The sequence below is a fragment of the Endobacterium panacihumi genome (genome assembly GCF_050847465.1).
Lineage (GTDB): Bacteria > Pseudomonadota > Alphaproteobacteria > Rhizobiales > Rhizobiaceae > Neorhizobium > Neorhizobium panacihumi.
Map to the genome: position 1 here is coordinate 2,187,003 of NZ_JBOZRA010000001.1, position 112,909 is coordinate 2,299,911.

Consider the following 112,909-nt stretch of genomic DNA (forward strand, 5'->3'; position numbering starts at 1 on the left):
TTCCTCGATCTGTTCCTTGATGCGGTCCGGTTCGGCCGCAGGAAGGTCGATCTTGTTGAGGACCGTGACGATCTCGTGGTCGTTGTCGATCGCCTGATAGACGTTGGCGAGCGTCTGGGCTTCCACGCCCTGAGAGGCATCGACGACCAGAAGCGAACCTTCGCAGGCCGACAGCGAACGCGAGACTTCATAAGCAAAGTCGACGTGGCCGGGCGTGTCGATGAGGTTCAGCACATAGGTCTCACCATTGTTCGCCTTGTAATGCAGGCGGACGGTCTGGGCCTTGATGGTGATGCCGCGCTCGCGCTCGATATCCATCGAATCGAGGACCTGCTCGGACATATCGCGTTCGGCAAGACCGCCGGTCGTCTGGATCAGACGGTCGGCCAATGTCGACTTGCCGTGGTCGATATGCGCCACGATCGAAAAGTTGCGGATATGGTCAAGCGGCGTGCGCGAAGAATTGGTGCTCATGGTTCGCGCATATATCAGCGACAGTCCCTGCCGCAAAGGGGGGAAGATAACCTTTCGTTGAGTATGACGGCCTGCTTTTACGACTCGGGTAGCTTGGTTTCGGGAGTGATGCCGCCTTCGGGATCGGTGATGATGGAGGCATTCGGCATCTGGGCGGTTTTCATGCCAAAGTTTTCGCGCTCGTCCATCGGCACCGGCTCGCGCTCCTTGAGGCGCCAGATGACGTAAAGCCCGTAAGCGGAGGCCACCAGAATGATCGAATAGATAAATGTCTGCTGGCCGAGAACGGGGGCGAGAAAACTGATGCCGAGCGGTATGATCGTGGCCGACGTCGACCAGGCGACCAGCAGCGTTGAGGACAGAGGCACGAAATCGCCGGGATCGGCACGGTCGTTGGCATGGGCGTTGGCAACCGAATAGACGGTTTCGATGGCGCCGCCGAAAACGAGGAAAACGATCATCAGCAGAATGAAGGTGGTGAAGGACACCATCAGCGCCGCCACACCGGAAACGACGATGAGGCCGCAGGTGAACAGCAGGATGACGCGTCGATCGATACGATCCGACATAAGCCCAAGCGGGTACTGGATGAACAGCAAACCGGTCTGCATGACGAGCATGAGCAGTGCCACTTCGCCCTGGCTCACGCCGTTCAGCGTCGCATAGATCGGCGTAAAACCCTGCACGACCATGGAAAGGCCGCCCGAGGCGAGAACGCCGATGAGCCCGACCGGGGAAATGCGCCATGCCATTTTTATATCGACGCTGACGCTGGCCGGCGGCGGCGGATTGGGCAGACGCGTGAGGCCGATCGGGATGATGGAAAGTGCCGTGACGAACACGACGATCAGCGGCGCGAGATTGCCCTCCGCCGGCACCTGCCCGAACAGCCATGCGCCGAAACCGAGCCCGAGGATGAAGCACATATAAAAAAACGACATGGCGCGACCGCGCCATTCGTTGGACGAGGCATGATTGAGCCAGCTCTGGCAGATGATGAAGTTGACGTTGGATGCGGCACCGTAAATGGCGCGGGCGAGCACCCACCAGACCGGTGGCAGATCGGCTGCCACAAGCACCGCACCGATGATCACCATCGCCATGGAGCATGCAAATAACCGCGCATGCCCGACACGGCGAATGAGCGGACCGGCCAGAACGCAACCGAGAAGCCCTCCGAAGGCAAGGGCCGGAACCGCCAGTCTTGCTGCCCATGTGGCACCCTCGCTGGTCAGCACGAAGGGGACATATGTGGCCATGATGCCGCTGCCGATGGCGGCAATGGTCATGGATATGACGATACTGGCAATGGAAAAGGGGGACGCAGCGATGGCAGGCGTTCCGGTCATGATCATCCTCGAAGGCAGGCAAATGCAACAACGGTCTTTTGGGCGATCTCGATCGGAGGCTTGTTCGTCGCCTGACCATGGTGATGGTCCGGATATCACGCAGCCGCTTTGCGATTGCCGTGAGATTAGCGCAGGCTTGCGACGAAAAGCTATCCGGGGAGCGGCATGAACGGTGCGGATTTCGAAGCGACGACTTACGGCATTTGACCACTTGTTTCCCTATTGGCACACGATCATGGATGAGTCCCGTTTCGCCCACCTCTCCTTCTGTTTCCCTCCAGGATTATTCGATGACCGATATTTTCATTCTCGATGCCGATGCAGCGCGGGCTGCCATTCCCGGTCTCTGCGAGGTCTTGTCCGACTGTATCAATGGCGGTGCATCGCTCGGCTTCATGCTGCCGTTTTCGCCGGATGATGCTGTGCCCTATTGGAACGAGATTGCCGATTCGGTTGCGGCGGGCGACATCATCCTTGCCGTCGCCGAACATGAGGGCCGGATTGTCGGCACCGTGCAGGTCGGGCTGGCCTCCAAACCGAACCAGCCGCATCGCGGTGACCTGATGAAACTGCTTGTTCATCGCTCGGCGCGTGGGCTCGGTCTGTCGCGAAAACTGATGGCGGCCGTGGAGGAGGAAGCGGCGAGGCGCGGCCGCACGCTGCTGGTTCTGGATACGGCGACCGGCAGCGAGGCGGAAGCGATCTATCCGCGATTCGGCTGGGAACGGGTCGGTGTCATTCCCGATTACGCCCTGTGGCCGCAGGGCGGGTATTGTGGCACGACGCTGTTTTACAAACGCATCGGATAAGGTGACGGGAGGGTTTGCCTCCCGCCCTGTTTTCTCAGTTTCCAGGCTTCAGATCACGCTCGAATGCCGCGATGATAAGCCGGCTCAGTTCTTCGTGAATTTCTGCGCGCGGGCGAGCAGTTTCTTCGCAGATGGGATCGTTTTCCTCGAACGACTTCAGGAAGGCGGCCGCGCCCGGCTGGCAGACCGGCAGAAAACTGTAGTGATCGGAACTTTCCACCCGATGGAACGTCGCATGAGGCAAATCTTTCGACAGCTGTTCGGCCTCCACCGCCAGCGGCACCTTGCCTTCGCTGCCGAGGTTGATGAGCGTGATCGGCACGTCAACCGCCGCAACACTCTCCGGCTTCATCAGCGTGCCGAGACCGGGATCGACGGCTACCACGGCAGTGATGCGAGGATCGTGATTGGATTGCTCAAAGCGGTCACGGTCGATTTCGCGCATGTCAAAAGGTTCGACCTTGACGAAGGCACCATCGGCATAACCACGGCCACCACGGAACCAGCTGCAATCCAGTGAACCCGGCGGATGTTCATCGCAATAATGGATGAAGCCATCGAGATCCGGTCGCGCGCCGGCCAGTTTCAGAGCCGTTGAACCACCGAGTGAAAAGCCGAGAATGCCGACGCGGTTCTGATTGATCGAAGACTGCCACCTCTTGTTTTTGGACAATGCGGTGATGAGCACAGACATGTCCTGCGCGCGTTCCCAGATTTTTGGCGTGGCGGCCGGCGTGGAATCACCGCTCGTCGTACCCGGATGGTTCGGGGCGGCCACGATGTAACCGGCCTTTGCCAGTTCGATACCGATCCAGCCCATGCCTTCGGCGCGCGAACCGGAACCGTGCGACATCAGGATCAGTGGAAAACGTCCCTCGCGGATGGTCGCGCCGGTATTGGCAGCGGCCGCCTGAAAGACCTTGTCGGCGGTGGAAACCGCGGGCTGCCCATCTCCCTTGGACGGATACCAGACCGTGACCGCCAGAGGCCTTGGATAATCCTGCGTGACCACGCTGATCTTCTGCACGCCGACCGGCTCGGCGGCATGGAGAGCGGGTGCGAATGTGCAAAGGGACAGGGTGAGAAGAAGTTGTGTCGGTCTCATGGAAAATCTCGCTTTCGTTGGAGAACGAGGCGGAGGATGAGACCGGGATGAGAGACATTCGACCTCAAACGCGATCGAGGTCGTTTTTCTTTGAGCGAGCCTAATGCCTGCTGCGGAATTCTGCCAAAACGGTCTGCAATGACATACCCGGCAACCATTGCACCGCCCTCCAACCATAGCGAAGGGCCGCCTCGATATTTGCCTCAGCGTCATCGATAAAAGCGATATCAGCGGGATCAGCACCGACCCGTTGTGTTGCCACTTCGAAAAACGCCCTCTCCGGCTTCTTGTGGCCCAGAGCCGCCGAATAGAAGATGCCATCGAAGCGACCGGCAAAAGCAGCATGCTGCATCAGCCATCCGGCGCGTCGATGTTCCTGATTGGTGGCGAGGTAAAGTTTTGTGTCGGATGCACGAAGAAGAGCGAGATCTTCAAGCAAACGTTCGTCCAGCCGACTGTCGTTTTCGAACCAGTAGCGCAACACCTCTTCGACACGCAGATGCGGAGCGATTTCGGCCAGCACCGCCTGCAAAGACGGCTCGATCGGTTTACGGCCGGTGACGATATCGGGCCAGTGCAAAGCGAAAAATTGCTGCTGCAGCTTTGCCGGATCGAGGCCAAGATCACGTTCGGCCTGCGTAAAGGGTGACAAACCATCGACAGGGCGACCGTTAATCACGACGCCATCGACATCGACCATCAACATTTTCATGAGCTTTTACGGCTCCACCTACATCTTCGATGGTTATCGCACGGATCGCCGATACCGGTGGAGAAATGCAACAAAACTCTTCACAAAAAATCACGCCGCCTGTCGGCAAGCGCCGCCATCACGCGTCCTTGTGAACATCAGCAACGTGAAGTAGCGTCAGTTGGCGGCGCTTTGGGAGGTTTGGCATGAAAACATCCTATCAATGGGTCATCGTGGTCGCGGGCGGCCTCATGGGTTGCGTGGCGGCCGGCGCCATGTTTTCGCTGGCCGTGTTTCTGCAGCCGATCGTGACGGCGACTGGCTGGTCGCATGCCGGCGTTTCGCTGGCGATGACGCTGAATTTCATCGTCATGGGGCTCGGCGGCTTCATGTGGGGCATGGCAAGCGATCGCTTTGGCGCACGCATCGTCATCATGATCGGCAGCGTGCTTCTGGGTCTGGCGCTGGTTCTGGGCTCGATGGCGACCAGCCTTCCGGTCTTTCAACTGATCTATGGCGGCGTGCTGGGACTGGCGACGAGTGCATTTTTCGCGCCGCTGATCGCGCTCACCATGGCCTGGTTCGACAGACATCGCAGCATTGCCGTGTCGCTCGTCTCCGCCGGGATCGGCGTCGCGCCGATGACGATTTCGCCGCTCGCGCGTTTTCTCGTCTCCTATTACGGCGACTGGCGGCCGGCCATGCTTGCGATCGGCATCGGCTGCTGGATCATTCTGCCGCCTCTGGCGCTGCTGATGCGACCGGCACCAAAGGCCGCTGCAGACGGACACGCCGAAGCGCAAACCGGCTCAGGCGGGCAGGACTGGTCGCTTGCGAAAATCGTCAGCTCGCCAAAGTTCCTGGTTCTGGCCTTCACCTACTTCGCCTGCTGTGCGGCGCATTCCGGCCCGATCTTTCATATGGTGAGTTATGCCATGGCCTGCGGCATCGCACCGATGGCGGCGGTGAGCATCTACAGTGTGGAAGGTGCGGCCGGGCTTGGCGGGCGTGTTCTGCTGGGGCTTCTTGGCGACCGGTTCGGGGCAAAACCGGTGCTGATCAGCGGACTTCTTGTGCAGGCATTGGTGATTTCCGCCTATACGCAAGCGAGCGCCCTTCCCGGCTTTTACGTGCTGGCGATCATTTTTGGAGCAGCCTATGGCGGCGTCATGCCGCTTTATGCGGTGCTGGCGCACGACTATTTTCCGCCGCGGGTTATGGGCACCGTGCTTGGCGGCATCACACTGTTTTCCTCGGCCGGCATGGCGATCGGGCCGGTGGCAGGCGGCTGGGCCTTCGACAATTTTGCCGGTTACGAGTGGATGTTCATCGGTTCTTCGCTGATGGGGCTGGCGGCCGTGGCGATCGCGCTCGCCTTTCCCAAACCCGACAGATCGCAGCCGCCGACCGTGGCGGCGGCTGCGTGATGTATCAGACCTTTTCCCGCTTTTCCGTGAGGAAATAGAGGAAGGCGGAGATCGGCAGGGCAATGCCGATCGATGATGCCAGCGACCAGCCGCCGGTGGCATAGGCCCAGGCACCGATGGCCGAACCGAGCGCACCGCCGACAAAGAAGGCAGCCATGAACAGGCCGTTGAGACGGCTGCGCAGACTGGCGCTGAGGCCGTAGATAGCGCGTTGGCTGATCACCAGCGTTGTGGAGACACCGAAATCGATGAGGATGGCGGCAAGCGTCAGCAGGCCAAGCGCCAGCATGGAGCCTTCCGGGGCGATATGGGTGATCAGGTAACCGACAACCAATGCGGCAATGCCGAGAGCGGTCGCCGGGCGGCTGAGATCACGATCGGCGAGACGCCCTGCAATCGGCGAGGCGATGGCACCGGCGACACCGGCCAGCGCGAAGAGCGCGATACCGGCCTGACTGAGGCCGAAAGCGGGACCTGCGAGCAGAAGCGGCGTGACCGTCCAGAAAAGGCTGAAGCTGGCGAACTGACCGAACTGATAGGCGGCTCGACGGCGCAGAACCGGTTGCGTGAGCGCTAGCGAGACCATGGAGCCAAGCAGGGACAGATAGTTGAGGCTTGTTTCCGGCCGACGCTTTGGCAGTTTCACGGCCAGCACGAGACCAAGCACCACCATGACGGCTGCGGAGACGTAAAACACCGTGTGCCAGGACGAGAATTCGGCGATGAAGCTGGAGACCGGCCGCGCCAGCATGATGCCGAGCATCAATCCACTGACGACATTGCCGACGACGCGGCCACGACTTTCCTCCGGCGCGAGGCTGGCAGCAAAAGGCACGATCATCTGCACTGCGACCGAGCCGAGGCCGATCATCAACGACGCGGCAAGGAAAGGCGACGGCGTGGAGGAGACGGCGGCGGCAAGCAGCGCCAGCGTGACGATGGCCAGCATGGTGACGATCAGCCGACGGTTTTCGACGAGGTCTCCCAGCGGCACAACGAAGAGAAGGCCGAGACCATAACCGATCTGGGTCAGCGTCACGATCAGGCCGGTCGCTTCCGCCGGTAGGCCGATGGATGCGGCGATCGGGCCGGCAAGCGGCTGGGCGTAATAGATGTTGGCGCAGATGAGGCCGGCTGCGGCGGCCATCAGAAAGGTCATGCCGGCAGAAATGCCGACAGACTTTGGTTGTTCGTCCGGTTCGGAAAACGCTGTGTTTTCCTCGGTGGCTTGGAGGGTCATGCAAAAAACTTCCGGGAGGCTGGAGGTATAAAAATCAGTCGAGGATCTTGAGAGCGGCTTGGGCGGTGGCCATGGCGCGGGCACGGTCCTGTCCGCCCTTGCCGATGACACGCAGGCCCTGGATGACCGCATAGAGAAGATGCGCCGTGACATGCGGATCGATATGGACGCCGATCGAGCCATCGGCATGGCCTTCGCGGACGAGGCGCTCGAACAGGTCTTCGAACCCCGCCTGTGAACGGGCCACACGGGCATCGGCTTCTGCATCGAACAGGGCGAGTTCGACGGCAGCGCCAACGACGAGACAGCCGCGACGGCCGGCTTCGCCATGGGCGTTTTCAGCATAATATTCGAGCAGCAGGCGGATGCGCTCGCGACCATCTCTGCCGGGTGCGATCGCTTCGTCACGCCAGGCGTTGCGCACCAGCTTGTACCGATCGAAAGCGGCGAGAAAGATCGCCTTCTTGTCGGAAAAAGCCTTGTAGAGGCTGCCGGCTGTGACGCCCATGGCGGTGCTCAGATCACCGATCGAGGTGCCGTGATAACCACGCTCGGTGAACACGACAACCGCTTTGTCGAGCGCGATTTCCATATCGAATTCACGCGGACGGCCGGCGGCACGCGGCGAGGCGACGGCGATATCGGAGGCATTCATGGCGGACGATTCCATATTCGGGAATGATCGTTTCCAAATATGCCTGACGCCCATCCTGGTCAACCTGCTTATTTCAAAAAAATCGGAACATATGCCACCGGCATGGGTTTGTTCCTTGTCACCACCCCAAAAGATGGAGGCAATCATGAGCAAGAGTGACGTAGAAAAAGCCATCAAACGTGCCGAACGCCAGGTGGAAAACACCAGCGCTGGCGGCCACCTTGGCGGTGCCTATTATGGCCAATGCGCGGACGGCAAGACGGCGTCAACCAACAACAATGTCGGCAGCAATCGTCCGAACGCAGGCAGCTGATGGTATAGCGTCGCATTTGCATTCGTGTGTTTTTAACGAATACACGCGACAAGGTTGCAGGCGCATAGGTTCTATTTAGTATTTCTACCTTTGAACTGGCGATTTGCGGCCATTTTGAAGATCAAACGAAAGCCCCGCCCGCGTGCGGGGCTTTTTTTTAACGTTCTTTGGCTACCACAGCCATGTTTTGTGCGATTTGCGCCACAGAATCGCCCAGCCTGCCTGCTTGACGGAAAGGCGAGCGGTTTCGCCAGGGGGCAACCCACAAGTTTATATTAGGACTTTGAATACGTCGCGACCAAGAGATGTGAACTGATGATCGACCCTTACGACATTCTTGGAGTGACCCGTGACGCCGATGGCGCCGCGATCAAGGGCGCCTATCGCAAACAGGCCAAGACCTCTCATCCGGATGCAGGCGGCGACGTGGAGACTTTCAGCAAACTCACCAATTCCTACGAACTGCTGATCGATCCGATCCGCCGCAAGGTTTACGACGACACAGGTTACGACCCGGCGCTGGCCGATACCAAGGACCTCGAAAGCGTTCTCGTTCTTGAAACACTGATGAACGAACTGATCCTCGATGAGCGCGAGCCGGGCAGTTTCGATCCGGTTGCCGCCATGCGCCGCAAGCTGACCGATCAGATCGTCAGCGCCCGTTTCCACATTCTCGAGATGGAGCGGCATCGCGGCCGCATCCGCAACCATCTCGACCGTATCGGCAAGCGGCCGGAGGCCGATATTCTCGGCCGCATGTTCCGTGCCCGCACCGACACGATCGGCGATGCCATCATCAAGTCCGAGGCGCAGATCGAGGCGATCGAGCGCGCCTATGCGATGCTGGAGGGGTATTCCTACGAGATGGTGGAAATCGTGCAGAACGCCGCCGAATAACGGCCGATCGCAGCAAGTCCATTTAAACAGAAAGCCCGTCGTTGATGAAACGGCGGGCTTTCTTCATTTCGCTATCAGCAATAACCCGATCAGGCGCGCAGGACGCCGCCCGTGGCCTTCTCGACATTGGCGACGATCTTCTTGGTCAGCGCGTCAAAGTCTTCGTCGGTTAGGGTCTTGTCGACCGGCTGGATCAGCACTTCGATCGCAACCGACTTCTTGTCTTCGCCGAGCGATGCGCCGGCAAACACGTCGAACACGTTGACGCCTGTGATCAGCTTGCGATCGGCGCTCTGGGCCGCCTTGATGATGGCGCCGGCTTCAATCTCCGAACCCACCACGAAGGCAAAGTCGCGCTTGACCATCTGGAAGGGCGACAGATCGAGGCCCGGCTTGGTGCGAGTGGCTTTTTTCTTGGGCTCAGCCATGGCATCGAGATAGATCTCGAAACCGCAGAGAGCGCCGGAAACGTCGAGCGCATCGAGCGTCTTCGGGTGGAATTCGCCGAACGTGCCGAGAATGATTTTCGGGCCCATCTTGATCGTGCCGGAACGACCCGGGTGATACCATTCGGGACCGCCCTGCTCGATCTGCACATTGGCCATCGGCAGGCCGCAGGCCTCGATCACGGCGAGCGCATCGGCCTTGGCGTCGTAGACGTCGACCGGCTTGCCGCCGCCCTTCGTCGCATTCGACCACATGCGGCCGGCGCCATTGATGGAGGCGGTGCCACGACGGATGCCACCGGCGACACGACGCTGGCCTTCCGGCGTATCGGTCTCATACGTGCCCGAGACTTCGAAGATCGCCACATCGCCAAAACCCTTGTCGGCATTGCGCTGGGCAGCCGTCAGCAGGCCCGGCAGAAGCGATGGGCGCATATCGGACATATCTGCTGCGATCGGGTTGGCGAGCTTCAGCGACGGCGAGCCGCCGCCAAAAAGCTTGGCCTGATCTTCCGGAATGAACGACCAGGTAACGGCCTCCAGCATGCCGCGCGACGCCAGCGCCCGCTTGGCGGTGCGGGTGCGGATCTGCAGTGTCGTCAGGATACGGCTGTTGATCGCCGACAGCTTTTCCAGCGGCTCCGGCTTGATCTGGTCGACGCCGTGGATACGCATGACCTCTTCGACGAGATCGGCTTTGCCGTGGACGTCCGGGCGCCAGGACGGCACCTTGACGGACACGCGCTCGCCAGAACCTTCGACGGCAAAACCGAGGCGGGTGAGGATGTCGCGGCTTTCATCGGTGGAGATGTCGAGGCCGGTCAGGCGCTTGACTTCGGCATAGGGGAAATCGACGGTCTTGGCTTCATAACCCTTGTAACCGACGATCTTTTCCTTGGCGGGCGTGCCGCCGCAGAGGTCGAGAACCAGCTGGGTGGTGCGGTCAAGGCCGGGAACCATGTATTCCGGATCGACGCCGCGCTCGAAACGATAACGGGCATCGGTGATGATGCCGAGCGTGCGGCCCGACTTGGCGATGTTGATCGGATCCCACAGAGCCGATTCGATCAGCACGTCGACGGTGTTTTCATCACAGCCGGAATGTTCGCCGCCCATGATGCCGCCGATCGACTCGACGCCATTGTCATCGGAAATGACGACGTTGTTCTGACCGAGCTTGTATTCGCGGGTATCGAGCGCCAGCACCGTTTCGCCTTCCGTGGCGCGACGGACGACGAGATCGCCCTTGACCTTGGCAGCGTCGAAGACGTGCATCGGACGGCCCTGGTCGAAGGTCATGTAATTGGTGATATCGACCAGCGCATTGATCGGGCGAAGGCCGATGGCCTTCAGACGCGTCTGCATCCAGGCCGGACTTGGGCCGTTCTTGACACCGCGCACGAGGCGCAGGCCGAAGCCGGGGCAGAGCTTTTCATCATCGAGATCGATCGACAGGCCGACCGTGGTCTCACCTTCGAGCTTCAGAGCCGGTGCCGCCGGCACCTTCAGCGTGCCGAGGCCGGAGGCTGCGAGATCACGGGCGATGCCGTAGATCGAGGTGCAGTCCGGACGGTTCGGGGTCAGGTTGATCTCGATCATCGGATCGTCGATGCCGGCATAGGTCGCAAAGGATGTGCCGATCGGCGCGTCTTCGGGCAGATCGATGATGCCGTTATGGTCTTCCGACATGTTGAGCTCTTTTTCCGAGCACATCATGCCGTGGCTTTCGACACCGCGGATTTTTCCGACCGACAGCGTCACATCGATACCCGGGACATAATCGCCCGGACGTGCGAGCGCGCCGACCAGACCGGCGCGGGCATTCGGCGCGCCGCAGACAATCTGCAGCGGCTTGCCGCCATTGACATCAGGGCCGGCATCGACCGACAGAACCTTGAGGCGGTCGGCTTCCGGGTGTTTTTCCGCCGACAGAATTTTGGCGATGACGAAAGGCTTGTAGGCAGCCTTGTCATCGACATCCTCGACCTCGAGACCGATCGCCGTCAGGCGCTCGCAGATCTGATCGAGGGTTGCGTCGGTCTCAAGATGTTCCTTGAGCCAGGAAAGCGTGAACTTCATTGGTTTTCTCCTGAAGGCCTCGGCACGGTCATGGTTTCCATCCGTGGCAGGCCGTCATCGACATGGAAGAAGGGAAGCTGCTCGTGAACGTAACCGTGCACGCGCGGCGGATAATTTTCCGGCGCGTCCATGGCGCCGAGCATGAAGAAAATGCGGTCGGAAAGCCGTTCGTCCGTATAGGCGATCGGCGCGCCGCATGTGCCGCAAAAGCTGCGTTTGACGGGAGCGGTGCCATAAGTGGCAGCACTTGCGTCTTCAAACCTCACGTCTGCGGCAAGAAAGCCGACGAAGGCTGCAACAGGAGCGCCACTTGCACGCCGGCAATCGCCACAATGGCAATAGCTGGCATAGATGGGAGCAGCCGTCGCCTCGAAACGGATGGCGCCGCAACGGCATCCGCCCCGATGAAGATCCTGCTGCTCTCTTGCCATCTCGCTCATGGATGATCCTGCTCGCGGGCGCTCCGGATTACTGGCTCAAACCGCCAAAAAGGGTCGGCATGTCGAGCGGACGAAAACCGTAATGGTTCATCCAGCGCACGTCCGCATTAAAGAAGTCGCGCAGGTCCGGCATGCCGTATTTCAGCATGGCGATACGGTCGAGGCCCATGCCCCAGGCAAAACCCTGGTATTCGTCCGGATCGAGACCGCCGGAACGCAGCACGTTCGGATGCACCATGCCGCAGCCGAGAATTTCCATCCAGTCATTGCCTTCGCCGAACTTCACGATCGGGCCGGAACGGTCACACTGGATGTCCACTTCGAAGGACGGTTCGGTGAACGGGAAGAAGGACGGGCGGAAACGCATGACGACGCTGTCGACCTCGAAGAAGGTCTTGCAGAATTCTTCCAGAACCCAGCGCAGGTTGCCGACATGCGCCTTCTTGTCGATGACGAGGCCTTCGACCTGATGGAACATCGGCGAATGGGTGGCGTCACTGTCCTGACGATAGGTTTTTCCGGGGATGACGATGCGGATCGGCGGCTCCTGCGCTTCCATCGTGCGCACCTGCACGGGCGAGGTATGGGTGCGCAAAACCTTGCGCTCACCCTTTTCATCCGGCTGGAAGAAGAAGGTGTCGTGCATTTCGCGGGCCGGGTGACCCTCCGGGAAATTCAGGGCGGTGAAGTTATAGTAGTCGGTTTCGACATCCGGGCCTTCGGCGATGGAGAAACCCATGTCGGCGAAGATGGCGGTGATTTCGTCGGTGATCTGGCTGATCGGATGGATGCGGCCACGCTCGGCCGGCGAGGAACGCACCGGCAGCGATACGTCCAGCGTCTCGGCCTTGAGGCGGGCATTGATCGCCGCGTCCTTCAGAACCGTCTTGCGCTCGGTGATGGCATCGGTAATCTCGTTCTTCAGCGCGTTGATGGCGGCGCCACGGTTCTGGCGCTCTTCCGGCGTCATCGAACCCAGCGTCTTCAGGAGCTCGGAAACCGACCCCTTTTTTCCAAGCGCCGAAACGCGGACAGCTTCGATGGCCGCTTCATCGCCGGCACCGGCGATCTCGGCCAAGAGAGCGCTCTTCAGTGTATCGAGTTCCGTCATGATGTCCTGCTCTGTCGGCCACGTCAGCCGGGAAATACTGTTGTCAGATAGGCGGTGGCCAGAATGAATTGTCGCAAATCTCTACCCATGTGAATCCGGCCAATCAACCGGGCAAGCCATAAAAAGCGCCGCAGATGCCGCGTCATCGCGCGCAACTCGGCAATCGCGGCCGGCGGTGCGGATGCGGCCCACGCCGAATAGGCACGATCCTGGACCTGCAAGCGCTCGGTGGCCCAGTCGCTCAATTGCAGGAAGAACAACCAGAGATCACGCGCCTGCGCGGTGGCGAGCGGCATAACCGCCTCGGGTTCTTCCTCGAAATCTATGTAACCGATGCGCTGGTCTTTTTCGAACATGTCGCGCGGGAAAGGTCTGCCATGGCAGAGGCCCATGGCATGCAGCCGGCCAAGCTCGGCACAACAGAACACCAGCAGATCATCGTGCGCCGCCGGATTCGCGGTCCGCAGATGCCACAACCTGTCCTGCACCGTCGGCGCAACATCACTCAATACGATGGCGCTACCGGATGCGTAGAGGACGGCAGCTGTCGGAACATTGTTGTCGGAAAACCTGCCCATGCGGCGCAGGTCCCGCGCGACCATGCCCTCTCCGCTTTCAGCGGGTGATGGGCGCATGAACGGGAGCCGGAACAGGCGCGCGAGCGCGGTCTGCACGGCAACGATCGCCCGGCGGCCTTTGCCACCGTGACGCTTGATCCACACCGTGCCGCAAGAGAGCGAAACCGCCTGCACACGATCGCCATCGGACACCAGCGCCGCCAGAAGCTCGGCGATATCCTTGGCTGGCAATTGCGGCGCGTTCCTCATGTCGACGACGTCATCCGTCACCTTGGCGCTCCTCAACACCCGGGGTCCCGATGCGGGCACAATCGCCCTATCCGGAAAAGAAAAAACCCGCGCAGCAACGCCGCGCGGGTCTTTTTGGTTCAGAAAAAGTCCAGCGCTTACTTAACGGCGCTTTCAAATTCGTTCTTGGTGCCGGCGTCCTTCAGGTAGGACAGAGCCTTCTTGGAAGCTTCAACCAGGGCGCCGAATGCTGCCGGCTCATGGATGGCCATGTCGGACAGGACCTTGCGGTCGACTTCGATGCCAGCCTTGTTGAGGCCATCGATGAAGCGGCCGTAGGTCAGGCCGGATTCGCGGACGGCAGCGTTGATACGCTGGATCCACAGAGCGCGGAAATTACGCTTCTTGACCTTGCGGTCGCGGGTAGCGAACTGACGCGAACGATCAACGGCTGCCTTTGCGGCGCGGATCGTATTCTTGCGGCGGCCATAGAAGCCCTTGGCTGCCTTGAGGGTCTTGGTGTGCTTGGCGCGGGAAGTTACGCCACGTTTTACGCGTGCCATGTCATGATCTCCTTAAAACTGTTCCAGGTCGTCGATTAGTCTTAGAGACCGTTCGGCAGGTAGTTCTTGATAACCTTCTTGCCGTCAGCTTCAGCAAGAACCATCGTGCCGCGTGCATCGCGGATGAACTTGTTGGAACGCTTGATCATGCCGTGGCGCTTGCCGGCGGCAGCTGCGAGAACCTTGCCGGTCGCAGTGACCTTGAACCGCTTCTTGGCAGCGGATTTCGTCTTCATCTTGGGCATTTTGCTACTCCAGTTTTGTATCGGACCAGCAGACGAGGCTGATCCAAGCATTAACAACGGCCACGGCATGCCCTGCCGGACCGTTCGGACGGCGCTTATAATCATAGTCCGATCAAAAGCGCAATGGGGGAAACTGCCGAAAAGCCCGCATTTGCGGGCATCAGGGGCGGAAAGCGCCCCATTCATCGGCAAGAGGGCAGTGGCGGCGCCTTAACGGGGCGCCAACACCATCATCATCTGGCGGCCTTCGAGCTTGGGCTCGGCTTCCACCTTGGCGATCTCCGCCGTATCTTCCTTGACCTGAAGCAGCAGCTTCATGCCAAGTTCCTGGTGCGCCATTTCGCGACCGCGGAAACGCAGCGTCACGCGAACCTTGTCGCCATCCTCGAAGAAACGCAGGATCGCCTTCATCTTCACCTCATAGTCATGGGTGTCGATGTTCGGACGCATCTTGATTTCTTTGATCTCGACGATCTTCTGCTTCTTGCGCGCTTCGGCCGCCTTCTTCTGGTTGGCGTATTTCAGCTTGCCGAGATCGAGGATCTTGCACACCGGCGGATCGTTGTTCGGCGAGATCTCTACGAGGTCGAGCCCTGCCTCCTCGGCCATCTTGAGGGCCTGGTCGGTGGGTATGTTACCGAGATTCTGGCCTTCGGCATCGATAAGCTGGACCCTGGGAACGCGGATTTCCCGGTTGGAGCGCGGGCCCTCTTTGACAGGGGCATCGGCTTTGAAAGGTCTGCGAATGGTCGTGTTCTCCTGAATTTTTTCAAGTTTGCGGTGGCGAGCATTAGCACCACATTTGCAATTGCGGGCCAATGTCGTCATCGACGCGGCGAAGTCAATAGCATATCGCGCCGGAAAGATCACCTGCCGTTGGCATGTCACCTATATGTTTTATGACGGCGCGGCTATAAGCGCTGCACAAGAGATAGGAATAAACGAAGGAGCAGACAATGGACGCGACGACACGGGGCGAGTCGGCTCGACTGACGGTCGGTCACGGCAGCGATGCGCGCGAGATCGCCTATTTGCACCGCCCGGCAGAGCGCAGCGATGCTCCGACGCTGGTCTGGCTTGGCGGCTATCGCTCAGACATGAGCGGCACCAAGGCGCTGGAAATGGATGCGCTGGCCTCTGAACAGAGTGTTTCGGCATTGCGGCATGATTATTCCGGCCACGGCCAGTCCGGCGGCGATTTCAACGACGGCACGATTTCCCGCTGGCTGGAAGAATCGATTGCCGTCATCGATCATGTCGCTCCGCAACGCGTCATTCTTGTCGGTTCCTCGATGGGCGGCTGGATTGCACTGCGCATGGTTCAGGAACTGGTAAAGCGCGGCAAAGGGCCTAAGGTCGACGGTCTGGTTTTGATCGCCCCTGCCCCGGATTTTACCCACGACCTGATCGAACCCGCGCTGAGCGACAAGGAGCGTCAGTCGCTCAACGAACGCGGCTATTTCGAGGAAATCTCCGAATACAGCCCGGAGCCCAACATTTTTACCCGCGCATTGATGGAGGACGGCCGCGACAACCGCGTACTGACCGACATTATCGAGACCGGCTGCCCAGTCCACATTCTGCAGGGCATGAAGGATGCCGACGTCCCTTATCAGCACGCATTGAAACTGATGGAATTCCTGCCGGCAGACGACATTGTCTTGACCCTGATCCGCGATGGCGACCACCGCTTGTCGCGCCCACAGGACCTGCAGAAAATGCGCTCTGCGCTGGCCACCCTCATAAATAATGGCTCAAAAATAAGCTGATGCTGAAATGCACCGATCTTAACCATAAGCGCCGATAGTTACATGTTTACGGATTGGTAATAATTGACTCTGTGCCCGCCTCGCTCTTAACCTTTCGTTAAGAATTTGAAGGACGGGCATATGACGTTTGCAGTGAAGGTACGGTTCCTGGCCGTGATCCTCGGGGTGACCCTCGCATCGGCAACTTCCGCCATTCCGGCACCGAGGACCCTGGCCAGCATGGTCACGGGTTCGGTCACGTCGCAACCGATCGGACACTACGAATTCTGCCAGCGGCATCAGGACGAGTGCAGCATCCGCACGCGTCCGGCCCCGGCACCCAAGGTGACCGAATTCGGCTGGAAAGCCATTCACGACATCAATGCCTCCGTCAACGACCGCATCTTCGCCCGCACCGACCTGGAAGTGTATGGCCGCGAAGAATATTGGGAATACCCGGTCGATGCCGGCGATTGCGAAGACTATGCGCTGCAAAAGCGCAAGGAGCTTTCCGAGCGCGGCTTTGCCCTTGCCGACCTGTTGATCACCGTTGTGCGCAAGCCCGATGGTGAGGGCCATGCGGTTCTGACCGTGCGCACCTCTCAGGGTGACTTCATTCTCGACAATCTCAACTCGGACGTAAAACTCTGGTCGGACACCGACTATACGTTCCTCAAGCGCCAGGCATCTTTTGATACCGGCCGCTGGGTAACCATCGAGGACGGCCGCGACGTGGTGGTCGGCGCATTGCGCTGATCTTCACGAGGAGGCCGGGAAGCGACCTGCAACAGGCCGCTTCTTCAAGTGCCCGCATGGCGGGCGATATTCCAGCACTACAAATGCTGGCCGAGAAAGCTGCGGATCATCTGGGCGATCTCGCTTGAATGTGTTTCCAGCGCAAAATGCCCCGTATCGAGCAGATGGATGTGGGCATCGGGCAAGTCCCGCCCATAGGCCTCCGCGCCAGCCGGAATGAATGCCGGATCGTGACGCCCCCATACGGCAAGAAGCGGGGGCTGGTGCTGGCGGAAATAGGCCTGAAACTCCGGATAGCGATCCAGATTGTTGCGATAATCGAGAATAAGATCGAGCTGGATTTCCTCTGCTCCGGGCCGTGACATCAGGGCAATGTCGAGCATGTAGCCATCCGGGCCGAGGCGGCGCGGATCCGTGCCGGTACGGTATTGCCAGTTCTCGATCACATCCGCAGACAAAGTCACGCGGCAAGCCTCGCGCGTTTGCGCATTCGGATTGCGCCAGTAGTTCTCCCATGCGGTCCATTCGTCGCTGAAACCGTCAAGATAGGCATTGCCGTTCTGGCTGATGATCGCCGTTATCCGCTCGGGATGAGCCGCGGCAAGCCGATAACCGACCGGGGCACCGTAATCGAAAACGTAAAGCGCATATTTTTCCAGCGACAGGGCGTGGGTGAAGCCATCGAGGATATCGGCAAGCTTATCGAACGTATAATCGAATTCGCCACGCGGAGGCGCCTGCGTGTACCCGAAACCCGGAAGATCCGGGGCAATCACGCGGTAGGTGCTCGAAAGCTGCGGGATGAGTTCGCGAAACATATGGCTGGAAGACGGAAAACCATGCAGAAGCAACAGAACCGGCGCATTGCGCGGCCCGGCTTCCCGATAGAACATGTTTACGTCTCCCACTTGCTGGCGCTTGTAGCTGACAGTCATCGGTATCTCCTGAAATCTTGGCTTGGTCGCAGTGGCATGCCTCCACGACACACCGGACGGATACAAAATACTACCGATCGGTCGTTTGTAAATAACACATGGTTGTGATAGCAGGTCCTGGCGCATTCCGGTGCGTGGGAATGCGACTGAAAGAAGTGACGGCAATGAAAGTCAGCAAGGAACAGATAACCGCAGCAGCCCGCGATCTTTTTCGTGAGAAAGGATATGCCGGGGCGTCGATGCAGGATCTCGCCGACAGGGTCGGTTTGCGAAAAGCCTCGCTCTACATGCGCTTCCCGAACAAGGAGGCACTTGTTCCCGAGGTTCTGGAGATGACGTTGCACGAAACGTTCTCGCAACCGGGCATAAACAACGCCGACTGGAAAGTCGCCTATGAGACAGTCATTCGGTCAATCGCCGAGACATTGACGGATCGCCAGCGATGTGTCGGATTTCATCTCGCCTATGGTATTGGCGAAGACACGCCGGTGGCGAAACAGGCCGTGCGTGCATTTTTCCAGGCACATCTCGACCGCATGAGCGACATTCTGGCAAAAACGATGCAGCGCGACACCGCCGTCATCATCGCTGCCGACGATCTTGCGCGTCTTGAAGGGGCGACCCTGCATCTGGCGTTGTTTGATGATCCGACAGCCATGAATCGTGCCGTGGACGTCGCACTTGCAGTCGTTCGAACCGGCTGAGCAGCCCATCGCGATGATAAGATCAGCGCGCCGTATCCCAGAGCACTGATCGATTCCGTATCCGTCGTCGCTGCAATCTGTCTACCGGACGGATTGCTTGGATCTTCGTCTTATCGCGCTTCATCCATTGCCGATCAGAATACCCGCCGCCAGCACAAGGGAACCACCCAGCACGACCTGGAAGACGGCCCGCACGAATGGCGTTTCCATGTAGCGGTTCTGGATGAAGGCGATGGCCCAGAGTTCAACGAATACGACGATGGCAGCAATGGCGGTTGCCGTCCAGAAATCGGGAATGAGGTATGGCAGCGCATGGCCGAGGCCACCGACCGCCGTCATGATGCCGGATGCGAGACCACGCTTGAGCGGCGAACCGCGCCCGGAAATTTTTCCATCGTCATGCGCGGCTTCGGTGAAGCCCATGGAAATGCCGGCACCGACAGAGGCCGAAAGGCCGATCAGAAAGGTGGACCACGTGTCGCCGGTGGCGAAGGCCGCAGCGAAGATCGGCGCGAGCGTGGAGACGGAGCCGTCCATCAGACCGGCAAGGCCTGGTTGCACATAGGTCAGAACAAACTGTCGGTGGGCGTTTTCGTCTTCCGCGGCCTTCACGTCTTCCGGCGCATGCTTTTCTTCCAGCATGGCGGCGATATCGCTATGTCCCTGCTCGGCCAGCGCCAGATCGCCCAGCAATTGGCGGGTGGAGGCATCACTCACACGTTTGGTGGCTTCTGTATAAAAGCGGAAGGCCTGTGCCTCCATCGCTTCCGCCTGTGCCCTGACTTTTTCCAGCGACAGGTTTCTGACCAGCCAGTCCGGCTGGCGCTCGTAAAATCCGCTGACATGCTCGCGCCGGATCAGCGGGATACGCTCGCCAAAACGCTGCCGGAACTGCGAAATCAGCATGTTGCGATGGCTTTGCTCCACCTCCGCCATGTCCTCGAAGACTTTCGCAGATCCCGGAGCTTGATCCCGCAAACTATCGGCATAGGCAAGATAGATGCGTGCATCCTCTTCTTCGGCCGCTATCGCCAAGGCAAGGATTTCCTCCTCGCTCAAGGAATTGAAACTGCGCTTGCGCGAAAACGATACCCGACCGAACATCGAAAACACCCTTATTTAGAATTATTCTAATTCTAAACTTATGAAGTCAAAAAGCAACCATTTTTGGCTATTTAACTGCTGAAATCAGACTGGAAGCGGCATTCACGCAACTTTTGAAAACAAAAAATTAGGTTCCAAGCAAGTTTACGAAAGCCATACTTGCATGGCGCGCAACAAACCCTTATGGCGCGAAACAGCATCTGGAGGATATGCGAAACCCATGACCCATTCGAACGAAAACCAGCCCATCAATCGTCGCTCGTTTTTCCGCAAGGCTGGTGCTGCAGGCGCCGGCGCGGCTGCGGCGGCGACCTTGGCAGCGCCCGCGATCGCGCAGGAAAATCCGCAGGTCAACTGGCGCCTGACGTCATCCTTCCCGAAGAGTCTCGACATCATCTATGGCGCGGCCACCGAAATTGCCGCCAGCGTCAGCGAGGCATCGGATGGAAAGTTCAAGATCTCGAGCTATGCCGCCGGTGAAATCGTTCCCGCCCTGCAGGCCGCCGACGCGGTTGCCGCCGGCACAGTGGAGATGGCGCATACCTGCTCCTATTATTATGTCGGCAAGGATCCGACCTTCGCGCTCGGCACGGCCATTCCCTTCGGGCTTAATGCGCGCCTGACGAATTCATGGTTTACCGTCGGTGGCGGCAATGACCTTCTGAACGAATTCCTGTCCGGTCACGGTCTTTACGCGCTGCCGGCCGGCAATACCGGTGCCCAGATGGGCGGTTGGTTCCGCAAGGAAATCAAGACGATCGACGACCTCAAGGGCCTGAAGATGCGCATTGCCGGATTGACCGGTCAGGTGATGAGCAAGCTTGGCGTGACACCGCAGCAGATTGCCGGTGGTGACGTTTATGCGGCGCTGGAAAAGGGAACGATCGACGCCACCGAATTTGTCGGACCCTATGACGACCAGAAGCTCGGTTTTGTCAAAGTCGCCAAATATTATTACTATCCGGCATGGTGGGAAGGCGGCCCGACGGTTCACGCCTTTTTCAACCTCGAAAAATTCAATGCCCTTCCGAAAGCCTATCAGCGCATGCTGAAGGATGCCTGCGCCAATGCCAACATGAACATGCTGGCAAAATACGACGCTCACAATGCCAAGGCCTTGAAACAGCTGGTAGCCGAAGGCGCGATCCTGAAACCGTTCAGCCATGACATTCTCGATGCCAGCTACAAGGCGGCACAGGACACCTACGCGGAAATTTCGGCCGCGAACCCGGCTTTCAAGAAAATTTTTGACAGCCAACAGGCCTTCAAGCGCGATGGCTACCTGTGGTCGCAGATCGCCGAATACAGCTATGACACGTTCATGATCATGCAGCAGCGCAACGGAAAGCTCTGAGTTTTCCGTGCCTGAACGATGAAGGCCCGGATGCTTTGCGCTTCGGGCCTTTTCCATTGCCGCCACGCGCCCTACGCTGTCGACCGCAGCGGGCGCTGCATCGACGGGAGGCAAGGATGCGCAAGCCGAATTCGATGAGGGGACTGGAAGAACTCGGCCGGACGCGGCTATCCGAAAACTTTTTCCTGCGCGAATTTCTATATTCCGAGATTGCCGAGTTTTATCATATTCCGAACATTCCAGACGATCCGGATCTTGCGATCGAAGCCGGAAAACATCTGTGCGAAGAGTTGCTCGACCCCCTGCAGGCGACATTCGGCCGCCTGCATATTCGCTCCGGTTATCGCTCTCCCGCAGTCAACGAATTTGGCAACAGCAACAAGCTCAACTGTTCCACCAATGCCGCGACGGCCGCTGACCATATATGGGACCGGCGCGATGCCGACGGGTTTGTCGGCGCGACGGTCTGTATCGTCGTGCCATGGCTGATCGACAACCATGACCGGGAAGGTGACTGGCAAAAGATGGCATGGTGGATCCACGACCACCTGCCTTATGCATCGCTATGTTTTTTCCCGAAACTCTGGGCCTTCAACATCCAATGGCACGAGCAGCCGGCGCGACGCATCATGAGTTATGTCGCGCCGCGCGGTGTGCTGACCAAAACCGGGATGGCGAACCACGAGAGTGACCATTCCGATTGGTATGAGGGATTTCCGCCGCTGCGGCGTTAGTTACTTCTTTGGCGTCCACGCCATCTGGCTTGCGGCATACCGCGCGCCAGCTATCTTTTCCGGGGCCAGCATGTCGTCGAGCTTCTGGACGTCCGTCGCGGTTAGAATGACATCGGCGGCAGCTGCATTCTGCTCGAGATTGGGGATTTTTCGCGCACCGGGAATCGGCACGATGAAATCGCCCTTGGCGAGAACCCAGGCAAGCGCCAACTGGGCGGCGGTGATGTCTTTTTCTTCCGCCATTTGCTCGACCAAGTGCACCAGAGCCAGATTGGCCTGCATGTTTTCGGCTTCGAAACGCGGCAATCCAAGACGCATGTCGCCTTCGGACATGTCGGCCGTGCTCTTGATCTTGCCGGTCAAGAAACCGCGGCCAAGCGGGCTGAAAGGTACGAAACCGATACCGAGTTCCCGGCAGGTGTCGAGGATTTCGCCTTCGGGATCGCGGGTCCAGAGGGAATATTCGCTTTGCAGCGCCGAGATCGGATGGACGGCATGGGCGCGGCGAATGATGTCGGGACCGGCTTCGGACAGGCCGAGCGCGCGCACCTTGCCTTGCTTGACCAGGTCCGCCATCGCGCCGACCGTGTCCTCGATCGGCACGTTCGGATCGACGCGGTGCTGGTAGAACAGGTCTATGACCTCGATACCGAGACGTTTAAGCGAGGCTTCGGCAACGTCGCGAACATGCTCGGGGCGGCTATCGAGGCCGGACATGGCACCGGTCTGCGTTTTATCCGTGTCGATCTTGAAGCCAAATTTAGTGGCAATAACCACCTTGTCGCGATGCGGCTTCAGCGCCTTGCCGACCAGTTCCTCATTCACAAAGGGGCCGTATACTTCCGCCGTATCGAAAAAATTGACGCCGAGATCGAGCGCGCGATGCAGCGTTTTGATGGAGGTCGCTTCATCCTGTCCGCCATAGGCATGGCTCATGCCCATGCAGCCGAGGCCGATGGCCGATACAGTGAGATCTTTTCCAAGCTTGCGTGTTTTCACGATCATCATCCTTGCTGAAAATTCGAGAGCCGGACAAACCGGCAACAAGCAAAACATAGAGCGGTGCGGCACCCGAGAAAATTGCTGCAATTGCGGCAAGCCTGTTCTAAAATTTGGAACAATGAACAGAACCCAGCTTTCCCAACTCGCCGTCTTCGCCGCCGTTGCCGAAGCCGGCAGCTTTCGTGGTGCGGCGCGCGAACTCAACATAGCACCATCCGCAATCAGCCACGCCGTATCCTCCCTTGAAGCGGGCCTCGGCCTGCGGCTGTTGTCGCGAACAACACGCAGCGTTGCACCGACGGAAGAAGGCCGACGGCTGCTGGAAACACTCGCGCCGGCACTTGGCAATATCGGTGCGACGCTGGACAGCCTTGCCGAACAGGCGGGCCGCCCCGCCGGACCGTTACGGGTCACCTTGACCCGGCTGGCAGCCGAAGACCTGATCGTGCCGCGGATCGGTGATTTTCTGCGGCTTTATCCCGACATCGAGCTGGATCTGACCGCCGACGACCGTTTTGAGGATGTGGTCGCCGGGGGATACGATGCCGGCCTGCGCCTCGGCGAACATCTGGAACCGGACATGATTGCCGTGCGCGCCGGCCCGCCGCTCAGCGGTGCAATTGTCGCATCACCCCGTTATTTCGAAGATTATCCAATCCCGATCGAACCGCAGGATCTTCTTCACCATCGCTGCATTCGCCGGCGGTTCGGCAGTGGTCGAATCTATCGCTGGGAACTGGAAAAACAGGGCAAGGCCGTCATCGTCGATGTGCGGGGACCGCTGATCCTCAGCGACCAGACGCTGATCCGAACCGCCGCACTGGACGGTGCCGGACTGGCCTTCATTTTCGACGAGCGGATCATGCAGGATGTGCATGAGGGCCGGCTGGTGCGCGTGCTGGAAGACTGGTGCGAACCGTTCGACGGTTTTTACATCTATTATCCTTCCCGGCAGCAGATGCGACCGGCACTGCGGGCTTTTGTCGATTTCTTCCGTTTCAAGGCGTGAATGACGGAAGGCGCAATCTTCGCGCCTTCCGTCATGGTCCTGGGATCAGGCACTAGCGTCGTCCAGCTGTTTCATCTGGTCGCCTGTCAGCTTCAAATTGCCGGCGGCGATCATCGTTTCCAGCTGGCGCGTGCTGGTCGCGCTGGCGATCGGCGCGGTGACACCGGGGCGCTGGGCGATCCAGGCCAGCGCAACGGAAGCCGGCTGCGAATGTGTTTCCGCCGCGACCTCGTCCAGTGCGGAAAGAATGCGGGTGCCGCGCGCGTCGAAATATTTGGCAACCATGCCGCCGCGGTTCTTGTTGGCCTCGGCATCGGCCTTGCTCTTGTACTTACCGGTTAAAAACCCTGAGGCAAGACTGAAATAGGTGATGACACCAATATCCCTGGCCTTGCAAAGATCCGCAAGCGCACCGTCGAAACCGGCGCGGTCATAAAGATTATATTCCGGTTCCAGCACGTCATAACGCGGCAGTCCGTTCTTTTCAGCAGCATCGAAAGAAGCCTGCATCTGCGCCGCGTCATAATTCGAGCAGCCGATCGCGCGGATCTTTCCCTGTTCCTTCAGCGCGGCAAAGGCCGACAGCGTTTCCTCATGTGGCGTTTTCGGGTCCGGCCAATGAGAAAGATAGAGATCGATATAGTCGGTCTGCAGGCGGCGCAGAGAGTCTTCCACCTTCTCGATCACCCGCGCCTTGGCGAGACCTTTTTCCACACCCGACCCCTGCATTGCGGCGCCGACCTTGGTGATGACGATGGCTTTGTCACGCGAGCGACCAGGCTGTTTCAGCCACTTGCCGATGACGGTTTCAGACTCGCCGCCCTGATTGCCGTCAACCCAGCCGGAATAGCAATCGGCCGTATCGATCGTATTGAAACCGGCATCGAAAAATTTGTCGAGCAGCTCGAAAGAGGTCTTTTCATCAGCCGTCCAGCCGAACACGTTGCCGCCGAAAACGACGGGCGAGATGGAAAGTCCGGTGCGGCCGAGCGAGCGGTTGTCCATGATTGTCTCCAGTATCGATAACGTGAAAAATCCGGCGATTGCCGATATGTCAAACTTAGGCCGCCTGCCGCACCAGTCAAACGATCAGCCTGCAAAACCTCTCACAGATACGCTACTTGACATGCATGGTTGCGTAGAGGTCATGCGCTGTTTAGCCTCCACCTGACACATCAGAGGAGAAGGCGATGTTGCGTTTCGGTATCCTGTCCACTGCCAAGATCGGCCGCGACGCGGTGGTGCCTGCCATTCAGGATGCCGATAACTGCGTGGTCACGGCCATTGCCAGCCGCGAGCAATCACGTGCCCGCGCGATGGCCGACCGCTTTTCGGTGCCGCAGGCTTTTGGATCCTATGAGGAAATGCTGGCATCCGACGTGATCGACGCCGTTTACATACCGTTGCCGACCAGCCAGCACGTCGAATGGTCGATCAAGGCGGCTGAAGCCGGCAAACATGTTCTGTGCGAAAAGCCGATTGCTCTGAAGGCGGAGGAGATCGAGCGGTTGATCACAGTTCGTGATGCCAACAGGGTGCTGATCTGCGAAGCCTTCATGATCGCCTATGCGCCGGTCTGGCATAAGGTACGCGAGTTGCTGGCGGACGGTGCGATCGGCACGCTGAAGCACGTTCAGGGCGCCTTCACCTATTTCAACCGTGACGCCGGTAACATGCGCAACATCCCCGAACTGGGCGGTGGCGGACTGCCTGATATCGGCGTCTATCCGGCCATGGCCACGCGCATGTCGACGGGCAAGGAACCGGTCAGGGTACAGGCAACGACGGAGCGAGATCCGGAATTCGGAACCGATATCTATTCCAGCGTGAAGGCGGATTTCGGTTCTTTCGACATGTCCTTCTACATCGCCACCCAGATGGCCAATCGACAGGTCATGGTTTTCCACGGCACCGACGGATTTATCGAGGTGAAATCGCCCTTCAATGCCGACCGTTGGGGCGCGGAAGAGATCGAGTTGACCAACCAGAAACACACGGTGTCGCAGGTCTTCCGGTTCCAGGACAGCCGCCAATACCGCCGTCAGGCCGAAGCTTTTGCACGCGCCGCCACGGGGGAAGCCGCCGAAGTGGTGACGCTGGAGAACTCGCTCGGCAACCAGCGCTTCATCGATGCGATCTATCGCGCCAGTGACAAGGACGGCTGGGAAACGGTTTAATCGCTGTCTGACCGCTTATGGCGAAAGACGAAACGCGAATAACCGAAGAAACTGTATAATGTTGCCGCGGCCGATGAAAAGATGATTGCGATGAGGGGCTGAAGCTCGGGTATTCTGGCCATCAACATCGAATACATGCCGTAGTTGATGATCATCGCGGTAACGCCAACCGTCCAGTAGCGGAAGCCTTCGACGGCCAGAGAATGGGGAGAAGGACCGAAAGTGCGGCTGCGATTGACAAGCCATGTAAAGGCCACTGCGCACGCTATTCCAGGTATGCGCGCCAGAAACGGGCTTCCGCCCAGAACGTTGATAAGAAAATAGGTCAGGCTGCTGTCTATCACGAACGCGCAGCCGCCAGCCGAGAGAAACCAGAAAATTTTCTTCACCTTGACGCTCATAAGACGATCAGCCGTTGATCGCCAGCAGACCGGCGAAGATAAGCGTGGTGCCGACAGCATAACGAAAGCTCAATGGTTCTCCAAAAAACAGGTGCGCAAGCAAGGGCACGAAGCAGAAAGTCAGTCCCATAAACGAATAGGCAATCGTCAGCGGCACGGATTTCAGTACATAGATCCAAACGATCGTACCGAGCCCGTAAAGCACCAGCGCAGCGATCAGGATCGGATTTGCCGCCAGCGCCACCAACCCGCGTACGGAAAAATCACCGGCGGTATTGCTGGTCATCTTGAACAACACCTGCCCCATGGCGATCAGCAGCGGTGTGCCGAGAAGCCCGATCCAGGTCATGGCGGAAAGCGAGGCAAACATCGTCGACCTCAGACCGATATGTCTTCGCTATAGAAGATATCGCGACCGATATCCTCGCAAACGTAGACACTCGGTACGGGATGAACGGCGCGCAGAAACGAATGGGTGTAAGCGAAAAAATTGAAATGCGGGTTGAATGTGTATTTGGCTTCCCGCTCGCGCGGCACCACGATGATCAGACGTTTGCGAGCAATACGCCGTAGTTCCGCGATGGCCTGTCGGTATTCCAGCACATGTTCGATGACATGGGTACAGATAACCGTGTCGAACTCCCCGTCAGCGAAGGGCAGTTGCTCGACCTTTGCAGCAAAATATTCGACACCTGGAATTGCCGATGCATCGTCGATAACGAAATCCACGCCGGCGACACGCTTCAATTGCGGATGTGCCCTGCGGATATGAGTAAGAAGAGCACCCGTGCCGCAACCGACATCGCAGATGCTTTCGCCCGAGATCATGCCGTTGATGCGATCGATACAGGCCGCCGAATTATCTGTGCCTTCGTGGACGCGCGGATGATTGCGATAGAGATCCGCATATTCCTCGGCAGTCAGGAAAGGCGCCCGCTCGCGAAATTCCGCCAACTTGGTGACATGCTCACCCCAGACCCGCTTGGCAAGCCACAGATACGCCGAGGAATCGCGCAGGATCGGCGGAAGGACATCTTCCAGCACAAAACGGATCTTGTTTGTTGTCTCGCGTTTCATGCTGCGTTTGTCCTCCGCCGGCCCGGCGTTTCGTTTTTGGTTATGGCGGATGGTTGATCGCGCGTGGCGGATCGAGCCGGCATGTTCATGTAATGAATTCTAAGCTGCTCGGCGCGCGCGCGCGAAACAGAATCGAGGATCAGTCCTGCCGTGAACATGAGAAATGACAGAACCATCAATACCAGCGAAAAGACCCAGGTCGGCATGCGCTCGACCAAGCCGGTTTCGAAATAGGAGACGATCACGGGCGCCATGAAAATGATGCTCGCCGCCATAAACGCGCTGCTGATTACGCCGAAAAATGCAAACGGCCGGGTTTCCTTCATCAGCATGGCGAACATCCAGAGAATCTTCGCACCATCGCGATAAGTGGACAGTTTCGAATGCGAGCCTTCGGGACGGCGACCGTAATCCAGTTCCAGTTCGGTGACCGGCAGCTTCAGGCGCGAAGCGTGGACAGACATTTCCGTCTCTATCTCGAAACCGCCGGAGACAGCCGGGAAGCTCTTGACGAAACGGCGCGAGAAAACCCTGTAACCCGAAAAGATATCGGTAAAATCCCGGCCGAACATCGATCGGTAAAGGATGTTGAACAAGCGGTTGCCGGCAGCATGCCCCTGGCGACCGGCATCGTCATGCACGCCACGGCGGGTGCCCACGACCATGTCGGCGTGTTCTGTCAGCATGGTGCGGATGAGCTCTTCGGCATCGGACGGCGCATAGGTGCCATCGCCATCGGCCATGATGTAGATATCGGCCTCGATATCGGCGAACATGCGGCGCACCACATACCCCTTGCCCTGACGCCGTTCGCGCATGACGTTGGCGCCGGCCAGCATGGCCTGCAGAGCCGTGCCGTCGGTGGAATTGTTGTCGTACACGTAAATCCGCGCCGTCGGCAGCGCCTCACGGAAACCGCGGACGACCGCGGCGATCGTGGTTGCTTCATTGTAGCACGGCAGAAGCACAGCGATCTCAAGGTCGCTGCTTTTGGCTTGGTCCATGATTTGTACTCGATACACGGTAAATCATCGGAAAGACGCTCCGACTGCCGATACTTTACTATTTCTTGAGAAGGTTAAATCTAGGTTTCGCACAGTTAAAAACATGCGGGACGACAATGACGACTTCGATCGCGAACAAAAACGGCGGCGACCTTTTGAGGCAACCGGCGCGAACGAAACTGTGCCGGCCTCTCGCAATTTATTGCATCGTCGTCGCCATCGCCATCCTCGCCACCACGCTGCCGAATGCCACCGATTATGTCGGCGCCGACAATGACGATGTCATGCGGCTGGTGGTCATCCGAGACTGGCTGGGCGGACAGAGCTGGTTTGACACCCACCAGTATCGGCTGGGTCTTGATGGCGGTACGCTGATGCACTGGTCACGTTTCGTCGATCTGCCGATCGGCGCGATGATCCGCTTTTTCTCGCTGTTTACGGAAACCCGGCAGGCGGAGGTGATTGCACTGGCTATCTGGCCGATCCTGATGGCGGTGCTGTTTCTGGTTGCGGTCGGAATTGCCGCCCGCCGCATCGGCAATGGCGCGACCGTTCATATCGCGCTCGGACTGGCTTCGATCTCCGTCTACACCTCCAGCCGTTTTCATCCGGGCTCCATTGACCACCACAATCTCCAACTGGTTCTGGTAATGACGATCGCGGCCATGCTGGTCGATCCATTTTACCGCACAAGAAGTTATGTGATTGCCGGCCTTGCCACGGCACTAGCCATCGCCATCGGTGCCGAAACAGTGCCGATGGCGGCCATTGTCTGCCTGTGCGTCACTCTGCAATGGGTCTGGCACGGCCATCATTTTCGCCATGCGGCACGCGCCTTCGGGCTGTCGTTGGCGCTTGCCGTGACGGCCGCCTTTTTCGCCACCGTGCCGCCGCAGCTTTATTCGACAGTAACCTGCGACAATCTCTCGCTCGGATTTCAGGCTCCGACCGCGCTCGGCGGTACGGGACTTTTCCTCTGCAGCCTCTTGCCTGTCCGCGCCGGTCGCGGCATTCGCGTCGGCGCCATGCTTGTACTCGGCATCGTGGTTCTGGTGGCGACAAAACTGATCGCGCCGGAATGCCTTGGCAACCCGCTTGCCAATCTCGACCCGATGCTCGTTAAGCTATGGCTGAACAACGTCACCGAGGCCCAATCCATTTTCGGCGAGATGCGTGAAGAGCCCTATATGGTCGGCTTTTTTTACGCGGTTGGGCTGTTTGCGCTCGCCGTCTGCGGCTTCGAGATCATCCGTGGCGAACGCACCGAATTTCACCTGATCATGCTGGCGCTGATCGGCACCGCTTGGGGTGTGGCGCTGATCCAGCTGCGCTCTTCGTTCTTTTCCAATGCTCTGAGCATCCTACCGCTGTCTGTTGTCATCGCCGGGCTGCGACAACATGCCGGCAAGGAACCTGAAAACATCAATGCCGGCCTTGCCTATATTCTCGGCGTTCTGGCGTCCGTGCCGGTCATCTGGGGTTTCGTCGGCATCATGGCGCAGGAGGGCGTGCGCAATTCGTTCAACCTGTCAGCCATCTCGAAATCCGGCACGTCGGGCGCGGAAGCGGGCGAATGTGGCACCCCTGCCGAATGGAATGCGCTGGCTTCGGTGCCTGCGGGTCTCGTCGTTTCGCCGTCCAACAGCGGTGCCGAAATCCTGCGGTTCACGCATCATCGGGCGATTTCCGCCCCTTATCACCGCAATCAGGGTGGCATGCTGACCGAACTGCATATCGGCCTTGCCACACCCGCCGAAGCGGAAGCTTTTTTCCGTGGTGCCGGTGTCTCGATCCTCGCTTTCTGCAAAAACGATCCGCAGACGGAAAACCTCATCGAAATGAAGCCCGACGGGCTCTACGCCGCCATCGCAGCCGGCAAGATACCGAGCTATCTCGAACCGCTGCCATCGCCCGAACCGAAAGGTTTCAAATTCTTCCGTTTCAACGGTTCCCGACCATAAAACGTAAAGACCCGGAAACCACCGAAGGTTTCCGGGTCTTTGCGTTTGGCGCGTGAAATAACCTCAGCCGGCAAAGCTGCGGCTCGATCAGACTTCGGCGGTACGACGAGAAAACACCAGCATTGCCGCGACAAGGCTGAATATGCCGAGATTATAACCGCCAAGAGCGATCGCCAGATCGATGAAGGATACGGGGCCAATGATCGCGGCAGCGGCAAATGTCCCGATGATGAGAGCAGCAACGAGCGCCATGGAGAAGGCCGATCGCAGCATCGCGGCGCTGAGGCCCAGAGTGACAGCGGTAAGAAACAGCACTGATAATCTCCTGTTACTTTCTTTTTATGCCCGCAAGCCTAGGCCCAACTTGCTAAGAAAGATTACCGAGACAACGTCCGATTTCTCGTCGATTGAAACTAGGTTTAACCGTTACTGAACGGCGCATTTCAATTTCGAGACAATCTTTCCCGCCAGTATCGAGACCTGTCGGTTCGCCTGTCACCAACAATGCGCCCAGCTGGTCGCGGCCGATTTGATTTGCGCTAAAAACCCACTAATTTCGCCGTATGAACAGAATGTCCGCCACCGATTCGCCGTCGAACCTCACCGAGTTTTCGGTTTCCGAACTGTCCGGCTCCATCAAGCGTACAGTGGAGACCGCTTTCGATCACGTGCGCGTGCGTGGCGAGATTTCCGGTTATCGTGGCCCGCATTCCTCCGGCCATGCCTATTTCTCTCTGAAGGATGACCGCGCCCGCATTGATGCGGTGATCTGGAAGGGATCGTTCTCTCGGATAAAATTCCGGCCGGAAGAAGGTATGGAAGTGATCGCCACCGGCAAGATCACCACATTCCCGGGGTCCTCCAAATACCAGATCGTCATCGAAGCGATGGAGCCGGCCGGCGCCGGCGCGCTGATGGCGCTTCTGGAAGAGCGCAAGCGCAAGCTGGGTGCCGAGGGCCTGTTCGACCAAGCCCGCAAGCGTCCCCTGCCCTTCATGCCACAGGTGATCGGCGTGGTGACCTCGCCGACCGGTGCCGTCATCCGCGACATTCTCCACCGTATCACCGACCGTTTTCCGGTGCATGTGATCGTCTGGCCGGTCAAGGTGCAGGGTGAGGGGTCGGGCGACGAGGTGGCCAATGCCATTCGCGGCTTCAATGCCATAGACCCCGGCGCGCCCTCCGGCCCGATGCCGCGACCGGATGTGCTGATCGTGGCACGCGGCGGCGGCAGTCTCGAGGACCTCTGGAGTTTCAACGACGAGGCGGTTGTGCGGGCGGCGGCCGAAAGCCGCATCCCGCTGATTTCGGCCGTCGGCCATGAGACCGACTGGACGCTGATCGATTATGCCGCGGACATGCGCGCACCGACGCCGACAGGGGCAGCAGAAATGGCCGTGCCGGTAAAGGCCGATCTGGAAGCGCAACTGGCGGGGCTTGGCGCGCGACTGCGGGGCAGCGCCTCACGCCAGATGGACAATCGCCGTCAGTTCCTGCGGTCACTGATGCGCGCCCTTCCCTCCCTCGACCAGTTGCTGGCTCTGCCGCGCCGCCGGTTCGACGAGGCCGCCTCCGGGCTTGGACGCGGACTGGAGCGCACGGCCATCGCCAAGCGCCGCGTTTACGAGCAGGCAAGCGCCGGCTTGCGGCTCGACATCCTGATCAACCGTATTGCCACGCAACGCCGGCATGTGGCCGAACAGATCCTGCGCACCGACAACACGCTGGAACGGCGTTTGTTGAAGGAACATGGCCGCATCCAGCGGGCATCCGCTTCGCTGGCAGCTTTGCCCGCGCGGCTGAACGGTCAATTGCAGCGCGAAGGCCAGCGGGTGATGTCCCTGTCCCAGCGATCGGATTCGGCCGTGACCCACGCGATGGCACGCCGGCACTCGGCCATTGCCGCGCAGGACCGCGTGCTGCAATCGCTCTCCTACAAAAACGTGCTGAAGCGCGGTTATGCGGTCATCCGAGGCGAAGACGACCAGCCATTGACGCGGGCTGCCGGTGTTTCGTCCGGTCAGGCGATTTCGGTGGAATTTGCCGATGGCAGGATTTCCGCTGTGACAGGCGGAGACGGGCCTGAAGGTGTGGCGCAACCCGGCCCCAAGAAACGGGCGGCGTCCAAACCGGTCGCCACAGACGAAAAACCGGCAGCAGCCCCCAAGCAGGGCAGCCTGTTCTGATCGGCCGACGGGCAAGGAGTTATGGCATGCCTGATGTGATCACCGACCCGGCGCAAGACGTTCGTCCTCGAATCACCGTTCTGTATTGCACTCAATGCAACTGGCTGCTGCGCGCCGCCTGGATGGCCCAGGAGCTTTTGCAGACCTTTGGGCAGGATATCGGCGAAGTGGCGCTCATCCCCGGCACCGGCGGCCATTTCGAGATTCGCTGCAATGGACAACTGATTTGGGAACGCAAACGCGATGGCGGCTTTCCGGGACCAAAGGAATTGAAGCAGCGGCTACGAGATATCATCTGGCCGGATCGCGATCTCGGCCATACGGACAGGGCGACGAATGTGGAAAACTCCGGACCACAAGGGCTTGCCGATGACCCCGCCTGACGCGCCGCACAAAAATTTTCGCAACTGACACAGAAACTTCAAAAAACGCTGTTGACTTCACCGGCCTGCCCCCGTACATCGCTCCTCGTCGCCCAGATGGCGGAATTGGTAGACGCGCCAGCTTCAGGTGCTGGTATCCGAAAGGATGTGGAGGTTCGAGTCCTCTTCTGGGCACCATTCCCATTTAAGATCAGAGAGTTATCGGCCTCCTGGCCGGTGCCGGCGTAAGACGCCATAGAGCGTTGACGGCCGGATTTTATGGCTGGTTGCCACGTAGTTACGGCCTGACATTTCCCTGAAATTGACACTGCCTGCTTTCGCGTGAACTGTCCTGCTTTCCGCATAGAAGCATGCTGGAATTCGCTACAGCTTCCCGCCCGGCAAGAATGCCACCACAAATCCGGTGGAGCCTGACAATCAGTGAAAAATCAGTTTTGCGGCAGGAAATGCGGGTTGATGCCCGGCACCCAGGGACGGTTCGGCGGCATATCCGTACCGGTATAGGTGAAACCGTTGCTTTCGCAGCGATAGACCTGTGTCGGGAAATCACGGCCAAATGTATCTCTGCGCCAGCCGTGATGGTTGCGCACATAACCGATGCCAGATTCACAGCGTGTATTGCCGTCTTCGCCGCCATTATCCGCCGTCACCCGGCTTTTTTCCGGCACGACGCCGGGCAGATCCTTGAACGTCGGGGCCCGGTCCTGCGCCAGCGCCAACGCCGGCAAAAGAACCAGCACCATCACGAGAGGCAATATCCAGGCACCTTTAAACATCGTCAGTCTCCGTATCCACCTCTACAGATAAGGATGCGTGGCATCCGACGCCAGACCGGTGGCGGCACGTTCGCGTGATCGGGGTTTCTCGCAGCGATTAAAGGATGCGGCGATAGCCGGTCGGCTGCTCGTAGAGCCAGCCGATGCGCTTGACCGCCGCTTCAAAGTTTTCACGCGCCACCGTCATCGTATGGCCGTTGGCGTGCAGAAGCGTTTCGGCATCTTCCATGATGCCGACATGGCCTTTCCAGAACACAAGATCGCCACGACGCAGTTCATCCCGGGTGATCTCGGCTCCGACCCTGGCCTGCATGTCCGTATCGCGCGGAAATTTCTGGCCGGCCATCATCAGCGCAAGCTGCGTGAGGCCTGAACAATCGATGCCGATGCCGGAACGGCCGCCCCAGAGATACGGCGTCTCGATGAACCGCGTGGCGACGGTGACGTAATCCTCCAGATCTTCGGAAACAGGCCGGCAGTGGCTGGAGATGACCGCCGTTCCATCGGCCAGCACATGATAATGATTGCCACGGGTCTCCGCCTCGCCGACGATTTTCAGACGGCTTCCCATGGACAAGATGCCGACATGCGGCTTGCGCAACTCCGGCTCGGGATAGATAAAGCTGCGCGGCACGACGATACGATGGCTCGGCGCGACAATCGATCCGATATGCCCCTCCGGCAGGTATCCGACATAGCCATCTTCATCCGCCTGCACCCAGGCCCAGCCATCAGCGCGATCGAAAACACGCACCGTTTCGCCGATCAGAAGCTCGGTATCGATGCCACGGGCAAGATCGGGCACGGGACGCAGCGCGGCAACCGGAACAGTGACCTGCGCCGGTTCGCCCGCGACATAATGTTCGGCCTTTACCTTGTCGCGAAGGGCTTTATCCGCCAGATCGGTGCGGTAGGCATGAAGACGGCGGTCGAGAATGTTGGTCATGCTGCCTCAGAACGTAAGCTTGCGGCCCTCGTCGATGACGAGATCGCCGAATTTTTCCAGATAAAGCGCACCGGCGAGCGTGCGCTTGATGACGACGTTGCGGCGATCGCGTTCATCACGCGCACGATCGATCAACGCCATACCGCCCATTGTATCGAGCGCCCGGGTAATCACCGGCTTGGTGACGCCGAGTGTTGCCGCCAAACCGCGCACCGTATGCGGCGGCGGCACCAGATAGACATGCAGAAGGATGGAAAGCTGCCGTAATGTCAGGTCCGGCTCATCGCGGCGAACCTGCTCGATCGTCACCTTCTGCCACAGGCCCAACGCCTCGCTGGCCGTCATCTCCACCGGCATGCCTACTCCGAACTCCAAGCTTTGCGGCTATTTACGGCCCATATGCAAACGGGCGCAAGAGTGCGCCCGTTGTCGTTTCTGAATCGATAAAACGTTCAAATCATGGTGCGGATATGGCGATACAGGGCGCGTATGGTCTGCGCTTCACCGCCAATCGGCGCATGCGGGCGCTCAGTCGGGCACCAGCCGTATATATCCAGATGCACCCAGCTTTTGGCGTTCGAGACAAAACGCTTCAGGAAGAGTGCGGCGGTGATGGAACCTGCCATGCCACCACCGGGCGCATTGGTGATTTCGGCCGCACGTGAGCGGATGTCCTTCTCATAGCCCTTGAACAGCGGCAGACGCCACATCGGGTCGTCAACCTCATGGCTTGCGGCGTAAAGCGCGCAGGCCAACGCCTCGTCATCGGTGAAGAAGGGCGGCACATCCGGCCCGAGCGCCACGCGCGCAGCACCCGTCAATGTCGCCATGTCGATCATCAGGTCCGGGGCTTCCTCATCCGCATAGGCGAGAGCATCTGCCAGCACCAGACGGCCTTCGGCATCCGTGTTGTCGATCTGCACCGTGATGCCCTTGCGGCTGCGATAGATATCGCTCGGCCGGAATGCGTTGGCGGAAATCGAGTTTTCGACTGCCGGCACCAGCACGCGCAGATCGATATCGAGACCGGCATCCATGATCATCAGCGCCAGTGCCAGCACATTGGCTGCGCCGCCCATATCCTTCTTCATCAGCAGCATCGAGGCGGCCGGCTTGATATCGAGACCGCCGGTATCGAAGCAAACACCCTTGCCGACCAGCGTGATCTTTTTTGCACCCTTGCGGCCCCAGCGCAGGTCCAGCAGGCGCGGTGCCTGCGCGCTGGCGCGGCCGACCGTGTGGATCAACGGAAAGTTTTCGACCATGAGATCATCGCCGACGATGGATGAAACCTCGGCCCCGTAGTGTTTGCCAAGCGCTCGGAAAGCAGCCTCAAGATTGTCCGGCCCCATGTCATTGGTCGGTGTATTGATCAGATCGCGGGCAAGGAAAACGGCGGCGAGCTGACGAGCGAGATCGGCAGTGTCGACACCATCTGCCGGCGCAAGCCTTGCTTCCTGCGGCTTATCCTTCAGATAACGGGTGAAGGCATAGGTGCCGAGCCCAAAGCCGAGCGCCAGCTTTTCGGCGGCAAGTGCGGAAGATTCGACATACCAGTCTCCCGCCGGCAGCGAACGGGCCAGTTTGCCGCAGGCAAAGGGCGCATCGTTCGGTTCACCACCAAGGCCGAACAGCGCCGATGCCAATTCACCGGTAGCGCCCGGCACAAGCAGCAATGCTCCTGATTCGGCCTTGAAACCCGTCGCCTTCGCCCATTCTGCAACCTTGGTCGGAAGCGCACCGGCTTCCAGATCAGCCGGCGTCACCGCATAGACGGGCCGAGACGTAGGTGATTTTTGTGTGAAGGGAGAGGGACGATCGATGAACTGATAGGGGGACATGGCTGCCTTCATTCAAGCAATTAACAGTATGTTAGGGTTAACAGACTATTGCTTGAGACAAGATTGCGCCACCCATGTTCGTAACCCTTTCAGTCGCAGGGGCGCCGGTTCGTCGAGAGATTACACCATGCCTGCTCGCCTATTCGTCGCTGCCCACAAACATCACCTCGCCCGCACCGCGGCGTTGGTTCTCATCACCCTATCCATTAGCAGCTGCAACAGCACCAGTCGCGATGCCGACCGCCTGACGACAGGCTCGATTTCGAGCCAGAGCACAGCCCGCGCCGAATCCTTCGACGGCATGAATGCGGCACAGTTGGCGAGCGCCGAGCAGCGCATCGGTGCCGCTTACGAAAAGAATTCGAAGGACCGCAATACCGGCCTGAACTATGCCAATATCCTGCGCATGACCGGCAAGAACGACCAGTCGCTGGCCGTCATGCAACAGGTGGCGATCGTTCATCCGACCGATCGCGACGTCCTTGCCGCCTACGGCAAGGCACAGGCTGCCGCAGGCCAGCTTGAACAGGCGCTCAACACGCTGGCCCGCGCTCAGACACCGGATCGTCCCGACTGGCGCCTCTACTCCGCCGAAGGCGCGGTGCTGGACCAGATGGGGCGCTCGGATGAAGCACGGGCAAAATATCGCCAGGCACTTGGCACCCAGCCCAATGAACCGAGTGTCGTTTCCAACATGGGCATGTCCTATGTGCTGTCCGGCGACCTGAAGACGGCCGAAAACTATCTGCGCAATGCATCCGGACAGCCGACAGCCGATAGCCGCGTACGCCAGAACCTGGCACTCGTCGTGGGTTTGCAGGGACGTTTTTCCGAGGCCGAAGACATTGCACGCAGGGAGCTGTCACAGACCCAGGCCGATGCCAATGTCTCCTACCTGCGCTCTATGCTTTCCCAGCAGAACTCCTGGGCAAAGCTGGCCGACAAGGACGGCAAGCCGAAGCTGCGCACCAACTGATCCCCTCCCTTTCCGCATTCAATAGCAAAACGCCGGCCCCGTCATGATGGCCGGCGTTTTCGTCTGTAATGTTTCGGAATGGCTTGCGCCAAAATCGTCAGAAGCGGTCGGCGACCTGCATCATCGCCGGGCCGAGAATAACGGCGATCAGCACCGGCAGGAAAAACAGGATCATCGGCACTGTCAGCTTCGGCGGCAGGGCGGCGGCCTTCTTTTCTGCGGCGTTCATGCGTTCGTCACGGCCTTCCTGGGCAAGGACGCGCAGCGCCTGCGACAACGGCGTACCGTATCGTTCGGCCTGGATCAGCGCCGTCGTCACAGCCTTTACGATATCAAGCTGAGTGCGGATGCCGAGATTTTCGAGTGCCACACGACGATCCGGCAGGAAGGAGAGCTCTGCCGTCGTCAGCACCATTTCCTCGGCGAGTTCCGGGGATTGGCTTGCCATCTCCTCGGAAACACGGCGCATCGCCGCCTCAATGGACGTCCCGGATTCGACACAGATCAACATCAGATCGAGGGCATCGGGCCAGGCGCGCTTGATCGAGGCCTGTCGCTTGCCGATTTTGTTGCTGACATAGATGTTGGGTGCGTAAAAGCCGATATAACCAACAACGATTGCCGCCAGCATTCGGATGGGGAACGAATAGTCCGCCATGTTGCCGAGCACGAAGATGTAGAGGACCGCAAGGGTCAGAAACAGGAAGGGCAGAAGGAAACGCGCGACAAGAAACATGTTGAGCGCGTTCTGGGAGCGCAGGCCCGCAGCCCGTAGCCGATTGACGGTATTATCATCGACCAGAGCCTTGCGCAGGTTGAAGCGCTCGACGATCTGGCGAACCGGCTGATTGTTCTGGGCACGCAGGCTGCCACGCGACTGTTCTGCATTCATACGAGAACGCTCGCGAGCGCGGATCAATTCGCGTTCCGTCGAAACCGCCTTCATGCGCTTGTTGAGATTGTCACCCTCAAGATAGGGCGCAGCAAGCGAATAGAAGGTAGCAAAGACAGCCACGGCCACCAGCACGGCGATTATCATCGTGGGGTCTGTCAGAGTGGCGGCAAGTTCCGGTGACATTATACCGACCTCAGATGTCGAAGTTGATCATGTTGCGCATGACGAAAATGCCGATCGACATCCAGATGCCGGAACCGAGCATGATCAGATGGCCACGCGGATCGGTAAACAGGATCGCCATGTAGTCCGGGGATGTCAGCGAAACCAGCGTCGCGACGATGAACGGCAATGCGCCGATGATAACGGCCGATGCCTTCGCTTCCATCGACAGGGCGCTGACCTTGGCCTTCATCTTACGACGGTCTCGCAGTACTTTCGACAAATTGCCGATGGCTTCCGAAAGATTGCCGCCGGCCTGGCTCTGCAATGCGATCACGATGGCGAAGAAGTTGATCTCCGAAAGCGGCATCGTCTGGGTCATGCGCGCACAGGCTTCGGGAATGCTCAAGCCGACCTGCTGGGATTCTATCACACGACGGAATTCGCTTTTCACCGGCTCCTGGCCATCACTGGCAATCAGGCGCATCGCATCGTTGAGCGGCAAGCCGGACTTGATGGAACGAACCATGACGTCGAGCGCATTGGGGAATTCTTCCAGAAACTTGTTCTGCCGGCGCTTGACGATGAAGCCGATGACCCAGCGCGGCAGACCGGCGCCAGCTACGAAGCCGGCACCAAGAGCGGCATAAATCGGCATGCCGAAGATCATGAAGGTCAGCGCAAAGAACAATCCGAGTGCAACGCTGATCATATAGAACTGACCGACGCTCAGCGTCAGACCCGATTGCGCCAGTTTGCCTTTGACGCTCTTATCAGCCTTTTTGCGCGAATCTTCCTGCTGCTTCTTTTCAAGTTCCTTCAGAGAGTCCTGAACGGATTTGCGACGTTTCGACATTTCCTGCACGCGGTCTCGCGCAGCCTTTGCGCGCCCGACATCAGCCTCTGCCGCCTTGACACGATTGAGACGATTTTCCGTTTTCTTCTCTGTTTCAAGCCGGCTGAAAAGAAAACCGTAGGCAAGCGCGCCTGCCGCGAGGGCGACAAGAGCGATGACGCCGAGCAGAATGGGATCAAAACCGAACATATCAAGCCGACTTCTTTTCCATCTCGTCGAGCGCTGTGGCCAGACGACGGTCCTCGTTGAAATAGCGGGCGCGATCCCAGAAATGCGGCTTGACGATGCCAGTGGACTTGTGACGGCCAATCAGGCGGCCATTGGCATCCTCACCCTCGATCTCGTAACGCATCAGATCCTGGGTGATGATGACGTCACCTTCCATGCCGATCACTTCGGTGATGTGGGTGATGCGGCGCGAACCGTCACGCAGACGGGCAGCCTGGACGATGACGTCGATCGAGCCCGCGATGATTTCGCGCACGGTCTTGGCCGGCAGCGTAAAGCCACCCATGGCAATCATCGATTCCATACGGCTCAGGCATTCGCGCGGCGTATTGGCGTGGATCGTGCCCATGGAGCCATCGTGACCGGTGTTCATGGCCTGCAACAGGTCAAAAACCTCCGGTCCGCGCACTTCACCGACGATGATGCGTTCGGGGCGCATACGCAGGCAGTTCTTGACCAGATCACGCATGGTCACCTCACCCTCGCCTTCAATGTTTGGCGGACGGGTTTCTAGACGCACCACATGCGGCTGCTGCAGCTGAAGTTCAGCCGTATCTTCGCAGGTGATGACACGCTCGTCGGTATCGATGAAGCCAGTGAGGCAGTTCAGAAGCGTCGTTTTACCCGAACCGGTACCGCCGGAAATGACGACATTGCAGCGGACACGGCCGATGATCTGCAGCACCGTCGCACCTTCCGGACTGATCGAGCCAAACTTGACCAGCTGATCGAGCTTGAGCTTGTCCTTCTTGAACTTTCGAATGGTCAGCGCCGGGCCATCGATGGCAAGCGGCGGAGCAATGACGTTGACACGCGAACCGTCGGGCAGACGGGCGTCGCAGATCGGCGAACTTTCATCGACGCGGCGGCCAACCTGGCTGACGATACGCTGGCAGATCGACAGGAGCTGCTGGTTGTCGCGGAAACGAATGTCGGATTCGATCGTCTTGCCGCCAACTTCGATAAAGGTCTGGCCTGACCCGTTGACCATGATGTCGGCGATGTCGTCACGCGCCAGAAGCGGCTCCAGCGGGCCGTAACCGAGAACGTCGTTGCAGATATCCTCAAGCAGTTCTTCCTGCTCGGAGATCGACATCGCAAAGTTCTTGATGGTGATGATGTCGTTGACGATATCGCGAATTTCTTCGCGCGCGCTTTCACCATCAAGCTTGGCCAGCTGTGACAGGTCGATCGTATCGATCAGCGCCGAAAAAACCTGGCTCTTGGTGTCGTAATATCCCTCGGTGCGAGTGGGACGCTTTCGGGCGGCGGCAGGCGGCGGCGTGACCGGCTGTCTTGTCATCGTCTGCGTTGGCGTTTCGACGAGCACTTCTGGAACGCTGGGGCGCACGGCTGCCGGTTCCGGCTGCGACACCGGTGGTGGCGTGACCGGAGGCGGGCTGATGCCCGCCTTGCCAAAACCTTCGTTTCCGCGTTTTCCAAACATTCTACGATCCAGTCATGACGACATATTTGTTGATCAACCGCGACGGAAGCGGCCGAGCACATTGCCCAGACCGGCTTTCTTGGCGCGTTTTACCGCCGCTCTGCCGGTGACGATGTGCGAGATCTGGGAAAAGGTTTCCGCTGCGGCCGACTTGGGATCGACCTCTGCTATCATGCGACCGCTATTGGCGGCATTGCCGAACAGTTGCGCATCGAATGGCAAAATGGCGATCGGCTGGATTTCCAGCGGCTCGACAAAGTCGGCCGGGGCGATTTCCGGCCGCTTGAGCATGCCGACCTGATTGAGAACGAGATGCGGCGGACGATCGTTCGGCCGCAGCTTCTTCAATGCGTCCAGCATATTCTTGGTATTGCGCAGGTTGGCGAGATCGGGCACGGCGGTGATGACGACCTCATCGACCTCGGCGAGCACCGAACGTGTCCATTCCGACCAGGCATGCGGCACATCGAGAACGGCAACGGGAGCCGTGCGCTGCAGGACTTCCATGACCGGACGGAACGCGCCGCCATCGAAATCATAAGCACGATCGAGAAGAGACGGTGCGGACAGGAGCGACAGATGCTGCGAGCATTTGGTCAGCAGGCGATCGAGAAACACCTCATCCAGTCGCTCCGGCGCGAACACCGCCTCGGCAATACCCTGGGCCGGATCCTGGTCGAAATCGATATTGGCAGTGCCATAAGCGAGATCGAGGTCGGCGAGGATGGTTTCCGTCGAAAACAGCGAGGAAATGCCGAATGCACAATTATGGGCAATGGTCGATGAGCCGGTACCGCCCTTCGCGCCAATAAACGCGATGGACTTGCCAAGCGGTTCGGCTTCCGGATCGACAAAGATCGTCGAGACGGCACCAAGCAGATCCGCCATGGACACCGGCGCCACCATGTATTCGGAAATGCCGTTGCGGATCAGGTCCCGGTAAAGACCGATATCGTTATAGCGCCCGATCAGGATGACCCGCGTCGACGGATCGCAGACCTGGGCAAGCGGGGCCAGTTCGCCCAGCAGGTTTCGCGGCTCCGCCTGGGTTTCCAGGATGATCAGGTTGGGCGTCGGCGTATGCGCGAACATCTGTGCGGCGGCATCGACACTGCCGCTGGTGATGCGCAGGTTGACCTTCGCCATACGGCGATCGTTGGCGAGGCGCTCCATGACACGGTGCAGGCCGTCGCTCTCACAAAAGATATGGATGGAAATACGCGGCAGAGGCCGCATATTGTCCAGGTCAGATTCACGCGCGATTTCGTCTTCCGCCTGCGAAGAAGCAGGATTGACGCGATATTCCACGGACCCGATCATGATTTGGTCTCCCTCGTGACAATCCGGCTGATCAATTGTCCATGTCCTTCAGTTCGACATAAGCGTCGCGATAACGCTCCATGACCTTGCCACGCTGTTGCGCATCCGGAGGCGTCATACGACGCGGTCCCAGAAGATCATGCGGATTGGCGATCTGCGCGGCGAGATTGCGCTGGCTGGCGCAGCCGAAATTGTAATAGTTGTCGTTCTGTGTCGTGTTCAGCGTCATGTCGGCCGGCCATTCGCCACATGCACTGGTCTGCGCAGTGACGGCATTATAGGTCAGACGAACCGGTGCGGGATCACCGGGACCTGCTGCGAAACGGACATGCAGAATCTTGTTTTTCGGCACGCCCATGCGAACCATCAGGCGTCTGATGTCGCCGGCCGCGGCCTGGGCAGCACCATCATTGATCGAACCTTTCGGCGTCTGGATCTGGACGATGCCGGTCGAGGCGCGACGGTAGTCATCGACAAAGCCGGCTATGACTTCACTCTGGCCGCGGGTCAGCCCCTGATCGCCGGATGCCACCGGAATATCGATGGATTTCTGACCTTCGGCGACGACGATCGGATGGCGGGTGCGGTAGTCATCCGGAATGGAACCCGTAACGACGCGGTCGGCGCAGCCTGAAACGAGGACCGCCACGCCGAGAACGGCGGCAATCGCGGAAAAACGACCAGCAAAAGCTGCGGGTGCGAGAGTTTTGGCCTTGGTCATGGGTCGGCGTCTTTCTTGTGCGCTGCCTACCGGAATAATGGGTGTGAAAAGCTTTTTGGTCATTTGTAGATGAACCCGACATTGCCGTGATAAGGCTCGCTCGGCGGTGCTGCCTCGCGGCGGCCGTAGATCTTGTTCACGTGGCCAAGGAAAACGCTTGCCGCATCGCTTGCCGGATTGAAATTGTCGTCGGGACGGGAAAGTTCATTGCGGGTGACCGGACGCACCAGATAAGGCGTCGCGATAATGACCAGCTCCGTCTCGGTACGCTCAAGGCCCTTCTTGCGGAAGGCAGCTCCAAGCAGCGGCAGTTTCGATGCACCGGGTGTGCCGGACATGGTCTGCTGAACGTCGTCCCTGATCAGGCCAGCGAGTGCAATAGAGCCGCCGGAAGGAAGCTCCAGCACGGTTTCGGCCCGCCGCTTGCGATATTCCGCTCCGCCGGTTGCACCGGCGATAGGTTCGGAGACAGTGGTCTGGATACGCAGGCTGATACGACCCGATGACAGAACCGTCGGCGTGAAGCCGAGGCCGATACCGTATTCGTAAGGCGTGACCGTCGTAACGCCATCCACGCCGGTGGTGGTGTAAAGCTTTTCACCACCGGAGTTGAAGGTGGCTGACTGACCTGAAATGGCCGTAAGAGTTGGCTCAGCCAAAGTGCGGATCGCATCGGCCCGCTCAAGTGCGCTCAGGACCATCTGGATGCTCAGCTTGCCAATATTGCCACTGATGCCGCCGACGATACCATCTGCATCCGTGACGGCCTGCAACATATTGATACCGGAGCCCGATGCCGCCGCATTGCGCTGGAAAATGTTATCGAAACCGAGCTGCTTGACCACTTCGCGGCGGATTTCGGCAACGGTGATCTTCAAGGTGACCTGATCTTCGCCTTCGACCGAAATCATGTTCTGGATCTGCGAAACCTGTCGTCCCTCATCTTCCGAAACATCTTTACGGCTTGTGGCCTCGCCGCCTTTCAGAAAGATCTTGGCGAGCTGTTCTGCCTTGGCGGAATCCTGCGGTGTACGCACATTGCCGGTCAGGACAATGTTGTCAGAGATGATCTCGACCTTGATGTTCGAATCCGGCATGAAACGACGAAGATTTTGTTCGAGGCCGGAGATATCGCGCTCGATCTCCAGATCGATACTGACCACCTCCTCGCCTTTCGGTCCGAAGATGAAAATGTTCGTCTGGCCGACGGTCTTGCCGAACAGATAGATGCGTCGCGATGTGCGGGTAACGGCATCGGCGATCGTCGGGTCTGCAACAAGAATATCGTGTGCGTCCGTCGGCAGGTCGACGACGATTGCCTTATTGAGCCCGATCTTCAGACGACGGCGAACGCCTGTACCAGCTTCACTGATGCGGATAATACTGTCCTGAGCGGCTTCTGCTGCGACCGGCCCAAAGCCCGAGAAACCGGCGCCGATCGGGAAACCTGAAAAGGCAATGCAGAATGACAGGCCCGCCGCCGCGGATGTGCGGAGTTTGTTCTTGAAGCTAACCACGTGAGCGTTCCTGTTCATTGTTGTACCGCCTGCGTACCCGTAACGATCTGACCGGATTTGATGATTTGAACCTGGCCCTTGTCGCCGCCGGCAAGTAGGTAATCCGGGACGGCCGTGTCCGGCTGCTGGGCATCGGCGACTGACCGCAATGCGAGCGTCAGGCGGCTGGCCATCTGCTGCGCAACGGCAATAACCTTGGTTTGATCCGGAGTGAGTTCCAGCGTTGCGGTCGTACCGATGACGGCCTTGGAACCATCTTCATTTTCCTGGATCTGCTGGTCGATTGCCAGAACCCGGATGTTGCTGAGAATGTCTTCCGTGCGGAAAGCGCCATCTTCGGCCTTGCGAACCATGATCACGTCCACGCGGTCGTTGGGCAGAACGAAACCGCCGGCACCGGTCGCGACGGATATTTCCGTAGCGACGGCGCGCTTGCCTGCCGGCAGAAGCGAAGACATGATGCGGCCGGAGGAATCGGCGACCTTTTCCGGGCGAACCGGTTCGCCTTCGAACAACGGCAGGCGAACAACGGAGCCCGTCATTTCGTTGATGGCCTCCGGGCGATCGCGATCCGTGATCAGCCCCTGCACAATGCCGCTTTCAGGCCATCCTACCCATCGCAGCGATTCACCATTGAGCCTGCTGCCGACAGGGAGATTGGCGGCCGAGACAAGGACATTCACGGTCGGTGCCTGGCGAACGATTTCCTGAACGGTACCACCGCCCATCTGCATGGCCAGCAGGCCAGCCAATCCTGCCGCGACAACGGCAACTGTGAGGATGATAATACGGGCGGGTTTCATGGCGGCTTCCTGAAGGACTACTTAAGTCTTTCCGGAGAATGGCCGCCAATGGTGTAATTATGGTTAATGGAGCGCTTACAATTTCGGTTAACGCCCGGTTTCGAAAGTAAAACCGAAGTTAACCTGCCGACCGGATCGCCAATGCAACGATAGGTGCATGTTCATACGTCATGAAACCGCCTATCGCGATGGCAATGCCGTAGGGAATCTTGTGAGCGGTAGTCAGAGACTGCGGCAGCGCGAAACCCATGGCCAGCACGGTGTTCGAATGGGCACGGATCATGAGAATGGCAATCGTGAGAATGCCACCCAGGAAACCCGTTGCGACAAGGAATATGAGGAGAGACTGGTTGAACCCGAACCAGCAGGCGGCGGCTGTCAGCAGTTTGGCGTCTCCGCCTCCCATGACATTGGCGGCGAAAAGCGAGAAACACACGACAAAGACCGCGAGGCTCGCTGCGAGCGACATGCCGATTTCTTGCCAGCCAAGGCCGAGAATAGGGGCGACAATAAAAAACGATAGCAGGACGACAGCAGGAATGGCGTTGGGGATGGTCATTCGCGTCAGATCGCTGATCGAGGCCAGCGCCAGCCCGAGCGGCAAGATAGAGAGAACTGCATAAGTCATAACCGTACTTGCCATCCGGCCTCCTAAGCCAGTTATTACAACCGGCAATCAAACAGTTTCCTCAAAACAGACGAAGCCGCCCCATTGAGGCGGCTTCGAGAAAACAGCGTTGCTGTCAGGGCATAAGCCGCTTAGTACTTTGCCGAGTTCGCCTGGGCGTCGGTCATCTTGGTACCAATGCCACGGAACGTGGTGTTCAGAACGCCGCCGAGCGTGGTTGCACCGGCGATCAGGGCGACGGAAATCAGGGCTGCGATCAGGCCATATTCGATGGCGGTCGCACCAGATTCGTCCTTCATGAAACGAGCAAAAATCTTGGACATACTTCTCTCCTAATTCTACGTTGTTCTTCAGCACTACCGACAACTGTTGTCCGCTGTTCGGATGAGCAGAACCTACCGAAAGCCGATTTCAATCCGCTTAACGAAGGCGGTTACCGAAGCATTAATTCTTGAATGCCAATGACTTGGTAAACAACGTGCGAATAAAATACCGAAAATGCCGCATAAATTTCATGCTTCTATATTTGCGACAACTCCACCTCCGCGACGGCGACCTATATTTCAAAGAAAGCCGTCAGAAGGCTAAACAGGGCGCAAAGGGCGGAAGACCGCGCATTCATGACACTATAGTTATGCAAATGGCCCGCGATTAACCGACAATTCACCATTCGAGATCATGCTTGCGCCAATTCGTACGCGTAAAGGCGGTTTGGAACATGTCGCGCATTACCACCCTTATTTTATCGATTGCCTTTTCGTTATCGTCGGTAGCCGTCGTTCACGCAGACGAGGACGCTGATCTTCTGCGCGTCTATATGAATCATGCGCGCGTGCTGAAACTCGACCGGCCAGTTGCAAAAGTCATCGTCGGAAATTCAAAGGTCGCAGACGCCACGGTGGCCGACCCGATGACGATCGTGCTGACGGGACACAGTTACGGGACGACCAATCTCGTCCTGCTCGACAAGCAAGGCAATGCGATCGCCGACGAACGCGTGCTGGTTTCCATCGACGAGGGCAATACTGTTCGCGTATTCCGCCAGACGGATCGAGCAATTCTTTCATGCACCCCCAATTGCGAACAGCATTCCGACCTCAAGGCGGACGACGCTGCCAAACCCTGACCGCAAGCATATCCAAAAGACGTTCACGCATAGAATGTCTCGTTATGAAGCGAGCCGCGCCAGCGGGTCATAATGCCCGCATCGCATGTCGATTGACCTAAGCGATTCAGCCCGGCACACATCGTTCGAACTGTCCATAAACCTGCAACCAAATTTCAACACAAGAACCTTACCATCACGCACATCCGAAAGATGTTTTGCGTATGGACATGTGCACAGATCGTAACGCCGAAAATCATGGCCTGACCAAAGTTCGACCGAGAAGGCCGATCCTGCGCCGGTTCGCGCGCTCGCAGGACGGAGCTGCGGCGATCGAGTTCGCAATTCTGGCGCTCCCCTATTTCCTCATCGTTTTTGCTATTCTGGAAACCTTCATTGCTTTCATCGGCGAGCAGGTCATCTCCAATGGCGTTGAAGTGATGGCCAGAAAGGTAAGGACCGGCGAGATCAAATCCACAACCGCCAACGATCCTGCCTTCAGAACAACGTTCCGAACCGCCTTCTGCGATGAAATATCGGTGATGATCTCTTGTCCGGCATCTGAGATTGCAACGCCAACGCGGCTTTACATCGATCTCAGGTCGTTCAGCAGCTACGCCGATATTCCAACCACAATTCCGCGCAAAGACACGTCGATCAATGCCGATCTGAAGACGACCGATTTTGCCTATTCACCCGGTGGCGCCAAGAGCATCAACATGTTGCGCGCCTATTACCGCTGGCCGGTTTATGTGGATCTCGTCCGACCGATGCTGACAACCGTACGCTCTTCCGACGGCATCGGCGATTTTCTCATCGTCGCGACCGCAACATTCCAGAATGAGGATTACCCGTGAGCGACGTCTTGCCGGTAGCAGTTGAGCACCAGAAGCCCGCGATCGCATCACCGATGCGTAATGAGGGTTCAGGCGGCATTTTTCTCCGTTTTCGCGCCTATCTTCGTGATCGTCGTGGTGTGGGCGGAGTCGAGTTCGCCATTCTCGCACCGATCCTGATTGCCACCTATTTCAGTTGCTTCGAACTGACGATCGGCTTCAGCTTCTCCAAGCGTGCCACGCGCGCCACAGGAACCGTGGGTGACCTCGTCGCGCAGCAGTCCACGGTGAACAAGGCATTTCTGTCCACCATGACCACGGCGGCAAAAAGCATTTTCGCGCCTTATGATGTCGAAGGGTTGAGCAAGCTCGCAAACAATCCGTTGAACCTTAAAATCACCGGCATACAGATCGATGATGCGGGCACCGCGAAAACGTTATGGTCGTGGCAACGGACAGGTTCTACACCTTATGCCGTTGGCTCCACGGTCACCGTGCCGAAGGAGCTGCGGATCAAGAACACGTTCCTGATCCGGACGGAAATGGTGACCTCCTACCCGCTCATGCTTTTCTTGCCCACGACATTCTCACCCGATAAGCGTGCGATCTCGATGAACCGCGAGATTTTCTACCAGCAGCGAACAGGCGACAAGATCACCTGCAGCGACTGCTGATTCCAACCCTGCCCGAGGACGTGGCCCGCGCCTTTGCCAAGTCAGCCGACAGGCTGTATGTAGCGACAATCATTCCGGGCAGCCTGACAAGGCCGCCGGGCGCTATAGCTGCTGGAGGGTCGATTGGCGCGCGCTTTCCTTTTCGTTCTGGATTCTTTCGGCGTCGGCGGCGCAAGAGATGCCGCGAAATACAATGACGACGGATCGAACACACTCGGCCATATCGCGCAGTTTTGCGCAAGCGGAGCCGGTGATCGGACAGGTGTGAGGGAAGGTCCCTTGCGGCTGCCCAACATGTCATCCCTCGGACTACTGCATATCGCTCACATGGCAAGCGGCGAGTTTCCGGCCGGCATGGCCATACCGGAACGTGTTTTTGGACTGCATGGCGCCGCGAACGAGATTTCACGTGGTAAGGACACGCCGTCCGGTCATTGGGAAATTGCCGGCACACCCGTCATGTTCGACTGGGGTTACTTTCCGAGTGAAGGCGATGCCTTTTCGGAAGACCTGATTGAGGCTATCTGCGAAGAGGCCAAGCTGTCGGGTATTCTCGGCAATTGCCACGCATCGGGCACGGATATCATCCAGAAGCTTGGCGCGGAGCATATCCGTACCGGCAAACCGATCTTTTATACGTCCACCGATTCCGTGCTCCAGATTGCCGCGCACGAAAAACACTTCGGGCTGGAGCGGCTGCTGGAACTCAGCCAGACCGTTCGAAAACACGTCGATCCACTTAATATCGGCCGCGTCATCGCCCGGCCGTTTATCGGCCAAACGCCGGCAACATTCGAGCGCACCGGCAATCGCCGCGATTTTTCCGTGCCGCCACCGGAAGACACGTTGCTCGACCGTCTCGTAGCTGCAGAACGCAAGGTTCTAGCGGTCGGCAAGATCGGCGATATCTTTGCGCATCGCGGCGTGACGCAGGTCTTCAAGGCCAACGGAAATTCGGCGCTGATGGATAGGACGCTTGAGGCCATCGACCAGGCCCAACATGGCGATCTCGTCTTCACTAATTTCGTCGATTTCGACATGCTTTACGGCCATCGCCGCGATGTTGCCGGTTATGCCGCAGCATTGGAGGAATTCGACCGGCGACTGCCTGAGGTGCACGCCAGGATGAAACCCGGCGATCTTTTGATCCTGAGCGCCGATCATGGTTGCGATCCGACCTGGCGCGGCACGGATCATACCCGCGAGCGTGTTCCTGTCATGGCGCTCGGCCCCGGTATCCGCGCCCGTAATATCGGCCTTCGCAACACCTTTGCCGATATCGGCGAAACCATTGCTGCGCATCTCGGCATCCCTGCCGGGAAGTATGGACGGAGTTTTCTGTAATGACCCTCGATACGGCTGCAATGATGAAGGCGGAAATCCATTGCCACGTCGAAGGTGCCGCGCCACCGGAACTGACGCAGCGGCAGGCGCAGAAATACGGGGTAGATATCGGCAATATCCTGCATGACGGCAAATATGTCTGGTCTGACTTCGCCGAGTTCATCATCTGTTACGATGCGGTGGCTTCGCTTTTCCGAACGGAAGCCGATTATGCGCTGCTGACAGAAACCTATCTGACCGAACTTGCGGCAATCAACACGATCTACAGCGAGCTGATCGTTTCTCCGGATCACGGCGACCGCATTGGTCTCGGTGCCGATGCCTATCTCGCCGGCATCTGTGACGGCATTTTTGCTGCCCGGGAGAAGACCGGTATCGAGGCGCGGATCATCGTCACCGGCGAACGCCATTTTGGCGTCGACCGAGTGATCGGTGCTGCCGACTACGCCGCACGGGCAAAAAATCCGCTGGTGACCGGCTTCAACATGGCCGGCGAGGAACGCATGGGTAAGGTTGCCGATTATGCCCGCGCCTTCGATATTGCGCGCGACGCCGGACTTGGCCTGACCATCCATGCCGGTGAGATTTGCGGCGCGTTCAGCGTCTCGGATGCACTCGACATCATCAAGCCCTCTCGGATCGGCCATGGCGTTCGCGCCATCGAGGATGCGGCACTCGTTGAGCGGCTGGCCTCGGAGGGTATTGTCCTGGAAGTCTGCCCCGGTTCCAATATCGCGCTCGATGTCTATTCCGATTTCCAATCGCACCCGCTGCGCCGCTTGAAGAATGCCGGGGTGCGGGTCACGATCAGTTCCGATGATCCGCCATTCTTCGGCACCTCTCTGGCGCGGGAATATGACATTGCCGCCAAAGACATGGGCTTTGCCCGCCAGGAGATCGACATCATGACCCGCACGTCGCTCGAAGCGGCGTTTGTGGACGAGGACACCCGGAAACGGCTCCTGACACGTTTTAATGCATATGTGCAAAGCGGTGCGTAAGCGGCGGTGAAACACGCCTGAGCGCTTGGATTCGCGCGCCGTCCATGACAGAAGGGGAAAACACCAACATCCCCGGAAGGCATTCCCATGAACGGCGTCACCGTCATTGACCATCCGCTCGTCCAGCACAAGCTTACCATCATGCGCAAGAAGGAAACTTCGACCGCAGGTTTCCGCCGCCTGTTGCGCGAAATTTCCATGCTTCTGTGTTACGAGGTCACGCGTGATCTTGAGCTGACGCTCGAGACGATTGAAACGCCAATCACTGAAATGCAGGCGCCGATCGTTGAAGGCAAGAAGCTCGTCTTCGTTTCGATCCTGCGTGCCGGAAACGGACTTCTCGAAGGCATGCTGGAACTCGTGCCGTCCGCGCGCGTCTCGCATATCGGCCTTTATCGCGACCATGACACGCTGCAGCCCGTCGAATATTATTTCAAGGCACCCGACAGCCTCGACGAACGCCTGATCATCGTCGTTGACCCGATGCTGGCCACTGGCAATTCTGCGATCGCGGCCATCCAGAAACTGAAGGAGCGCGGTGCGAAAAACATCCGTTTCCTCTGCCTTCTGGCCGCTCCCGAAGGCATCAAGAATTTTCAGGACGCCCATCCGGACGTCAAGATTTACACGGCGTCTGTCGATAGCTATCTGAACGAGAAGGGCTATATCGTGCCTGGCCTTGGAGATGCCGGCGACCGCATGTACGGCACCAAGTAAGCAGTCAGGCTTTCTTAACCGCATTCAAAAATAGGCGGCGCGCGGCGCGGTTCGCGCGCCGCTTTTTTATGATTTCCGGCGCTATGTTTTCGACTGGATTTCATAACGCCAGAGACAGACATGCTCCTGCGCACCGTCATTTTCGCTTCCGTCGCCATCGTGGCTGCCACGCAGGTTCCGCGTTTTTTTGATAACCGACAGCGCCAGCCCGATGTGCGGACAGACCAGAAATCCGTCTTGCCGAAGGTCCAGAAAGCCGCCCTGCCCCAAGGCCGCATCAGCCTCAAGGCGGATGGGCGTGGCCATTTTTCCGGAACATTTCAGATGAATGGCAAATCCGTCGAAGGGCTTGTCGATACTGGAGCTTCGACGATCGCCATCAACGAAACGACAGCGCGCCAGCTCGGCTTCACCGCAAACGGTCTCGACTTCCGCTATAAGGTGAGCACCGCCAATGGCTTGACGGAAGCGGCACGCATCACCATCGATCGCGTCGAGATCGGCACGGTTCGGGTGCGAAACGTGGAAGCCATGGTATTGCGTGACAAGGCCTTGAGCGGCACGCTTGTGGGCATGAGTTTTCTGACAAAACTCCGGTCCTATCAGGTGCAGGATGGCGGACTGACGCTGGTACAGTGATCAAGCGATCCGCTGCAGGATCGCCGGGCTTTCCGGCGGCGCTTCGTCGCCGATCGTAAACAGATTTGACACCTCGGCGGCGACACGTGCCGCATCATCGCCATTTGCGGCATGCACAATCGCGATAGGCTGCCCCTTCGCAACCTCGGTACCGAGCGGTAGCAAGCCACCAAGACCGACACGATGATCGATGGCATCGGTGGCTCGGCGACGCCCTCCCCCCAGTTCTACCACCACCATGCCAAGCGAGCGCGTTTCGCAATGGGTAAGGTAACCGTCCCGAACTGCGGGCACCGCAACCTGTACCGGCGCGGCGGGGAGATAATTCTGCGAACGCTCCAGAAAATCCGACGGTCCGCCCAGTGCATGCACCATGCGGCCAAAAATTTCCCCTGCTCGACCGCTTTCCAGCGCTGATCTGGCGGCCTGCTCGCCGTCCGACAGGCTGGTGACGGTACCGGACTGAACCAGCATTTCCGCGGCAAAGGCCAAAACCACCGTTTCCAGCCGCGTTCCTGCCTTGCCGCCCCGCAGAAAGTCAACGCAATTGACGATTTCAAGCGCATTGCCGGCTGCATCCGCCAGCGGTTGGTTCATGTCGGTGATCAGAGCCGAGGTTTTGACACCCGCGCCATTGGCAACATCGACCAGCGAACGGGCCAGAACCTCGGCATCCTGCAAGCTGTTCATGAAAGCACCATTGCCGACCTTCACATCCATCACCAGCGTCTGCAGCCCGGCAGCGAGCTTCTTGGAGAGAATGGAGGCGGTTATCAGCGGCACGGATTCGACCGTCGCCGTGATATCGCGAATGGCATAAAGGCGGCGGTCGGCCGGGGCGAGATCCGCGGTTTGACCAATGATGGCGCAGCCGACCTGATCCACCGTGCGGCGAAACAGAGTTTCGTCCGGCATGATGGTGTAACCTGGAATGCCTTCCAGCTTGTCCAGCGTGCCGCCGGTATGGCCAAGGCCACGACCGGAAATCATCGGCACCGCCAGGCCGCAGGCAGCAACGATCGGTGCCAGCATCAACGAAACATTGTCGCCGACACCGCCGGTAGAGTGTTTGTCGGCAATCGGCCGACCCATGTCAGCCCAGGAAAGCACGTCGCCACTGTCGCGCATGGCGAGTGTCAGCGCGATCATTTCATCGCGCGTCATTCCACGAAAGAACACGGCCATGGCAAACGCCGCGATCTGTCCTTCGGAGATGCGATCCTCGCTCATGGCACGGATGAAGGCGGTTATCTCATCTGTCGAGAGCACCTCTCCATCCCGTTTGCGGCGAATGATCTCCTGCGGGATCATGCCGGATCAATAACCGCCGGACGCGCGGGCGGAACCATTGCCCGACAGGACGGCCAGAATATCGTCAAGCAGGCTGGATGCACCAAACCGGAAGGTGGACGGCATGATCCAGTTAGCGCCCATGATGGTTTCAGCCGAGCGCAGATAAAGATCGGCATCTGCAACCGTGCCGACGCCGCCGGCGGGCTTGAAACCGACACGCTTTTTCGAATCGCGGATCACCTGCAACATGATATCGGCCGCTTCCAGCGTGGCGTTGACGGCGACCTTGCCGGTGGATGTCTTGATGAAATCCGCACCGGCTTCGATGGCCAGTTCCGACGCACGACGGATAAGGGCACGTTCCTTCAACTCGCCGGTCTCGATAATGACCTTCAGGCAGGAATTCGGGCAGGCGGCACGCACAGCTTCGACCATGGTGGTGACGGCCGCTTCATCACCGGCGATGAACGCACGGTAAGGAATGACAAGATCGATCTCATCCGCACCATCGGCCACGGCCTGTTCCGTTTCCTTGACGACATCAGCCACCGGCAAATCACCGGACGGGAAGTTCACGACGGTGGCGATACGCACCACATGCCCCTCGCCCAGAATGGAGCGGGCATGCGCGACGAAACGCGGCCAGATGCAGATGGCGGCGCTATGGCCATAAGGCGTCTGCGCGCGCAGGCACAGGTTTTCGATCGCGGCATTGTCGCAATCGTCGCGCAGGTTGGTCAGGTCGAGAAGCGAAAGGGCGAAAGACGCCGCCTCGCGTGGGCTCATCAGCTCCATGGTCAATGCCTCCGGAGTTAGTGCATGGCCGAAATCAGAACCGATTTCGGGTGGTACGATATGCGGATTCGAGAAGTCTTACAGCGTCGTTGCCGCCTCGAATGTGACACGCGGCAATGGAAATGGCGAAATCTGTTGGGGGGACATATTTACCACCCGATGACGGGCTGGCAACCCAGGCAGACGATACGACGCCAAGCGATTGAAATCAAAAATGGATCTGAATGATCACTCCGGCTGCCGAAACATTTCCGACAGAATGGATGCAAGGCGTGCGCCGCCGATCGGCGCCATATCCTTCGTTTCTTCGTGGCTCAGCTCGGCACCGGTCATGCCCGCTGCAAAATTGGTGACAACGGAGGCGGCTGCAACTTTCAGACCGAAATAGCGCGCGAGAATGACTTCCGGCACGGTGGACATGCCGACTGCATCCGCACCCAGAGTGCGCGCCATGCGAATCTCCGCCGGCGTTTCGAAGCTCGGGCCGGAGAACCACATGTAAACGCCGGAAAAGAGCTGCACGCCGCCACGGATGGCGGCGTTACGCATGGCGGTTGCTAGATCGGCATCATAGGCATTGGTCAGACCGACAAAACGACGATCGCTAGCCTCGCCGATCAGCGGATTCATGCCGGAATAATTGATGTGATCGGTGATCTGCATGACGGAACCGGGCGGCATATCTTCACGGACGGAGCCCGCAGAATTCGTAAGGATCAGGGCCTGCACGCCGAGACCGGCCAAAATCTCGATCGGCGCGCGCATGGCATTGGCATCACCGTGCTCGTAATAATGGGTGCGACCCGACAGCATGATGACCGGCTCGCGACCGAGATAACCGGCGACCAGTTCGCCGGCATGGCCGCTGACGCCGCCTTTCGGAAAGCCGGCCAGATCCTCATAAGGAATTCGGATCGGATCGGTCACCTCATTGACGATCGGGCCGAGGCCTGACCCAAGCACGATCGCATGCCGCGGCACGAGGCCGCTCAGGCGTTCGACAAGCAGGTCAATGACGCTGTTCAACCCCTCGGTCATGCCTTGCCCTCACTCAACCGAGGATATCGGTCTTGAAGGAAAATGGCAGCAGTTCCTCCATCGTCATGGTCTTCTGCACACCCTGCTCGTCGCAAAGATAGACACGGGTGTCGGGGCTGGCGAATTCGGCAATTTTCTGACGGCAGCCACCGCAGGGCGGGCACAGCGCCAATTTTTCGGCGATGACGGCGATTTCCTTGATGCGGCGACCGCCGCCCATAACCATGGCGCCGATCGCTGTTGGTTCGGCACACCACCCTTGAGGGAAAGAGAGGTTCTCGATATTGGCGCCGACATAGACTTTTCCGTCCTCGGCGCGGATGGCCGCACCGACCGGGAATTTCGAGTAAGGCGCGTAGGCGTGGCCCATGGCCTCGCGGGCGGCTTCGAACAGATCATGCGCCATATCAACGCTCCTTCACGTAAGGCACGCCACCGGCCTTGGGCGGGTGTGCGATGCCGATGAAACCGGCCAGCAGAATGCAGGTGAGAACATAAGGTAGAGCCTGGAAGATCTGCACCGGCACTTCACCGATCAGCGGGACCTGCTTGCCCTGCATGAAATTTGCAACGGCATCAAGGAAACCAAACAGAAGGCAAGCGAACATGACCGGCACCGGCTTCCACTTGGCAAAAATCAGCGCGGCGAGCGCGATATATCCCTTGCCGGCAGACATGTTGTTGATAAAGGCTGCCGACTGGGCGATTGCCAGATAGGCGCCCGCAAAACCACCGAGTATGCCGGTCACAATCAGCGCACGGAACCGTAGCCAGGACACAGAGATGCCGGCCGTATCCACCGCTGCCGGGTTTTCGCCGACCGCGCGCAGGCGCAGACCGAAACGCGTACGATAAAGCACCCACCAGGACAGCGGCACCGCGAGGAAGGCAAGATAGGTGAGGATATTGTTGCCGGAAATCACGTTCGAATACAGCGGACCGATGACCGGCACCTCGCGCATGAAATCCGCACCCGGCAGGATGATCGGCGAAAAGCGCGCATCGCCCGTCAGACCCGGCGTGCGGCCGCCCTGATTGAACCAGGCCTGACCAAGCACGATGGTAAGGCCCGCCGCAATGAAGTTCAGCGCTACACCGGACACGATCTGGTTGCCGCGATTGGTGATCGAGGCAAAACCGTGGATCATCGAAAAGCCGATCGAAATGCCGATGCCGCCAAGCAGGCCGATCCAGGCACTGCCACTAACATAGGCAAGACAGGCGGCGGCAAAGGCGGCCGCCAGCATCTTGCCCTCGAGGCCGATATCGACGATGCCGGCACGTTCTGAAAACAGCCCTGCCAACGCGGTAAAGATCAGCGGGATCGAAAGCCGGATGGTGGATCCAAGAATGCTGACAAAAATGTCGAAATAATCCATGGCGGTCACTTCCCACTCAGCGTCTGGTAGATCCGCACGACGGCCGGGCGGAACATATATTCGAGCGCACCGGCAAACAGGATGACGAGACCCTGAATGACGACGATCATTTCGCGGGTAATATTAGGCATTTCAAACGAAAGATCGGCACCGCCCTGATAAAGTATGCCGAACAAGAATGCCGCAAAAACGATGCCGAGCGGATGGCTGCGGCCCATCAGCGAAACGGCGATGCCGACAAAGCCGGCACCGGCCACAAACTCCACCTGCAGGCGGGCCGATGCTCCCATGACCGGATTAAGTGCCATCATGCCGGCAAGACCGCCGGAAATCAGCATGGCGATGATGACCGTGCGCGAATAGGGAATACCGGCGTAAACGGCGGCCGAAGGCGAGATGCCGAGCGTACGCATTTCATAACCGAGCTTGCTACGCCAGATCAGCAGCCAGACGAGGTAACACATCACCAGAGCGATGATGAAGGAGACGTTGAAAGGGGCCGGTCCGAGCTTCATGCCGAACAACGCCATCAGCCAGTCCAGTTTCGGCAACTGGCCGCCGGGCAAAAACGTGCGGGTTTCCGGTGCCATCTTGCCGGGCACGATGAAGACGTTGACCAGAAGGTAAACCATCAGCGCCGCAGCGATGAAGTTGAACATGATCGTGGTGATAACGATGTGGCTGCCGCGCTTGGCTTGCAGCCATGCCGGGATGAAGGCCCAAGCGGCACCGAAGAGGGCCGCACCGATGACCGCAAACGGCATCGTCACATACCACGGCACGTAATGATCGAGCGCCAGCGCCACCAGCGCCGCACCGAGACCACCGACATAGGCCTGGCCTTCCGAGCCGATATTGAACAGGCCGGCGTGGAAGGCGACGGCGACGGACAGGCCCGTGAAGATGAAGCTCGTCGTGTAGAACAGGGTGAAGCCGATCGCTTCACCACGCCCGAGCGCGCCTTCGATCAGGAGTTTCAGCGCCTGAAACGGGTTTTCGCCGATCGACCAGACGACGAGGCCGGAAATGAAAAAGGCGACCAGTAGGTTCAGCACCGGCAGAACACCGTAGCTGATCCAGTTGGGAAGTGGGACGGAGGCTGTACTCATATGATCCTCATACCGCTCCGGCCATCATCATGCCGAGCGCCTGTTCACCGGCATCCGGCGTCGCCTCTCCCACCACCTTGCCGGCGAACATGACGATGATGCGATCCGACAGGGAACGGATTTCGTCGAGTTCGACCGAAACCAGCAGCACGGCCTTTTGCGCATCGCGCATCTCGACGATACGGCGATGAATGAATTCGATGGCGCCGATATCGACGCCACGTGTGGGCTGGCCGATGATCAGCATCTTTGGGTCGCGCTCGATTTCGCGGGCAACAACGATCTTCTGCTGGTTGCCGCCGGAAAAATTGGCGGTCTTCAGCCGCGGGTTCGGCGGGCGGATATCGTACTTTGCGATCTTCTCTTCGGCATCCTTGCGAATGACATCGAGATCGAGAAGCGCGCCGCGACCGTAACGCGGGTCACGGTGGTAACCGAGCACCGAGTTTTCATATTCCTCGAATTTTAGAACGAGGCCCATGTGGTGGCGGTCTTCCGGGATATGCGCCAGACCGATCTGGCGCAACTGCGCCGGATCGAGGCCGGCGACGGGCTGGCCGTCGATGAGGATTTCACCGGATGTCGGCTTGCGGATGCCGGCAATGGCCTCCAGCAGTTCCGACTGGCCGTTGCCGGCCACACCGGCAATACCAAGGATCTCGCCTTCACGCACATCGAAGGACACGTCGTCGACCATGGTGACGCCGCGGCTGTCCTTGACCGTCAGGTTCTTCACCGACAGCAGAACCTTGCCCGGCTGCGCCTCGCCCTTTTCGACGCGGAGAAGAACACGGCGACCAACCATCAGTTCGGCCAGTTCCTCGACGGTGGTTTCCGCCGTCTTGCGGGTGGCGACCATTTCGCCGCGGCGCATAACGGACACCTCATCTGTGATCGCCATGATCTCGCGCAGCTTGTGGGTAATGAGCAGGATCGTCTTGCCCTGATCGCGCAGCACTTTGAGGATACGGAACAGGTGATCGGCCTCGGCCGGCGTCAATACGCCCGTTGGTTCATCGAGAATGAGGATCTCGGCGCCGCGATACAGCGCTTTCAGAATTTCGACACGCTGCTGCTTGCCGACCGGCAGTTCCTCGATGATGGCATCGGGATCGACGTCGAGCCCGTATTCGGCCTCAAGACGCTTCAATTCGTTGCGCGCACCGACGACACCCTTGGCAAGCAACTGCCCGCCTTCGGCACCGAGCATGACGTTTTCCAGCACGGTGAAATTTTCGACCAGCATGAAATGCTGATGCACCATGCCGATACCCGAGGCGATGGCCGTCTGGCTGTCGCGGATCGTCACGGGCTTGCCATCGATGCGGATTTCGCCGCGATCGGCCTGGTAAAAACCGTAGAGGATCGACATCAGAGTCGACTTACCGGCCCCGTTTTCACCGATAATGCCGTGGATCGAGCCCTTGGCGACGGTCAGATTGATATTCTTGTTGGCGTGAACGGCACCGAAACTTTTGTCGATGCCCGCCAGTTCGATTGCGGGATGCGGGGTCAAGCGCAGCCTCTCCTTCGCACAAGGGCGGAATCAAGATACGACTAGGGCGCATGGCGTCTCCACCATGCGCCCCGAATACTCAGATTAGAGCGGGCACTTATTGTCCGTCATGTAATCATGGACCTTGACGGTGCCGGCGACGATGTCAGCGGTCGCCTTGTCTGCGGCAGCCTTCATTTCCGGCGTAATCAGCGCCTTGTTGTTGTCGTCGACGGCATAAACGACGCCGCCGTCCTTCAGACCATTGGATTGAACGCCAGCAGTGAACTTGTCTTCGGCCAGATCCTTATAGGCATTGTAAACGGCCAGATCGACGCGCTTGACCATCGAGGTCAGGACCGAACCCGGATGAACGTGATTCTGGTTCGAATCGACGCCGATCGAGAACTTCTTGTTGTCTGCGGCCGTCTGCAACACGCCAAGACCGGATGCGCCGGCCGCCGCATAGATCACGTCGGCACCCTGGTCGATCTGATTCTTGGTGAGCTCACCGGCGCGGACGGGGTCGTTCCATGCGGCGCCGGTCGTGCCGACCATGTTCTGAAAGACCTGCATATCGGACTTAACCGACTTCGCACCCTGAGCATAACCACAACCGAACTTGCGGATCAACGGAATGTCCATGCCCCCAACAAAACCGACCTTGCCGGTCTTGGATGCCATGCCGGCCAGCAGACCGACGAGATAGGAGCCTTCGGCTTCGTTATAAACAACCGAACGCACATTCGGGAGTTCGACAACCGAGTCGACAATTACGAACTTCGTATCCGGATATTCGGCGGCGACCTTTTCCATAGCTGAGGTCCAGGCAAAGGACACAGCGATGACCGGGTTAAATCCCTTGCTGGCGAAATTGCGGATCGCCTGCTCGCCCTGTGTATCGCTGGTCGGCTCGAAATCGCGATATTCGGTACCGAATTCCTTCTTGTACATCTCAGCGCCGTTATAAGCGGCTTCATTGAAGGATTTATCGAACTTGCCGCCCGTACCGTAAACCAGCGCCGGCTTGATTTCAGCGGCGATCGCCGTGCTCGACAGCATGGCCGTGGCAATAAGGGTCAGAAGGGTTTTCGTCATCGTGCGCCCTGTTTTCTTAAATTTGATCTCTTATGGTTCCCCCCGCACTTCCGGCCGGTCAGAACCTGGCGGACAGTCTGCGGCACCGATGCCTTTTCTTTGGGCGTGCGGCAAAAATATACTTGCATGCCCGAGGCAAAATTTCACGGGAAATCTTTTGTGCGGTCGAAATCTGACACACGTTTTTTATTGCAGGGCGTTATGGCGCAAAAAATTCGCGGCGATTCGCCTCAGGCTGCAAAACGCCCAAACGGCTTCGGCCGGCGATAACCGGCAATCCACAGGATCAGCGCCAGCACCAAAAACACGGCACATGCCGGCTGGGCGAGCAAAAATCCGGCCGCTTGCTGCCATGCCTCGGGATGAATGTAGCGCTCCACAAGGTCCTCCGCGGCAACCAGCGTACCGGGGCTGATGGCAATCCACAAATCCCCGACACTTGCCAGCGCGACCGAAGAGGATGCCACTGACTGGATGGAATCCAGCGTGCCAGAGCCGATTGCGGCAGCCAGAGCCAACAGACTGAAAAAATGAAAGATAAGGGACATGGCGGCCGAAACGATTGAGAAACTGCGATAATCCAAGCGTAACGGGCGCTCGACCGCTTGGCAACGGAGATGAGTTTTACAAACCGTCATCCAACCGTCAGATTTCGGTTGATCCTGAAAAAATCATTGGTATATATCGCGCCGACCGCTGCTTCGGAGACATCTCCAGCAGCCCTTTCCTAAAAGGACAGGTGGCCGAGTGGTTGAAGGCGCACGCCTGGAACGCGTGTGTGCGTGAAAGCGTACCGTGGGTTCGAATCCCACCCTGTCCGCCATCTCTCCATGTTTTATCACTTGGCAAAAGACCGCACTTGCACAGCGCCTTTACGCAGTAATCACTACCAAATTTGCGGCGTGATTGAGGCGTCGTTCAGCTGTAAAAATCGTCTTCTCCGGTGGACGTAAAAAAGTAGGCCCACAAGGAAAACGGCAGGGCAACGAACAGGAGAAACCCTGTTTTTATGCGAGAAACGACTGGTGTCGCGCGGCTTCCATCAACGGGTTTGGCAGTCGTTTCCGGCTTCAGGCTAACGCGGTTCTGAAGCAGCAATTCGGTCAACTGGCGATCGTCTTCGGCCCTCGTACCATCAGCATCAGCCCGATGTGTGGACTTGGCTCTGCTGAGATCAGACATGCGCAACTCCCGTCAGGCGATTGATCATAATTTATAATTATTTACGCTAATTGTTAAACATGAACAACGCAAAAGCGCCACTTCACGCCGTGATCGCCCACACGATGGGGCGATCAGTTACCGAGTGACCCGCGCGACTTCCATCTGCGAAAAAGGATGAATCTCCTGCAAGCGCAGGGCATTCACGCCCAGGCGCCGGCTTCTTCCTGCTCGGCAAAAGCCGCCTGCAACTCCATCTGCACCGCATTCATGAACAGCGCGGCCTGATGCGAGATTTCGATGTCTGGCACGCCCTGCGCTTTCAAACGCGTGGCAAACTCCGCCATTTCCCGACGCCAAAAACGATTGGCCTCCTCTCCATGCAGATGGGTCAGGGCCTCGCTGCAGCGGCGGATATCAGCCATACGGCGATCGGCAGGAAATTGGACGAGAGTCATGCGGTCTCCACTCAACGCGACGCGGGCGAATCGCCCAGGAACTTTCGCCAGAATCGGTCCTAGTCCTTCACAAATGTTGAACGAAAAGCCTTGGCGAGCCGCGACCGTTACAATTTTAGCGAATTTTCGCGGAAACAAATCCGACCGACGCCCGTTAGTCCTGCAATGCTGTGTCCGGTGAAAATCCGCCCTGCGTCCTCTTGGCGTCGGAATGGTTCACTGTTGCCGCAATGGAGGAATGCAATGCAAAAGCCCCTGTGGACTAGCGCGGTGACCATCGGAACCGTCGAGATTGCAGGCCCTTTCGAGGCCTTGTCTTTTCTTGACCACGGCTGGCCGAACCACAAGGGCCCACGCTTCATCCATGCCCGGTTTGCATGCCTGGCAGCATTGGACGAACGCGCAGACCCCGAAGATGCCAAAGCCCTGTTTGCGGAGGCGCTTGAGGAAGCACAGCTGCACTGAAAGCTCGAGAGAGCCGACCAGACGATTTCGCATATCGATGAGCGACGGTCCAAGACGGATCGACGCACTACGCCAACACCGTAGACACGTCAGGATCTGCCATGAACGTCTATTCCCGTTTCACCGAAGCCGCATCCAAGTTGCCGCCGGCGCGCATCTACTACGTCCATCCGCTGATGTTGCGGGGAATGGCGGCTTGGCGCGAGGTTTTTGAACACGCTTGCTCGCTTGGCTTCGACACCATCTTGACGGCACCGCTGTTTCGCCGCGCAGACGGTGCCAGCGTTTTCGTGTCCCACGATTACCGGCAGGCGGATCCGCAATTCGAGCTCGGTGACGGGATCGAGGAGGCGGTTGGCCAACTGGTGCGTCTGGCCAGCGACAACGGCCTATCGCTGATGATGGACATCCTTCCCGGCCGTTCCGTCGATACGAACCAGGCAGGAATTGCCGCAACGGATCCCCGCCGCCCCCCTTCCCTTCGCGGCAGCCGGACCATCGATGTATCCGGCCAGATGGACGAGTGGCGTCAGCGGCTGATCCGGCTCGGAGAGCAGGGCATTTCGGGTTTTCGCTGCCTGGAACTGGAAACGCTGGCGCCCGATGTCTGGCGCTCCCTGATCTCCGGGGTGAGACGACAAAAGCCCGACCTGCGTTTTTTTGCATGGACCCCAGGCACTGCGTTTGAGGCTCGGCGAGCGCTGGCGAGCGTCGGCTTCGATGCCAGCTTTTCATCGCTGGCCTGGTGGAATCTGCAGGAAGGCTGGTTTGCCGAGGAACACGAAGCCCAGACTGGCTTTCATCGCGAAATTGCCTTTCCGGAGGCGCCATTTTCCAAGCGCGTGGCGCATGGTACGGATAGTGCCGAAGTGCTGGAACGCCGTGCCGAGCGCGCCCTGAAACTGGCGGCGTCTCTGGGTGGTGGACTGTTGGTGCCGATGGGTTTCGAATATGGCACCGCCACGCCGCTTGATCCGACCTACGGCAATGGCGGTGGTATGCGCACCTTGCGCGACCGCCCGACATTCGACCTTTCCGCCTCGATAAGGTCTGTCAATGAAACATTAAGGACAGCCGGTGAGTTCGAACGGCAGCCGCTTGGGCTGATCGCCTCCAGCCATTCACCGGCTGCGGCTATCGTGCAAGGTGATCGTGGCGACCTGCGCATCTCCAACAGCGTGCGCGTAATCCTCTTCAATCGCGACCTGCGCCGCAGCGCTACCCCACCGCTTCATGCCATTAGCGAGGCGGCATCCGCGTTTCTGCCTCTTGCCGACGTTTCCGCACGCGGCGAGCCGCTGACGGAACTTGTGCGATTGCTGCCCGGCGAACTGCGAATTTTCGAGGGACGTGTTTCCGATCCCATCCTACCGACGACCGAAGTCGAACCTGCGGTCAAAGCTGCCTTGTCGCCCAGGCTTGCCATCGAAAAAGTGACACCTGCAGTCGATGATGGGCGTTTTGTGGTGAAGCGCGTCGTCGGAGAAACCGTTGTCGTCGAAGCCGATGTATTTGGCGATGGGCATGATCCGCTTTCCGCCACCCTGCTCTGGCGCACGGCCGACAGTGAGGACTGGAGCGAAGTGCCGATGACGCTGGTGCTGAACGACCGCTGGCGGGCCGAATTTCCGCTGAAGCGCATGGGCCGCCACGAGTTCGTGGTCGAAGGCTGGCGCAACCCTTTTCAGATCTTTCGCTACGAATTCACCAAGAAACACGAGGCCCGGCTGGATCTGCGGCTGGAAATTCAGGAAGGCATCAATCTCGTCCTCGACGCTTTCGATAACGCCCCCGGCAATCTGAAGACCGAACTGAAAGTGCTGTTCGATTTCCTGACAGAGGCAGAGGACGGTCAGCGGATCAGAACTCTTCTGGCGCCTGAGACCGCTGACCTGATGGCTGAAGCCGATCGGCGCCCGCACAAGGTGCGTTCGAATGTGATTCCGCTCGATGCTGAGCGCACCGCCGCAGCCTTTGCCAGCTGGTACCAAATTTTTCCGCGCTCGCAGAGTGGCGATCCCCACCGTCACGGTACGTTCGACGATGTGATCGCCCGTTTGCCGGCGATCCGTGACATGGGTTTTGACGTCCTTTATTTCCCGCCCATCCACCCGATCGGCGAGACCAACCGCAAGGGCAAGAACAATACCCTGACGCCCGGCCCGGATGACCCCGGCAGCCCTTATGCAATCGGTTCGGAAGCTGGCGGCCATGATGCCATCCATCCGCAGCTCGGCACGTTCGATGACTTTGACCGGCTGGTGGATGCCGCCGCAAAACAAGGGCTGGAACTGGCACTCGACCTCGCCATCCAAGCCTCACCGGATCATCCGTGGCTGAAGGAGCATCCCGGCTGGTTCGACTGGCGGCCGGACGGGACAATCCGTTACGCTGAAAACCCGCCAAAGAAATACGAGGACATCGTCAATGTCGATTTCTACGCGGGTGAGGCTGTTCCGTCGCTTTGGACGGAACTGCGCGACGTGGTGCAGAAATGGGTCGATCACGGCGTCAAACTGTTTCGCGTCGACAATCCGCACACAAAACCCTTTCCCTTTTGGGAATGGCTGATCGCCGATATCCGCTCCCGCCACCCGGATGTGGTGTTCCTGTCGGAAGCCTTCACCAAGCCCAAGGTGATGTACCGACTGGCCAAGGTCGGCTTCTCGCAATCCTATACCTATTTCACCTGGCGCAACGCCAAGTGGGAACTCGAGGAGTATATGCGCGAGATCACCACGGAAGCGCCCAAGGATTTCTTCCGGCCGCATTTTTTCGTCAACACCCACGATATCAACCCGGACTTTCTGCAGAACGCGCCGCGTCCGGCCTATCTGATCCGGGCTGCACTCGCCGCGACTCTGTCCGGCCTCTGGGGCGTCTATAATGGTTTCGAGCTTTGCGAAGGCCGACCGGATGCCAAGCGCAAGGAATATGCGGACTCGGAGAAATACGAGATCCGCGCCTGGGACTATGATCGCCCCGGCAATATCAAGCCCGAGATCACGTTGTTGAACCGCATCCGTCGGGAAAATCCCGCTTTGCATTCGCATCTCGGCCTGCAGCTTCTAAGCGCCCACAACGACAACATCCTGTTCTTCGAAAAATCGAGCCCGGGGCATGAAAACGTCGTGCTCGTGGCGATCAGCCTCGATCCGCACCACGCTCAGGAAGCCGATATCGAGATCCCGCTCTGGACTTTTGGCCGGCCCGATCACGGCACGCTCGACATGGAAGATCTGCTGACCGGCCAGTCTTTCGGCTGGACCGGGAAATGGCAGCACATCCGGCTCGAACCCGGCCGGCCATTCGCCATCTGGCGGGTGCGATAGACCGGGACGATGGGAGGAGAAAAACAATGGACATCTCGCGCACGCAGGCAAAAATGAAAAACGAAACACAGCCAGAAGCCGAAACCGTGACGTCGGATCCCTTGTGGTACAAGGACGCCGTTATCTACCAGTTGCACATCAAGTCCTTTTTTGATGGCAATGGCGACGGCATCGGCGACTTTCATGGGCTGCATGAAAAGCTCGACCATATCGCCTCACTCGGCGTCACCGCGATCTGGCTCCTGCCCTTTTTCCCCTCGCCGCGACGCGACGACGGTTACGACATTGCTGATTACAGCAATGTCAGTCCCGACTACGGCACGATGGAGGATTTTCGCAGTTTTGTGGACGCCGCCCATGAACGCGGGATCAAGGTGATCATCGAACTGGTCATCAACCACACATCCGACCAGCATCCGTGGTTTCAGCGCGCCCGCAATGCACCGGAAGGTTCGCCGGAGCGCGATTTTTATGTCTGGTCCGACAGCGACCAGAAATTTCCCGAAACCCGGATTATCTTCATCGATACGGAAAAATCCAACTGGACCTGGGACCCTGTGGCCGGTGCCTATTACTGGCACCGCTTTTATTCCCACCAACCGGATCTCAATTTTGACAATCCAGAAGTAATGAAGGAACTGCTGGTGATCATGCGGTTCTGGCTGGAAACCGGCATTGACGGTTTTCGCCTCGACGCCATCCCCTATCTCATCGAGCGGGAGGGCACCAACAACGAGAACCTGCCGGAAACCCACGACATCCTCAAGCGCATCCGCGCGGCACTGGATGAAAGCCACCCCGGAAAAATGCTGCTGGCCGAGGCCAACCAGTGGCCGGAGGATACCCGCGACTACTTTGGTGATGGCGACGAATGCAATATGGCGTTCCATTTCCCGCTGATGCCGCGCATGTATATGGCAATCGCCAAGGAAGACCGGTTTCCGATCACCGACATCATGCGGCAGACGCCGGAAATTCCGGAAAACTGCCAATGGGCGATCTTCCTCAGGAACCACGACGAACTGACACTGGAAATGGTGACCGACGAGGAGCGCGATTACCTCTGGAACACCTATGCCGCAGATCGTCGCGCTCGCATCAATCTCGGCATCCGCCGCCGTCTCGCACCGTTGATGGAGCGCGACCGCCGCCGTGTCGAGCTGATGAACGGCTTGCTTCTGTCCATGCCCGGCACGCCGGTTCTCTATTACGGCGACGAGATTGGCATGGGCGACAATATCTATCTCGGCGACCGCGACGGCGTGCGCACGCCGATGCAATGGTCGCCCGACCGCAATGGTGGATTTTCCAAGGCCGACCCGGCCCGGCTGGTTCTGCCGCCGATCATGGACCCGCTTTACGGTTATGAGGCGCTGAATGTCGAGGCGCAGGGGGCGGATGCGCATTCGCTGCTGAACTGGACCCGGCGCATGCTGGCACTGCGCAACAAGCACCCGGCTTTCGGACGTGGATCGCAGCGTTTTCTGACGCCCGGCAACCGCAAGATTCTGGCCTATCTGCGCGAATACGAAGGCGAGACGCTGCTCTGCGTCTTCAACCTGTCGCGCCTGCCGCAGGCGGTGGAACTCGACCTCTCTGAATTTAACGGCCGTGTGCCGATCGAACTGAGCGGCATGTCGCCTTTCCCGCCGATCGGCCAGCTGACCTATCTCCTGACCATGCCCCCCTACGGCTTTTTCTGGTTCCAGCTGGCACCGGAATCCGAAGGCCCGGCATGGCGCACCGCCCCGCCCGAACAGATGCAGGACATGGTGACCATGGTTCTGCGCAACGACCTGCAGGAACTGATCGACCAGCCGCGGCTGGCGACAGCTTTGTCCAAGGACGTGCTGCCATCCTATCTCGCAAAACGCCGCTGGTTCGGCTCCAAGGGCGCCGTGCTGAACTCGGCGCAACTGGTAACCGCAACACCGGTCGCCTTTGCCGATACCGTCGTGCTCGGCGAACTGGAAGTCGACCTCGACGGCCACAAGGACACGTATCTCCTGCCGCTTTCCATCGCCTGGGATGATGCGCAACCGAGCGCATTGGCGCATCAACTGGCCTTGGCGCGTATCCGTCAGGGACGCCGCGTCGGCTTTCTCACCGACGGTTTTTCGGCCGAAGCACTGGGGCGCGGTGTCATCCGTGGCCTGTGCGAACGCACGACGATTTCCGGCCGCACCGGCACGCTGGAATTTGTCGGCACCGACAAGCTCGACTGCATGGCGTTTGCCGATGACCTGCCTGTGCACTGGCTGTCAGCAGAACAATCCAACAGTTCTTTGATCCTTGGCGATCTGGCGATGATAAAACTCATCCGCCACGTCTTTCCGGGTATCCATCCGGAAGTGGAGATGACGCGTTACCTCACCAAGGTCGGCTATGCCAATACGGCGCAGTTGCTTGGAGAGGTTGCCCGTATCGATCCGGACGGTAACCGTTTCACACTGATCATCGTGCAAAGCGCCATTCGCAATCAGGGCGAAGCCTGGACATGGATGCTGTCTAACCTGCGTCGCGTCATCGATCAGGTGGTGGTGACGGGTCTGGATGGCGATGCCGCAGACGACCAGTTCCAGCCACTGGTGGATTTCGTGGCAACCGTCGGCCAGCGGCTTGGCGAACTGCATGTGGCTTTGGCTCAGCCCACCGACGATCCGGATTTCAAACCGGTCGAAGCGAGCACGGCGGATGCCACACGCTGGCGGGATGCAACGGTGAAACAGATAAGCGACAGTCTCGGTATCCTTGAAGCCGGCAAGGATGGTCTCGAGGAGCATATCGCCGCGGAAATCTCTGATCTTCTTAATAACCGCGATGAGCTTCTCGATCTGACACGAAACCTCGCTGCCTCCATCAACGGGACGCTGATGACCCGCAACCACGGCGATTTCCATCTCGGTCAGATTCTTGTGGCCGAAAGCGATGCCTACATCATCGACTTTGAAGGCGAGCCGACGCGGGATCTGCAGGAACGCCGCGCCAAGAGCAATCCCCTGCGCGACGTTGCCGGCTTCCTTCGCTCGCTGAGTTATCTCGGCGCCTCCGCCGATCTCGACCGCGAGATCGTCAGCGAGGTGGATGATGCCCGCCACGGCGAACTGGTGGATCGCTTCATGCAATTGGCGGAACCGGCTTTTCTCCGCGCCTACTTGACGGTGGCGGACGGCTGCGAGGCCCTGCGCATGCCGCAGACGCAGCGTGAAAAGATTCTCGACCTCTTCCTTCTGGAAAAGGCGGCTTACGAGATCGCCTATGAAGTCCGCAGCCGGCCACATTGGCTGCCTCTACCGCTGGCCGGTTTTTCGGCCATTGCCAACCGTCTCCTAAAAACATCCCGAGCGGAGAAGAACCGATGAGATATGAGCGCACCGACCTGATCATCGGCACCGTCACGGAAGGGTTGGATGCCCTTGTCGATGGCAGACACGGCGATCCGTTCTCCATTCTTGGCCGCCACCAATATGGCGAACTGACCGTGGTGCGGGCGCTTCTGCCCGGAGCCCTGTCGGTGGAGGTGATCGAGCGCGATAGCGGCCGCATTCTGGCGGCGCTCGAAAGCATTCACGCCGGTGGCCTGTTTGCCGGCGTGATCGGTTCGGCCGCGCCTTATCTTTTTCGGATCCAGTGGCCGGACGCGGTGCAGGAAACCGAAGATCCCTATTCCTTCACTCCCTTGCTCGGCGATCTCGACCTGCATCTGATTTCGCAAGGCACCCATTACGATCTCGGCCGCACGCTTGGCGCCATTCCGATGGAGGTCGATGGCATTGCCGGTGTCCGCTTTGCCGTGTGGGCGCCGAATGCGCGGCGTGTTTCGGTGGTGGGTGATTTCAACGCCTGGGACGGCCGCCGCCACCCGATGCGGCAACGTCCACAGGCAGGCGTCTGGGAAATTTTCGTGCCGCGTCTGACACAGGGCGAGCGCTACAAGTTCGAAATCATCGATGCCCACGGCAATCTGCTTGCCCAGAAGGCCGATCCTGTCGCCCGCGCCTCGGAGGCCGCGCCCTCGACGGCCTCGGTCGTCGCGTCGTCGCGCGCCTTTCCCTGGACCGACGGCACATGGATGCAGCGCCATGACGCCCGCGCCGGCGAAAGCGCGATGTCGGTTTATGAGGTGCATCTCGGTTCATGGCTGCGGATCGCAGAGGAAGGCAATCGCTCGCTCGACTGGGTCGAACTCAGCCAGCGGCTGGTGCCTTACGTCAAAAGCCTCGGCTTCACCCATATCGAAATGCTGCCGATCATGGAGCACCCGTTCGGCGGATCATGGGGTTATCAGCCGCTCGGCCTGTTCGCACCGACCGGGCGTTACGGCACGCCGGAGGATTTTGCCTATTTCATCGACCGCTGCCACGCTTCCGGCATCGGTGTCATCCTCGACTGGGTGCCGGCACATTTCCCGACCGATGTCTGGGGCCTTGCCCGGTTCGACGGCACCGCGCTTTACGAGCATGAAGACCCGCGCGAGGGCTTTCACAAGGACTGGAACACGCTGATCTACAATCTCGGCCGCAACGAGGTGAAGGGGTTTCTGATCGCGTCGGCGCTGGAATGGCTGGAGCATTTCCATATCGATGCGCTGCGCGTCGATGCCGTTGCCTCCATGCTCTACCGCGATTACAGCCGCAATGAGGGCGAATGGATCCCCAACCAGTATGGCGGTCGGGAAAATTGGGAAGCCGTCGAGTTCTTCAAACACCTCAACAGCATCATCCACGAGCGCTGCCCGCATGCCTTCACCGTAGCCGAAGAATCCACGGCTTGGCCGGGCGTCACCAAACCGCCGGAAGATGGCGGGCTCGGTTTCGATTTCAAATGGAACATGGGCTGGATGCACGACACGCTGCATTACATGTCGGATGATCCGGTCTACCGGAAATATCATCACGGCATGCTGACCTTCGGCATGATCTACGCCTATTCCGAACGGTTCATGCTGCCGCTTTCCCATGACGAAGTGGTGCATGGCAAAGGATCGCTTTACGGTAAAATGCCAGGCGATCACTGGCAGAAACTCGCCAACCTTCGCGCCTATTTCGGTTTCATGTGGGCGCATCCCGGCAAGAAGCTGTTGTTCATGGGCGGCGAGATTGCCCAAGCTTCCGAATGGAACCACGATGGCTCCGTGGTATGGGACCTCATCGACCAGCCCGACCATGCCGGCATGCAGCGGCTGATCGGCGATCTCAACCGGCTATATGCGGCGGAACCGGCGCTGCAGTTCGGCGACCTCGATCCGGCCGGGTTCGAATGGGCGGTGTCGGACGATGCCGAAAGTTCTGTGCTCGCCATGCTGCGCAAATCGCGCGATGGGTCATCCGTGGTGCTGGCGGTATCGAACCTGACGCCACTGCCGCGCCATCACTACCGGATCGGCGTGCCAACGGAAGGACGCTGGGAAGAGGTTCTCAATACCGATGCCGGTGTTTATGGCGGATCGAACCTCGGCAATGTCGAGGCATGGACGAGCCTGGAGCCATCGCACGGGCGTCGCCAATCTGTGGCGCTTACATTGCCACCGCTTTCGACGATCTACCTGAAATGGTCGGCGGCCTGACGTGCCTGTGTGTCAGTTGAACAGCTTCAGTCGTGCCGGCGGAGTGCCGGTGCGGCCGCTCTTGCGGTCGACGGCAAACTGGATCAGGTCCCGCGAGGCCTGATCGGTCAATGGCTTGGCCATGACACCTACCACACCCGGTACACCTTGAACCACGACGCCCGGGTTGCCGGTCACCATGATCACCACGATACCCGAGTCGGCCAGCGTACGCGCGATCTCCGGCCCGGTTTCACCGTCGGCAAGGCGCACGTCGACAAAGGCGATATCCGTGTCGCGGCTATAGTTCAGCGCAACTTTCATATCGGGTGCGATACCAACGACCTTGTGGCCACTGCGCTGTACAGCATCCTCGATATCCATCGCGACCAGCAAGCTGTCTTCAACGATCAGAAAACGGTATTCCAAGGCCTCGGCCCTCCATGCTCGCAAACGAAGATAGGTTCGAAGCGCGGGCCGGCAATAGAGCCTTTGGCCGACAAATGGAAGCATGGCGAAGATAACCGTCCGCTAGCTGACATTCTCACGAGTGCAAATTCGGAAATCAGAGTTTTTCTTCCAAGGCACGGAACCAAAACCGACTCCCTGTCGTTTACGGCCTTGCTTCGCATTTGGGGGAATTCATGACCGGCCATTTTTCGCGTAACCGCCACATTGGCGTCGCCGCCCTTCTTTGCCGGAAGGCACTTCCCCATGATCACCAGTTCTGAGCCCGACGACCTCACGCAATTTTCCGACAATTCGCAAGTTTGGCCGGAACCGAATGCCGATCACGCCGCAAGGAGCCACCGCCCCATGAATCCCAAAGCCCGGCGGGCACTTGTCGAACGCATCTTTGAAAAAGCCCGTGCAAGCGGCCAGACGATAGAGAACGATCCATTGTTCCTGGAATGGATAGAGAGTTGGATCGCCGGCGATATCGAAATTGCCGAACTGCGTGAAAAATATCGCGAATTTCTGTCGTCACGCCATCAGCAAGCGCCGGAAGATTAGGCCGGCCAAAAAACGGCCGGCTCTTTCTCAATCCCCCATCTTAAACAGCGTCTTGAACTGACGCGGCTGGCAACGAAGATATTGCGGGGCAGCGCGTACGCTTTCGCCGAAATGGGCCGCGGCATGCCAGGGCCAGCGGGGATCATAAAGGGCAGCACGTGCAATCGCCACCATATCGGCATCACCCGTTACCAGAATGGCTTCCGCCTGCTCGAACTCGGTGATCAGGCCGACTGCGATCACCGGCATCGCGGTTTCGGCCTTGATCGCACGCGCAAACGGTACCTGATAATTCGGCCCAAGCGTAATATTCTGGTGCGCGGCCAGACCACCACTGGAGACGTGGATGGCGCTGCAACCACGCTGTTCCAGCGCCTTGGCAAAAGCGATCGTCTGCTGGACATCCCAACCACCTTCGGCCCAATCTGTGGCCGACACGCGAATGGTCACCGGCCGGTCGGCCGGGAATGCTTCGCGGACGGCGTCGAAAACCTCCAGCGGAAAACGCATGCGATTTTCCAGAGAGCCACCATATTCGTCGGTTCGCTGGTTGGAGAGTGGAGACAGGAATTCGTGCAGCAGATAGCCGTGCGCGGCGTGGATCTGCACGACATCGATATCGAGCCGCGCCGAACGATGAGCCGCTTCCACAAAAGCATCACGGATACGGATCATGCCATCACGATCGAGCGCGGCCGGGTGGTCGTATTGTGGTTGGAACGGCACGGCACTGGGCGCAACCGTCTTCCAACCACCTTGCGCGTTCGGCAAAATCTGCGCGCCGCCCTTCCACGGAACCTCCGTCGATGCCTTGCGACCGGCATGGGCAAGCTGAATGGCGATCGGCATGTCGGACATGCGACGGATGCCTTCAAGCACGCGGCCCATGGCCTGTTCGTTTTCATCCGAATAGAGGCCGACATCCGCATAGGAAATCCGTCCCTCGGGCGAAACAGCCGTTGCCTCGATCGTGAGAATGCCGGCGCCGGACGTGGCAAGCATGCCGAGATGCATCATGTGCCAGTCGGTCATGCTGCCATCCACGGCCGAATAGGTGCACATCGGCGCGATGACGATGCGATTGTCGAGCGTCAGTTCGCCAAGCGTGACGGGCGAGAACAGTTTTGTTGCGCTCACGTGAAAAGTCTCCAAACGAAATCATGAAACACGGATGATACCATGCGCTCGCGCAGTCGGAGCACACAAGCGCGTGTTAGGGTCAGCATCGAAAAGGCCGTCCTCAGAAAAGGGCGGCCCGATATCTGTTCGGATCAGCGATTGGTGTTGCGTGTGATCTCGAACAGGAACCAGACGCGGCGTTCGCTTTCGTCGATCCAGTTTTCCAGAAGGCTCGCGGTGGCGACGTCGTTATATTCGTCGCATACATCGTGCAACTCGCGCATGCTGGCGACCAGAGCTGCATTGTCATCGCGCAGTTCGGCCAGCATTTCATGCGGATGAACGAAATCGGCATCATTGTCGGCAATACGCTGCAGGCGAGAGATCTCGCCGATCGAGCGCAGCGTGCCGCCACCGATCTTACGGGCGCGTTCAGCCAGCGGATCGGTCATTTCAAAAAGCTGGTCACCATGTTCGTCGAGCAACAAGTGATAATCGCGAAAATTGGAACCCGACATGTGCCAGTGAAAATTCTTGGTCTTCAGGTAAATGGCAAAAACATCCGCCAGAAGCGTGGTGATCCCGGCTGAAATATCGCGCACCCCCTGTTCGGCAATGCCGCTGGGTGTCTTCAGAGGAGCTTCGCGGCGGGATTTGATCGAATTGTCCATGAGGTTATATCCATTCGTTTTGGTCCACAGGCGCTCGTGTCCTGCAGGCTGGGGAGGGTTTGGAAGTCTGGGAGGGGGTTCAGTCCGTGTAGCCGGAAGCGGGGGGATCGCTGGCCGGAAAACTTTCTTCAAGACTCTCGTCGATATCCGCTTCGGTTTTGTGAGCACTGTGTGGATGAACGGGCGGATGTGCCGGCGGTTCCAATGGCGGCAAATCGACCGGTTCTGGAAGGGTGTCCTTGCCGTCACGCAAGCCGTGTTCGAGATCGTTCCTGGCGGTCATCCATGCTCTCCTTGGCTACAGGGTGCAGATTTCAAAGCCATACGGTTTATGTGGATCGCCGGTGGAGGATCGGCAAGACGTCGACGTACCGGTTCAATCACGTTGATGGGAGAATCAGGATACGGTTTGGGTGCCACCCGCCTTGAAGGATGGTACTCTCTTTGGGGCAAAACCAACCTTTGCCGGTCGGCAGGTTCGACAAACACATTGACCCGCTGACCGTGCCGCGTATCTTGGCGGCCGATCGAAACGAGGAAGACCCATGCACCGAACTCTGCGGAACCTGGCCATGACAGCCTCCTTCATCGCCTGCGCTGCGCCGGCATTTTCGGCAGAAAACAAGGGGCGCATCCGCAACGCAACAGCGGCTGAAATTCGCGCGCATCTCAACGAATCCGCGCAGGAAACAACAACCGACCGTAGCGGCTATACCTACCGCAAGGGCTCCAAGCGCGGATACAAGATCTCCACCGGCAAAATCTGCATCCGCTTCGAAAACAAACAGGCAGACTGCGCGGACATCAAGACCGACGGATCAAAATTTCACATGATTACCAATGACGGAACCCGCACGCGTTTCTGAAAGACAGGTGCCGTCCCGTTTTTGCACGCATTCGCTAAAATGCAAACAATTGGCTGAGGACTGATTTTACCCGGACCCGGCATTTTGCCTCCAAAGAACAAGGAGGCTGCCATGCACCGGATTGCCGTTTCATCCCGCCTGATCGCCGAAATCGCTTATGATCCCGACCGCAAACATCTGGACGTGACGTTTCAGGATGGCGTTGTCCGCGAACTGGCGGAGGTTCCGACGGAGGCCGTGAGCGGACTTTTGACCGCAACCTCCCCCGGAAACTATTACATGACCTTTATCCGCAAGGTATATCCCCGCCGCGACCGCACGATCACTTCGACGAGCACCCGTACCGCCTGAACAGTCGGCAGTTACTTCGAAACGTCGATCACCACACGGCCGCGGATTTTTCCGGCCAGAATATCTTCCGCCAATTCCGGCAGTTTGGACATGGGTTGAAGCTGCGTGATGTTATCGAGTTTGGCGCGATCCAGATCGCGCGCCAGACGCGCCCAGGCGGACTGACGCTGGGACTGCGGCGCCATGACCGAGTCGACGCCAATCAGCGCCACCGAACGCAGGATATGCGGGATGACCGTAGCCGGCAGATCGGCGCCACCGGCAAGACCGCAGGCCGCGATCGCGCCGCCACGCACCGTTTGAGCCAGGGCATTGGCAAGCGTGGTAGACCCGACGGAATCGATACCGCCCGACCAGCGTTCCTTTTGCAGCGGCCCGCCCTTTTCCTGCAATGTCGCACGATCGATAAACGCGTTGGCACCGAGCGAACGCAGATAGTCGTGGGTTTCCGGCCGGCCGGTGGAGGCGGTCACATTATAACCCGCAGCGGACAGAAGCGCGATCGCGATGGAACCGACGCCACCAGCGGCACCGGTCACCAGAACCTCGCCCTTGCCCGGCTTGATCGCACCCCATTTTTCCAGCGCATCGACGCAGAGAGCGGCTGTATACCCCGCTGTGCCGATCGCCATGGCCTGCGCCGGTGAAAACACATCGGGCAGGCGGATCAGCCATTCCGGTTTCACTTTGGCAAAGTGCGCATACCCTCCGAACTCCGTTTCCGAAAGGCCCCAGCCATTGACCATCACCCGATCGCCGGTCTTCCATTCGGGGGAACGGGATTCCACCACCGTGCCGCAAAGATCGACGCCACCGATGAGCGGTGTGCGACGGGCAATCTTGCCCTTGCCGGAGACGGCCAGACCGTCCTTGTAATTGAGCGTCGAATAGGCGACCTCGACCAGCACATCCTGATCCGGCAGATCGGCGACCGTCATCTGGCGAAAATCCCCTTTCGGTTTGCCGTCGACTGTATCGATGACCATGGCGGTAAAGGTTTCGCTCATTTCTCGCTCTTTCCTGTGCTGGCGATGCTTGGAAAGGCATCGCAATTTTCACCGGTAAGCATATATGGCCCGCTTCATTCGCGGCGATGACTTAAGGTCGCAATTTGCGTTTATGCAAGCCCACACTCGCAGGCTTGCGTCTGCGCGTGGCATCGCGTAGCGCAGGGAAACATTTGATTTCCCAATACTTGGAGGAGTGTCCTATGGCGGAAAAGATTATTATCGATACCGACCCCGGCCAGGATGATGCACTGGCAATTCTTCTGGCGCTGGCGAGCCCGGAAATCGAGATTTTGGGCATCACCGCTGCCGCCGGCAACGTACCGCTGACGCTGACGGAGAAGAATATTCGCAAGATCTGCGAGCTGGCCGGTCGGCCGGACATCAAGGTGTTTGCCGGCTGCGACAAGCCGATGGAGGGCGCGCTCGTGACGGCCGAATACGTGCATGGCTGGACCGGCATGGATGGCGCCACTCTGCCCGATCCGACCATGCCATTGCAGGACAAACACGGCGTCGATTTCATCATCGATACGCTGATGGCGGAGCCGGAGGGCACGGTTACCCTCTGCACGCTCGGCCCGCTCACCAATATCGGCACGGCGCTGACCAAGGCACCTGAAATCGCCAAGCGCATCCGCCGCATCGTTTCCATGGGTGGCGGCCTGTTCGAAGGCGGCAACATCACGCCGGCCGCAGAGTTCAACATCTATGTCGATCCGAAAGCGGCGAAGATAACCTTCGGCTGCGGTGCACCTGTCGTCATCATCCCGCTCGACGTCACCCACAAGGTGCTGACCAGCAAGCCGCGCGTCGCAGCCTTCCGCGATTTCGGCACGTCGGTTGGCGAGGCCGTCGCCGGCTGGCTGGAATATTTTGAGCGTTTCGACGTGGAAAAATACGGCAGCGAAGGCGGGCCATTGCACGATCCGAACGTCATCGCCTATTTGCTGAAGCCCGAGCTTTATGCCGGCCGCCAGTGCAACGTAGAAGTTGAGACCAGCTCCGAACTCACCAAGGGCATGACCGTGGCCGACTGGTGGGGCGTGACGGATCGTCCGAAAAACGCACTGTTCATGGGGAGCGTCGATGCCGACGGCTTTTTTGCGCTGCTGACCGAAAGACTGGCAACACTGCGCTAATACCTGAATGCAAAAAGGGCCGCATCAAGCGGCCCTTTCCTTTTCCGTCATTCGAATTGGCTTAGCGGCCAGCCTTCAGGGGCGCATAGGCAACAGCCATACGCGCCGCGAGCGCCGCATTGTTGCGTACCAACTGGATATTGGCCTTCAGGCTTTCGCCGCCCGACAATTCGTTGATGCGGGCGAGCAGGAAGGGCGTCAGTTCCTTGCGGCCGATGCCACGCTCATCCGCTTCCTTCACCGCATCGGCGATCGTGCCATCGATAAATTCATGCGTCAGAGCGGCCGCTTCGGGGATCGGGTTGGCGATCAGCAGGCCGGTGCCGGTGCCGAGTTGGTGATGCAGATGCATGGTGCGAGCGATCTCTTCCGGCGTGTCGAGACGGTGATCGGCCTTGAAACCGCTCTGGCGGGTGAAAAAAGCCGGAAACTCTTCCGTGCCGTAGGCGATGACAGGCACACGCTGGGTTTCGAGGTATTCCAGCGTCTTGGCGATATCGAGGATGGATTTCACACCGGCGCAAACCACGGCTGTCTTCGTGCGTCCAAGTTCGGTCAGGTCGGCGGAAATATCAAATGTCTGTTCGGCGCCGCGATGCACCCCGCCGACGCCGCCGGTGGCAAAGATATCGATGCCGGCCAAATCGGCCATCAGCATGGTGGCGGAAACCGTGGTGCCGGCCGACTGCCCGCGCACCATGGCAACGGCAAGGTCACGGCCCGATGCCTTCACGACAGCTTCGGCCTTCGCCAGCGCTTCCAATTCGTCCGGCTCCAGACCGACGCGCAGTTCACCATTCACCACGGCGATCGTTGCCGGCACGGCGCCGTTTTCGCGAATAACTTCCTCGACACCAAAGGCGGTTGCGAGATTGTCTGGAAAGGGCATGCCGTGAGTGATGATGGTGGATTCCAGCGCCACGATCGCCCCACCGGATGCCAGTGTATCGGCCACTTCCGGGCTGAGCTTTGGTTTGATGAGGGACATAAAATTCCTTTCAGCGATCGAGGCGATGCATGTTGGCGGCGAGCAAACGTTCCGACAATTCGGAATAAACGCTGGCCGGGCTTTCCGTCGTGAGTGTTCCAAGAAGCGCGCCGGTGCGGGCTGCGCGATAAAGGTCATCGCCCTCCAGCAGGCGATGCAGCGTGCCGGCGATCATGGCGTCACCGGCCCCGGTCATGTCTACCGGGCGGGCTTCGACGGCCGGGAAAAATTTCAAACCTTCGCGGGCGGCGACCGCGATGCCGCGCGCGCCCACGGTGACCACGGCTTCCAAGGCGCCGGCGGCCTGCAGCGCCAGCGCCGCTTCCCCGGCGTCGGTGATCACCTTATCGAGACGCAGCACTGCATTGGCTTCATCGATATTCATGAAAAGCAGGTCGATACCGGAGAGATCCTGAGGCAGACGCGTCGCCTTCGGTGTCGATACGGCGTCGATCGCAAGCCGAAAACGGGCGTCATGCCGTTTGGAAATCAGGACAGCCAGCGTTTCGGCGGGCAGATTGCAATCGGCAAACACCCAGCTGGCGGCAGCCAGATGCGACCAAGCTTTTTCGATCTGGGTGGGCTGGATGAGATCAAAAATGCTCATGTCGGAAATGCCGAGCACAAGATCGCCGGACGGATCAAGGATCGCCGCATATTCCGCCGTCGGACGCTCCGCCGTCATGCCTACCTGGCTGATATCGATGCCGCAGTCCTGAAGATAGCGGAGAATGGCATGGCCGGTTTCATCGTCGCCGACCATGGAGACAAAACCGGTTGCGGTTCCCAGGCGTGCGAGATTTTCCGCGACATTGCGCGCCACGCCGCCAAACGAGCGGCCGCTATCGACGGGATTGGACGTCTCCATCACCAGTGGTGCGCGCGCATTGTATTTGCGATCAAGTACGGCACCGCCAATGCAGACTGCCCGCTGCCCGCTTGCCAGCACATAACCACGGCCGAGAATGTGGCCCTTCTGCACGAGTTGGACGATATGCGCCGCCACAGTTGAGCGGGCAAGACCAAGCTGATCGGCCACCTCTTGCTGACCAACGAAAGGATTGACCCTGATGATTGCCAGAACCGCCGCTTCCTGCGGCGCGAGTTCATCCATAGTCACCGGGCCCTTACGAAATCCGTTTCAATATCCGATTACAACTTTTGACTACTCTGTCAACATATGTTTATTTTACCAAACTCCCCCGTCAATGCAAAACCAGCCTTATATCCGCCTGCCATTTGCCAGGAAAAAGCCGGCTTCGACCAGGAATACACTTCCCCGATATCCGATCAGACACCGGCCAACGTGATCCTGCGCAATTATGGGGTAAATCCAAAGAATACAGTTGCTTGAACCCAATGGACGAGACTTCCCATCGTCACCGGTTTTCAGCTTTTTACGATTCGTTATCAACATCGCGGAACGGAAAATCGTCAGCCGTGTTCTTTCGCCATTGGTGAACCCAGAGAGGAGAAGACCAATGCGTAAGATTATCGTGACGTCTGCGGCCGCCTTGGCGACCGTATTTGCCACCGCCGCTTATGCCCAGGAAGGCACCGCCAGCGGCGCCGCGGGTGGCGCAGTAACCGGTGCCATTGTCGGTGGTCCTGTCGGTGCTGCAGTCGGCGGTGTTGCCGGTGCGATTATCGGCACGGCCATCGACCCGCCCCCGCCGGAAGTTGTTACCTATGTACAGCAGCAGCCAGCCCCGGCACCCGTTATGGTTCAGCAGGAAGTGGTTGTCGGCAAACGCATTCCGGAAACCGTGATCCTGACGCCGGTTCCCAGCAATGAGCGCTACGGTTATGCGGTCGTCAACGAACAACGTGTGATCGTTGACCCGCGTACCCATACCGTCGTTCAGGTAGTCCAGTAAGCATTTTCCGGCGTGAACAGGAAGGCCCCATGCATGGCTTGCCTGGGGCCTTCTTGTCATCCAGGCTCAGACAAGAACCGCTTGTTCAACCCGATCTTCCTGGCCGAAAATTTTCAGATAACGCTGTACTTCGGAAGCATCGCCAGTCGCCTTGTGCGGGTTATCGGACAGCTTGACTGCCGGGCGGCCATTGGCGTCTTTGACCTTGCACACCACCGAGATCGGCTTCAGGCCGTCGATGGTCGTCGGGGCGCAGCCTGCAAAATCATTTGTCAGGTTGGTGCCCCAGCCAAAGCTCATGCGCACGCGGCCCTCGAAATGACGGTAGGTGTCGATGATCGCATCGACATCGAGTCCGTCGGAAAAGATCAGCATTTTCTGGCGCGGATCGCGCCCCATCTTCTGCCACCACTGGATGATCTTTTCACCGCCTTCAATCGGTGGCGCACTGTCGGGACGGAAACCGGTCCAGTCAGCCACCCATTCCGGTGCGTCGCGCAAAAAGGCTGCCGTGCCGAAAGCATCCGGCAGGGCAATCAACAGGTTGCCGCCGTAAAGCCGGTTCCAGTCCTTCATGATGTTGTAGGGCGCGGCACGCAATTCATCGTCGCTGTCGGCAAGCGCTGCCATCACCATTGGCAATTCATGTGCATTGGTGCCAACGGCTTCGAGATCGGAGTCCATGGCGAGCAGCACGTTGCTGGTGCCGGTAAAACCCGGGCCAACGCCTTCCTTCAGCGCCTCGACGCACCAGCGCTGCCACAAGAAGCTATGGCGGCGACGGGTACCGAAGTCGGAAATGCGCAGGCCTGGAAGCTCGCGCAGTCGCTGCACCTTTTCCCACATCTTGGCCTTGGCACGCGCATAGATCACATCGAGCGTGAAATAACCGAGCGAACGCAGGGCTGCACGGGAGCGAAGCTCGTTGATGATGGCGAGGGCCGGAATTTCCCACATCGTGGTGTCGACCCAACGGCCATGGAAGGTCAGCTCGTATTGGCCATCGCGTTTCGACAGTTCGTATTCCGGCAACTGATACGCCGCCAGCCAGGTCAGAAACTCCGGCTCGAAAATCTGCTTGCGGCCATAAAAAGAGTTACCCGCCAGCCAGATCATCTCTTTTTTTGTCAGACGAAGCGAACGGGCATAATCGAGTTGGTCGCGCAGTTCGCCTTCATCGATCTCGTCAGCGAGCCGAACGCGTGTCGTGCGGTTGATCAGGGAAAACGTCGCATCCGTTTGCGGATACAGTTTCCAGATCATCTGCAACATCAGCAATTTGTAGAAATCGGTATCGATCAGACTGCGAATGATCGGATCGAGCTTGAAGGCGTGGTTGTAGACCCGGGTTGCGATATCGGTCTTTGTCATGCCTGCCCCTGTGGCGCACCCCGAAATCGAGAGAAAACGCCCTTGCCTGCCTAAGGTAAGAGCGTGTTTTCACGCCCGCAGCGCAATTTATCGGCAAAACATATGACAAAGTCCAGATGCAGGCGCATCAAATCGATTGATACGTCCTGCATCGATACTGAAGTTAGACATTACGGCGTGTTGGCAGGTGCCGGAGCCGCATCGGGATTGGCAGGCTCAGCCTGCCCCGCAGGCGGTGTTGCCGTTTGTTCGGCCGGTGGCGCAGTTTCTGCACCCCACCATTCCGCACCACCCCAGGCAAGCAATGCCAGAACGATACCAGCCAGCAACACTTTTAAAACCGGTGTGCCCTTCGCGCCTTGTCGGGCATCTGTTGAAGTCAGCGGCTCATCGATTTCCTTGACCGTATCACGTGTGCCGAAGCGCGGCGGCAGGGTGTCGATCGGACGCGCCTCCTTTGGATCGAAACGGCTGTTCATCGTCTCCTCCTTGAGCGATTTGCCGCTATCAACAGCGACATTCATGCAAGGAAAACCGACTGCCGCCGCGAATGTTCCGCGCTTTGCAGATCCCTACTGGTTGATCGCCGCAATCCCGGCCGCCTCGATTCTGAAGGCAGCCGCCATCAGTGCGCGTGTGTAATCATTTTGCGGAGCTTTGAAGATTTTCTCCGCCGGCCCGGATTCCATGACCTTTCCAAGCCGCATGACGATCATTTCATTGGCCAGCGCCTTCACCACTTTCAGATCGTGGCTGATAAACAGATAAGCAAGCTGATGTTTTTGCTGAAGATCGCGCAACAGATCGACCACCTGCGCCTGCACCGTCATGTCGAGGGCGGACGTGGGTTCATCCAGCATGACGAAACGCGGTTTCAGCACCATCGCGCGGGCGATGGCGACACGTTGCCGCTGGCCGCCGGAAAACTCGTGCGGATAACGCCAGCGGGTTGCGGGATCGAGCCCAACCTCATCGAGCGCCGCAGCAACACGGTGGTCACGCTCCGCCGCTGAAAGTGTTTTTTCGTGGACCTTCAGGCCTTCGGCAACAATGTCGCCGACAGACATGCGCGGACTGAGCGAACCGTACGGATCCTGAAATACCACCTGCAGCCGATCACGATAGGGCAGCATGCCCTTGAAGGACAAACCATCGATCTCGTTGCCGATGAAGCTGATGCGGCCTTTGGAGGAGATAAGCCGTGCCAGAGCAAGACCGAGCGTTGTTTTGCCCGACCCCGATTCACCAACGACACCAAGCGTTTCGCCGGCTCTCAGCGTCAGGTCGACGCCGTCGACAGCCTTCACATGATCGACCACCTTGCGGAAAAAACCGGCCTTGACCGGGAACCAGACCTTTATGTCCCTTCCCTCGATCACAACCGGCCGCGAAGAATCGGTGACCGGCGGTTCGCCGCGCGGCTCGGAGCCTAGGAGATGGCGCGTGTATTCATGCTGCGGATTTTCAAAGACAGTCTCGACCGTGCCGGTCTCGACAATCTTGCCCTTGGTCATCACGCAGACGCGATCGGCGAATTTTCGGACGATACCGAGGTCATGGGTGATGAACAGGATCGACATGCCATAATCGACCTTCAACCGGCTCAACAGTTCGAGGATCTGCGCCTGAACCGTCACATCGAGCGCGGTCGTCGGCTCGTCGGCGATCAGCAGCTTTGGACGGTTGGCAAGCGCCATGGCGATCATCACGCGCTGACGCTGGCCACCGGACAGTTCATGCGGAAACGCCTTCAGCCGTTTTTCCGGCTCGCGGATACCGACCTCGTTCAAAAGCTCCAGCGTGCGAATGCGGGCGGAGGCAACATTCATGCCCTGATGCAGCGCCAGAATTTCACCGATCTGCCGCTCGATCGTGTGCAGCGGATTGAGCGACGTCATCGGCTCCTGAAAGATCATCGTGATGTCGTCGCCACGCACATGCCGAAGCTCGGCATCGCTGGCCTTCAACATGTCCTTTCCGCCAAACAGGATTTCTCCCGATGGGTGGCTCGCGGCCGGATAAGGCAGCAATCGCAGGATGGAATTGGCGGAAACGGATTTTCCGGAGCCGGATTCACCGACCAGCGCCATCACCTCGCCGGGCGCGGTATCGAATGACACGCGGTCGACGGCGAGCGAAGTCTTGCCGCCCTGATGGAAGGCAACCGACAGGTCCCTGACGGAAAGAAGTGGTTCGATCTTCGAGCTCATCTGAATGCCTTTCGCGGATCGAACGCATCGCGCACCGCCTCACCGACGAAGATCAGCAGCGACATCATCACCGACATGGCCATGAAGGCGGTGATACCAAGCCAGGGCGCCTGCAGGTTGTTCTTGCCCTGCGCGATCATTTCACCCAGCGACGGCGAGCCGGGCGGCATACCGACGCCGAGGAAGTCGAGCGAGGTCAGAGTCGCGATGGAGCCAGAGAGAATAAACGGCAGAAATGTCAGCGTCGCCACCATGGCATTGGGCAGAAGGTGACGGATCATGATCGTCCAGTTACCGACACCCAGCGCACGCGCCGCCCGAACATATTCGAAATTGCGGGCGCGCAAAAATTCGGCGCGTACCACGCCGACGAAACCGACCCAGGAAAACAGCAGCATGATGCCCAGCAGAATAAAAAAGCCGGGCGGCAGAATGGCTGCGATAATCAGAAGGATGTAGAAGACCGGCATGGCCGACCAGATCTCGATAAAACGCTGCATCAGAAGATCGGTCCAGCCGCCGAAATAGCCTTGCACGGCGCCGGCAAAAACACCGATCACGGCCGAGGCCAAGGTCAGGGCTAGGCCGAAAAGCACGGAAATGCGGAAACCGTAGATAAGACGGGCCGCGACATCACGCGCCTGATCGTCGGTGCCGAGCCAGTTCAGATTACCCAGCGAACAATTCGGATCGGCATCCTTTTGCGGATAGGCGCTGCAACGGTCCGCCCCGTCCATCAGCCAGAAGGGTTCGGTGGGCGCTGAATGCGGTATCTGCGAATTGACCGTCTGGTAGGAGTAGCGGATAGGTGGCCAGATCATCCAGCCGTTGGTCTCGATCTCCTGCTGGATGAACTCGGATCGGTAGTCCGTCGTTGCCAGAAAGCCACCGAACTTTTCCTCCGGGTAGTCAACCAGAACAGGATAGAGAATTTCGCCCTTGTAGAAAGCGATGATCGGCTTGTCGTTGGCGATGAACTCGGCCATCAGGCTCAAGAAAAACAGGACGAGAAAGATCCAGAAGGACCAGAAGCCCCGTCCATTGGCGCGAAAATTCTGCCAGCGGCGCAGGCTCGTGGGAGACCAGAAACCTCTTGGTGGAGCGGAAGCCTGTGCGGCAGCGGTCGTCACGGAAGCGTCGGCCATCAGACATCCCTCCGCTCGAAATCGATGCGCGGGTCGATCCAGGTATAGATCAGGTCGGAGACAAGGCTGATGATCAGGCCCATCAGGGAGAAGATGTAAAGCGTGCCGAACACGATCGGATAATCACGGTTGATGATGGCGAGATAACCCAGCCGCCCGAGTCCATCGAGCGAAAAGATGTTTTCGATCAGAAGCGAGCCAGTGAAGAAGGCGGAAATGAAGGCTCCCGGAAAACCGGCAATGACGATCAGCATCGCATTGCGGAACACATGGCCGTAAAGCACCTGCCGTTCGTTCAACCCTTTTGCACGCGCCGTCGTCACATACTGTTTCTTGATCTCGTCGATGAACGAGTTTTTGGTCAGAAGCGTGGTGGTGGCAAAGGCCGATAGCGACAGCGCGATCAGCGGCAATGTCAGGTGCCAGAAATAGTCGAGGATCTTTTCCCACCAGGACAGTTCGGCAAAATTATCGGAAACAAGGCCGCGCAACGGGAACCAATCGAAAAACGAGCCGCCTGCGAACAGCACGATCAGCAGGATACCGAACAGAAAGCTGGGCACGGCATAACCGACAATGATGATGCCGGACGTCCAGATATCGAAGGCCGATCCATCAGTGACCGCCTTGCGGATGCCGAGCGGAATGGAGATCACGTAGGAAAACAGCAGGATCCATACGCCCAACGACAGTGATACCGGCAGCTTGTCGAGAATGAGGTCAATGACCGGCGTATTGCGGAAAAAGCTCTCGCCGAAATCGAACCGCGCATAATTCCACATCATGTCGAGGAAACGTGTCAGCGGCGGCTTGTCGAAGCCGAACTGCTGCTCGAGTTTCTTTATGAATTCCGGATCGAGCCCCTGCGCGCCGCGATACTGCCCCTCGTCACCACCCTGTGTGGCAAGATCATTTCCTCCACCGGACAGACGATCTCCGGCATCGGAACCCTGCAGCTGGGCAATCACCTGCTCGACCGGCCCGCCGGGCGCGAACTGGATGACGATGAAGGAAACCGCCATGATGCCGATCAGTGTCGGAATCATCAGCAGAAGGCGGCGGAAAATATAGGCGCCCATCAGCGCTCCCTGATCGTCGTTGTCTGCGTTTCACCATTGATCGGCGAAAGCGGCATTTCTGCTTGTCTGCGAATCATTCGGCCATTTGGACCAGTTGGGCTTGCGTGACGCAAGCCCCAAGACCGGTGCCTCATTGACCTGCCGGCTTCTCAAACCAGGCCTGCGGGAAGCCGATCTCGTATTCCGGAAGCGTTGCAGGGTGAACAATGCGGTTCCAATAGGCAATCTTTTCCTCGCCGGAATAAAACATTGGCACGACATAATGATTGGCCAGCAGCACACGATCCATCGCCTTGATCGCCGCCACCTGCTCATCACGATCGGGAGCGAACACGATCTTGCGGATCAACGCATCCACGGCCGGGTCGGCGATACCGGCATAATTCCGCGATCCCTGCCGATCGACGGAATCGGATCCCCAGTATTCGGTCTGTTCATTGCCGGGATTCATTGTCTGAGCCCATACGCTGTAAAGCATATCGTAATCGAAGCTGCGGACACGGTTGATGTATTGCGAAGCATCAACCGTGCGGATGCGGGCATCGATGCCGATCTTCTTCAGGCTCGCCACATAAGGTACGACGGTGCGCTCCTGCGCGGCATTGCTGAGCAATATCTCGATGCTCAAAGGCTTGCTGGTCTCGCTATTGACCATTCGATTGCCTCTCAACTCCCAGCCGGCCTCCTTCAAAAGGCCGACAGCCTTGCGCAGGTTGTCGCGGACCTTGCCAGGGTCGCCGCCGACGGGGTTGGTATAGGCCTCGGTAAACACACGCGCCGGAACCTTGTCCTTCAACTCCTGCAGCAATTCGAGTTCACGGCCTTGCGGCAATCCGGAAGACGCCAGTTCGGTTCCCCAGAAGAAGCTGTCGACGCGCTTCAATCCACCAAATGCCAGGTTCTTGTTGAGATCCTCGAAGTCATAAGCATAGTTAAGGGCTTCGCGAACACGTGCGTCCTTGAATATTGGGCGTCGCATGTTGGGCACGAAGGCCTGCATGACACCGACCGCCTTGAACGGATTGGTCAGCGCCTCACGCGTTATGCGACCATCTTTGACGGCATCGAAATCATAACGGGTTGCCCAGCGGCTGGAACTGTTTTCGCGGCGGTAATCGATCGTCCCGGCCCGAAATGCCTCGAATGCAACATCGCTATCGGCGAAATAGGTATAACTGATCGACCGAAAATTGTTCTGGCCAAGATTGATGGGCAGATCCTTGCCCCAATAATCATCGCGCAATTCATAACGGATTGAAGAACCGGGCTGTACGGCGGCAACCTTGTAAGGACCGGAGCCCATCACCGCGTCAAGCGTGGTTTTTGAAATGTCTCGCTGCTTGCCTTTGTCGTCCTGACCTTCCCACCAATGCTTTGGCAGGATCGGAAAATCGCCGACGATCGAAGGCAGTTCCTTGTTATTTTTTTCGTCGAAACGAAACGTCACTTCGCGTTCACCGGTTTTTTCCACGCTCGCGACGTGACGATAATAACCGGAATACATGGCGCTCAATTCCTTGAGCTTCTCCAGGCTGAAGATCACATCTTCCGGTGTCACCGTCTGGCCATCCGCCCACTTGGCCTCGGCACGCAACCGAAATGTGGCAGATGCCATGTCATCCGGATAGGACACTGCCTCGGCCAGAAGGCCATAGGTTCCGAAAACCTCGTTTTCCGAACGCTTCATCAGCGTGTCGTAGACCATGCCGAGACCCAGCACCGGAGAACCGCGATCGATGACCAGATTGAGATTGTCGAACGTACCTTCTCCAGCCAATCGCAATTGACCGGCTTTGGGCGCATTTACATCCACATAGGGAAGCTGCTTGAAATCGGCCGGCAATTCGAGTTCACCGACAACGGCCATCCCATGCCGCCATTTCGGCTGCTGGCCCGCATCCTGTGCCTGCGCCCCTGACACCGTTACGACCACCGCCGTCATCACGATCGCCAAACCTGTCTTCAATTGGGGCCAAGCCATTCGAAACCTCTTGCACATTGTCATGTTGCGGCAAAGCATAGGGCAAAACAGGGCGAAAAACAGGAGCGATCCCCTCACAAGCGTATTATCGATGCGATAAATTCCGGCAGCGCACATCTCCATTTCACCAAAATCCGGTTTCACGGTAAAACCGGATCAACTCAGTGATTTGCGACGGATGACAATGGCAGCGATTTCCCGAAGTGTTTTGGCTTTGACGGCAGCAGCAATGTTGTGTGGAGCGCTCGCAGACCCCGTTCTGGCGCAGGAAGGCACTCCGGCAAAACAGCTTTTCGGCAATGTCGCGCTGCCTTCGGATGGAGTTTCCTCTCCGATAGGCTCCTATGCCAAGGGTTGCCAGATGGGTGCAGTCGCCATGCCGGAGGACGGGCCGACATGGCAGGCCATGCGGCTTTCGCGCAATCGTCGCTGGGGCCAGCCGCAACTGGTGGCTCTGCTTCAGCGCTTCTCCATGGATGCGGCCCGGCTCGGCTGGGGTTCGGGCATTCTGATCGGCGATATTTCGCAGCCGCGTGGCGGGCCGATGCTGACCGGCCATGCCTCGCACCAGATCGGCCTTGATGCCGATGTCTGGTTCACGCCGATGCCGGAACGTCACATGACGGCCGCCGAGCGTGAAAAACTACCCTTCACCTCCATGCTCGACAAGAGCAAGTTCCTGACCGTTGACCAGCGCCGCTGGACCTTTACGCATGCCAAACTGGTCATGCAGGCAGCCAGTTATCCGGATGTGGAGCGGATTTTCGTCAATCCGGCCATCAAGAAGAAACTCTGCGAGACCTGGACCGGAAACCGTTCGCTTTTGGGTAAGGTAAGGCCGATCTACGGTCACGATGAGCATTTTCATATCCGCATGCGCTGCCCTGCCGGCAACACGAATTGCAGGCCACAGACATCGGTTCCGGCAGGAGATGGCTGCGACAAATCGCTCGCGTGGTGGTTTACGCCGGAGCCCTGGGCCAAGCCGAAGAAGGATCCGAGCGAAAAGCCCATCAAGCCGCGCCAAGTCATGCTCTCCGATCTTCCAAAAGCCTGCGCTGCGGTGCTTTCTGCACCGGATGATCCTGCAATTGCCGCCGTCACCAGCGGAGCCACGCGTGTTGCCCCGCGTCCCTCCGCTGTCCAGCCGGATGGCGGCGCAGCGGCGATCATCAACGCTCCTCCGGCCGATGTGCCGCTGCCGCGTGCGCGCCCGTCCAACTAAGTAACGAAGCCTGTTGGCAGAAAGCTGATCTCCAGTCTAGAAATCCATGGTGCGCTGTCGAAGCTGGCAGACGCTATGGAAATCGCAGGCAAAAGCCCTATAAGTTCCACGGGCGAGGAGACATCATGTCGGACAAACACTGTATTGCGCTGATCGCGCATGACCTGAAAAAGGACGACATGGCGGATTTCGCCCGCGCCCATCAGGCGTCGCTTGCGAAATTCAGGATTGTTGCGACCGGAACGACCGGCGGCCGTGTGCTGGATGCAGCACCGGGTCTCGACGTCACGCGCCTGAAGAGCGGCCCGCTTGGCGGTGACCAGCAGATCGGCGCCATGATTGCGACAGGCGAGGTCGACATATTGATCTTCTTCATCGACCCGCTTTCCGCTCTACCCCATGATGTCGACGTGAAGGCGCTGACCCGGCTTGCCACGGTCTACGACATCCCGATGGCTCTCAACCGAGCCACTGCCGAAAAATTTATCGATTTCCAGAAAGGCTGACACTTCTCATGGCCGACAGCATGACGACCGACGCGCTTCCCTTTCCCATTCTTCTCGGTGATATCGGCGGAACAAATGCCCGCTTTTCCATCCTTGCCAACGCAACTGCGGAGGCAACGCCGTTTGTCAGCGTCAAGACTGCCGATTACCCGACAATCGATGAAGCCATCAGACAAGTCGTGCTGGATGGCAGTGATCTGAAGCCGCGCTCCGCCATTCTCGCCGTTGCCGGACCGATCGATGGCGACGAGATCGATCTGACAAATTGCGACTGGGTCGTGCGCCCGAAAAAGATGATTTCCGATCTCGGCTTCGATGACGTTCTTGTCGTCAACGATTTTGAGGCTCAGGCGCTGGCAGCGTCCGAACTCGCCCCGGAACACCGTGAAACACTCGGACCACAGGATGACCCGCATATGGCGTCGCGTGTCGTGCTTGGCCCAGGCACCGGGCTTGGCGTTGCCGGGCTTGTTCATGCCCGCGACATGTGGTTTCCCGTTCCGGGTGAAGGCGGCCATGTCGATGTCGGACCACGTTCGGATCGTGATTTTGCCATCTTCCCGCACCTGAAGCGCATCGAGGGCCGTGTGTCGGCTGAAGAAATTCTCAGCGGTCGCGGCGTCGTCAATATCTACCAGGCGATCTGTAAGGCTGACGGCATAGATTCGACATTGAAGGACCCTGCCGATGTCACCGCTGCGGGCCTTGATGGCTCCAACCCGCAGGCGGTCGAAACACTGTCGCTGTTCTCCACATATCTCGGTCGGGTCGCCGGTGACATGGCGCTGATTTTCATGGCACGCGGCGGCGTGTATCTGGCTGGCGGAATTTCCCAGAAAATCCTCGCGGCGCTGAAGAAACCTGAATTCCGTGCCGCCTTCGAGGACAAAGCACCGCACACGGAACTGCTCGCCACCATCCCGACCTTTGTCGTCACCCATCCACAGGCGGCACTGGCCGGTCTGGCGAGCTTTGCCCGCAAGCCTTTTGCCTATGGTGTATCGATGGATGAACGTCGCTGGCAACGTTGAAAAACCGGCTTCGTCGGGCATGTTTCCGCGTGCCCGACGAACCTGCACAAATGCAACAAGCTTTCCGAAAAGTTTGGCTTGGCTAGCCAAAACGCTACCAACTGGTTAAGACGCGCCTCCAACAACGGCGCTTTTGCGTCAAGGTTTTGGTGATTGGAAGGCTTGTTGAAAGCGCACAAGAACAGAAAATCCGAGGTCAGTTCCTCAACGGTGGCCGGCACGCTGAAGCGCGTCATCGCCGAGAACGGCCGCGATCATATCGGCGGTTACGCTTTTGCCATTACCTGTCTTATCCTGGTCGCCGGCAGCACCGCGTTTACCGCTTGGATCATGGAAGCGGTCGTCAACGAAGCTTTTGCCAACAAGCGCGCCGATCTCGTTATCCTGATCTGCAGTGCCATTTTCGGCGTCTTCGTGCTGCGCGGATTTGCCAGCTATTTCGAGGCCGTGACGCTTGCCAAGATCGGCAACAATATCGTCGCCCGCTACCAGCGCCGCCTCTACACCCATTTGATGAGCCTGTCAGTCGGCTATTTCAGTGAAGCGCGTTCCGCGCATCTCGCCGCTCAGATCAGCCAGAACGTTACCGGTATCCGCGATGTTCTGAACCTGACCGTCACCTCCACCGCCCGCGATTTTCTGACGCTGATCGCCCTGATCGGCGTGATGATCAGCAAGGACTGGGTCCTGTCGCTGATCGTCTTTGCGGTGGCACCGCCGCTTCTTTATGCACTGCGCTATGTCTCTCGCCGCCTGCGCGTCGCGACCAAGGATGCCATCGAGGTGAACAGCCACGTGCTGGGCGCGATGCAGGAAACCATCCAGGGCATTGCCATCGTCAAGGCATTCACGATGGAAGGGCAGCTCGACAACAAGGTTCAGAGCATCATCGAGACAGCGGAAAAGCGGGCGAATCGGATTGCCCGTCTTTCCGAGCGCACTTCGCCGCTGACGGAGTCCTTTGCCGGCCTCGCGATCGCCAGCGTGCTTGCTTATGCCGCCTTCCGCTCGATCTACGACAACGTGCCGCCCGGCGCCTTCTTCTCATTCGTCACCGCACTGCTGATGGCTTACGATCCGGCCCGCCGCCTTGCCAAGCTGCAGGTGCAGATCGAACGTGCCGTCGTCAACGCCCGCATGATCTATGCGCTGCTCGACCTGCAGCCGCAGCAACGTGAAGTGCCGAACGCCGCCGATCTTGTCGTCACCAACGCAAAGATCGAGCTCAGGAATGTCGGTTTCGCTTATGGCGAAGGTGCCGCTATTCTGAAAGGCGTCGATATCGTCGCCGAGGGCGGCGAGACGACCGCGCTGGTCGGCCCCTCGGGTGCCGGCAAGTCGACCATCATTGCGCTCGTTCCGCGTTTCTACGACCCGACGGAAGGTGCGATCCTGATCGACGGCCAGGACATTTCCACAGTCACAAAGTCCTCGCTGCGTCGCCAGATTGCTTACGTTTCCCAGCAGCCCTACCTGTTCGAAGGCTCGATCCGCGACAATATCCGTTACGGACGCCCCGAAGCAACGGATGCGGACATCGAGGAAGCCGCACGTCTTGCACATGCGCATGATTTCATCCTGTCGCAGCCCAAGGGTTATGACACGCCGGTCGGTGAAAACGGTATCACGCTGTCCGGCGGCCAGCGCCAGCGCCTGTCGATCGCCCGAGCGCTTGTTCGCAATGCACCGATCCTGCTGCTCGATGAAGCGACGTCCGCGCTCGACAACGAATCGGAAGCCGCCGTCCAGAAGGCGCTCGATGTCGCCATGAAGGGCCGCACGGTCGTGGTTGTCGCGCATCGCCTGTCGACCGTCGTCAAGGCCGACAAGATCATTGTCATGAGCGAGGGCCACGTGATCGAACAAGGCTCGCACGAGGAGCTTGCTAAGCGGCCGGACGGCCTCTACGCTCGCCTCAATAACTTGCAGGCATCCCCCATGGAAAAGCCTGCAGCGCAAGACTGACCGACTGCATCAATACGGAGCCCGCCTGCATGCCTGCAACGCCCAAGACCGAAACCGACATGAAGCTCGTGGTCGTGGGTGCAGCTGGCAGGATGGGTCAATCGCTGATCCGCATCATCCAGGAAACCGAGGGCGTTCGCCTGCATGCGGCGATCGGGCGTGAAGGCTCGCCGTTTATCGGCAAGGACGCCGGCGAATTGGCAGGTGTCGGTTTTCTCGGCATTCCCCTGACGACCGATCCGCTGCAGGCCTTCCTACATGCCGATGGCGTACTGGATTTCACCACGCCGGCAACCTCAGTCGAATATGCCGGTCTCGCCGCCCAGGCGCGTATCGTTCATATCGTCGGCACTACGGGTTGCTCCGAAGCGGACAATGAAAAGATCATTGCCGCCGGTCGTCATGCACGTGTCGTGAAATCCGCCAATACAAGTCTCGGCGTCAATCTTCTGGGCGTGCTCGTCGAACAGGCGGCAAAAGCACTGCCGGCGGCGGGCTGGGATATCGAGATCATGGAAATGCACCACAAGCACAAAGTCGATGCACCTTCTGGCGCGGCCCTGCTGCTCGGCGAATTTGCCGCCCGTGGCCGCGATATCGCACTCGCAAATCATTCGGTGCGCGTACGCGATGGCCATACCGGCGCGCGCGAAGCCGGCAAGATCGGTTTTGCGACGCTGCGCGGCGGCTCCATCGTCGGCGATCACTCTGTCCTTTTTGCAGGAGAAGGCGAAATGCTGACCCTTTCCCATACCGCGCGTGACCGCAGCATCTTTGCCCGAGGCGGTGTTGCTGCGGCACTTTGGGCCCGCGACAAGAAGCCGGGTTTCTATTCCATGCTCGACGTGCTTGGGCTTTCGAACTGACACATACTTACTGGAGGTAATACATGAGCGGCACCCTCGTCCTCGTTCGCCACGGGCAGAGCGACTGGAATCTCAAAAACCTGTTCACCGGCTGGCGCGACCCGGACCTGACCCCGCTCGGCATCGAGGAAGCCGAAGCAGGCGGCAAGGCACTGGCCGAAACCGGCATCAAGTTCGATATCGCTTTCACTTCAGACCTGAAGCGCGCGCAGAACACGCTGAAGATCGTGCTCGACAAGCTTGGCCAGTCCGGTCTCGAAACGATCCGCAACCAGGCGCTCAACGAGCGCGACTACGGCGACCTTTCCGGCCTCAACAAGGATGATGCCCGCGCCAAGTGGGGCGAGGAGCAGGTCCATATCTGGCGCCGTTCCTATGACGTGCCGCCGCCGGGCGGTGAAAGCCTGCGCGACACCGGCGCACGCGTCTGGCCCTATTATCTGACCGAAATTTTGCCGCGCGTCCTCAAGGGCGAAAAGGTTCTCGTTGCCGCGCACGGCAATTCGCTGCGCTCCTTGATCATGGTTCTCGACCGCCTGACGAAGGAACAGATCCTCGACGTCAATCTCGCGACCGGCGTTCCGATCGTCTACACGGTCAATGCCGATTCGAGCGTCGCCTCCAAGGCGGTTCTGGGCGACATGTCCAAAGCGCATTGAGCGCCCGGACAGGCTCAGACATGCAGAAAAGGCCGCGTCGTGTGACGCGGCCTTTTCCGTCCTGAATGACAAATGCCAGATGATCGGCGGTCAATCTTCCTGGCGGGAATACCAATAGGCCGACAATACGCCGCTGGCCGCAAAGACTGCCATGACGGTGCCGATCATGATGCTTGCTTCTTCCATTGTACTGTCTCCTTATTACGCTGTGGAAACGTACAAAGGGCGCAAAAGGTTTCATCCGGTGCGACGCAGCTTTGTCACGAGCCTGTGAAATGCTTTCGCGACAACCACATGCCGAGGGCCTATACCCTTGGCCGAACAATGATTTCGAGGACCGATTCCCCATGCGTTATGCGATCTATTTCACCCCCGCCAAGGATGATCCGCTGACGCAGGCAGCCAACCTCTGGCTCGGCCGCGATGCCTACGAAGGTCTCGACCTTGCGCCACCAACAGATACCGGCCTTGCCGAGGACGAGTGGCGTATGGTGACGGCCGATCCACGCCGCTACGCTTTTCACGCAACGCTGAAGGCACCGTTTTCGCTTGCAGACGGCAAGCATGAAGCCGGCCTTATCGCCGCCGTGGACGATTTTGCCGCACAGGCCGATGCCTTCGACATTCCCGAACTGATCGTCGCCGGACTTGGCCCCTTTTTCGCGCTGGTGCCGGGCGCTCCGCATTCAATCCTTCAGGATTTTGCGGGCGACATCGTCGAACATTTCGAGCCATTTCGCGCACCGCTCTCGGACGCCGATATCGCCCGCCGCAAGCCGGAAAAACTCAGCGAGCCGCAGCGCAACTATCTGCACAAGTTCGGCTACCCCTATGTCATGGAGGAGTTTCGTTTCCACATGACGTTGACCGGCCCCGTCGCCGAGGAAAGACGCGAGGCGATGCATACGCTGCTGACCGAACGCTTTGCCGCCTTTACCGGCACGCCACGCCGGATCGATGCCCTGACGGTGTTTGTGGAACCACAGCGCGGCGCGCCGTTTTCCGTGCTGCATCGGGTGCCACTCAAAGATAGCCAGGATCGGAGGGCTTTTGCCTGATGGAAAAGGTTTTCAGCAATGCCCGCATCGTCCTCGAGGACGATATCCTGCACGGTTCCGTGCAGGTCCGTGACGGGCTGGTCACCGACATTTCCCAAGGTTCATCCCGAACGGGCGAAGACCTCGAAGGCGATTATCTTCTGCCCGGTCTGGTGGAATTGCATACCGACCATCTCGAAACCCATTTTTCTCCCCGCGCCGGTCTGAAATGGAACGCAATCGCCGCCATCCAGGCGCATGACACGCAGGTGGCCGGTTCCGGCATCACCACCGTGCTCGATTGCCTGCGCATGGGGTCCGGCGAAGAAGGCGGTTTTGCCCGCGGCGAGATGCGCGAACTGGCCAATTCGATCGAAACGGCCGGCCGCGAAGGTCGCCTGCGCGCCGAACACCTGCTGCACCTGCGCTGCGAGGTTTCGACATCCGATGTGGTCGAGCAGTTTTCCGATTTCGAAGGCGACCCGGCCGTTCGGCTGGTGTCCTTGATGGACCATGCGCCGGGCCAGCGCCAGTTTCAGACGATGGACCAGTATATTTTCTACTACAAGATCAAGCGTGGCCTGAGCGATGAAGCTTTCGATGCCTTCGTCAAACGCCGTCTGGAAGCATCCGAACAATATGCGGCCCCTCACCGTGATGCGCTTGCCGCCCATTGCGCAGAAGCCGGCATCGCGCTGGCCAGCCATGACGACGCCACGCTCGATCATGTCGACGAATCGATCGGCCATGGCGTGCGGCTGGCGGAATTCCCGACCAGCATCGCCGCTGCCGAAGCCTCCCACAAGGCAGGTCTTGCCGTGCTGATGGGCGCGCCGAACGTGGTGCGAGGCCAGTCGCATTCCGGCAATATCGCCGCAAGCGACCTTGCCCGCCTTGGCGTGCTGGATGTGCTGTCATCCGATTACGTGCCTTTCAGCCTGCTGCACGCCCCCTTCCTCCTCGCGGACGAGATAGACACAGTCAGTTTGCCACAAGCCATCGCCATGGTCAGCGCCACTCCGGCCCGCACGATCGGTCTCGATGACCGGGGTCGTATCGCCACCGGCCTGCGCGCGGATCTGGTACGCGTCCACCGTGAAGGCGGCGTGCCGGTCTGCCGCTCCGTGTGGAGGCAGGGAAAGCGGGTTGCCTGAGGAAATCCGATCTTCGATTGACGGCAGCGTGAGGCTTGAAAAATCTTGCGACATTTCGCTTTAAAGTTTCAGCCAACGCTCTAGCTCTCCTTTTATATTAGGGGAAAACAATATGAAGCAGACAGCCAGAAACGTGAGAAGCGCCGAACAAGTGGCTTTCGATCTCGAGGCCCGCATGGTCGTTCTCGAAATCGTCTCGATGACCAGCCTCGCCCTTGCACTGGACACATCGGAAAACGGCAATGCCGAACAGGCGCGCGGCATCATGAGCCTGATCGTCGAGACCGTGCAGCAGCGCTGTTCGGAAATGGGCATGTCGCCAGAAGCTTCTCACTCGGCGGAGCGGTATGCCCAGCAACTGCTGTCTACCGCCCTTCTCTCACTGTTTCCGGATGGTCACTGAGCGGCCCGCCATCCAACAGACCGCCCGCGCAATGCATGGATCAATGCGCCTCATCCCAATTGCTGGCGGCGCGCGCATCCACCTTCAGCGGAACGCGCATGGAAAGCGCCGGCATGGTGGCGCTTTCCATCACCGAGGTGATGACCGGGATTGCCTTGTCGACATCCGCATCCTCGACCTCGAAAATCAGTTCGTCATGCACCTGCAAGAGCATGCGCACGCGCTCGCTAAGGCCGGCCTTTTCAAGGGCCGGCTCCATCTGCACCATGGCGCGGCGGATGACATCGGCAGCGGAACCCTGGATGGGTGCATTGATGGCCGCACGTTCGTTGAAGGCACGCACCGAAGGGTTGGACGACTTGATGTCCGGATAGTTGATGCGCCGGCCAAAGATGGTTTCGACATAACCATCCTCGCGAGCTTTCGCCTTGGTGCTATCCATATAATCGCGGATGCCCGGGAAACGCTCGAAATACTTCTTGATATAGTCCCCGGCTTCCGAGCGTTCGATCGACAGCTGGTTGGCAAGCCCGAAGGCGGAAATGCCGTAGATAATGCCGAAATTGATCGCCTTGGCGCGACGGCGCACGTCCGCCGGCATGCCTTCGACCGGCACACCGAACATTTCCGATGCAGTCATGGCATGGATGTCGATACCATCCTCGAATGCCTTGGTCAGTTGCGGGATTTCCGCGACATGGGCAAGCACGCGCAGTTCGATCTGGCTGTAATCGGCAGAGACCAGCTTGTGGCCCGGCGTGGCGATAAAGGCCGTGCGGATTTTTCGACCTTCCGCATTGCGCACTGGGATATTCTGCAGGTTCGGCTCGGACGAGGACAGGCGTCCCGTCGTGGTCGATGCCAGCGAATAGGAGGTGTGCACGCGTTTGGTTTCAGGGTGAACGTAACCCGGCAGCGCGTCGGTATAGGTGGATTTCAGCTTGGTCAGTTGGCGCCAGTCGACGATCTTGCGCGGCAGTTCCGCCCCTTCGGCTGCGAGATCCTCCAGCACGCTGGCCGAGGTCGACCACTGGCCGGTCTTGGTTTTCGAACCGCCGGGCAGGCCCATCTTGCCGAACAGGATGTCGCCGAGCTGTTTTGGCGAGCCGACGTTGAAACGCTCACCGGCCAGTTCGTAGATTTCATCCTCGAAGGCAGCCGCCTTCTGGGCAAGCTCGCCGGAGAGACGCGACAGGATCTGCCGGTCGATGGTGATGCCGCGCTCTTCCATATCGGCAAGAACCGACACCAGCGGGCGCTCCAGCCGCTCATAAACGCGGTTGAGACCGGCAGCCGCCAGCTGCGGTTTCAGCACCATCCAGAGACGCAGGGTCACATCTGCATCTTCCGCCGCATAGGCGGTTGCCTTGTCGATGGCGACAAAATCGAAGGTGACACTGCTCTTGCCGGAACCGGCAACCTCCTTGAAGGCAATCGGCTTGTGGTTCAGCCAGCGCTCCGAAAGCCCGTCCATGCCGTGGTTGGCCTTGCCGGCTTCCAGCACATAGGACATCAGCATCGTATCGTCGTAGTTTTCGACGGTGATACCGTGGCGTTTCATCAACAGGTAATCGAACTTCAGGTTCTGCGCGACCTTCAGGACCGAAGGATCTTCCAGCAACGCCTTCAGGCGATCGAGCGCCTTGCGCGGGTCGATCTGGTTTTCATCCAGACCACCACCCAGAAGATCGCCGACACCGGTCTTGTGGGTCAGCGGCACATAGGCGGCGCGGATTGTCTGGCCGGACGGGTTTTCGGCATTATCCGCAATGGCGAGCGAAAAGCCGACAAGCTCGGCCTGCATCGGGTCGAGCGAATTGGTTTCCGTGTCGAAACCGACAAGACCGGTTTCGCGGGCGGCCGCAATCCAGTCGTCGAGCACTTCGATTTCGCGGATCGTCACGTAAGCCGTCGTATCGATCTTGGCATTGCCGAAGGCAGCAATGCGCGTCTCGGCCAGCGAAGCCGGTGTCGCCTCGCCCGTACCCTTGGCAGCAGCGGCCTTTGCCGGGTTGGCCGGTGCATCGGCCGCGGCCTCGCCGGTATCGGCTGCTGCGGAACCGGCATCGAGATCCGGACCACGTGCCGCCTCACCCCACTCGACCGTCACTTCGGTGGGTTCGATCTCGTCGGCATTGCAATCGCAGGCGGAAGCGACACGGCGCGTCAGCGTGCCGAACTGCATGGCCTTCAGGAAGCCGATCAGCTTTGGCCCGTTCTGCGGTTCCAGCACAAGAGCATCGAGATCGAGTTCAAGCGGTACGTCGGTGCGCAGTTCCACCAGCTGGCGCGACAGGCGCGCCTGATCGGCAAAATTGATGATGCTTTCGCGGCGCTTGACCTGCTTGATCTCGCCGGCACGCGCCAGCAGGGTTTCGAGGTCGCCGTATTCTTCCAGCAGCTGCGCCGCCGTTTTCGGACCGATGCCCGGAATGCCCGGCACGTTATCGACCGAATCGCCGACCAGCGCCTGCAGGTCGATCATCTTTTCCGGCGGTACGCCCCATTTCTCGACCACTTCGGGCAGGCCGATCTGCTTGTCCTTCATGCTGTCATACATGTGGACCATGGGCGTCACGAGCTGCATCAGGTCCTTGTCGGACGAAACGATCGTGACATCGGCACCGGTCGCTTCCGCCTGCCTTGCATAGGTGGCGATGATATCGTCGGCCTCGAAACCTTCGGTCTCGATACAGGGCAGGTTGAAGGCGCGCGTCGCCTGGCGGATCAGACCGAATTGCGGCACTAGTTCTTCCGGCGGCGCGGAACGATTGGCCTTGTAGGCATCGTAAATTTCCTTGCGGAACGTTTTCGAGGAGTAATCGAAAATGACCGCAAAATGCGTTGGCGTGACCCCGACCGAGGTGTCGCGCGCATCGGTCAACAGCTTCCAGAGCATGTTGCAGAAACCCGAGACCGCACCGACAGGCAGGCCGTCAGATTTGCGGGTCAACGGAGGAAGCGCGTGAAAAGCCCGGAAGATGAAACCGGAGCCGTCGACTAGGAAGAGGTGATCGCCTTTTTTCATGGCCATGAGATATCGTGCGTCGCGGGTTGCGTCCAATGAAACTTGGTCGGACAGCCGTTCTTTGAGCGGCCACAATCGCACCTCGCCTCATATCAACGTTACCGATTTGTAATTTTCATATCCCTTGAAAAGCCGCATTCCGCCGCTCATCTCATAACCAACGGCGCCTGATCACGCCGTCGTCTGAAAGCTGGCTCGTCCCCCGCCGCTTCAGACCGGGCAAGGGCCTTCCCCCCTCTCCGGGCCTTTGCCGCTTATAAGAGCCGCCATGACCGATCCCCCTCCCGGTCATGGCGGTTTCGCTTATCGCAACGCTCTCACTTTAGATTTTATTGACATAAACAGGGTCCTGCAGGTTTCGCAAAAGCATGGCAGGCTATACAGTCAGCCTGTTCCGCTCTCGCATCCGGAAGGATGATTTTCCAATGGCCTTCGATCGTTCGAATTCGGCGACCTATCTGGCAGGCCAGTTGGCCAAAGGGTTTGCGCGATCATTGCAGCAACGGGCCGCAACGCTCGGATTTTCACCCGGCCAGTTCCCTGTTCTTGTCGAACTCTGGCAGGAAGACGGACTGACCCAGAAACAGATCCTTGACCGCCTCGAAGTCGAACAGGCGACACTTGCCAACACGCTGTCGCGCATGGAACGCGACGGTTTGATCGGCCGCACACCACATCCGACAGATCGGCGCGCGCAGATCGTGTCTCTGACCGAGCGCGGTCGGGCACTGGAGAGCGAAGCCATGGACGCGGCAGCCGATGCCGAAAATGCCCTGCTCGGTGGCTTCCGCAGTTTCGAAAGGCAGCTGATGCTTGAATATATGCGCATGGCAGTCGAAAAAGCGCGAAAACTCTGAGAAGAGCATTCCAATAGCCGAGGGTGTTTCCAAATCATTCGGAAAGGGATTAGGGTCCGGCCAGTCTTTCAGAATGCAGGACCATTTCCATGACCGACATTTCCCCCGTCCTTTCCCGTGCCGACGAAAACCTGCCGGCAGCACTTGATCGCCTGTTCAACCTCGTGCGCATCAAGTCGATTTCTACCGATCCCGCCTACAAGGCTGATTGCGCCAAGGCAGCCGATTGGCTGGCCGAAGAACTGGTCTCTCTCGGCTTCGAGGCCTCAGTTCGCCCGACACCCGGTCATCCGATGGTCGTTGGCCACCATGCTGCGTCCACACCGGATGCTCCGCATGTGTTGTTTTATGGCCATTATGACGTGCAGCCAGTCGATCCGATCGAGCTTTGGGAAAACGACCCGTTCGAGCCGGCCATCAAGGATCTCGGCAACGGCCGCAAAATCCTGACAGGCCGCGGCACCGCCGACGACAAGGGCCAGTTGATGACCTTTGTCGAAGCCTGCCGCGCCTACAAGGATGTGCATGGCGCGCTGCCGATTCGCGTCACCATCTTGTTCGAGGGCGAAGAGGAATCCGGTTCGCCTTCTCTGAAACCTTTCCTCGAAGCCAATAAAGAGGAACTCAAGGCCGAATTCGCGCTGGTTTGCGATACCGGCATGTGGGACAGCGATACGCCGGCAATCGCTGCTGCACTTCGTGGTCTTGTCGGCGAAGAGATCACAATCACTGCCGCCGATCGCGACCTGCATTCGGGTCTTTATGGCGGTGCCGCAGCCAACCCGATCCACATCCTCACCACTGCCATTGCCGGTCTGCGCGATGAAACCGGTCGCATCACCCTTCCGGGCTTTTACGATGGCGTCGAGGAAACTCCGGAAAACATCAAGGCCAGCTGGGAAACGCTTGGCCGATCATCGGCAAATTTCCTTGGCGAGATCGGTCTGTCGGAACCGGCCGGCGAAAAGGGCCGTTCGGTTCTGGAACTGACCTGGGCGCGCCCGACCTGTGAGGTCAACGGCATCTGGGGTGGTTATACCGGAGACGGTTTTAAGACCGTCATCGCTGCGAAAGCTTCGGCAAAGATTTCTTTTCGTCTCGTGGGCACGCAGGACCCGCAGAAAATTCGCGACTCCTTCCGCGCCTACATCCGTTCGCAGATTCCGGCTGACTGCTCGGTGGAATTCCATGAGCACGGCGCATCGCCAGCAATCCAGTTATCTTACGATTCGCCTGCCCTGACCAAGGCGAAGAACGCACTTTCTGACGAATGGGCAAAACCGGCCGTCGTCATCGGCATGGGCGGATCGATCCCGATCGTCGGCGATTTCCAAACTATGCTCGGCATGGATTCGCTGCTGGTCGGATTCGGTCTCAATGACGACCGTATCCATTCACCGAATGAAAAGTATGAGCTGAAATCGTTCCACAAGGGTATCCGCTCTTGGGCACGCATCATCGAGGCGCTCGCCAAGCGCTGATTGCTTTGCGTGGCTTCGGTGTTTCTCGTCGGAGCCACATCGATTTTCGAAATCGAGGCAAAGCCTGAATAGCAAAAAAGGTCGGGCAAGCCCGACCTTTCGTATCCCGTTTCCTGCCTGCCATTACATCCGTGGTCAAACGAACGGGATCGGCACTTCTCAATCCGGCGGGCTTTTGACCCGCGGCTATGAGATGATCCTAGTCTGAAATGGTTAATATTTCGTTAACAACTAAACAAGCATCTTGGATCAGGACAGACAACGGTATGTCATGTTCCAAAATGCAAAACGCGCCCACTAGGGGCGCGTCTCGATTTCGTCGATCTCCGGCAACTGCCGGAGAGGGCGCCAATTAGGCAGCCTGAAGATTGTCAGCCGAAACGCGGCCCGAACGCTTGTCGGTAACCAGTTCGTAGTTGATCTTCTGACCATCCTTGAGGCCGTTCATACCCGCGCGCTCAACAGCCGAGATGTGCACGAATACGTCCTGTGCGCCGTCGTCAGGCTGGATAAAGCCGAAACCCTTGGTCGCATTGAACCACTTTACAGTACCGCTAGCCATTACGAAGTCCTTTCACTCGCAAATATAAGCTTGCTCATTGCCTCGCTGAGACAATGTGCGTCGATTCTCGTATTTGAAGGAAAGGTCTCGTAGCGTGGTGACGCCGTAGGTGCCGCTTGCAAACAAATATCGATGCCAAGGCAGGTATCGATGAGCGGTTGGGATGTCAAGACACAGCGATGTCGCAGGCACAATCGTCAATTGCACCAAACATCACTCTATCAACTGATTTTCATTCTCAACATCCGAAAATAAGAAACCCGGCGCGGGAGGAGGTGCGCCGGGTTCTTAAAACTGACTAGCAACCGGGAGGAGGAGGTGTTGCCAGTCCAATCGGGCGACACTGGGAGGAGGAGTGCGTCGCTTCGATGTTTATAAAATACGTGAAACTCGCCCAAAAAACAGACAGAGTTTCGCAGCGCAGCCATGCGCTGTACGCATGCCTTTCTGCGGCTTGCCGCGATCATGCCTCCGCATTAGGCTGCCTGCATGTCGCTCTTATCAGTTCAGGCGTTTTTCGCCATCCATGCTCCCGATATCACCGTCATGGAAACCGAGGGAAGTTCTTCAACGGTGGCACTTGCCGCCGAAGCACATGGTGTCGAGCCCGACCAGATTGCCAAGACGATCTGCCTACGCGCCGGCGAAACCGTTCTACTGCTGGTGACAGCAGGAACGCGCCGATTGGATAATCGTAAATTCCGCGATCATTTTGGGACGAAGCCACGCATGCTTGGCGGCGAGGAGGTTACTGAAATTACAGGTCATCCGATTGGCGGGGTATGCCCGTTTGGCCTCTCCTCGCCGCTTCCGATTTATTGCGACCTCTCTCTGCAAGATCACGGGACAGTCTTGCCGGCCGCAGGCGCTACGAATTCGGCGGTTCGAATTGCGCCACAAAGGATGGCGGAACTGGTGTCCGCCACCTGGGTCGATGTTTGCGACATGCCGAAGCCGCCAACCGATGATAGCGGTCAGTAGTAGCGGCGATACCAAGCCTGCTTCTGTTCCGCCGTCGTCGAGGCAACCAGATAACCGATGCCGAAACCGATGGCGCCGATCAGTGTGAACAGAGTTGTCGCAGCAGCGGGGTGTTCACGGATGGCGCCTGCAGCGGATGCCGCTTCATCCTGCACGTAATGGGCAGCGTTGCTGGCGCGTCGCGATACGTTTTCGTAGGCCTCGCCGCTCTTTTCCGCCAGTTTCTCGCGAATGGTCGCGATTTCGGCACGCAAGGTGGCCACTTCGTTCTTGAACGTATCGTTGACGTCAGATGCGCTCGGCAGATCGTCCGAAATATCTGCTTTGCGGACGGATTTGATTCCAATTGCCTCGGGCATGGGTGCCTCCAAACTTGGTTATGTTCAACGTATGGGAGCAGGGTGAACTGACGAGTGGCGGATAGGTTCCATATATGGACAGGAAGGCAGGCAATATCGAGCGAGGGCCAAATGTGACCGGTCAATCACGTTTTTGCCGTAATCGATTCGCGCCACTTCGTTATTTCCATAAAGAAAAGCCGGCGCTCCGGCCGGCCTGCCTGATGCAAAAACTTTATCTGAAATTTGCGTTCCTAACGGCTCTGCGCCAAGGTTTCGGCAAGGTGCGAAAGCGCCTCTTTTTCGCTCATGCCTTTCTGCAACGAATTGACCAGAATCAGCGCAAGCGCCTCCCCATCCGGGCTATCCTTGTTGATGCGGTGTTCGGTGCAGGCATTATCGAAGACCTGCTGAAGAAGGCTGAGCTGATCGGGATTGACCGGCTGTCGAACTTGTGTGCGCATGAAAATCTCCATCGCTCCCGGCTTCCCCTGCCGGGCGTTGGCTACAGTGCATACGTTCTTTACGTCTGCGAGGCGTTGGCCACCTTTCCCCGAAATAAAGGCACCAATTGGACTTATCTCCGCTCCGCTTACCGGAGATAGTTTTCCTGCAAAAACACAGCCTCTGCGGGAATTATCTTGAGGCCAAAACCATCGACTATGCAACTACAACTAATCATGGGTGATTTAGCATATTATTTTACTCTTAATTGTAGTGGGAACCATGAAAAAGGGGGCTGTCGCCCCCTCCTGAAAAATTCAGTTTGATGAAACCCGCGCTTCGCCGATGGCTTGCTCGAACTGAATGCGCGCCTCTTCGACGGTTTTCCTGCCGTCCAAGGCAGCGCGGCAAAGGCTGCGCGCACGAACAAACTCCGCTCCGCGAATAAACGGCCACTGTTCCGTCATCAGTGCCAGCGCATCATGCGGCCCTTTGACCAACTGCTCGCCTGCCTCACCAAACGTGATGCAGACCGGCTTTTTCCATTGAGATTTGCTGATTTGTACGTCGAGCATCGGACCTTCCCTTTTCACGGCTAGCCTTAACTCGCGAACCGCCTCAACGGTTCCACGAAAAACGATCTGAAATGGATCATGTATCACTTTTAAAGTGAAAACCAGATGAAAACGAAAGGAAATGCTCAATCGAGACATTACCGCCGCCGATTCATCACGAAGACGTGCTGTCAATTTGCATTGCTTTTCGCAGGTGCAGCAAACAAAGGGATTCGTTATCATTTTTCCTCCCGGAGTCGTCTTCATGCAGAACAATCTCAACAGCGCGCAGCCTGCACTTCTCAGCGTAATGCGCATCGCTCTCGGCCTCGTCATCTTCTCTTACGGCATGGCCAAAATCTTTCATTTTCACGCAGGCAATTTCACGCCGCCGACCGGCTCGCTGCCTTGGATCGCCGGCCTTATCGAACTGACGCTTGGCTTCCTGTTCCTTGTCGGCTTCCAGACCCGTATCGCCGCCTTCGTTTTGTCCGGCCTGATGGCTTCCGCCTATTTCATCGGCCATTTTCCGAAAAGCTTCTTCCCGACTGAAAACGGTGGCGGCGCGGCAGCGGTCTATTGCTTCGCCTTCCTCTATTTCGTCGCGGCCGGCGCCGGCCCGTTCAGCCTCGACGCCAAGCTCTTTGGCGCCCGCACCGCCAAGACTGCCTGAACCACATTGGAGAGGCACAGCCGACCAGGCTGCGCCTCTCCAGCCCGCCCCACACCCTTAATGCCTCCTTAAATCGCCGCATTTACAATTCATTGGAAATATCGGGCGAGGAACAGCGCGCGCCGCCGGACGCATCGTCATCGGCAGGCGCCCGACAGAATTGGGGTATTACCGGTCCGCATGGCATCCAGATCAAAGTCAAATGAACGCGTCGAGCCTTCCTTCGAGGACGAGGCAGAGCAGGATTCCGACTTTCGTCTGGACGCCGATGACCGCATTTCCGGCAAGGGCAAGGCCGCGAAGGGCAAAGCCAGGGCCGCACCCCCTTCCAAGAAATCACCCCGCAAGACGAAGGAACCACGCCAGTCCGGCGGCTTCTTCGGCTTCATCCGCTCGGTCGTCTACTGGTGCATCGTGCTCGGGATCTGGGCTGGCATCGGTGTGGGCGGCCTTGTTATCTATTACGGCTCAAAAATGCCGAGCGCCAGTTCGTGGACGATCCCTGACCGGCCACCGAATATCAAGATCACCGCACTCGACGGGCAGGTCATCGCCAACCGCGGCACGACCGGCGGCGAGGCATTGGCGCTGGAAGAGATGTCGCCTTATCTGCCACAGGCCGTCATCTCCATCGAAGACCGTCGTTTCTATTCGCATTTCGGCATCGATCCCGCCGGCCTTGCCCGCGCCTTCGTGAACAACCTGACCGGCCAGCCGATCCAGGGCGGCTCGACTATTACCCAGCAGCTGGCCAAGAACCTGTTCCTGTCGCCGGATCGCACGTTCGAGCGAAAAATTCAGGAAGTGCTGCTCTCCTTCTGGCTGGAAACCAAATTCACCAAGGACCAGATCCTTGCCATGTACCTGAACCGGATGTTTTTCGGTTCGAATGCCTATGGCGTGGAGGCCGCATCACGGCGCTATTTCAACAAGTCGGCGCGCGACGTGAACCTTGGTGAAGCGGCAACGATTGCGGGCCTTCTGAAAGCCCCTTCCCGCCTGTCTCCCGCACGCGATCCTGAAGCCGCGGAAGCGCGTGCACAGATCGTGCTGAGTACCATGCAGCAGGAAGGTTACATCACCGAAAGCGACCTGAAGACGGCGATGTCGCAGCCGCCGACCAAGGCAAAACGCTACTGGTCCGGCGCGCAGCATTATGCTGCCGATATGGTCGTGGACGAGGTGAAGCGTCTGATCGGCGACATCAAGACCGATGTTAATGTCGAGACGACGATCGATATGGCGCTGGAAGAAAAGGCCGAAAAGGCGCTGACGGATGTTCTTACCAAAGAGGGCAACAAGGTCAGCGCATCACAGGCTGCCCTTGTCTCGGTCGATGCTACCGGTGCCATCCGCGCGCTTGTCGGCGGCAGGGATTATACCGAAAGCCAGTTCAACCGCGCCGTCACCGCCAAGCGCCAGCCCGGTTCGGCCTTCAAGCCCTTCGTTTATGCCGCGGCCCTCGAAGCCGGTGCGCGACCGGATACGGTCTACAACGACGGCCCGGTGAAGATCGGCAACTGGACGCCTGAAAATTTTGACCAGAAGTATCGTGGTCCGGTTACCCTTTCGACGGCACTGACCAATTCGCTCAACACGATCGCCGCCCAGCTCGTCAATCAGGTCGGCCCCACCAATGTCATCCAGCTTGCCCACCGCGTCGGCATCGATTCGGACCTGCAGTCGAATGCCTCGATTGCGCTCGGCACCTCGGAAGTGTCGCTGCTGGAACTCACCTCGTCCTACGCCCCGTTCATGAATGGCGGCTTCAAGGCGGCGCCACATATCGTCACCCGTATTACCGATCCGGATGGCAAGGTACTCTACCAGTCGGATTTCCAGAACCCGCCCCGGGTTTTGAGCGAAACCGTTGCCGCGACCATGAACAACATGATGAGCCGTGTTGTGCTGGAGGGTACTGGCAAGAATGCGCGGCTGAAAAACTGGCAGGTGGCCGGCAAGTCGGGCACCACGCAATCTTTCCGCGACGCACTTTTTGTCGGCTATACGAGCATTCTCACCACTGGCGTCTGGTTCGGCAATGACGATGGCGCGCCGATGAAGAAGGTCACCGGTGGCGGTCTGCCGGCCAAGGCCTGGAAGGAATACATGACGGCGGCGATGAGCGGTTATACGCCGACGCCGCTTTACGGCAGCGGTGCGGGCTTCATCCTGCCGCCGGGCACGGAACAAGCGCCGCAGCAGACGACATTAGGCGATCTGATCTCCGGCGTTCTGCCAGGTGTCGGCAGCGATCCGGCACCGATCGACGATACCGGCGAATTCCCGCCCGCGCCGACGCCGGCGCAGCCTGCACAAAACCAGCAGGACACCAATCCATATCCGCAGGCACAGCCGGCGCCGAGCCAGCCCATGCAGGCGCAGCCACAGCAGCAGGTTCGTCCGCTACAGCCCGTTCAGCAGGTCCAACCTCAACAGCAGCCGCGCCCGCAGCAGCAACAGAGGCAACAGGCACCCGTTCCGGCCAATGTACGGCCGAACGACCGCGGTTACGCTCCTCAGGGTAATGTGCCGGCAGATCGCTACGATCAGCGCGAATATCGACCTGAATATCAGCCGGGCTACGAACCAGAATACCGTCAGCAGGACCGCGAAGTCAGGGACTACCGCGAATATCGTGGCGGTTACGGTGGCCAGGGCGGCGCGCCCGTTCCCCCGGGCGATGTCGGTGGAGATTACGGCAATTATATTCCGCCCGGCGACGTCGGTGGTGGCGGTTATATTCCGCCGGATAACCGCGGTTATGAGCAGCCTCACCCGATGCCGCGCCGGACCACACTTTTCGACATCCTGACCGGTGGCTGACGGCTGCATCCCGCGCTGTGAAGTATAGGTGCCGCAAACTCCTATTTTTGCTGACATTCGCGTGAATTCCCGCCTTGCAGTCGGAAAAACCCGTCCTTATATACGCCGCATGTCCGCAGCGCAGACTGCGGAAAACCATCCCAGTCGAGGAACTGTCAGTGGAATGCCTGAACGGGGTTCCGATGGTTCGCTTAAAGGAGAGAAGAAGATATGGCTAAAGTTATTGGCATCGACCTTGGTACCACAAACTCCTGCGTCGCCATCATGGATGGTAAGGACGCGAAGGTGATCGAGAACGCCGAAGGCGCTCGCACCACCCCTTCCATGGTCGCATTTTCGGACGACGGCGAACGTCTCGTCGGCCAGCCGGCCAAGCGCCAGGCGGTCACAAACCCGACCAACACCCTGTTTGCCGTCAAGCGCCTGATCGGCCGCCGCAACGACGACCCGACCGTCGAAAAGGACAAGGCACTCGTGCCGTTCGAAATCGTCAAGGGCGATAACGGCGACGCATGGGTCAAGGCTCAGGACAAGAACTATTCCCCGGCCCAGATTTCCGCGATGATCCTTCAGAAGATGAAGGAAACCGCCGAATCCTACCTCGGTGAAAAGGTCGAAAAGGCCGTCATCACCGTTCCGGCCTACTTCAACGACGCACAGCGCCAGGCAACCAAGGATGCCGGCCGCATTGCCGGTCTTGAAGTTCTGCGCATCATCAACGAGCCGACGGCAGCTGCTCTGGCTTATGGCCTCGACAAGAAGGACGGCAAGACGATCGCCGTTTACGACTTGGGCGGTGGTACCTTCGATATCTCGGTTCTGGAAATCGGCGACGGCGTCTTCGAAGTGAAGTCGACCAATGGCGATACCTTCCTCGGCGGCGAAGATTTTGACATGCGTCTGGTCGAATATCTGGCCAACGAGTTCAAGAAGGACCAGGGCATCGACCTGAAGAACGACAAGCTCGCCCTTCAGCGCCTCAAGGAAGCTGCCGAAAAGGCCAAGATCGAACTGTCCTCCGCACAGCAGACCGAAATCAACCTGCCGTTCATCACGGCCGACGCTTCCGGTCCAAAACACCTGACGCTGAAGCTGACGCGCGCAAAGTTCGAAAGCCTGGTCGACGATCTCGTCCAGCGCACGATCGCACCGTGCAAGGCAGCCCTCAAGGATGCCGGCGTTACCGCTGCCGAAATCGACGAAGTTGTTCTGGTCGGCGGCATGAGCCGCATGCCGAAGGTGCAGGAAGTAGTCAAGCAGCTGTTCGGCAAGGAACCGCACAAGGGCGTCAACCCGGATGAAGTCGTTGCACTCGGCGCCGCCATTCAGGCCGGCGTTCTTCAGGGCGACGTCAAGGACGTTCTGCTTCTCGACGTGACCCCGCTGTCGCTCGGCATCGAAACGCTCGGTGGCGTCTTCACCCGCCTGATCGATCGCAACACGACGATCCCGACCAAGAAGAGCCAGACCTTCTCGACCGCCGACGATAACCAGTCCGCCGTCACCATCCGCGTTTCGCAGGGCGAGCGCGAAATGGCACAGGACAACAAGCTGCTCGGCCAGTTCGACCTCGTTGGCCTGCCGCCGGCACCGCGTGGCGTTCCGCAGATCGAAGTCACCTTCGATATCGACGCCAACGGCATCGTGCAGGTTTCGGCCAAGGACAAGGGCACCGGCAAGGAACAGCAGATTCGCATCCAGGCGTCTGGTGGACTCTCCGACGCCGACATCGAAAAGATGGTGAAGGACGCCGAGGCCAACGCCGAAGCCGACAAGAAGCGTCGCGAAGGCGTGGAAGCCAAGAACCAGGCCGAAAGCCTGATCCACTCCAGCGAGAAGTCGCTGGCGGAATACGGCGACAAGGTTGGCGAGAGCGATCGCGCCGCCATTCAGGATGCCATCACGGCCCTGAAGGGTGCGGTTGAAGCTTCCGAGCCGAACGCAGAAGACATCCAGGCCAAGACCCAGACCCTCATGGAAGTCTCCATGAAGCTTGGTCAGGCCATCTATGAGGCCCAGCAGGCCGAAGGTGGCGCTTCAGAAGGCGGCAAGGACGACGATATCGTTGATGCCGACTACGAAGAGGTCAAGGACGATAAGAAGTCGGCTTGATCGTGTGTTTGCCCTTTGGCAGACAGACAAGCATAGTTGACAGGAAATCCGGCTGCCATCGTGCAGCCGGAATACTTTCGGGAGCCGGTTAAATCTCCATGGCAAAAGCAGACTTTTACGAAACGCTGGGTGTGGCGAAAACCGCCGACGAGAAGGAGCTGAAAAGCGCCTTCCGCAAACTCGCGATGAAATATCATCCCGACAAGAACCCGGGCGACGCGGAAGCCGAAAAGAAGTTCAAGGAGATCGGCGAAGCCTATGAAACCTTGAAGGACCCGCAGAAACGCGCGGCCTACGATCGTTTCGGCCATGCAGCCTTCGAACATGGCGGCATGGGTGGCGGTGGCGGCATGGGCGGTGGCGCCGGTGGCTTCTCCGACATTTTTGAAGACATTTTTGGCGAGATGATGGGTGGCGGCCGTGCGCGCCGTTCCTCCGGCGGTCGCGAACGTGGCGCCGACCTGCGCTACAATATGGAAATCAGCCTCGAAGAAGCCTATGCCGGCAAGACGGCGCAGATCCGGGTTCCGACCTCGATCACCTGCGATGTCTGCTCCGGTTCGGGCGCCAAGCCCGGCACGCAGCCAAAAACCTGCGGCACTTGTCAGGGGTCCGGCCGCGTGCGTGCGAGCCAGGGTTTCTTCTCGGTCGAACGCACCTGCCCGACCTGCCACGGTCGTGGCCAGACGATCACCGACCCTTGCGGCAAGTGCCATGGCCAGGGCCGCGTGACGGAAGAACGTTCGCTGTCGGTCAACATTCCGGCAGGCATCGAAGACGGCACGCGCATCCGCCTGCAGGGCGAAGGCGAAGCCGGTGCACGTGGTGGCCCGTCGGGCGACCTCTACATCTTCCTGTCGGTGACGCCGCATCAGTTCTTCCAGCGCGACGGAGCGGATCTTTATTGCGCCGTACCGATCTCGATGACGACGGCAGCGCTCGGCGGTACGTTCGACGTCACCACGCTCGACGGCACCAAGTCGCGCGTGACGGTGCCGGAAGGCACGCAGGCCGGAAAGCAGTTCCGCCTGAAGGGCAAGGGCATGCCGGTGCTGCGTTCGTCGCAGACGGGCGATCTCTACATCCAGATCGGCATCGAAACCCCGCAGAAGCTGACCAAGCGCCAGCGCGAACTGCTGCAGGAGTTCGAGGAACTGTCGTCGAAGGAAAACAATCCGGAATCGACGGGCTTCTTTGCCCGCATGAAGGAATTTTTCGACAACTGATCGATCAACACTGATCCGCAAAAAGCCGCCTCGCAAGGGCGGCTTTTTTGTTGGGCGATCTTACGCCAGCGACTGGATGGATGAGCTGGCGAGGATGATCGCGAAGAGCAGCAGGCAGGCGGCGGCGACGCGACGGATCACCATCGGCTTGATTTCGAAACCGCGCGTGCCGCGCATCAGGCGGCCGAGGACGATCCAGCCATTCGCGGCAAAGAGGACCAAGCCGGCAAACAACAGCAGCCACGGTGCCAGCGTGATCAGGTTGCCGTGGGGCATGATCACCAGCCCGATGATGAGCGCCTTGGGATTGAGAACGGTCGTCACAAAAACCTGCCGCACCGAAATCTCGCCGCTCGAATCATCTGCCTTTTTCGT

General features: G+C 58.8%; 112 protein-coding genes and 2 tRNA genes (2 of these 114 only partly in view). 50 read left to right on the plus strand and 64 right to left on the minus strand.

The features are described from left to right. Window positions 1–474, minus strand: partial view of a translation elongation factor 4 gene (gene lepA / locus ACRQ1B_RS10900; RefSeq protein WP_432293584.1) — the 5' portion only. The gene continues 1,353 nt to the left of window position 1, outside the view; the window shows 474 of its 1,827 coding nt (coding positions 1–474); it begins with the start codon at window positions 472–474; the stop codon falls past the left edge of the window. Window positions 475–551: 77 nt separating this feature from the next. Continuing rightward, window positions 552–1,823 carry an MFS transporter gene (locus ACRQ1B_RS10905; RefSeq protein WP_432293586.1) on the minus strand — a complete coding sequence of 424 codons (1,272 nt, stop codon included), beginning with the start codon at window positions 1,821–1,823 and terminating at the stop codon, window positions 552–554. Between the two features lie 290 nt (window positions 1,824–2,113). On the opposite strand from ACRQ1B_RS10905, the gene ACRQ1B_RS10910 reads away from it, so the two are divergent. Continuing rightward, entirely contained in the window at window positions 2,114–2,632 is a 519-nt protein-coding gene (locus tag ACRQ1B_RS10910; protein ID WP_432293587.1) for a GNAT family N-acetyltransferase, read from the plus strand. A 34-nt stretch (window positions 2,633–2,666) separates the two neighbouring features. On the opposite strand, the gene ACRQ1B_RS10915 is transcribed toward ACRQ1B_RS10910, so the two are convergent. Together ACRQ1B_RS10915 and ACRQ1B_RS10920 are read right to left on the minus strand one after the other, a co-directional pair. Then, window positions 2,667–3,737 carry an alpha/beta hydrolase family protein gene (locus ACRQ1B_RS10915; protein ID WP_432293588.1) on the minus strand — a complete coding sequence of 357 codons (1,071 nt, stop codon included), beginning with the start codon at window positions 3,735–3,737 and terminating at the stop codon, window positions 2,667–2,669. Window positions 3,738–3,837: 100 nt separating this feature from the next. Then, window positions 3,838–4,449, minus strand: a complete 612-nt coding sequence (locus ACRQ1B_RS10920) for an HAD-IA family hydrolase (protein ID WP_432293589.1) — start codon at window positions 4,447–4,449, stop codon at window positions 3,838–3,840. Between the two features lie 185 nt (window positions 4,450–4,634). Here ACRQ1B_RS10920 and ACRQ1B_RS10925 point away from each other — a divergent pair, with 185 nt between their 5' ends. Further along, entirely contained in the window at window positions 4,635–5,855 is a 1,221-nt protein-coding gene (locus ACRQ1B_RS10925; RefSeq protein ID WP_432293591.1) for an MFS transporter, read from the plus strand. Between the two features lie 4 nt (window positions 5,856–5,859). On the opposite strand, the gene ACRQ1B_RS10930 is transcribed toward ACRQ1B_RS10925, so the two are convergent. Next, entirely contained in the window at window positions 5,860–7,095 is a 1,236-nt protein-coding gene (locus ACRQ1B_RS10930) for an MFS transporter (RefSeq protein ID WP_432293592.1), read from the minus strand. A 34-nt stretch (window positions 7,096–7,129) separates the two neighbouring features. Continuing rightward, window positions 7,130–7,750, minus strand: coding sequence for a TetR/AcrR family transcriptional regulator (locus ACRQ1B_RS10935; protein WP_432293593.1), 621 nt, complete (start codon window positions 7,748–7,750; stop codon window positions 7,130–7,132). On the opposite strand from ACRQ1B_RS10935, the gene ACRQ1B_RS10940 reads away from it, so the two are divergent. Together ACRQ1B_RS10940 and ACRQ1B_RS10945 are read left to right on the plus strand one after the other, a co-directional pair. After that, on the plus strand, window positions 7,749–8,063 hold the full coding sequence (locus ACRQ1B_RS10940; protein ID WP_432293887.1) for a hypothetical protein: 315 nt from the start codon (window positions 7,749–7,751) through the stop codon (window positions 8,061–8,063). The genes ACRQ1B_RS10935 and ACRQ1B_RS10940 overlap by 2 nt on opposite strands. Before the next feature lie 315 nt (window positions 8,064–8,378). After that, window positions 8,379–8,960: a J domain-containing protein gene (locus ACRQ1B_RS10945; protein ID WP_306837782.1), complete on the plus strand. Its 582-nt coding sequence runs from the start codon at window positions 8,379–8,381 to the stop codon at window positions 8,958–8,960. Between the two features lie 89 nt (window positions 8,961–9,049). Here the strand turns inward: ACRQ1B_RS10945 and pheT are convergent, their stop codons facing one another. The 7 genes from pheT to infC all read right to left on the minus strand — a co-directional run bounded on the left by pheT (window position 9,050) and on the right by infC (window position 15,397). After that, on the minus strand, window positions 9,050–11,485 hold the full coding sequence (gene pheT, locus ACRQ1B_RS10950) for a phenylalanine--tRNA ligase subunit beta (protein ID WP_432293594.1): 2,436 nt from the start codon (window positions 11,483–11,485) through the stop codon (window positions 9,050–9,052). Beyond that, entirely contained in the window at window positions 11,482–11,925 is a 444-nt protein-coding gene (locus ACRQ1B_RS10955) for a GFA family protein (RefSeq protein WP_432293595.1), read from the minus strand. Before ACRQ1B_RS10955 ends, pheT begins: the two co-directional genes overlap by 4 nt. 28 nt (window positions 11,926–11,953) lie before the next feature. After that, entirely contained in the window at window positions 11,954–13,036 is a 1,083-nt protein-coding gene (gene pheS / locus ACRQ1B_RS10960; protein ID WP_432293596.1) for a phenylalanine--tRNA ligase subunit alpha, read from the minus strand. A gap of 23 nt (window positions 13,037–13,059) precedes the next feature. Further along, window positions 13,060–13,884, minus strand: a complete 825-nt coding sequence (locus tag ACRQ1B_RS10965) for a BUD32 family EKC/KEOPS complex subunit (protein WP_432293597.1) — start codon at window positions 13,882–13,884, stop codon at window positions 13,060–13,062. 116 nt (window positions 13,885–14,000) lie between these two features. After that, entirely contained in the window at window positions 14,001–14,405 is a 405-nt protein-coding gene (gene rplT / locus ACRQ1B_RS10970; protein WP_432293599.1) for a 50S ribosomal protein L20, read from the minus strand. Window positions 14,406–14,446: 41 nt separating this feature from the next. Next, window positions 14,447–14,650 carry a 50S ribosomal protein L35 gene (gene rpmI, locus ACRQ1B_RS10975; RefSeq protein WP_112729593.1) on the minus strand — a complete coding sequence of 68 codons (204 nt, stop codon included), beginning with the start codon at window positions 14,648–14,650 and terminating at the stop codon, window positions 14,447–14,449. A 210-nt stretch (window positions 14,651–14,860) separates the two neighbouring features. Then, window positions 14,861–15,397 carry a translation initiation factor IF-3 gene (infC, locus tag ACRQ1B_RS10980; RefSeq protein WP_432293870.1) on the minus strand — a complete coding sequence of 179 codons (537 nt, stop codon included), beginning with the start codon at window positions 15,395–15,397 and terminating at the stop codon, window positions 14,861–14,863. Window positions 15,398–15,606: 209 nt separating this feature from the next. Here infC and ACRQ1B_RS10985 point away from each other — a divergent pair, with 209 nt between their 5' ends. Both ACRQ1B_RS10985 and ACRQ1B_RS10990 read left to right on the plus strand, forming a co-directional pair. Further along, window positions 15,607–16,419 carry an alpha/beta hydrolase gene (locus tag ACRQ1B_RS10985; RefSeq protein WP_432293601.1) on the plus strand — a complete coding sequence of 271 codons (813 nt, stop codon included), beginning with the start codon at window positions 15,607–15,609 and terminating at the stop codon, window positions 16,417–16,419. A 120-nt stretch (window positions 16,420–16,539) separates the two neighbouring features. After that, on the plus strand, window positions 16,540–17,154 hold the full coding sequence (locus tag ACRQ1B_RS10990) for a transglutaminase-like cysteine peptidase (protein WP_432293602.1): 615 nt from the start codon (window positions 16,540–16,542) through the stop codon (window positions 17,152–17,154). A gap of 77 nt (window positions 17,155–17,231) precedes the next feature. Here the strand turns inward: ACRQ1B_RS10990 and ACRQ1B_RS10995 are convergent, their stop codons facing one another. Beyond that, the gene (locus tag ACRQ1B_RS10995) at window positions 17,232–18,089 is read right to left on the minus strand and encodes an alpha/beta fold hydrolase (protein ID WP_432293603.1); all 858 of its coding nucleotides are present in this window, start codon (window positions 18,087–18,089) and stop codon (window positions 17,232–17,234) included. A gap of 164 nt (window positions 18,090–18,253) precedes the next feature. Here ACRQ1B_RS10995 and ACRQ1B_RS11000 point away from each other — a divergent pair, with 164 nt between their 5' ends. Continuing rightward, window positions 18,254–18,793, plus strand: a complete 540-nt coding sequence (locus ACRQ1B_RS11000; protein ID WP_432293604.1) for a TetR/AcrR family transcriptional regulator — start codon at window positions 18,254–18,256, stop codon at window positions 18,791–18,793. Window positions 18,794–18,913: 120 nt separating this feature from the next. Here ACRQ1B_RS11000 and mbfA read toward each other — a convergent pair whose 3' ends face one another. Continuing rightward, window positions 18,914–19,897 (minus strand): iron exporter MbfA, encoded by a 984-nt coding sequence (gene mbfA / locus ACRQ1B_RS11005; protein WP_432293605.1) that lies wholly within the window; start codon window positions 19,895–19,897, stop codon window positions 18,914–18,916. Between the two features lie 247 nt (window positions 19,898–20,144). Here mbfA and ACRQ1B_RS11010 point away from each other — a divergent pair, with 247 nt between their 5' ends. Together ACRQ1B_RS11010 and ACRQ1B_RS11015 are read left to right on the plus strand one after the other, a co-directional pair. Beyond that, complete coding sequence (locus ACRQ1B_RS11010; RefSeq protein WP_432293871.1) at window positions 20,145–21,251, plus strand: TRAP transporter substrate-binding protein; 1,107 nt, start codon at window positions 20,145–20,147, stop codon at window positions 21,249–21,251. Window positions 21,252–21,367: 116 nt separating this feature from the next. Next, complete coding sequence (locus ACRQ1B_RS11015; RefSeq protein ID WP_432293606.1) at window positions 21,368–21,985, plus strand: hypothetical protein; 618 nt, start codon at window positions 21,368–21,370, stop codon at window positions 21,983–21,985. Here the strand turns inward: ACRQ1B_RS11015 and ACRQ1B_RS11020 are convergent, their stop codons facing one another. Then, the gene (locus tag ACRQ1B_RS11020) at window positions 21,986–22,984 is read right to left on the minus strand and encodes an aldo/keto reductase (protein WP_432293607.1); all 999 of its coding nucleotides are present in this window, start codon (window positions 22,982–22,984) and stop codon (window positions 21,986–21,988) included. It abuts the gene before it with no gap. Between the two features lie 121 nt (window positions 22,985–23,105). Here ACRQ1B_RS11020 and ACRQ1B_RS11025 point away from each other — a divergent pair, with 121 nt between their 5' ends. Continuing rightward, window positions 23,106–23,996, plus strand: a complete 891-nt coding sequence (locus ACRQ1B_RS11025; RefSeq protein WP_432293608.1) for a LysR family transcriptional regulator — start codon at window positions 23,106–23,108, stop codon at window positions 23,994–23,996. A gap of 45 nt (window positions 23,997–24,041) precedes the next feature. Here ACRQ1B_RS11025 and ACRQ1B_RS11030 read toward each other — a convergent pair whose 3' ends face one another. Further along, on the minus strand, window positions 24,042–25,001 hold the full coding sequence (locus tag ACRQ1B_RS11030) for an aldo/keto reductase (protein ID WP_432293609.1): 960 nt from the start codon (window positions 24,999–25,001) through the stop codon (window positions 24,042–24,044). A 185-nt stretch (window positions 25,002–25,186) separates the two neighbouring features. Between ACRQ1B_RS11030 and ACRQ1B_RS11035 the strand changes: the two genes are divergently transcribed. After that, window positions 25,187–26,173: a Gfo/Idh/MocA family protein gene (locus ACRQ1B_RS11035; protein ID WP_432293610.1), complete on the plus strand. Its 987-nt coding sequence runs from the start codon at window positions 25,187–25,189 to the stop codon at window positions 26,171–26,173. On the opposite strand, the gene ACRQ1B_RS11040 is transcribed toward ACRQ1B_RS11035, so the two are convergent. The 4 genes from ACRQ1B_RS11040 to ACRQ1B_RS11055 are packed head-to-tail and all read right to left on the minus strand — an operon-like array spanning window position 26,170 to window position 28,655. Further along, entirely contained in the window at window positions 26,170–26,574 is a 405-nt protein-coding gene (locus ACRQ1B_RS11040; protein WP_432293611.1) for a GtrA family protein, read from the minus strand. The two genes, ACRQ1B_RS11035 and ACRQ1B_RS11040, sit on opposite strands and share 4 nt — an antisense overlap. Before the next feature lie 7 nt (window positions 26,575–26,581). Beyond that, window positions 26,582–26,944: an EamA family transporter gene (locus ACRQ1B_RS11045; RefSeq protein WP_432293612.1), complete on the minus strand. Its 363-nt coding sequence runs from the start codon at window positions 26,942–26,944 to the stop codon at window positions 26,582–26,584. An 8-nt stretch (window positions 26,945–26,952) separates the two neighbouring features. Further along, window positions 26,953–27,651: a class I SAM-dependent methyltransferase gene (locus tag ACRQ1B_RS11050; RefSeq protein WP_432293613.1), complete on the minus strand. Its 699-nt coding sequence runs from the start codon at window positions 27,649–27,651 to the stop codon at window positions 26,953–26,955. Continuing rightward, entirely contained in the window at window positions 27,648–28,655 is a 1,008-nt protein-coding gene (locus ACRQ1B_RS11055) for a glycosyltransferase (protein WP_432293614.1), read from the minus strand. Before ACRQ1B_RS11055 ends, ACRQ1B_RS11050 begins: the two co-directional genes overlap by 4 nt. A 116-nt stretch (window positions 28,656–28,771) precedes the next feature. On the opposite strand from ACRQ1B_RS11055, the gene ACRQ1B_RS11060 reads away from it, so the two are divergent. Then, a complete protein-coding gene (locus ACRQ1B_RS11060; protein WP_432293615.1) occupies window positions 28,772–30,616 on the plus strand; it encodes a hypothetical protein in 1,845 nt (614 codons plus the stop codon). An 87-nt stretch (window positions 30,617–30,703) separates the two neighbouring features. Here the strand turns inward: ACRQ1B_RS11060 and ACRQ1B_RS11065 are convergent, their stop codons facing one another. After that, entirely contained in the window at window positions 30,704–30,931 is a 228-nt protein-coding gene (locus ACRQ1B_RS11065; protein WP_432293616.1) for a hypothetical protein, read from the minus strand. A 248-nt stretch (window positions 30,932–31,179) separates the two neighbouring features. Between ACRQ1B_RS11065 and xseA the strand changes: the two genes are divergently transcribed. The 3 genes from xseA to ACRQ1B_RS11080 all read left to right on the plus strand — a co-directional run bounded on the left by xseA (window position 31,180) and on the right by ACRQ1B_RS11080 (window position 33,362). Further along, a complete protein-coding gene (gene xseA, locus ACRQ1B_RS11070; RefSeq protein WP_432293617.1) occupies window positions 31,180–32,802 on the plus strand; it encodes an exodeoxyribonuclease VII large subunit in 1,623 nt (540 codons plus the stop codon). A gap of 26 nt (window positions 32,803–32,828) precedes the next feature. Beyond that, window positions 32,829–33,185 (plus strand): Rdx family protein, encoded by a 357-nt coding sequence (locus ACRQ1B_RS11075; protein WP_432293618.1) that lies wholly within the window; start codon window positions 32,829–32,831, stop codon window positions 33,183–33,185. Between the two features lie 90 nt (window positions 33,186–33,275). After that, window positions 33,276–33,362, plus strand: a tRNA-Leu gene (locus ACRQ1B_RS11080). Between the two features lie 251 nt (window positions 33,363–33,613). On the opposite strand, the gene ACRQ1B_RS11085 is transcribed toward ACRQ1B_RS11080, so the two are convergent. The 4 genes from ACRQ1B_RS11085 to ACRQ1B_RS11100 all read right to left on the minus strand — a co-directional run bounded on the left by ACRQ1B_RS11085 (window position 33,614) and on the right by ACRQ1B_RS11100 (window position 36,748). Next, the gene (locus ACRQ1B_RS11085; RefSeq protein WP_432293619.1) at window positions 33,614–33,961 is read right to left on the minus strand and encodes a hypothetical protein; all 348 of its coding nucleotides are present in this window, start codon (window positions 33,959–33,961) and stop codon (window positions 33,614–33,616) included. A gap of 97 nt (window positions 33,962–34,058) precedes the next feature. Further along, window positions 34,059–34,907: a C40 family peptidase gene (locus ACRQ1B_RS11090; protein WP_432293620.1), complete on the minus strand. Its 849-nt coding sequence runs from the start codon at window positions 34,905–34,907 to the stop codon at window positions 34,059–34,061. A gap of 6 nt (window positions 34,908–34,913) precedes the next feature. After that, window positions 34,914–35,264 carry a MarR family transcriptional regulator gene (locus ACRQ1B_RS11095; protein WP_432293621.1) on the minus strand — a complete coding sequence of 117 codons (351 nt, stop codon included), beginning with the start codon at window positions 35,262–35,264 and terminating at the stop codon, window positions 34,914–34,916. A gap of 95 nt (window positions 35,265–35,359) precedes the next feature. Continuing rightward, window positions 35,360–36,748, minus strand: coding sequence for a leucyl aminopeptidase family protein (locus ACRQ1B_RS11100; protein WP_432293622.1), 1,389 nt, complete (start codon window positions 36,746–36,748; stop codon window positions 35,360–35,362). 127 nt (window positions 36,749–36,875) lie between these two features. Between ACRQ1B_RS11100 and ACRQ1B_RS11105 the strand changes: the two genes are divergently transcribed. Then, window positions 36,876–37,724: a tetratricopeptide repeat protein gene (locus tag ACRQ1B_RS11105; RefSeq protein WP_432293623.1), complete on the plus strand. Its 849-nt coding sequence runs from the start codon at window positions 36,876–36,878 to the stop codon at window positions 37,722–37,724. A gap of 97 nt (window positions 37,725–37,821) precedes the next feature. Here ACRQ1B_RS11105 and ACRQ1B_RS11110 read toward each other — a convergent pair whose 3' ends face one another. The 9 genes from ACRQ1B_RS11110 to ACRQ1B_RS11150 form a co-directional block, all read right to left on the minus strand. Continuing rightward, on the minus strand, window positions 37,822–38,802 hold the full coding sequence (locus tag ACRQ1B_RS11110; protein ID WP_432293624.1) for a type II secretion system F family protein: 981 nt from the start codon (window positions 38,800–38,802) through the stop codon (window positions 37,822–37,824). A 10-nt stretch (window positions 38,803–38,812) separates the two neighbouring features. After that, on the minus strand, window positions 38,813–39,826 hold the full coding sequence (locus ACRQ1B_RS11115) for a type II secretion system F family protein (protein WP_432293625.1): 1,014 nt from the start codon (window positions 39,824–39,826) through the stop codon (window positions 38,813–38,815). 1 nt (window position 39,827) lies between these two features. Beyond that, window positions 39,828–41,312, minus strand: a complete 1,485-nt coding sequence (locus tag ACRQ1B_RS11120; protein WP_432293626.1) for a TadA family conjugal transfer-associated ATPase — start codon at window positions 41,310–41,312, stop codon at window positions 39,828–39,830. 33 nt (window positions 41,313–41,345) lie between these two features. After that, the gene (locus ACRQ1B_RS11125) at window positions 41,346–42,629 is read right to left on the minus strand and encodes a CpaE/TadZ family protein (protein ID WP_432293872.1); all 1,284 of its coding nucleotides are present in this window, start codon (window positions 42,627–42,629) and stop codon (window positions 41,346–41,348) included. A gap of 34 nt (window positions 42,630–42,663) precedes the next feature. Further along, entirely contained in the window at window positions 42,664–43,353 is a 690-nt protein-coding gene (locus ACRQ1B_RS11130) for a CpaD family pilus assembly protein (protein ID WP_432293627.1), read from the minus strand. Between the two features lie 59 nt (window positions 43,354–43,412). Then, on the minus strand, window positions 43,413–44,888 hold the full coding sequence (locus tag ACRQ1B_RS11135; protein WP_432293628.1) for a type II and III secretion system protein family protein: 1,476 nt from the start codon (window positions 44,886–44,888) through the stop codon (window positions 43,413–43,415). Beyond that, window positions 44,885–45,673: a Flp pilus assembly protein CpaB gene (gene cpaB / locus ACRQ1B_RS11140; protein ID WP_432293629.1), complete on the minus strand. Its 789-nt coding sequence runs from the start codon at window positions 45,671–45,673 to the stop codon at window positions 44,885–44,887. Before cpaB ends, ACRQ1B_RS11135 begins: the two co-directional genes overlap by 4 nt. A gap of 118 nt (window positions 45,674–45,791) precedes the next feature. Further along, a complete protein-coding gene (locus ACRQ1B_RS11145) occupies window positions 45,792–46,316 on the minus strand; it encodes an A24 family peptidase (RefSeq protein ID WP_432293630.1) in 525 nt (174 codons plus the stop codon). Between the two features lie 116 nt (window positions 46,317–46,432). After that, entirely contained in the window at window positions 46,433–46,624 is a 192-nt protein-coding gene (locus ACRQ1B_RS11150) for a Flp family type IVb pilin (protein ID WP_432293631.1), read from the minus strand. A gap of 395 nt (window positions 46,625–47,019) precedes the next feature. Here ACRQ1B_RS11150 and ACRQ1B_RS11155 point away from each other — a divergent pair, with 395 nt between their 5' ends. From ACRQ1B_RS11155 to ACRQ1B_RS11185, 7 genes are all read left to right on the plus strand, one after another. Then, window positions 47,020–47,427, plus strand: coding sequence for a pilus assembly protein N-terminal domain-containing protein (locus ACRQ1B_RS11155; protein ID WP_432293632.1), 408 nt, complete (start codon window positions 47,020–47,022; stop codon window positions 47,425–47,427). Window positions 47,428–47,636: 209 nt separating this feature from the next. Then, window positions 47,637–48,263 (plus strand): TadE/TadG family type IV pilus assembly protein, encoded by a 627-nt coding sequence (locus ACRQ1B_RS11160; RefSeq protein ID WP_432293873.1) that lies wholly within the window; start codon window positions 47,637–47,639, stop codon window positions 48,261–48,263. Beyond that, window positions 48,260–48,916: a TadE/TadG family type IV pilus assembly protein gene (locus tag ACRQ1B_RS11165; RefSeq protein WP_432293633.1), complete on the plus strand. Its 657-nt coding sequence runs from the start codon at window positions 48,260–48,262 to the stop codon at window positions 48,914–48,916. The genes ACRQ1B_RS11160 and ACRQ1B_RS11165 overlap by 4 nt, the downstream gene beginning before the upstream one ends. A gap of 123 nt (window positions 48,917–49,039) precedes the next feature. After that, the gene (locus ACRQ1B_RS11170; protein WP_432293634.1) at window positions 49,040–50,260 is read left to right on the plus strand and encodes a phosphopentomutase; all 1,221 of its coding nucleotides are present in this window, start codon (window positions 49,040–49,042) and stop codon (window positions 50,258–50,260) included. Continuing rightward, window positions 50,260–51,261, plus strand: coding sequence for an adenosine deaminase (locus ACRQ1B_RS11175; protein WP_432293635.1), 1,002 nt, complete (start codon window positions 50,260–50,262; stop codon window positions 51,259–51,261). The genes ACRQ1B_RS11170 and ACRQ1B_RS11175 overlap by 1 nt, the downstream gene beginning before the upstream one ends. An 87-nt stretch (window positions 51,262–51,348) precedes the next feature. Then, window positions 51,349–51,978 carry a uracil phosphoribosyltransferase gene (gene upp, locus ACRQ1B_RS11180; protein WP_432293636.1) on the plus strand — a complete coding sequence of 210 codons (630 nt, stop codon included), beginning with the start codon at window positions 51,349–51,351 and terminating at the stop codon, window positions 51,976–51,978. A gap of 120 nt (window positions 51,979–52,098) precedes the next feature. Next, window positions 52,099–52,617, plus strand: coding sequence for a TIGR02281 family clan AA aspartic protease (locus ACRQ1B_RS11185; protein ID WP_432293637.1), 519 nt, complete (start codon window positions 52,099–52,101; stop codon window positions 52,615–52,617). Here the strand turns inward: ACRQ1B_RS11185 and deoA are convergent, their stop codons facing one another. From deoA to ACRQ1B_RS11230, 9 genes are all read right to left on the minus strand, one after another. Further along, window positions 52,618–53,928 (minus strand): thymidine phosphorylase, encoded by a 1,311-nt coding sequence (deoA, locus tag ACRQ1B_RS11190; RefSeq protein ID WP_432293638.1) that lies wholly within the window; start codon window positions 53,926–53,928, stop codon window positions 52,618–52,620. 6 nt (window positions 53,929–53,934) lie between these two features. Continuing rightward, on the minus strand, window positions 53,935–54,705 hold the full coding sequence (deoC, locus tag ACRQ1B_RS11195; protein WP_432293639.1) for a deoxyribose-phosphate aldolase: 771 nt from the start codon (window positions 54,703–54,705) through the stop codon (window positions 53,935–53,937). A gap of 228 nt (window positions 54,706–54,933) precedes the next feature. After that, the gene (locus ACRQ1B_RS11200; RefSeq protein WP_432293640.1) at window positions 54,934–55,743 is read right to left on the minus strand and encodes a purine-nucleoside phosphorylase; all 810 of its coding nucleotides are present in this window, start codon (window positions 55,741–55,743) and stop codon (window positions 54,934–54,936) included. A 13-nt stretch (window positions 55,744–55,756) separates the two neighbouring features. Continuing rightward, on the minus strand, window positions 55,757–56,149 hold the full coding sequence (locus tag ACRQ1B_RS11205; protein WP_432293641.1) for a cytidine deaminase: 393 nt from the start codon (window positions 56,147–56,149) through the stop codon (window positions 55,757–55,759). A 1-nt stretch (window position 56,150) separates the two neighbouring features. Beyond that, the gene (locus ACRQ1B_RS11210; RefSeq protein WP_432293642.1) at window positions 56,151–57,122 is read right to left on the minus strand and encodes an ABC transporter permease; all 972 of its coding nucleotides are present in this window, start codon (window positions 57,120–57,122) and stop codon (window positions 56,151–56,153) included. 5 nt (window positions 57,123–57,127) lie between these two features. Beyond that, window positions 57,128–58,231: an ABC transporter permease gene (locus ACRQ1B_RS11215; protein WP_432293643.1), complete on the minus strand. Its 1,104-nt coding sequence runs from the start codon at window positions 58,229–58,231 to the stop codon at window positions 57,128–57,130. Between the two features lie 7 nt (window positions 58,232–58,238). Continuing rightward, window positions 58,239–59,747, minus strand: a complete 1,509-nt coding sequence (locus ACRQ1B_RS11220; RefSeq protein WP_432293644.1) for an ABC transporter ATP-binding protein — start codon at window positions 59,745–59,747, stop codon at window positions 58,239–58,241. 84 nt (window positions 59,748–59,831) lie between these two features. Further along, window positions 59,832–60,824, minus strand: coding sequence for a BMP family lipoprotein (locus ACRQ1B_RS11225; RefSeq protein ID WP_432293645.1), 993 nt, complete (start codon window positions 60,822–60,824; stop codon window positions 59,832–59,834). A 230-nt stretch (window positions 60,825–61,054) separates the two neighbouring features. Beyond that, on the minus strand, window positions 61,055–61,372 hold the full coding sequence (locus tag ACRQ1B_RS11230; protein WP_432293646.1) for a hypothetical protein: 318 nt from the start codon (window positions 61,370–61,372) through the stop codon (window positions 61,055–61,057). Window positions 61,373–61,557: 185 nt separating this feature from the next. Between ACRQ1B_RS11230 and ACRQ1B_RS11235 the strand changes: the two genes are divergently transcribed. Beyond that, window positions 61,558–61,647: transfer RNA gene (locus tag ACRQ1B_RS11235), tRNA-Ser, on the plus strand. Between the two features lie 95 nt (window positions 61,648–61,742). Here ACRQ1B_RS11235 and ACRQ1B_RS11240 read toward each other — a convergent pair. Together ACRQ1B_RS11240 and ACRQ1B_RS11245 are read right to left on the minus strand one after the other, a co-directional pair. Next, window positions 61,743–62,006 carry a hypothetical protein gene (locus ACRQ1B_RS11240; RefSeq protein WP_432293647.1) on the minus strand — a complete coding sequence of 88 codons (264 nt, stop codon included), beginning with the start codon at window positions 62,004–62,006 and terminating at the stop codon, window positions 61,743–61,745. A gap of 182 nt (window positions 62,007–62,188) precedes the next feature. Then, window positions 62,189–62,443 (minus strand): DUF6074 family protein, encoded by a 255-nt coding sequence (locus ACRQ1B_RS11245; RefSeq protein WP_432293648.1) that lies wholly within the window; start codon window positions 62,441–62,443, stop codon window positions 62,189–62,191. 243 nt (window positions 62,444–62,686) lie between these two features. Here ACRQ1B_RS11245 and ACRQ1B_RS11250 point away from each other — a divergent pair, with 243 nt between their 5' ends. The 4 genes from ACRQ1B_RS11250 (at window position 62,687) to glgB (ending at window position 71,806) form a co-directional block, all read left to right on the plus strand. Next, window positions 62,687–62,908: a DUF982 domain-containing protein gene (locus ACRQ1B_RS11250; RefSeq protein ID WP_432293649.1), complete on the plus strand. Its 222-nt coding sequence runs from the start codon at window positions 62,687–62,689 to the stop codon at window positions 62,906–62,908. A 101-nt stretch (window positions 62,909–63,009) separates the two neighbouring features. Further along, window positions 63,010–66,240: a maltotransferase domain-containing protein gene (locus tag ACRQ1B_RS11255; protein ID WP_432293650.1), complete on the plus strand. Its 3,231-nt coding sequence runs from the start codon at window positions 63,010–63,012 to the stop codon at window positions 66,238–66,240. Between the two features lie 53 nt (window positions 66,241–66,293). Beyond that, window positions 66,294–69,602, plus strand: coding sequence for a maltose alpha-D-glucosyltransferase (treS, locus tag ACRQ1B_RS11260; RefSeq protein ID WP_432293874.1), 3,309 nt, complete (start codon window positions 66,294–66,296; stop codon window positions 69,600–69,602). Then, window positions 69,599–71,806, plus strand: a complete 2,208-nt coding sequence (gene glgB, locus ACRQ1B_RS11265; RefSeq protein WP_432293651.1) for a 1,4-alpha-glucan branching protein GlgB — start codon at window positions 69,599–69,601, stop codon at window positions 71,804–71,806. The genes treS and glgB overlap by 4 nt, the downstream gene beginning before the upstream one ends. Window positions 71,807–71,818: 12 nt before the next feature. On the opposite strand, the gene ACRQ1B_RS11270 is transcribed toward glgB, so the two are convergent. Next, complete coding sequence (locus ACRQ1B_RS11270; protein WP_432293652.1) at window positions 71,819–72,298, minus strand: response regulator; 480 nt, start codon at window positions 72,296–72,298, stop codon at window positions 71,819–71,821. Between the two features lie 162 nt (window positions 72,299–72,460). On the opposite strand from ACRQ1B_RS11270, the gene ACRQ1B_RS11275 reads away from it, so the two are divergent. Beyond that, window positions 72,461–72,799: a hypothetical protein gene (locus ACRQ1B_RS11275; protein WP_432293653.1), complete on the plus strand. Its 339-nt coding sequence runs from the start codon at window positions 72,461–72,463 to the stop codon at window positions 72,797–72,799. A gap of 27 nt (window positions 72,800–72,826) precedes the next feature. Here ACRQ1B_RS11275 and ACRQ1B_RS11280 read toward each other — a convergent pair whose 3' ends face one another. From ACRQ1B_RS11280 to ACRQ1B_RS11290, 3 genes are all read right to left on the minus strand, one after another. Further along, the gene (locus tag ACRQ1B_RS11280; RefSeq protein WP_432293654.1) at window positions 72,827–73,936 is read right to left on the minus strand and encodes an NADH:flavin oxidoreductase/NADH oxidase; all 1,110 of its coding nucleotides are present in this window, start codon (window positions 73,934–73,936) and stop codon (window positions 72,827–72,829) included. 134 nt (window positions 73,937–74,070) lie between these two features. Continuing rightward, entirely contained in the window at window positions 74,071–74,589 is a 519-nt protein-coding gene (locus tag ACRQ1B_RS11285; RefSeq protein WP_432293655.1) for a Dps family protein, read from the minus strand. 79 nt (window positions 74,590–74,668) lie between these two features. Beyond that, window positions 74,669–74,872 (minus strand): hypothetical protein, encoded by a 204-nt coding sequence (locus tag ACRQ1B_RS11290; RefSeq protein WP_432293656.1) that lies wholly within the window; start codon window positions 74,870–74,872, stop codon window positions 74,669–74,671. Window positions 74,873–75,161: 289 nt separating this feature from the next. Between ACRQ1B_RS11290 and ACRQ1B_RS11295 the strand changes: the two genes are divergently transcribed. Beyond that, on the plus strand, window positions 75,162–75,455 hold the full coding sequence (locus ACRQ1B_RS11295; RefSeq protein ID WP_432293657.1) for a hypothetical protein: 294 nt from the start codon (window positions 75,162–75,164) through the stop codon (window positions 75,453–75,455). 111 nt (window positions 75,456–75,566) lie between these two features. Next, entirely contained in the window at window positions 75,567–75,806 is a 240-nt protein-coding gene (locus ACRQ1B_RS11300) for a KTSC domain-containing protein (RefSeq protein WP_432293658.1), read from the plus strand. A gap of 11 nt (window positions 75,807–75,817) precedes the next feature. Here the strand turns inward: ACRQ1B_RS11300 and ACRQ1B_RS11305 are convergent, their stop codons facing one another. Then, complete coding sequence (locus tag ACRQ1B_RS11305; protein ID WP_432293659.1) at window positions 75,818–76,813, minus strand: MDR family oxidoreductase; 996 nt, start codon at window positions 76,811–76,813, stop codon at window positions 75,818–75,820. 203 nt (window positions 76,814–77,016) lie between these two features. Here ACRQ1B_RS11305 and ACRQ1B_RS11310 point away from each other — a divergent pair, with 203 nt between their 5' ends. Then, window positions 77,017–77,955, plus strand: a complete 939-nt coding sequence (locus ACRQ1B_RS11310) for a nucleoside hydrolase (RefSeq protein ID WP_432293660.1) — start codon at window positions 77,017–77,019, stop codon at window positions 77,953–77,955. Between the two features lie 61 nt (window positions 77,956–78,016). On the opposite strand, the gene ACRQ1B_RS11315 is transcribed toward ACRQ1B_RS11310, so the two are convergent. Together ACRQ1B_RS11315 and ACRQ1B_RS11320 are read right to left on the minus strand one after the other, a co-directional pair. Further along, a complete protein-coding gene (locus ACRQ1B_RS11315; protein WP_432293661.1) occupies window positions 78,017–78,943 on the minus strand; it encodes a pseudouridine-5'-phosphate glycosidase in 927 nt (308 codons plus the stop codon). Between the two features lie 10 nt (window positions 78,944–78,953). After that, a complete protein-coding gene (locus ACRQ1B_RS11320; RefSeq protein WP_432293662.1) occupies window positions 78,954–80,057 on the minus strand; it encodes a carbohydrate kinase in 1,104 nt (367 codons plus the stop codon). A 367-nt stretch (window positions 80,058–80,424) separates the two neighbouring features. Between ACRQ1B_RS11320 and ACRQ1B_RS11325 the strand changes: the two genes are divergently transcribed. Then, window positions 80,425–80,820 (plus strand): DUF1236 domain-containing protein, encoded by a 396-nt coding sequence (locus ACRQ1B_RS11325; RefSeq protein ID WP_432293663.1) that lies wholly within the window; start codon window positions 80,425–80,427, stop codon window positions 80,818–80,820. A 66-nt stretch (window positions 80,821–80,886) separates the two neighbouring features. Here ACRQ1B_RS11325 and pncB read toward each other — a convergent pair whose 3' ends face one another. The 6 genes from pncB to ACRQ1B_RS11355 all read right to left on the minus strand — a co-directional run bounded on the left by pncB (window position 80,887) and on the right by ACRQ1B_RS11355 (window position 88,606). Beyond that, entirely contained in the window at window positions 80,887–82,191 is a 1,305-nt protein-coding gene (pncB, locus tag ACRQ1B_RS11330; RefSeq protein ID WP_432293664.1) for a nicotinate phosphoribosyltransferase, read from the minus strand. 170 nt (window positions 82,192–82,361) lie between these two features. Further along, window positions 82,362–82,670 carry a hypothetical protein gene (locus ACRQ1B_RS11335; RefSeq protein WP_432293665.1) on the minus strand — a complete coding sequence of 103 codons (309 nt, stop codon included), beginning with the start codon at window positions 82,668–82,670 and terminating at the stop codon, window positions 82,362–82,364. Between the two features lie 93 nt (window positions 82,671–82,763). Next, window positions 82,764–84,401, minus strand: coding sequence for an ABC transporter ATP-binding protein (locus ACRQ1B_RS11340; RefSeq protein ID WP_432293666.1), 1,638 nt, complete (start codon window positions 84,399–84,401; stop codon window positions 82,764–82,766). After that, complete coding sequence (locus ACRQ1B_RS11345; RefSeq protein WP_432293667.1) at window positions 84,398–85,546, minus strand: ABC transporter permease; 1,149 nt, start codon at window positions 85,544–85,546, stop codon at window positions 84,398–84,400. The genes ACRQ1B_RS11340 and ACRQ1B_RS11345 overlap by 4 nt, the downstream gene beginning before the upstream one ends. After that, window positions 85,546–86,625, minus strand: coding sequence for a microcin C ABC transporter permease YejB (locus ACRQ1B_RS11350; RefSeq protein WP_432293668.1), 1,080 nt, complete (start codon window positions 86,623–86,625; stop codon window positions 85,546–85,548). The genes ACRQ1B_RS11345 and ACRQ1B_RS11350 overlap by 1 nt, the downstream gene beginning before the upstream one ends. 130 nt (window positions 86,626–86,755) lie before the next feature. Beyond that, complete coding sequence (locus ACRQ1B_RS11355; protein ID WP_432293669.1) at window positions 86,756–88,606, minus strand: extracellular solute-binding protein; 1,851 nt, start codon at window positions 88,604–88,606, stop codon at window positions 86,756–86,758. A gap of 184 nt (window positions 88,607–88,790) precedes the next feature. Between ACRQ1B_RS11355 and mepA the strand changes: the two genes are divergently transcribed. The 9 genes from mepA to ACRQ1B_RS11400 all read left to right on the plus strand — a co-directional run bounded on the left by mepA (window position 88,791) and on the right by ACRQ1B_RS11400 (window position 97,452). Continuing rightward, window positions 88,791–89,831, plus strand: a complete 1,041-nt coding sequence (mepA, locus tag ACRQ1B_RS11360; protein WP_432293670.1) for a penicillin-insensitive murein endopeptidase — start codon at window positions 88,791–88,793, stop codon at window positions 89,829–89,831. A gap of 125 nt (window positions 89,832–89,956) precedes the next feature. Beyond that, a complete protein-coding gene (locus ACRQ1B_RS11365; protein ID WP_432293671.1) occupies window positions 89,957–90,337 on the plus strand; it encodes a methylglyoxal synthase in 381 nt (126 codons plus the stop codon). 8 nt (window positions 90,338–90,345) lie between these two features. Continuing rightward, on the plus strand, window positions 90,346–91,368 hold the full coding sequence (locus ACRQ1B_RS11370) for a glucokinase (RefSeq protein ID WP_432293672.1): 1,023 nt from the start codon (window positions 90,346–90,348) through the stop codon (window positions 91,366–91,368). A gap of 165 nt (window positions 91,369–91,533) precedes the next feature. After that, window positions 91,534–93,333: an ABC transporter ATP-binding protein gene (locus tag ACRQ1B_RS11375; RefSeq protein WP_432293673.1), complete on the plus strand. Its 1,800-nt coding sequence runs from the start codon at window positions 91,534–91,536 to the stop codon at window positions 93,331–93,333. Between the two features lie 29 nt (window positions 93,334–93,362). After that, a complete protein-coding gene (dapB, locus tag ACRQ1B_RS11380; protein ID WP_432293674.1) occupies window positions 93,363–94,199 on the plus strand; it encodes a 4-hydroxy-tetrahydrodipicolinate reductase in 837 nt (278 codons plus the stop codon). A 23-nt stretch (window positions 94,200–94,222) separates the two neighbouring features. Beyond that, entirely contained in the window at window positions 94,223–94,858 is a 636-nt protein-coding gene (locus ACRQ1B_RS11385) for a 2,3-bisphosphoglycerate-dependent phosphoglycerate mutase (protein ID WP_112729530.1), read from the plus strand. Window positions 94,859–95,205: 347 nt separating this feature from the next. Continuing rightward, window positions 95,206–95,916, plus strand: coding sequence for a DUF1045 domain-containing protein (locus ACRQ1B_RS11390; protein ID WP_432293675.1), 711 nt, complete (start codon window positions 95,206–95,208; stop codon window positions 95,914–95,916). Beyond that, window positions 95,916–97,049, plus strand: coding sequence for an alpha-D-ribose 1-methylphosphonate 5-triphosphate diphosphatase (locus ACRQ1B_RS11395; protein ID WP_432293676.1), 1,134 nt, complete (start codon window positions 95,916–95,918; stop codon window positions 97,047–97,049). The genes ACRQ1B_RS11390 and ACRQ1B_RS11395 overlap by 1 nt, the downstream gene beginning before the upstream one ends. 112 nt (window positions 97,050–97,161) lie before the next feature. Then, window positions 97,162–97,452 carry a hypothetical protein gene (locus ACRQ1B_RS11400; protein WP_432293677.1) on the plus strand — a complete coding sequence of 97 codons (291 nt, stop codon included), beginning with the start codon at window positions 97,162–97,164 and terminating at the stop codon, window positions 97,450–97,452. A gap of 40 nt (window positions 97,453–97,492) precedes the next feature. On the opposite strand, the gene polA is transcribed toward ACRQ1B_RS11400, so the two are convergent. After that, on the minus strand, window positions 97,493–100,480 hold the full coding sequence (gene polA / locus ACRQ1B_RS11405) for a DNA polymerase I (protein ID WP_432293875.1): 2,988 nt from the start codon (window positions 100,478–100,480) through the stop codon (window positions 97,493–97,495). Window positions 100,481–100,905: 425 nt separating this feature from the next. Between polA and ACRQ1B_RS11410 the strand changes: the two genes are divergently transcribed. Beyond that, the gene (locus tag ACRQ1B_RS11410; protein WP_432293876.1) at window positions 100,906–101,337 is read left to right on the plus strand and encodes a MarR family winged helix-turn-helix transcriptional regulator; all 432 of its coding nucleotides are present in this window, start codon (window positions 100,906–100,908) and stop codon (window positions 101,335–101,337) included. A gap of 89 nt (window positions 101,338–101,426) precedes the next feature. After that, the gene (locus tag ACRQ1B_RS11415) at window positions 101,427–102,818 is read left to right on the plus strand and encodes a dipeptidase (RefSeq protein WP_432293678.1); all 1,392 of its coding nucleotides are present in this window, start codon (window positions 101,427–101,429) and stop codon (window positions 102,816–102,818) included. A 352-nt stretch (window positions 102,819–103,170) separates the two neighbouring features. Here the strand turns inward: ACRQ1B_RS11415 and ACRQ1B_RS11420 are convergent, their stop codons facing one another. After that, window positions 103,171–103,380: a cold-shock protein gene (locus ACRQ1B_RS11420; protein WP_432293679.1), complete on the minus strand. Its 210-nt coding sequence runs from the start codon at window positions 103,378–103,380 to the stop codon at window positions 103,171–103,173. Window positions 103,381–103,869: 489 nt separating this feature from the next. On the opposite strand from ACRQ1B_RS11420, the gene ACRQ1B_RS11425 reads away from it, so the two are divergent. Next, on the plus strand, window positions 103,870–104,361 hold the full coding sequence (locus ACRQ1B_RS11425) for a YbaK/EbsC family protein (protein WP_432293680.1): 492 nt from the start codon (window positions 103,870–103,872) through the stop codon (window positions 104,359–104,361). Here ACRQ1B_RS11425 and ACRQ1B_RS11430 read toward each other — a convergent pair. Then, window positions 104,355–104,720 (minus strand): hypothetical protein, encoded by a 366-nt coding sequence (locus tag ACRQ1B_RS11430; protein WP_432293681.1) that lies wholly within the window; start codon window positions 104,718–104,720, stop codon window positions 104,355–104,357. The genes ACRQ1B_RS11425 and ACRQ1B_RS11430 overlap by 7 nt on opposite strands. Before the next feature lie 74 nt (window positions 104,721–104,794). Between ACRQ1B_RS11430 and ACRQ1B_RS11435 the strand changes: the two genes are divergently transcribed. Continuing rightward, a complete protein-coding gene (locus tag ACRQ1B_RS11435) occupies window positions 104,795–105,304 on the plus strand; it encodes a hypothetical protein (protein ID WP_432293682.1) in 510 nt (169 codons plus the stop codon). A gap of 156 nt (window positions 105,305–105,460) precedes the next feature. On the opposite strand, the gene ACRQ1B_RS11440 is transcribed toward ACRQ1B_RS11435, so the two are convergent. Further along, window positions 105,461–105,964, minus strand: a complete 504-nt coding sequence (locus tag ACRQ1B_RS11440; RefSeq protein ID WP_432293683.1) for a DUF982 domain-containing protein — start codon at window positions 105,962–105,964, stop codon at window positions 105,461–105,463. Here ACRQ1B_RS11440 and ACRQ1B_RS11445 point away from each other — a divergent pair. The 4 genes from ACRQ1B_RS11445 to dnaJ all read left to right on the plus strand — a co-directional run bounded on the left by ACRQ1B_RS11445 (window position 105,963) and on the right by dnaJ (window position 112,534). Next, complete coding sequence (locus tag ACRQ1B_RS11445; RefSeq protein ID WP_432293684.1) at window positions 105,963–106,370, plus strand: DoxX family protein; 408 nt, start codon at window positions 105,963–105,965, stop codon at window positions 106,368–106,370. The two genes, ACRQ1B_RS11440 and ACRQ1B_RS11445, sit on opposite strands and share 2 nt — an antisense overlap. 180 nt (window positions 106,371–106,550) lie before the next feature. Beyond that, entirely contained in the window at window positions 106,551–109,196 is a 2,646-nt protein-coding gene (locus tag ACRQ1B_RS11450; protein WP_432293685.1) for a transglycosylase domain-containing protein, read from the plus strand. 210 nt (window positions 109,197–109,406) lie between these two features. Then, the gene (gene dnaK, locus ACRQ1B_RS11455; RefSeq protein ID WP_432293686.1) at window positions 109,407–111,308 is read left to right on the plus strand and encodes a molecular chaperone DnaK; all 1,902 of its coding nucleotides are present in this window, start codon (window positions 109,407–109,409) and stop codon (window positions 111,306–111,308) included. Between the two features lie 98 nt (window positions 111,309–111,406). After that, complete coding sequence (dnaJ, locus tag ACRQ1B_RS11460) at window positions 111,407–112,534, plus strand: molecular chaperone DnaJ (protein WP_306836424.1); 1,128 nt, start codon at window positions 111,407–111,409, stop codon at window positions 112,532–112,534. Window positions 112,535–112,594: 60 nt separating this feature from the next. Here dnaJ and ACRQ1B_RS11465 read toward each other — a convergent pair whose 3' ends face one another. After that, window positions 112,595–112,909, minus strand: the 3' portion of a protein-coding gene (locus tag ACRQ1B_RS11465; RefSeq protein ID WP_432293687.1) for a LysE family translocator. The gene runs 270 nt beyond the window's last position; the window shows 315 of its 585 coding nt (coding positions 271–585); its start codon lies off the right edge, out of view; its stop codon occupies window positions 112,595–112,597.

Bases quoted from the DNA above. Each gene is read 5' to 3' on its own strand.
- ACRQ1B_RS11390 (WP_432293675.1), top strand. From the start codon at position 95,206: ATGCGTTATGCGATCTATTTCACCCCCGCCAAGGATGATCCGCTGACG.
- ACRQ1B_RS11135 (WP_432293628.1), bottom strand. From the start codon at position 44,888: ATGAACAGGAACGCTCACGTGGTTAGCTTCAAGAACAAACTCCGCACA.
- ACRQ1B_RS11045 (WP_432293612.1), bottom strand. From the start codon at position 26,944: ATGTTTGCCTCGCTTTCCGCCATGACCTGGATCGGGCTTCTCGGCACA.
- pncB (WP_432293664.1), bottom strand. From the start codon at position 82,191: ATGACAAAGACCGATATCGCAACCCGGGTCTACAACCACGCCTTCAAG.
- dnaJ (WP_306836424.1), top strand. From the start codon at position 111,407: ATGGCAAAAGCAGACTTTTACGAAACGCTGGGTGTGGCGAAAACCGCC.
- ACRQ1B_RS11315 (WP_432293661.1), bottom strand. From the start codon at position 78,943: ATGTCCCTCATCAAACCAAAGCTCAGCCCGGAAGTGGCCGATACACTG.
- ACRQ1B_RS11400 (WP_432293677.1), top strand. From the start codon at position 97,162: ATGAAGCAGACAGCCAGAAACGTGAGAAGCGCCGAACAAGTGGCTTTC.
- upp (WP_432293636.1), top strand. From the start codon at position 51,349: ATGAACGGCGTCACCGTCATTGACCATCCGCTCGTCCAGCACAAGCTT.
- ACRQ1B_RS11205 (WP_432293641.1), bottom strand. From the start codon at position 56,149: ATGGCGCATGATCTGTTCGAAGCCGCCCGCGAGGCCATGGGCCACGCC.
- treS (WP_432293874.1), top strand. From the start codon at position 66,294: ATGAAAAACGAAACACAGCCAGAAGCCGAAACCGTGACGTCGGATCCC.
- ACRQ1B_RS11105 (WP_432293623.1), top strand. From the start codon at position 36,876: ATGCCTGCTCGCCTATTCGTCGCTGCCCACAAACATCACCTCGCCCGC.
- mepA (WP_432293670.1), top strand. From the start codon at position 88,791: ATGGCAGCGATTTCCCGAAGTGTTTTGGCTTTGACGGCAGCAGCAATG.
- ACRQ1B_RS11425 (WP_432293680.1), top strand. From the start codon at position 103,870: ATGTCGCTCTTATCAGTTCAGGCGTTTTTCGCCATCCATGCTCCCGAT.
- ACRQ1B_RS10985 (WP_432293601.1), top strand. From the start codon at position 15,607: ATGGACGCGACGACACGGGGCGAGTCGGCTCGACTGACGGTCGGTCAC.
- ACRQ1B_RS11305 (WP_432293659.1), bottom strand. From the start codon at position 76,813: ATGAGCGAAACCTTTACCGCCATGGTCATCGATACAGTCGACGGCAAA.
- ACRQ1B_RS11025 (WP_432293608.1), top strand. From the start codon at position 23,106: ATGAACAGAACCCAGCTTTCCCAACTCGCCGTCTTCGCCGCCGTTGCC.
- ACRQ1B_RS10945 (WP_306837782.1), top strand. From the start codon at position 8,379: ATGATCGACCCTTACGACATTCTTGGAGTGACCCGTGACGCCGATGGC.
- ACRQ1B_RS11175 (WP_432293635.1), top strand. From the start codon at position 50,260: ATGACCCTCGATACGGCTGCAATGATGAAGGCGGAAATCCATTGCCAC.
- ACRQ1B_RS10935 (WP_432293593.1), bottom strand. From the start codon at position 7,750: ATGAATGCCTCCGATATCGCCGTCGCCTCGCCGCGTGCCGCCGGCCGT.
- ACRQ1B_RS11120 (WP_432293626.1), bottom strand. From the start codon at position 41,312: ATGTTTGGAAAACGCGGAAACGAAGGTTTTGGCAAGGCGGGCATCAGC.
- ACRQ1B_RS11230 (WP_432293646.1), bottom strand. From the start codon at position 61,372: ATGTCCCTTATCTTTCATTTTTTCAGTCTGTTGGCTCTGGCTGCCGCA.
- ACRQ1B_RS11115 (WP_432293625.1), bottom strand. From the start codon at position 39,826: ATGTTCGGTTTTGATCCCATTCTGCTCGGCGTCATCGCTCTTGTCGCC.
- ACRQ1B_RS10995 (WP_432293603.1), bottom strand. From the start codon at position 18,089: ATGACTGTCAGCTACAAGCGCCAGCAAGTGGGAGACGTAAACATGTTC.
- rpmI (WP_112729593.1), bottom strand. From the start codon at position 14,650: ATGCCCAAGATGAAGACGAAATCCGCTGCCAAGAAGCGGTTCAAGGTC.
- ACRQ1B_RS11355 (WP_432293669.1), bottom strand. From the start codon at position 88,606: ATGGCTTGGCCCCAATTGAAGACAGGTTTGGCGATCGTGATGACGGCG.
- ACRQ1B_RS11325 (WP_432293663.1), top strand. From the start codon at position 80,425: ATGCGTAAGATTATCGTGACGTCTGCGGCCGCCTTGGCGACCGTATTT.
- ACRQ1B_RS11210 (WP_432293642.1), bottom strand. From the start codon at position 57,122: ATGGATTATTTCGACATTTTTGTCAGCATTCTTGGATCCACCATCCGG.
- ACRQ1B_RS10910 (WP_432293587.1), top strand. From the start codon at position 2,114: ATGACCGATATTTTCATTCTCGATGCCGATGCAGCGCGGGCTGCCATT.
- ACRQ1B_RS11350 (WP_432293668.1), bottom strand. From the start codon at position 86,625: ATGGGCGCCTATATTTTCCGCCGCCTTCTGCTGATGATTCCGACACTG.
- ACRQ1B_RS11285 (WP_432293655.1), bottom strand. From the start codon at position 74,589: ATGGACAATTCGATCAAATCCCGCCGCGAAGCTCCTCTGAAGACACCC.
- cpaB (WP_432293629.1), bottom strand. From the start codon at position 45,673: ATGAAACCCGCCCGTATTATCATCCTCACAGTTGCCGTTGTCGCGGCA.
- ACRQ1B_RS11000 (WP_432293604.1), top strand. From the start codon at position 18,254: ATGAAAGTCAGCAAGGAACAGATAACCGCAGCAGCCCGCGATCTTTTT.
- deoC (WP_432293639.1), bottom strand. From the start codon at position 54,705: ATGGAGCTGATGAGCCCACGCGAGGCGGCGTCTTTCGCCCTTTCGCTT.
- polA (WP_432293875.1), bottom strand. From the start codon at position 100,480: ATGAAAAAAGGCGATCACCTCTTCCTAGTCGACGGCTCCGGTTTCATC.
- ACRQ1B_RS11320 (WP_432293662.1), bottom strand. From the start codon at position 80,057: ATGGATGAACTCGCGCCGCAGGAAGCGGCGGTTCTGGCAATCATCAGG.
- ACRQ1B_RS11040 (WP_432293611.1), bottom strand. From the start codon at position 26,574: ATGAGCGTCAAGGTGAAGAAAATTTTCTGGTTTCTCTCGGCTGGCGGC.
- ACRQ1B_RS11445 (WP_432293684.1), top strand. From the start codon at position 105,963: ATGCAGAACAATCTCAACAGCGCGCAGCCTGCACTTCTCAGCGTAATG.
- xseA (WP_432293617.1), top strand. From the start codon at position 31,180: ATGAACAGAATGTCCGCCACCGATTCGCCGTCGAACCTCACCGAGTTT.
- ACRQ1B_RS11245 (WP_432293648.1), bottom strand. From the start codon at position 62,443: ATGACTCTCGTCCAATTTCCTGCCGATCGCCGTATGGCTGATATCCGC.
- ACRQ1B_RS11290 (WP_432293656.1), bottom strand. From the start codon at position 74,872: ATGACCGCCAGGAACGATCTCGAACACGGCTTGCGTGACGGCAAGGAC.
- pheT (WP_432293594.1), bottom strand. From the start codon at position 11,485: ATGAAGTTCACGCTTTCCTGGCTCAAGGAACATCTTGAGACCGACGCA.
- ACRQ1B_RS11250 (WP_432293649.1), top strand. From the start codon at position 62,687: ATGCAAAAGCCCCTGTGGACTAGCGCGGTGACCATCGGAACCGTCGAG.
- ACRQ1B_RS11345 (WP_432293667.1), bottom strand. From the start codon at position 85,546: ATGGCCGACGCTTCCGTGACGACCGCTGCCGCACAGGCTTCCGCTCCA.
- ACRQ1B_RS10990 (WP_432293602.1), top strand. From the start codon at position 16,540: ATGACGTTTGCAGTGAAGGTACGGTTCCTGGCCGTGATCCTCGGGGTG.
- ACRQ1B_RS11435 (WP_432293682.1), top strand. From the start codon at position 104,795: ATGGACAGGAAGGCAGGCAATATCGAGCGAGGGCCAAATGTGACCGGT.
- ACRQ1B_RS11075 (WP_432293618.1), top strand. From the start codon at position 32,829: ATGCCTGATGTGATCACCGACCCGGCGCAAGACGTTCGTCCTCGAATC.
- deoA (WP_432293638.1), bottom strand. From the start codon at position 53,928: ATGATCCCGCAGGAGATCATTCGCCGCAAACGGGATGGAGAGGTGCTC.
- ACRQ1B_RS11300 (WP_432293658.1), top strand. From the start codon at position 75,567: ATGCACCGGATTGCCGTTTCATCCCGCCTGATCGCCGAAATCGCTTAT.
- ACRQ1B_RS11385 (WP_112729530.1), top strand. From the start codon at position 94,223: ATGAGCGGCACCCTCGTCCTCGTTCGCCACGGGCAGAGCGACTGGAAT.
- ACRQ1B_RS11420 (WP_432293679.1), bottom strand. From the start codon at position 103,380: ATGGCTAGCGGTACTGTAAAGTGGTTCAATGCGACCAAGGGTTTCGGC.
- ACRQ1B_RS11440 (WP_432293683.1), bottom strand. From the start codon at position 105,964: ATGAAGACGACTCCGGGAGGAAAAATGATAACGAATCCCTTTGTTTGC.
- ACRQ1B_RS11370 (WP_432293672.1), top strand. From the start codon at position 90,346: ATGGCCGACAGCATGACGACCGACGCGCTTCCCTTTCCCATTCTTCTC.
- ACRQ1B_RS11430 (WP_432293681.1), bottom strand. From the start codon at position 104,720: ATGCCCGAGGCAATTGGAATCAAATCCGTCCGCAAAGCAGATATTTCG.
- ACRQ1B_RS11015 (WP_432293606.1), top strand. From the start codon at position 21,368: ATGCGCAAGCCGAATTCGATGAGGGGACTGGAAGAACTCGGCCGGACG.
- dapB (WP_432293674.1), top strand. From the start codon at position 93,363: ATGCCTGCAACGCCCAAGACCGAAACCGACATGAAGCTCGTGGTCGTG.
- ACRQ1B_RS11295 (WP_432293657.1), top strand. From the start codon at position 75,162: ATGACAGCCTCCTTCATCGCCTGCGCTGCGCCGGCATTTTCGGCAGAA.
- ACRQ1B_RS11410 (WP_432293876.1), top strand. From the start codon at position 100,906: ATGGCCTTCGATCGTTCGAATTCGGCGACCTATCTGGCAGGCCAGTTG.
- ACRQ1B_RS11095 (WP_432293621.1), bottom strand. From the start codon at position 35,264: ATGCCGGTGGAGATGACGGCCAGCGAGGCGTTGGGCCTGTGGCAGAAG.
- ACRQ1B_RS11450 (WP_432293685.1), top strand. From the start codon at position 106,551: ATGGCATCCAGATCAAAGTCAAATGAACGCGTCGAGCCTTCCTTCGAG.
- glgB (WP_432293651.1), top strand. From the start codon at position 69,599: ATGAGATATGAGCGCACCGACCTGATCATCGGCACCGTCACGGAAGGG.
- ACRQ1B_RS11150 (WP_432293631.1), bottom strand. From the start codon at position 46,624: ATGTCCAAGATTTTTGCTCGTTTCATGAAGGACGAATCTGGTGCGACC.
- ACRQ1B_RS11100 (WP_432293622.1), bottom strand. From the start codon at position 36,748: ATGTCCCCCTATCAGTTCATCGATCGTCCCTCTCCCTTCACACAAAAA.
- ACRQ1B_RS11085 (WP_432293619.1), bottom strand. From the start codon at position 33,961: ATGTTTAAAGGTGCCTGGATATTGCCTCTCGTGATGGTGCTGGTTCTT.
- ACRQ1B_RS11185 (WP_432293637.1), top strand. From the start codon at position 52,099: ATGCTCCTGCGCACCGTCATTTTCGCTTCCGTCGCCATCGTGGCTGCC.
- pheS (WP_432293596.1), bottom strand. From the start codon at position 13,036: ATGACGGAACTCGATACACTGAAGAGCGCTCTCTTGGCCGAGATCGCC.
- ACRQ1B_RS10905 (WP_432293586.1), bottom strand. From the start codon at position 1,823: ATGACCGGAACGCCTGCCATCGCTGCGTCCCCCTTTTCCATTGCCAGT.
- ACRQ1B_RS11310 (WP_432293660.1), top strand. From the start codon at position 77,017: ATGGCGGAAAAGATTATTATCGATACCGACCCCGGCCAGGATGATGCA.
- ACRQ1B_RS11035 (WP_432293610.1), top strand. From the start codon at position 25,187: ATGTTGCGTTTCGGTATCCTGTCCACTGCCAAGATCGGCCGCGACGCG.
- ACRQ1B_RS10955 (WP_432293595.1), bottom strand. From the start codon at position 11,925: ATGAGCGAGATGGCAAGAGAGCAGCAGGATCTTCATCGGGGCGGATGC.
- ACRQ1B_RS11055 (WP_432293614.1), bottom strand. From the start codon at position 28,655: ATGGACCAAGCCAAAAGCAGCGACCTTGAGATCGCTGTGCTTCTGCCG.
- ACRQ1B_RS11130 (WP_432293627.1), bottom strand. From the start codon at position 43,353: ATGACCAAGGCCAAAACTCTCGCACCCGCAGCTTTTGCTGGTCGTTTT.
- ACRQ1B_RS11215 (WP_432293643.1), bottom strand. From the start codon at position 58,231: ATGAGTACAGCCTCCGTCCCACTTCCCAACTGGATCAGCTACGGTGTT.
- ACRQ1B_RS11200 (WP_432293640.1), bottom strand. From the start codon at position 55,743: ATGACCGAGGGGTTGAACAGCGTCATTGACCTGCTTGTCGAACGCCTG.
- ACRQ1B_RS11050 (WP_432293613.1), bottom strand. From the start codon at position 27,651: ATGAAACGCGAGACAACAAACAAGATCCGTTTTGTGCTGGAAGATGTC.
- ACRQ1B_RS11270 (WP_432293652.1), bottom strand. From the start codon at position 72,298: ATGCTTCCATTTGTCGGCCAAAGGCTCTATTGCCGGCCCGCGCTTCGA.
- ACRQ1B_RS11060 (WP_432293615.1), top strand. From the start codon at position 28,772: ATGACGACTTCGATCGCGAACAAAAACGGCGGCGACCTTTTGAGGCAA.
- ACRQ1B_RS11415 (WP_432293678.1), top strand. From the start codon at position 101,427: ATGACCGACATTTCCCCCGTCCTTTCCCGTGCCGACGAAAACCTGCCG.
- ACRQ1B_RS10940 (WP_432293887.1), top strand. From the start codon at position 7,749: ATGGCGGACGATTCCATATTCGGGAATGATCGTTTCCAAATATGCCTG.
- ACRQ1B_RS11110 (WP_432293624.1), bottom strand. From the start codon at position 38,802: ATGTCACCGGAACTTGCCGCCACTCTGACAGACCCCACGATGATAATC.
- ACRQ1B_RS11365 (WP_432293671.1), top strand. From the start codon at position 89,957: ATGTCGGACAAACACTGTATTGCGCTGATCGCGCATGACCTGAAAAAG.
- ACRQ1B_RS11240 (WP_432293647.1), bottom strand. From the start codon at position 62,006: ATGTCTGATCTCAGCAGAGCCAAGTCCACACATCGGGCTGATGCTGAT.
- ACRQ1B_RS10920 (WP_432293589.1), bottom strand. From the start codon at position 4,449: ATGAAAATGTTGATGGTCGATGTCGATGGCGTCGTGATTAACGGTCGC.
- ACRQ1B_RS10930 (WP_432293592.1), bottom strand. From the start codon at position 7,095: ATGACCCTCCAAGCCACCGAGGAAAACACAGCGTTTTCCGAACCGGAC.
- ACRQ1B_RS11225 (WP_432293645.1), bottom strand. From the start codon at position 60,824: ATGACGAAAACCCTTCTGACCCTTATTGCCACGGCCATGCTGTCGAGC.
- rplT (WP_432293599.1), bottom strand. From the start codon at position 14,405: ATGGCACGCGTAAAACGTGGCGTAACTTCCCGCGCCAAGCACACCAAG.
- dnaK (WP_432293686.1), top strand. From the start codon at position 109,407: ATGGCTAAAGTTATTGGCATCGACCTTGGTACCACAAACTCCTGCGTC.
- ACRQ1B_RS10915 (WP_432293588.1), bottom strand. From the start codon at position 3,737: ATGAGACCGACACAACTTCTTCTCACCCTGTCCCTTTGCACATTCGCA.
- ACRQ1B_RS11030 (WP_432293609.1), bottom strand. From the start codon at position 25,001: ATGGACAACCGCTCGCTCGGCCGCACCGGACTTTCCATCTCGCCCGTC.
- ACRQ1B_RS11090 (WP_432293620.1), bottom strand. From the start codon at position 34,907: ATGACCAACATTCTCGACCGCCGTCTTCATGCCTACCGCACCGATCTG.
- ACRQ1B_RS11335 (WP_432293665.1), bottom strand. From the start codon at position 82,670: ATGAACAGCCGTTTCGATCCAAAGGAGGCGCGTCCGATCGACACCCTG.
- ACRQ1B_RS11395 (WP_432293676.1), top strand. From the start codon at position 95,916: ATGGAAAAGGTTTTCAGCAATGCCCGCATCGTCCTCGAGGACGATATC.
- ACRQ1B_RS11145 (WP_432293630.1), bottom strand. From the start codon at position 46,316: ATGGCAAGTACGGTTATGACTTATGCAGTTCTCTCTATCTTGCCGCTC.
- ACRQ1B_RS10925 (WP_432293591.1), top strand. From the start codon at position 4,635: ATGAAAACATCCTATCAATGGGTCATCGTGGTCGCGGGCGGCCTCATG.
- ACRQ1B_RS11255 (WP_432293650.1), top strand. From the start codon at position 63,010: ATGAACGTCTATTCCCGTTTCACCGAAGCCGCATCCAAGTTGCCGCCG.
- ACRQ1B_RS11160 (WP_432293873.1), top strand. From the start codon at position 47,637: ATGTGCACAGATCGTAACGCCGAAAATCATGGCCTGACCAAAGTTCGA.
- ACRQ1B_RS11155 (WP_432293632.1), top strand. From the start codon at position 47,020: ATGTCGCGCATTACCACCCTTATTTTATCGATTGCCTTTTCGTTATCG.
- mbfA (WP_432293605.1), bottom strand. From the start codon at position 19,897: ATGTTCGGTCGGGTATCGTTTTCGCGCAAGCGCAGTTTCAATTCCTTG.
- ACRQ1B_RS11340 (WP_432293666.1), bottom strand. From the start codon at position 84,401: ATGAGCTCGAAGATCGAACCACTTCTTTCCGTCAGGGACCTGTCGGTT.